We start from the raw sequence: 115,343 nt of genomic DNA, 5'->3' as shown, positions 1-115,343 counted from the left end.
CATTGACCGGGGAATTCAATATTTGTATTCCATTCGCCATGATCGAGCCTCTACGCGAGCGCCTGACCAATCCCCCCGTGGAAAATATACGTCAGGAAGAGAGCCAGTGGCGTGAAAGTTTAGTGAAGCAAGTTCAACATTCAGAATTAGAACTGGTGGCTAACTTTGTTGATATCCCTCTGCGGCTGTCAAAGATACTTGAATTGAAAAAAGGCGATGTTTTGCCGATTGAAAGACCTGAACGTCTAATCGTTCACGTTGATGGTGTGCCTGTGCTCACCAGTCAATATGGAACACTAAACGGGCAATATGCCCTGCGTGTTGAACACCTTATTAACCCTGTTTTAACTGCTCTGGATGAGGAAAAGCCCAATGAGTGATGCTAAACAACCCACAGATACCAGCTCGACTGAAGATATGTGGGCAGAAGCGCTGGAACAACAGGCCGCACAGCAAACCTCTGACAGCGGCGCGTCAATATTCGAAAATCTGGAAGCGCAGGATGCGTTAGCCCAACTTTCCGATATTGATTTGATCATGGATATTCCTGTCAAGCTTTCTGTCGAGCTGGGTCGTACTAAAATGACCATCAAACAACTTTTGAGACTGTCACAAGGATCAGTTGTTCCGCTTGATGGTCTGGCGGGAGAACCCTTGGATATTCTGATTAATGGTTATTTGATAGCGCAAGGAGAAGTGGTTGTCGTATCCGATAAATACGGTATCCGTATCACAGATATCATCACCCCTTCTGAGCGCATGCGTCGCTTGAGTCGTTAACTATGATGGCGAACCAGCCTTTCGTTCATACATCATTTCAACAGAATGCAGCACTTGATGCTGCACCTGTTAACACGGCAGCTAGCCATGCCCATGTGAATACGATCAAACAGACAAGCAATAGTGATCCCCTGCCAGCCAGTCAAACGCTGATGCAAGTCAGCAGTGCTCTGGGCGGTGTTTTATTGCTGATTTTCTTCATAACATGGCTAGTTCGCCGTTTGGGTTTTTCCCCTGCTAAAAGCAAAAATCATCGTTTGCTAAACGTTAAGGCAAGTTGCTCCCTTGGGCCAAAAGAACGGGTTGTTGTGGTAGAAGTCGAGGATAACTGGCTGGTTTTAGGAGTCACATCCCAACAGATTAATATGCTGCATCAAATGCCTGCTCCCCCTGACAACATAAACAAGGAAACCGCGCTAAAGTCGCTGCCATTTGGTCAGATGCTAAAAAATACACTCCAGCGAAAAAGCAAAAATGACAAGGATGATGATGAAAAATAGCGTTTTTTTTATGACAGGCAAAGAATTTGTCTCGCGGCTTTCTCTAATGCGTTTGACGACTCTGTTTATGGCGCTCCTGCTACCACTGTTCCCCATGAACGCGGCAGCCGAGTTTCCTGGAATCATCAGCCAACCCTTAGCCAATGGCGGACAAAGTTGGTCATTGCCAGTCCAAACCCTGATTTTCATCACAGCATTGGGGTTCATTCCCGCAGCCCTGCTAATGATGACCAGTTTTACCCGTATCATTATTGTACTTGGTTTGCTGCGCAATGCGTTGGGAACACCTTCTGCTCCGCCTAATCAGGTTATGTTAGGTTTGGCGTTATTTATGACTTTTTTCATCATGGCGCCGGTATTCGATAAAGTTTATCAAAACGCTTACCTGCCCTACAGTGAGGATAAAATCACACTGGAAGTCGCACTAGATCAGGGAGCCAAGCCTTTACGCCAATTCATGTTACGTCAGACACGGGAAAATGATCTGGCACTGTTTGCCCGTCTTGCCGATCAGGGTGCATTTGAAACGGCGGATGCTGTTCCAATGCGCGTGCTCGTCCCTGCGTTTATTACCAGTGAATTGAAAACCGCGTTCCAGATTGGCTTTACTCTTTTCATTCCGTTCCTGATCATCGATCTAGTTGTTGCCAGTGTCTTGATGGCGTTAGGGATGATGATGGTTCCACCAGCCACTATCTCACTGCCGTTCAAACTTATGCTGTTTGTTTTGGTAGATGGTTGGCAACTCTTGCTTGGTTCACTGGCACAGAGTTTTTATGTTTAGCGTAAGACCTAAATCTTATTGGAATAAAGATCAAAAAGCGGTTTGAGAAAATTATGACTCCAGAATCGGTAATGGCCCTCGGTGTTGAGGCAATGAAAGTGGCGTTAGCACTGGCTGCACCTCCTCTTTTATCTGCCTTAATCAGTGGCTTGATCATCAGCTTATTACAGGCGGCAACTCAGGTAAACGAGATGACCTTATCGTTTATTCCGAAAATCCTGGCCGTCTTCGTGACTATCGTCACTGCCGGACCATGGATGTTAAATTTACTGCTGGATTACATGCGTACTCTGTTTAGCAGTATTCCGGTTATAATCGGTTAATTATGATCCCGTTTGATAGCGAAACACTTTCCCGCCTTGTCAGCGATTTTTTCTGGCCATTGGTGCGTCTGTTGGCATTGTTCAGCACAGCACCCGTTTTCAGTGAAAAACAGATACCGATAAAAGTTAAAATTGGCCTGGCGTTAGCGATCACAGCGGTACTCGTTCCAACCCTCCCCTCCCCACAAATTCCGATTTTTTCTGTTGCCGGAATTTGGGTTTTGATACAACAAGTATTGATTGGTATGGCCTTGGGACTGACCATGCAGATCGCCTTTGCCGTAGTGCGTCACGCAGGTGAAGTGCTCGGCTTACAAATGGGACTTTCATTCGCCACATTTTTTGATCCTACTGGTGGCCCGAATATGCCTATCTTAGCCCGCATTTTAAATATGATGATGATGTTGCTGTTCCTGGCTCTTGATGGACATTTATGGCTATTATCAATTCTGGCAGATACGTTTTATTCCATTCCCATTCAATCAGCCCAATTGAATCCAAAAGGTTTTCTGTTGCTATCCCAAAGTGCCAGTCTAATTTTTATCAATGGCATGATGCTGGCAATGCCAATGATTACCCTACTTTTGGTTCTGAACTTCTCCCTAGGAATGTTAAACCGGATGACACCACAACTCTCTGTATTTGTGGTTGGTTTTCCGTTGACTCTGACTGTAGGGATTTTCACGCTTTCCCTGTTATTTCCAACATTGGTGCCATTCACTGAGCGGTTATTTGGAGAAATGTTTGACCATTTGGCGATAATTATTCATGAACTGGTGCTGTAACCGTTATTTTTCTGATCAACCCGCCAATCTGGTGGGATAACGTCCTGATAAACCGTACTACAATCACCTTGTCCTGATATTCCTTTTCAACTATCCACCATAGCAACCGCACCAAGAATTAACATTTTTACAACAAAAAATATCGACATACGGTATTTATTTCAGTTAACTTAATTTCATAATGTTACTATCAAACGCGCATTTAACGCAAAAAACCGCCAAATAACCTGTATCCAATTCATTTTTACGAAAAAACAGTTATAGGCGGTATTTAATTTATTTTCAGATGGATGCAACAAATTTAAAGCCAATGATTACAAAGGAGAAACAAAAATGTCACATAGCGACTCTTCATATACTTCCTCAGTAATTTGTAATAACAATTCTCTCTCTTCACCAACCTATCCGCTTAGTTCTCCCCAGCAAGCTATCTGGTTTGATCAGGCTATTCATCCCCATTCTTCTAACTACAACCTCAGCACTTTTATTCGCATTGAAGGAGAGTTGAATGAAGCATTATTTGTCCGCGCCTTTGAATCTGTTGTTGATTGTCATGACACTCTGCGTTTGCAATTTCTCAACATTCACGCTTTACCCAGCCAAAAGGTTGTTCATTCTCTTCCTGTCATCGTAGATATACAGGATTTTTCATCCCATCCAGATGCTGAAACCAAAGTAAAACAGTACATGGATACCGAATTCACACGCTCATTTCACCTGAATGAGGCACTGTGGCGCACCAAATTATTGCGAGTAAGTAATACCTGTCGGTACTGGCAATTTTGCTGTCATCATTTGATCATGGATGGCACAGGTATATTTATACTTATCAACGAGGTTATCGGTAACTATAACCAACTGATAAAAAGAGAAAAACTAAACAACTCCGCTTATTCTTATCTGGATTTTATTACGGATAACCTCAATTATCTTGCTTCTGAACGCTACTCAGACGACAGGCAATTTTGGTTAAAACGCTATGAAAACCTGCCACCGCCTTTGCTCCAGCCTGTCCATTGCAATAACACGACGAACCATAAACAAACCAAACCTGCGGCTCCTCAATCTGTCACTTGGTCAATCGACCAGACTCTTTTTAAACGTATCGAAAAAGTGGCTGGCGGACAGGGATTGCCCTTCCTGCATTTCATGTATGCCATCCTGGCCTGCTATTTCGCACGAACAGCAGATGTCAATGAAATTGTCATTGGTGTTCCCGTGCACAACCGCAAAAATACGCGACAAAAATCCACGATGGGCATGTTCGCATCCGTGATCCCCATTGGTATAACTATTTCACCGGAAGATACGTTTCGTGATGTCATGCGCAAAGCCGCAACCGAAATGAGTCTTTGCCATGAGCATCAACGTTTCCCCATTGCAGAACTCAACCGACAAATACACTCGCAACGACAAGGCGGAAATGCACGATTATTTGACGTGACTTTATCTCTCGAACCATTTAAAGCCAATTTGCATATGGAAGGTGAAAACGTCAACGTCAAACAGTTAGAGCTACATTCTGGCATTCCCTATCCTCTCTGTATCAGAATGAAGCAGTACACAAATACCGCTTGTCCTGAAGATACCCATTCCCCGATTTCCATTGAGTTCTATTTTTCTCCTGATTATCTGAGTAACACGGAGGTTATGGCGCTTCGCTCCCGTCTTGCTGTCCTGCTTGACGCCACTCTCAATTCTCTGGAGATGCCCTCTCTTACGCAGACAAAAATAGTCAATCTGTCAATCCTGCCCGACATTGAGCGCCAACAGGTATTGATGGATTTCAACGCCACCCAAGCCGAATTCCCGCAAGATACTCTGATCCATCAACTGTTCGAAGCACAAGTGCGGCACACGCCAGATGCCACTGCCGTACTCTTTGAAGAGCAATCGTTGAGCTACGATGAACTGAATAAACGTGCCAACCGTCTGGCGCACCATCTGATTACTCTCGGCGTGCGCCCTGATGATCGGGTGGCGATTTGTATTGAGCGCAGTCTGGAAATGGTGGTCGGTTTATTAGCTATCCTCAAGGCCGGTGGTGCTTTTGTTCCTCTCGATCCGACTTATCCAACCACGCGGCTGACATATATGCTCAATGACTCAGCCCCCGTGGCGCTGATTACTCAAACAACGATGACAAAAATAGGGAACAGTCACCTGCCAACCATTCTGCTTGATATTCCAGATGATTCTGTTTGGGATGAAAGATCGGATGAAAACCCAGAGATCCAAACATTGGGGCTGACCTCCCGTCATCTGGCTTATGTTATCTATACTTCCGGCTCTACAGGACAGCCCAAAGGGGTCATGATAGAACATCGCAGTTTGTGTAACTTGATTACCCCCCAGCAAGACATGCTAGCCATCACTCCAGACAGTCAGATCTTACAATTTGCCTCAAACAGTTTCGATGCCTGTATTTGGGAATGGTGCATGGCGCTATTGGCGGGCGCTCGTCTTCATCTTGCCAGACGAGAGAACCTGCTGCCGGGAACAACCCTGTTTCACTATTTAGAAACTCACGCCATTACTCATGCCCTCTTGTCCCCCACGGCTCTGGCAACTATGGACACGCTTCCGGCAACTCTGCAAACCCTACTGGTGGGAGGGGAAGTGTGCCCGCCTACGTTGACCAAACGCTGGGCACAAGGGCGGCAGATGATCAATGCATATGGCCCGACGGAAGCCACAGTTTGTGCGACTCTTTGCCGATGTGAAAGCCAGGGAGACCATGCCCCGCCGATTGGTCGTCCTATCGCCAATACCCAGATCTATATCCTTGACATGCACGGTCAACCCGTTCCGCGAGGAGTCGTGGGAGAAATTCATATCGCTGGCGTCGGCGTTGCCCGCGGTTATCTGAACCGTCCCGAACTCACTGCCGAACGCTTCCTTGCCGATCCGTTTTCCCAGAAACCAAATGCTCGTATGTACAAAACCGGCGATCTGGGCCGTTGGCTGTTCGATGGCAAAATTGAATATCTCGGCCGTAATGATTTCCAGATCAAACTGCGTGGTTTCCGCATTGAGCCGGGAGAGATCGAAGCAAGGCTGCGGCAATGTCACGGCGTACGTGAAGCCGTGGTATTGCCTTGTGAAAAATTGCCCTGTGAAAACAGTCCGGTATCAAAACAGTTAGTTGCCTACTTGCTACCAAAGACCGATGCTGAACTGGAACCAATGGCATTAAGGCAGCAACTGGCACAATATCTTGCAGAATACATGATACCCGGTGCTTTCGTGACTCTTGACGCCTTTCCACTCACACCCAATGGCAAACTTGACCGTCATGCTTTTCCCAAACCCGATCATACGGCAATCGTCACACGCAGTTACCAGACACCCACAGGAGAAGCAGAAACCATCCTGAGCCAAATTTGGCAAATGTTGCTCGGAGTGAAATATGTCAGCCGCTGCGATCACTTTTTCGAGCTTGGCGGGCACTCGCTGATAGCCGTTAACCTGATCGAACAACTACGTGAATTGGGATGGTCTCTTGACATTCAGGTTATATTCACTAAACCCGTATTGAAAGAGATGGCAAAAGCGCTACTGTCGGTTCAAAAAGATACCGTTCAAGGGAATACAGAACCAGAAAAGACAACGCTACTCACTGTACCGCCCAATCTCATCCCTGACGGCTGTACTGCCATTACCCCAGACATGTTGACTTTAGTTTCCCTGTCCCAGCACGAGATTAATGCCATCGCCGCAACTATTCCTGATGGTGCTGCCAATATCCAAGATATCTATCCTCTATCACCGCTACAAGAAGGCATTTTTTTCCATCATCTGTTGCAGAAACAGGGCGATACTTATCTGTTACGCAATTTGCTTGCCTTCGACACCCGCAAACGGCTCGATACCTTTCTGGAAACCTTACAACAGGTCATTAACCGTCACGATATTCTGCACACTTCAATCTACTGGCAGGGATTGGCACAGCCAGTGCAAATCGTCTGGCGGCAGGCATCTTTGAACATTAATACATTCTTACCCAATGGCGAACAGAATATCTCTTCCCAATTACTGGCACACACTAATCCCCAGCAATATCGCCTTGATGTGAGTCAAGCACCTCTCTTCTTCGCTGACATAGCCTATGATCCGCATCAGGATGAGTGGTTACTGGTTTTGTGCATCCATCATTTAGTCTGTGATCATGTCACACTGGAACGCATCATTGATGAAATTGATGCATTATCACCTGACCATAACGAGAATGGATACCCTGATACCCGTTATGTTGAAAAATTACCCCCAATATTGCCTTATCGTAATTTTGTCGCCCAATGCCTGCATTTGCCGGCTTCAGATCATGAAGCTTATTTTCGTCAGGTATTCTCTGACATAGATGCACCAACAGCACCTTTCGGGATACTGGATATCCACAGTGAAGCTAAGCAGATAACCGAGGCCAAACAACCCTTGGATATGGCACTGTCCCGAGCCATTCGCACACAAGCCCGACGTCAGGGTGTCAGCCCCAGTATATTATTTCATGTTGCTTTGGCACTGGTGCTGGCAAAAACCAGTGGGCGCGACGATATCGTCTTCGGTACGGTATTACTGGGACGCATGCAGGGTAGTACCGGCATTGATCAAATTATGGGGCTGCTTATCAATACCTTACCCATTCGGATCAGGCTGACAGATAATAGCGTACAAGCAACCGTTCAAGAGACCTACCTCAATTTGATGAAGTTGCTGAAACACGAACAGGCAACGCTCACGCTGGCCCAACATTGCAGTGGCGTGAGTCCTCCTTTGCCACTCTTTAACACATTACTCAATTATCGTCATAGCCAGGCGGATACTACTTTTGCTAAATGGGAAGGTGTGCGTCTGCTGATGCAAGAAGAGAGAGTCAATTATCCCATCGGTTTATTTGTTGATGATTGGGGTGATGGTTTTAGTTTAGTTGCCCAAACCGTATCGGACGTCGATCCAATTCGACTGATCGGCTATATGACCACTGCCCTGACGGGGTTGGTCGAAGCGCTGGAAACCTCACCCCACCAGCCAATTTTGGCTATTTCGATTTTACCCATTGTAGAACGTCAACAAGTGCTGGTGGATTTTAATGCGCTCCAATCTTCTCAAGACGCTATATTCTCCCAAAATACAGCAACTGACCTCCCACAAAACACATTTATTCACCAACTGTTTGAAAAGCAAGTACAGCAAAATCCCGATGCCATTGCTGTCATCTTTGAAGAACAATCGTTGAGTTATGTTGAACTGAACCGTCAAGCCAATTGCTTAGCGCATTATCTGATTACCTTAGGTATCCGCCCTGATGATCGGGTGGCGATTTGTGCTGAACGCAGTCCAGCCATGATGGTGGGATTACTCGCTATCCTTAAGGCCGGTGGTGCCTATGTCCCGCTTGATCCAGGCTATCCAGCCGAACGACTGGCCTACATACTTGAAGACGCAGCTCCCGTTGCTTTACTCACCCAAACTGTATTTACCCAAACTGTATTTACCCACACAATGTTAATCAATTGGCTAACCCGCGTACCCATTGTGGATCTCAATAATCTTGCATACCTTACCGCAGACATGCCAATCAGTAACCCAGATCCCAAAGTGCTTGGCCTAACCTCATGCCATCTGGTTTATGTGATTTATACTTCTGGCTCAACAGGCTTGCCCAAAGGGGTAATGAATGAACATCGTGGTGTCGTGAATATTCTGATCTGGTCACAAAAGGCTTATCAACTAACCTCGCAGGATAGAGTTTTACAGAAAACACCTTTTAGTTTTGATGTTTCCGTTTGGGAGCTATTCCCGCCCCTGATGTTTGGAGCACAATTAATTTTGGCTCGTCCCGATGGTCATAAAGATCCACACTATTTACTGTCTGAGATAGAAAAACGCCAGATTACTATTATCTACTTCGTGCCTGCCATGCTACAGCAATTTGTCCATGCCATTCCTGCCGGATGTTGCCCTTCTGTACGCCATATTTTATGCAGTGGTGAAGAGTTTCCTTATGTCTTGCAGCAAAAATGTCTGTCCCATTTTGCGCACTGTCAGTTACATAACTTATATGGCCCAACTGAAGCTGCAATTCATGTCACCGCCTGGCAATGCGTGCCTGACCGTTATATCGGACGAGTACCGATTGGAAAACCCATAGACAATATCCGAATTTACCTGCTTGATAGTCACAAAAAACCCGTACCAATCGGTGTTACAGGGGAGCTTTACATTGGCGGAATCGGGGTTGCCCGCGGTTATCTGAACCTTCCAGAGCTAACCGCAGAATGTTTCCTTGCTGATCCTTTTTCTTCAGATCCTGATGCCCGCCTCTACAAAAGTGGTGATCTGGCTCGTTGGTTGCCTGACGGTAATATTGAATACCTTGGTCGTAATGATTTTCAGGTTAAGATACGTGGTTTCCGTATCGAACTCGGCGAAATTGAGACGACATTAGCGCAATGTCACGGTGTGCGAGAAGCGGTTGTGATTGTCCGAGAAGATACACCGAATGAAAAGCGCCTGGTTGCTTATCTGCTCGCCGAACCCAATGCAACATTGATACCAGCAGAACTACGCCAACAACTGGCGCAACACCTTGCCGAGTATATGCTGCCCAGTGCCTTTGTGACGCTTGAAACCCTTCCATTAACACCCAATGGCAAACTCAATCGTCAGGCATTGCCAATGCCAGATCAAACAGCACTCGCGACCCGCAATTATGCAGCACCCATTGGAGACATAGAAATAACGTTGGCCGAGATTTGGCAAGAATTACTGAAATTGGAACAAGTCGGTCGTCATGATCATTTCTTTGAACTCGGTGGGCATTCCCTGCTCGCCATTCAGCTTGCCGCACGCATACGCCAGAAACTGGCGCGTGAATTACACTTACAGCAACTCTTTTCCCATCCTGTCCTGGCGGATTTGGCTACCTTGCTCATCGACACGCCTGTGACAACCCAAATCGTTATTCCCGCTACCAATCACAATCAGCCACTGCCACTCTCCTTCTCCCAACAACGCTTGTGGTTCCTTGCTCAGCTCAATACCAAAGCCAATCTGGCCTATAATATCCCGATAATCCTGCATATTAACGGGTATCTCGATCATGCTGCGCTTACGGCTGCACTTGATCATCTCGTCAGCCGACATGAAAGTTTGCGCACTCGTTTTGTCCTGATTGATGAACAACCTTACCAACGCATCGATAGTGCAGATACGGGTTTTTCTCTGACCCATCGGGATCTGCGCAAATTAGACGAAACTTCTCGCATGACCCGTATTAACGAATTAGCGGAACTTGAAACACAAACCCCATTCGATTTCGCTAATGGGCCAATGATTCGAGGTCAATTACTGCAACTGTCTGATGAAGAACATGTGCTGATCCTTACCCAGCATCACATCATCACCGATGGCTGGTCAGCAGGGATATTACTCCGCGAGCTGAGTGTCCTCTACCGTATTGCACAAGGGAAATGTAGCAACCCTTTACCCCACCTTCCCATCCAGTATGCGGACTATGCCGTCTGGCAACAGAAATGGCTGCAAAGTGAGGTTCTCACTGCACAACGGGATTTCTGGCAGAAACAACTGCAAAACGCACCAACGTTACTGACTCTCCCTATTGATCACCCACGCCCGCCAGAACAAAGTTATACAGGCGCTCATGTTCCGGTTCACCTGAATGCTGAATTATTATCGGCTCTCAAAGCGCTTGGACAACGACAGGATGCAACATTATTTATGACTTTGCTTACAGCCTGGAGCATCGTACTTGCCCGTTTGAGCGGACAGGATGATATTGTCATTGGTACTCCTGTTGCCAACCGTTCATTGAGTGACCTTGAAGGTTTGATCGGCTTTTTTGTCAACACCCTACCTTTACGCATCAAACTGGAACAATACAACTCTGTGGCAAATCTGCTCACTTATGTTCGTGAACAGACGCTGGCAGCTTATGCACATCAAGACCTGCCTTTTGAACAATTGGTGGAAGCCCTAAAACCCGAACGCAGCTTGGGTTATAATCCGATTTTTCAGGTTATGCTGGCCCTAAACAATACGCCCACTCAATCCCTTGAATTACCCGATTTATCAGTCTCATTGATGGCTCCACCACATCACAGCGCGTACTTCGATCTGACACTGTCATTGACCGAAAACCAGAATGGTCTCAGTGGCTATCTGGAATATGCATCAAGCCTGTTCGACCTGACGACGGTTGAACGCATGGTGGGTTATCTCACCAATGTACTGACTGCCATGACAACCGATGAAAAACAGGCTATTGCTTGCCTGCCGATGTTGACCGTTGCAGAACGCCAACAATTATTGGTTGATTTCAATGCCCCTCAAGCTGACTTTCCAAATGATACGTTGATTCACCAACTGTTCGAAGCTCAGGTACAACGCACGCCAAATGCTACAGCGGTGATCTTTGAAGAACAGTCCTTGAGTTATGACGAGTTGAACTGCCGTGCCAACCAACTGGCACATAGTTTGATTGCTTTTGGTGTCCGCCCTGATGATCGCGTGGCAATTCAGGTTGAGCGGGGTTTGGATATGATCATTGGTCTGTTTGGGATCTTAAAAGCGGGTGCCGGTTATATTCCGCTTGATCCAGCATATCCTGTCGAGCGGCTGATTTATCAATTGTCAGACTGCAAGCCTGCAATATTGTTGACCCAAAAACATTTACAGAGACGCTTACCAATACAAGATATTCCTATCTGGTTGCTGGACGATGAAATTCATCAAGATAATCTGCAAAAACAGCCTAAATATAATCCTGACAGCAAACAAACAGGCGTTCAGCCACATCATTTGGCCTATATCATCTACACCTCAGGTTCAACCGGAAACCCCAAAGGCGTCATGCTGGAACATCGCAATGTTGTCAGCCTTATCCATGCCCATTGCCAGATCAGTGAACCTGGCTTGGGTGATCGTATTCTGCAATTTGTGACCTTCGCGTTTGATATTTCAGTATCAGATATTTTTCCTACTCTGGCATCGGGTGCCACACTGGTTCTGCGCCCACCTCATATCAAAATACCGAATAGTGCGTTTGTTGATTTTTTACGTGAACAGAAAGTGACGATCATCAATATACCGACGGCTTTTTGGCACCATTGGGCGCAAGAAATGAAGGCAGGACGTGTCAGTTTTAGCCCCTATATACGCACCATTATTGTTGGGGGAGATAAAGTGGAATACCGCTATTTAATGGATTGGCTATCGTGCCCAGAAACCCAATCCTGCCGCTGGTTCAACGCTTATGGCCCGACAGAAATTACCATCACGGCTACGGCTATGTTGATAGATAAGGCTATGTTGATAGATAAGGCTGCGGTGATAAATAACAAACATACTCCGCCTATCACCAACAATATTCCGATTGGTCGTCCACTGTCCAATACACGTATCTATATTTTGGACGCACTTGGTCAGCCGGTTCCTGTTGGCGTGAGTGGCGAAATCCATATCGGTGGAATGGGGGTCGCCCGTGGTTATTCAAACCAACCAGAGCTGACAGCAGAGAAATTTGTTATCGATCCCTTTAGCGAACATTCCAATGCTCGCATGTATAAGACAGGGGATTTGGCTCGCTGGCGATCTGACGGCAATATCGAGTATCTTGGCCGCAATGATTTTCAGGTCAAGCTACGCGGCTTTCGTATCGAACTGGGAGAAATCGAAACCAGATTGATGCAATGCTCCGGTATGCGTGAGGCTATCGTGCTTGCCCGTGAAGATAAACTGGGTGATAAGCGCCTGATTGCTTATCTGATCGCCGAACCGAATACAAAACTGACACCGACAGAACTGCGCCAGCAACTCGCACAACATCTCGCCGACTATATGCTGCCCAGCGCATTTGTGATACTGGATGCTTTTCCGTTGGCACCTAATGGCAAGATTAACCGCCAGGCGCTACCGATGCCGGATCAAACATCTATTGCAACCCATACTTATGAAGAGCCGCTCGGTGAAATGGAAATTGCCATGGCTGAGATTTGGCAAGCATTATTAGGGCTGGAAAGGGTTGGGCGTTATGATCATTTCTTTGAACTCGGTGGTCATTCCCTGATGGTTGTCAACCTGATTGAGCGGCTACGCAACCGAGGTTGGCACCTTGATATTCGTACTGTATTTTCCACACCAACACTGGCTGAAATGGCGAAAATAATGCAGGCAATTCAAGATGATGAAATCTCGTTTACCGCTCCGCCCAATCTCATCCCCGATGGTTGCTCCGCCATCACTCCAGATATGCTGCCGCTGGTTTCTCTGACGCAGCACGAGATTGAGACTATCGCTGCTACTATTCCTAATGGTGCCAACAATATTCAGGATATCTACCCACTTGCACCATTACAGGAAGGTATGTTGTTCCATCATCTACTGCAAACACAAGGAGATGTTTATCTGTTGCACCTTTTACTTGCTTTCAATACCCGCGAGCGTCTTGATGCTTTTCTGGCTGCTTTGCAACAAGTTATTCATCGTCACGATATTTTACGCACTGCCTTCTGCTGGCAGGGTTTAACACAGCCAGTACAAGTTGTCTGGCGCCAGGCCCCTCTGTGTATCAAAACCTTCGTGCCAGATAACGATAAGGACGTGCCGTCTCAATTGTTGGCACTGACAGATCCATACCAACACCGCCTCGATATCAGCCAGGCTCCGCTATTCTCTGCTGATATCACATATGATTCGAGCCAGGGCGAGTGGTTGTTAGCCTTGTGTTGCCACCATATCCTCAATGACCATATATCGCTGAATATCATCATTGCTGAAATCAATGAACTTCTGCATCATCGTATTGAAACATTACCGCCTGTCTTACCGTACCGCCATTTTATCGCCCAATCCCTGCGTGTGCCGATGCCAGATCATAAAGCCTATTTCCGGAAAATACTCACTGATGTGGATACACCAACTACGCCTTTCGGCATATTAGATGTTCACAGTGGAGACAGACCAGTAACTGAGGTCATCAAGCCACTTAATGCAGCACTGACTCGTGCTATTCGCAAACAGGCACGCCGTCAAGGAGTTAGCCCTGGCGTTCTGTTTCATGTTGCCTTGGCACAAGTTCTGGCAAAAATAAGTGGGCGAAATGATGTCGTCTTCGGGACGGTCTTGTCAGGACGTATGCAAGGCAGTGCCAATATTGAGCGAATTCTGGGGCTGTTTATCAATACCCTGCCCGTACGGATCACGCTTGCGGGGAGAAGCACACAAGCAACCGTGCAAGCAGCGTACCGCAGTTTGACGCAGTTACTTGAACATGAACAGGCACCACTGGCACTGGCTCAACGTTGCAGTGGTGTAAAACATCCCCTACCGCTTTTTAATACACTTCTCAATTATCGCCATAGCCAACCGGATGTTGCCAATACCCTATGGGAAGGAATACGTCTGGTAACAGGACGAGAAAGGACTAACTATCCCATCTACCTGGCTGTAGATGATTTGGGTAAAGGTTTCCTGCTGACAGTTCAAGCTATATCAGGAATCGATCCGGCACGCCTGATTACTGATATGACGACGGCTTTAGAGGATCTGGTAAAAACATTGGAAACCGATCCCCAAAAACCAATCATGAACATTGCTACCCTGTCTGCCACAGAACGCCAGCAACTACTGACCGATTTCAACGCTATTCAGGCTAACTTACCGCAAGACACACTGATATCAGGACAATCTACTGTTGGAACAACTTCCGGTTACGAAGCGCCTCTCGGTGATGTGGAAACTGCACTGGCTGAGATTTGGCAAAAATTGCTGAAACGGGAACGAGTCGGTCGTTATGATAATTTCTTTACATTGGGAGGTCATTCATTGATAGCAATACAATTGTTGGCTCGTATGCGTGAACAAGACATGGAAATTCCATTAGCGACCTTGTTCACGCATCCTACACTATGTGAACTGGCCAAGGTTATAAACCCAAATCACTCAACTGTAGCGAGTCGCCCAAACTGATACCATTGACCAAAACGAAATTAAGTGGTTCCACCCCCGTGGAGCCACTTTTCCATCAATTTAATTAAAATTAGGTTGCCCATTAGATGCGTTTACCCCGCCATCTATCGGTAAATTCACCCCATTAATGAAACTGGCATCTTCGCTGGCCAAAAATGCAATAGCTGCTGCCACTTCAAAAGGTTGACCTGCTCTTTTTAACGGAATACGACTATCGAAATGCGCAAGGGTTTCATCATCAAAACGAGCCACCATTGGCGTCAATACTAAACTTGGGCAAACAGCATTAACACGAACCCCTTGTGAACCATGATCCAGCGCCATCGCACGGGTTAAATTCACGACAGCGCCTTTTGCTGCGCAATAGTGAGCACCTCCCCAATCGCCCCCCAAGCCAGATACCGAGGCATTATTGACAATACATCCTTTGCTTTTCAGTAAATAAGGTAAAGCAAAATAGCTACAATTGAGCACACCATTGAGATTCGTAGCCAGCACTGCATTACCGTCTTCTTGTGAAGTACTCAATAAATCACCTACCACATACAAACCTGCGTTGTTCACCAGAATATCTATTCGGCCAAAATGCCTGACTGTTTCATCAATCATATTTTTAGCCGATTCCCGATCCGCGACATCTGTCTGAATCACTAATGCTTTGTTCGAAGGCAATTCACTCAATACACGATTAAGCTTCTCTGTATCCCGCCCAGCTAACACCACAATGGCTCCTTCTTGTGAAAAACGCTTCGCTGTAGCCTCACCAATGCCACTACCTGCGCCAGTAATAATGACAACTTTATCCTCAAATCGAATCATTTTATTACCCTTATTGATATATTTTCAAAGCTTACCGTGTAATATCAAATACAATTAACGAATTGGTTCCATCTTTAATATTCACCAGAATATTCTTTGTTAATTATCTTGCTATATCTTTTTTTATGATAGGTTAACCATTAAATAATAGATCAAACAACGTCTATTTTAGGATAGATAATTAATAATATACATAATAATAACAATACGACAATATAATTTATTTATTATATAGACGCATTGAATTTTTTATTAAGCACTCTTTTACCTGATTCTGTTAATATCAATTCTCGGCTATCCAATTGCCTAATTGCCCATTTTTTCTTTAAAAAAATATCAAGCAACAGTGCCCCTAACAATCCACCAAGATGAAAATTCCGTTCACTCCAATCAAGGCAGGAGCAAGCAAATTTTCGCCGAGAGGAAAATTCTGTATCACGACCTATGCCAAGATAAAATAGAAACTCTTTTCCGGTTTGTGTTAATCCATAATCATCAGTTATCCAATGATTTGCCAATAAACTATCGTGAATTTTTATCGCGATTTCTCCCGCCATATGGTCATAGCACGTCCGAAAAATACGCAGAGATTTTTGCTAAAATATGATGCAAAGATAAAAGGAAATAAATCGGCCCTTGTTTTTTCTATTTGATGAAAAAACAAGGGCTATGATACTGGAATAAGAGAATAAAACTGCAATGTGAACGTTTGGAAATATATCAATCTCAATTAGCGATACATTTCAAACAACGACATCCCTTTTAAATCAGAAAAAGCCTTATAAGATGCCTGTAATGCAGCCTGCTCCTGAATATAGCTGGAAATGGTAGAGAACCAGTCGACATCGACCAATTCGCCCATACGAACTTTATTGGCAATACTGCGTTCACTGGCTAACGCATCCAGTTGTTCCATTTCCTTAAGCTGTGCCCCTAATACGGCGTCCGCCGCGGATAAGTTATTCAAGCTATTTTCTACACCTCGGATAGCCCTATTCATCAATTCGCCTGCTTCCTTTCTTTCTGCTTCACTGGCATTAGTGAATGGTTTTCCAAGCGCCTCGATCGCAAAATCAATGGAGGCGAAAATGTCTGATTCACTTGCACTACCATCAGGCTCTTTAATCGGGTTAGACGTTGCCGATAAAAAGACTTTTTCCCCTGTATGGGCAATAACCATAGAACGATTATCATCCACTCTTTGGCTTATAGCCTCATACCCACCTTTGTAGTGAACTTTTCCACTGTCATCAGCCTCGAAAGGTGGTACATCCGTCTTATAACCAGCAAAAATATAGCGGCCACTGCCATCGGTTTTATTTCCAAGATTCAGCAATTGTTGTTTAAGGCCATCTAATTGCTGGGCATAAGATTCACGATTGTGATCACTCTGTTCACTAGCCCCCGCAATTAATATTTCCTTAACATTAGTTGTCACCGATACAACACTTGAAATAATGTTCGATTGGGCTGACATCGTGTTCTTGGCAAAGTTACGAGCCATGACAAATTGCTGATTCTGCGACTCAGATTGGGCAACCATAATATTCTGTGAAGCAGCCAGCGGATCATCAGATGGGTTGATAACACGTTTGCCACTGGATAACTGTTCACCATACTGCATCCATTTAGCCTGGGCGCCAAAAACCCCATTCATTTTTTGGCTGTATAAAAGATTCGTACTTATACGCACAATATCACTTCCTTTTTCTCTTTAGCCACTAATGTGGTTAACGGATGTCCAAAATGGCATTAAACAACGTCGATGCAGTCTGGATAACACGGGCATTTGCCAAATAGTATTGCTGCAAGCGTTGCAGTTCGCCGTATTCTTCATCCAAGTTGACTCCAGAAATAGAATCGAGTTCTTTGTAACGCGCCTCTACGTTGATCTTCTCAGCTTCCATTATGCGTTGAGAACTATTGGCTTTGCTACCCACAGTGCTGACCAACGAAGCATAAGCATCAGTCAAGGTATTTTTACCATTAATTAGTTTTTCTTTTTGCAGGAGAGTGAATTTCTTCGCGTTATTGTTATCGCTTGGACCAGAGTTTTTGGCACCCGCAGTTGCCAGTTGAGAGGAATCCTCAATATTGACTTCAAGTGTTGCTATTACATTATTGACCGTTTTCAATGTGTACCGATCATTATCCTGTGGGTTAGTCGCATTAATCTCGACTTTCAGTCCATCAAATTCCAGCGTACTACCATTTTTAGTTACAGAGATCATTTCCCTATCAGCAACACGCTGTACTTTCCAATCCCCATCTTCGAACTTAATCGTGTAGTCACTGTCTTTTACTTTAGTGGTATCTACGTATTCCACTTTAATTTCAGCAGTACCTTTGTTATTGCTATTAGCAATGGTTTCTGGCTGCGAAAAATTGAAGAAATCAATACCTGGATTACCGTTCAGATCGAAACCACCACGCTGAACCTGATTGAATTTATCCGCCATCACTAATCCCAATTGGTTTAATTGATTGCGGGTTGTATCTATCACTTCACTACGCACACGTAATGTACCACCTAACATCCCTTGCGAGATAAAACGCTCATCAATCTCTTTAGTACCTGTACCATTGTCATAGCCCAGCGTAATACGGTCGTTATCTGCACTGGCTGTGATCGCTTCCAATCGATAGGATTTGCTACCTGATACCAGCGACATTCCACCACCAAATGAAACGTTGTAGGTACTACCGTCTTGCTGAATCAAGTCTACTTTAACAAACCGATTTAACTTATTAAGCGCATCATCGCGTTTATCCAATAAAGCCAAAGGCTCACCCGTTCCTACGCCACGCATATGAGAAATTTCATTGTTCAGAAAGGCAATTTCTTCCGTGTATTTATTGATTTCTTTGACATTCTGCTCTATTTGGGTATTGATACCACTGTCCATCTTACGGAGAAATTGATCAGCTTGTTGAAATCGGTTAACCAACCCTCCAGCGTTGACTCGTACTGTGGTTCTTGCCGCACTATCTTCTGCATTATTTTCAAGTGTGCTCAGGTTTTTAAAAAATTCTTCCATAGAGCTGGAAAGGCTAGTTGCCTTATACGCCAGCAGATTATCGACTTGAGAAACCTGGTTATTGTATGTAACTGATGCCTGATATTTAGTTTGTGCCGCGTTATATTCTTGACTGATAAACTCACTATATTGACGATTGATGGAATTAACATACACACCATTGCCAATAAAACCAACCGGTGACATTTTTCCACTATCTTGCGACATTACCGTTGTCTGTCGGTGATATCCCTCGACCTTAGAGTTGGTAATGTTATTACCCACCACACTCATTGCCACCTGTGCAGCATTAATACCACTCATGGCAGTATTGATAAGACTATTGGACATGCGTCGATCCTTTTACGTTTTCGTTATGCCTCCATCATGGGAGGTAATTCACTGCTACAGTTATCGGCAAAATACCCTGATTCTTGAACAAAATTGATGCCCTCAAAACAGGTTATCAAAATCATAGGTGTAGGCTTTTGCCATTTGATTACCGGTACTTTTTAGCTGCTGAATCAATGACACTAATTTTTTGGCATAACTGGGATCGGTGGCATATCCAGCTTCTTGTAAGGAATACGCTCCCTGCTCTGCTGTGGTTGATTGTGCAATCTTGGTGTAACGGGGGTTTTCCGTCAATAATTTGACGTAATCCGTTATCGCTTCCACATAAGAGCCATAGACGCGAAAACTGTCCTGCATTTTCTTCGCTTCACCATCAATGTATTCCGTCGTCATAATATTGGTGACGGGCCCTTGCCAGTGTTTCCCCGCTTTAATACCAAATAAGTTATAACTCGGCTTTCCTTCCTTAGTCAGAATTTCTCGCTGCCCCCAACCGGATTCCAGCGCTGCCTGTGCAATAATCAATAAATGAGGAATACCACTTTGCTGGCTTGCCAACTGCGCCGGCAAAGAAAGCATGGAGACAAAGCTGGTGTTGTGCATCGGCAATGGCTTGGGTTGAGCTGAACCATTGGAGAATGCCAGAGATGAGTTTTTAGACATATCACCAGAATCAGGCATAGCTCGGCGCATAAATGGCTCTAATGCCTGTTTCGGTAATGTTTGTAGGATTTCATTATCCAGTGGCATCGGCACAGTACTGGCTAATTCACCAGACACATTATTAGCGTTAGAGAATTGCTTGACTATCATGTCAGCAAATCCCAACCCCTTTTGGGAAAGATCCTGGGCAATTTGCTGATCATACAGAGAAGTATAAAAACGAGTCTGCTCACTGCTCAACATGCCATCCTGTGGCAATGAAGAACGCATACTTTTCAGCATCATCTGGACGAAGACGCCTTCCAGTTGTTGGGCTACTTGCCGTAGCCCTTGTTGTGGTTCCTGTGATAATTTAGCTTTCAGTGAATGCAATGAATTAACATCGTAAGCTGCATTGGACATCGTCAGAAAGTCATTCATCAGATAATCTCCAATTTCGCCCGCAGACAACCTGCGCTCTCCATTGCCTGCAAGATAGACATTAAATCGGTTGGCGTTGCGCCTAACGCATTCAATGCACGCACAACTTGAGTCAGATTTGCACTGGCACTGAGTTGCTGCAACGCACCACCTTGTTCCTGTATACCAACGCCCGTATTACGGGTCACGACAGTACTGCCTCCCGCCAATGGCGTATTGGGCTGATTAACGACTATCTGGCGTTCAACGGTCACAGACAAACTACCATGAGCAATCGCACAACTGTCCAAGGTAACATTGCGGTTCATCACCACGGAGCCTGTTCGGGAATTGAAAATCACTTTGGCATCGCCAGCATCTACACGGATAGACAAATCCTGCACCTGAGCCAGAAACTTCACCTGTTCGCTGTTCTCAATCGGCAAACGCAACTGAACAGTGCGGGAATCCAATGGGGTCGCCGTCCCTGTTCCCTTCAATCGGTTAATCGCATCACTGATTTTCTGAGCCAGCCCGAAATCATCATCATTCAGTTGCAGGTTCAACGTACCTTTCTGGCCGAACTGTGTTGATAATTCACGTTCAATCACTGCCCCATTGGAGATCCGGCCACCTGCAAGCTGATTGACTTTGATACTGTTACCACCCGCACTCGCACCTGCACCACCCACCAGAATATTGCCCTGAGCCAAAGCATAGACCTGGTTATCCACCCCTTTTAACGGAGTCATCAGCAATGTACCGCCACGTAAGCTCTTGGCATTACCCAGCGAAGAAACGACAATATCAATGCTCTGCCCTGCACGCGCAAAAGGTGGCAATTTTGCTGTCACCATCACGGCAGCGACATTTTTAAGCTGCATATTTGTACCGGCGGGTACGGTGATCCCTAGCTGAGACAACATGTTGCTCAGGCTTTGGGTTGTAAATGGTGTCTGCATGGTTTGGTCACCCGTTCCATCCAACCCGACGACCAAACCATAACCAATCAGCGCGTTATCCCTGACTCCTTCAATCGTCGTCAAATCACGAATACGTTCCGCAAAAACACAGGTAGAGGTGAACGTACTGGTTAGCACCAACAAAAGCATAAAAAGGCTGGTGATTAATTTTTTCATCCTAACCATCCTCTTTTAAAACGGTGAGATATTTATAAAGAAACGTTGCAACCAACCCATATGCTGTGCTTCGTTGATATAGCCATCACCAACATACTCGATACGGGCATCAGCAACCTGGTTGGAGCTCACCGTATTGTTGCCCGTGATGGTGCGCGGGTTAACAACGCCAGAGAAACGAATAAATTCCGTCCCCTGATTAATGGCGATCTGTTTTTCCCCCACCACATGCAGGTTGCCATTGGCCAGCAGCTTATCCACGGTCACAGTAATAGTACCTCTGAAGGTATTGTTGGCATTCGCACCGCCTTTGCCGCCAAATTCGTTATTTCCTTCCATGCCTAGATCGGTTTTTTCACCTCCCATCAATCCCTGTAAAAAACGGGGAGTCAAAGCCGCCGTGAAACTGGTTTTTCCATTACGGCTGGCATTGGCTGAAGAGTTTTTGCTCGCACTAACATTCTCTTGCAAGATAATCGTCAGCGTATCACCGATATTGCGTGGACGGCGGTCTTCAAACAGCGGTTGGTAGCCGTAATAGACCGGTTGGACAGTCTGAAAAATAGAACCATTTGGCGTTGGAGCGGGCGCTTCGGCGGGTTTTGCTGTTGTTTGCCCTTCCACCAGCGGTTTGTGCGGCATATAAGCACAGCCCCCCAATGTCAGTGCCGACAAGGTGAGTACCGCCACAGCTATACTGATACGCCACTTATTTCTCTGATTTTTCCGTAAACCAGTGGAGCCATAAGCTACATGGTTTTTAGCATGGCTTTCGGCAACGGGCATTGTATCCATCTTCTATGCTCTTAAGTTTATCGTAGAAATAGTGGAGGAACGCGTTCCCCCACCATTAATAGTTAGGTTATAGCTGCGTCAGTTTTTGCAGCATTTGATCAGAAGTCGATACTGCCTTACTGTTGATTTCATAGGCTCGCTGAACCTGAATCATGTTGACCAACTCTTCCGCCACATTGACGTTAGAAGTTTCGACATAGCCTTGATAGAGCACTCCAGCACCATTGATACCCGGTGCATTTTCCACTGGTACGCCAGAACTGTTGGTTTCCAGATACAAATTCTCACCGATACTTTCCAACCCACCTTCATTGATAAAAGTGGTTAATGTCAGTTGCCCGATCTGCTGGGGTGCATTTTGCCCTTGCACGTTTACGCTGACGATACCATCACGGCCAATGTTGAGCTTAGTGGCATTGTCTGGAATGATGATGGCCGGCACTACCTGAAAACCACCAGCCGTTACCAACTGGCCGTTCTGATCTTTCTGGAATGAACCATCACGGGTATAACCACTGGTGCCATCAGGCAACTGGATCTGGAAAAAACCTTGTCCTTTGATTGCCACATCCTGGCTGCTATTGGTTTGTGCCAGGTTGCCTTGACTGTGCAACCGTTCAGTGGCTACTGGACGCGCGCCCGTACCAATCTGCAAGCCCGATGGCAAGTTAGTCTGTTCAGACGACATTGCTCCCGGCTGACGTTCAGTTTGATAGAGTAAATCTTCAAATACTGCACGCTGGCGCTTGAAACCGTTGGTATTAACGTTTGCCAGGTTGTTAGAAATAACATCCATATTGGTTTGCTGAGCATCTAACCCAGTCTTGGCAATCCATAAAGATCGGATCATGAATTTATCTCCCCGATTAGCTCATAGCGAGAATTTGGTTAGCCCGCTGGGCATTTTCATCGGAACTGTGTATGACTTTCATCTGCATCTCAAAGCGACGTGCGTTAGCGATCATGTTCACCATGCTTTCCACCGGATTAACATTACTGCCTTCCAGTACACCTGGCATGATTTTCACTTCTGTGCTAGCTGCCAATTCATTGCCCTGCTGTTCCCGTGCTTGTGGCGTTAAATGGAACAGACCATCATCGCCGCGAACCAATTGGTTGGCTTCCGGTTTGACAATTTTCAGTTTGCCAATCTGGCCCAACAAAGTGGGTGGATCGCTGGCAATCAAGGCAGAAATGGCACCATCTGTCGCAATGGTCAATTCAGCCTGCGGCGGAACATCAATAGGCCCATTTTCGCCCATTAACATGCGTCCTTGCACCATCAGTTGCCCTTCAGATGAAATTTGAATGCTACCGTTGCGAGTATAGGCTTCTGTCCCGTCCTCGAGTTGGACAGCCAGATAACCACCTTGGCCGACAGCCACATCTAACGGACGAGAGGTATAATTCATTGGCCCCTGACGGCTATCCACGCCAGGAGTGGAGGCAACAACCAGCGAGCGTGTTGGCAAGGTTTCACCTTCAACCGGCACAGCACGCAGTGCCGCAAGCTGAGCTTTAAAGCCTGGTGTTGACGCATTGGCCAGATTATTGGCTGTGACAGCTTGATGCTCCAACGTTTGGCGCGCAGCTCCCATAGCGGTATAAATGACGTGATCCATTAAGCTATCCGCCTGAACCTATTAACGCATGCTGACCAGCGTTTGCAGAATTTGATCCTGCGTCTTAATGGTCTGAGCGTTGGATTGGTAGTTACGCTGGGCGACGATCATACTGACCAGCTCCTGGCTCATATCAACGTTTGATGCTTCCAATGAGCTACTGATCAACTTACCGAAATTACCTGACCCCGCAGTGCCGACTACCGGACTACCTGATGCTCCGGTTTCGGTCCAAACGTTATCGCCTTGTGAAGCCAAACCTGACGGGTTGGAAAAGTTCGCCAGTACAACCTGACCCAATACCTGTTTCTGGTCGTTAGAATAACTACCGTAAATTTTGCCATCACCCTCAACCTGGTATTTGGTGAAGTGGCCTGCCGCATAGCCATCTTGCTTTTGAGTAGAAATAGAGTCTTCTTTTACTCTCTGCTGTTTGCTACCGTCAAAGTCAAACTTGACTACTGCCAGATTAGAGCCATTCAGGGCCGGCATATTAAAATCAAACGTGTTGTCAGGTTTCACAAGTTGACCATTGCCATTAAATTCAACACTGTCTGTGTTTAATTTTTGCGGTGGTGTTCCCGTAACAGAAGCATCCAGAGCATAAATATCCCACTTATTATCATCGGTCTTAACAAAGAACACATTGATATTGTGCTCATTCCCGAGGCTATCGTAGATCGGAATACTAGAACTGTAGTTAAAAGTATCTTTCTTATTTGGATCAAATTTATTGCTTGTAACTGTCGTATCGATCTTGTTATGTATTGAGTTCAGGTTAGCCGTCATCGTCACTTTTGTCGTCGCCTTAGCAGCCAACATATCAGTTGGAATCGAAATCGGCCCTGGTGCCACACCTTGTTGGATTTCAGGCCCATTATCTCCTTGTATGGCTGGATAACCTGTCAATTTCATACCCTGCATGTCGATCACATTACGATCAGCATCCATTTTAAATTGACCATTGCGGGAATAAAAAATATTGCCATTGGTGTCCTGCATACGGAAAAAACCGCTCTGCGTGATCGCCATATGTAATTGATCGTTAGTTTTGGTGATAGAACCATCCTTAAAGTTCTGCACCATACCTGAAACTTTGACACCCAACCCGACATCTGATCCGCTGAATATATCGGCAAAAGCAACTGAGCTAGATTTAAATCCATAGGTTGACGAGTTTGCAATATTATTACCAATAACGTCTAAGTTGCTTGCTGCGGCATTTAAGCCACTGACCGCTTGTGAAAAAGCCATATGTCCTCCATTTAATTAAAGAAACTGACGAACTTCGCCCATGTTTACCGTACCCACCAGCCCTAAATCCAATTTAGTGCTATTCTCCTGCCGCACAACGCCGCTAACCTCGGCATGTCTCAGGGAATTGACCATCAACGCTTGATCCTGTTGGCTTGCGTAAACGCTGAAGTTATAAGCGCCTTGTTCCACTGCATTGCCGTCTGCGTCTTTGCCATCCCATCTGAAGCTGTGTAAACCAGCACTTAAATATTCAGATGAATTAGGATCTAATTTATTGCATTCCATCTCCCGAACGACTGCGCCATTTTTATCTCTGATAGTCACTTTAACGATATCGGCAGGTCGGTTCAGTTCATAGCCCAACGGTGCTGCGTCGATATTTTTCTCTCCGTTGGAACCAACCAAAATCTCATTGCCAGGAACCATGACACCTCGGCCAATCAGTGCCACCGTTTGCATCGCGTGATTACTGTCCATTTGTCCGACAATGGAACCCAGTGTTTTATTGAGTTTCTCAATCCCCTCAACCGTACTGATCTGCGCAATCTGTGAAGTTAATTCACTGTTTTGCATTGGGTTAGTTGGATCTTGGTTTTTAAGCTGAGCAACCAATATATTCAAGAAGTTATCTTTGATATCATCACTACTTTGTGGTTTTTGGTTGGTCAACTTAGACAGTTCACCGACTGTTGAATTATCCAATGATTCATTAATTGAAGCGGTAATTCCCATAACGACATTCCTGTTACTGGCCCAGTGTCAGCGTTTTCAACATGATGGATTTGGTAGTATTAAGTACTTCAACGTTTGCCTGATAGCTGCGGGAAGCTGAGATGGTATTGACCATTTCTCCAACCACATCCACATTTGGCATACGTACATAGCCTTTTTCATCGGCCAACGGATGGCCTGGCTGATACTCAAGGCGGAAAGGTGAAGGATCATCCACAACTTCGCTAACATGCACTCCGCCAATTTCCTGTCCTGCGGGAGCAGCGACACGGAAGACCACTTGCTTGGCACGGTATGGTTCACCATCCGGCCCCACAACGCTGTCGGCATTCGCCATATTGCTGGCACTGACATTCAGTCGCTGGGACTGGGCTGAAAGCGCAGAGCTGGCAATATCAAAAATACTAAGTAGAGACATTCCCATTATCCTTGTGACTGTAGAACTGACATCATGCTTTTGATTTGCGCATTGGTCATAGTGAGTTCGGCCTGATATTTCAGGCTGTTATCTGCGAAACTGCTGCGTTCTGTATCCATGTCAACGGTATTTCCATCCATGGCTGTCTGGTATGGCACTCGATACATCAGATCCATCTCCAGACGTTTTTGAGGCTGAACGGGAATATGTCGATCGGAAGTCAGAGTTAGCCCAATTCCATTCCCCGTTACACGACCATGTGCCATGACTTTTTTCAGTTGAGCAGCAAAATCGATATCACGCGCCTGATAGCCAGGGGTATCCGCATTGGCAATATTGGCAGACAAAATTTCCTGCCGCTGGTTGCGGAGTGCCAGCGCTTCTTGTCGAAATTGAAAGGCGGCGTCTAATTTATCGAGCATATTCCTCCCTCGGATTTGTTCTGTCGGGGATAATTCCCAAGCAGCTAACAGAATAAACGGAGAAGAAAAAGGTAATTCGAAGAATAGAAACAAATTGAATTGCTATTTATCCCATTAACGAATAATCAATCGAGTTACACTACTAACATCCAACAGGTGCTGAATATTTTTTGAAATCATGGCTCACTAACGGGATTTAAGGTGGTGAAATGCCTGCATTAAAGTTTATCGGGTTATTTGCCTTTTTCCTTAAGCTATTTTTTGTTTTTGGCAGTTCTTTAGCTTGGGGAAACCATTTACCACAATTAATAGATGACTATTTCAGACAGATCCATCACACATCAAACCATAAAATTTCAGTGGAAATCAAAACACCTGAGCAACAATGGCCAACTTGTGAACATCCTGAAATACAACCGTTACTTAACAACAAAAATTGGGGTAACCTTTCCGTCCCTGTGAATTGTGGCCAGAAACGCCGTTTTATCCAGGTTTACGTCAATGTCATCGGCCCTTATTTAGTTTCTAAGAGAGCGATTAACCGCAATGCGGTCCTGACAGAAAAAGATTTTCAAGTAAAAATGGGCTCCTTAGATAAGCTACCAAACGACATAATCCGTAACAGAAAGGCCATACAAAATGGTGTTGTGCTTCGTAATATACCTGCCGGACAATTTATTACACGCAATATGATCCGGCGTCCATGGGCAATTAAAGCCGGACAAAATGTGGTTGTCACCGTAGATGGACACCATTTTCAAGTGCGTTACGAAGGAAAAGCGATTAACAACGCCGCAAGTTTTGATAATATCCGTATTCGCCTGAACTCTGGGCAGGTTATTACTGGTGAAGCTCAAGAAAATGGTAGTGTAAAAATGATGTTATAAATGGCTAAAGTTTTATTTCTTCAAGCCGATATAACCAACAGACCATGATTTACAGGCATGCCAGCGGTATATCGCCTGCTACCTAAGACAATAAATAATGCCTGATTAAAGGATTACGATTATGAGTATTGAACGCACTCAACCTCTACTGGCTATTGCAGCTTTGCAACAGCGCAATGCCAATGAAGGTGCTCAGAACACTCGCAGAATTGTGGCTGTTGCAGAAAAAAGCGCTGATACACAAGTTAAGCTGAGCGAAGCGCAGAAAAAGCTCGTCCAACCAAGCAGCCAGGATATCAATATCCAGAAAGTACAACAATTGAAAGAAGCTATTGCACAGGGAACCTTAACGATGGACAGCGGTAGAATTGCTGATGCTCTATTTAGGGAGGCCCTTGAAAACATGGAATATGATAAATAAACATCAAATTCATAAAGAGCCATAAATGGAAGAACTTCAACTCTTGCTTAAACAGCAAAACGCACACTTAAATTCACTTTCGCAAACTATGGCAGAAGAACAGCGCATACTGTGCGAAGGCTTTATTGAAGTGAATCAGTTACATCGCGTGACGGAAAAAAAGACATTTTTGCTTTCAGCTCTCGATCACGCTGAACGAAAACGCCTTCAATTAAATGAAACGCTGAAAATAAATGCTCCTTATGCTGACTATGAAATACTGGCAGTATTATGGAATCAAATTAGTCAATCTGTTGAACATATTCGTGATTTAAATTCGCATAACGGATTTCTACTAGAACAACATATTGAATTGAAAAGTAAAGCAATTGCTTTTCTGAAAGCTCACCATAGCCCCTCTCTTTATGGTGCAGACGGCCAAACCCGTCATCCTTCAGCGCTATCAGGCCACAAGGTCAGCGTTTGATTATTCGATTACTGTTTATGCAGTAAGTCCTACAGACCTCTTGGTTTATTAGCAATGATAAGGGGTCTGTTTCTGTGTACTTATATTTTTCTTTCCTATAAAAAAGATAATAATTCTCATTATACAATCAAATAATGCTATACTAACTTAAAATAATCCACCATTAGTATTAATATCAAAAAGCACTATCTTCTCAGAAAATAGTTTTAAAATGATGCTAAAAATGACTAAATGCTTATCAAAAGTCATTTTCATTTAATTGATTAAAAAAAATAAATATCAAACAATTTAGAAAATTATAAATGGGATAGCCCTATATTATTCATAACTCATGGTGAATGTCGCTGTTGCATTAACTATCCCTTCTTTAACGTTACCATACCGATAATAACGCGCTTTTAAAGGAATATTGACCGGTCCCTCTGTTATAGTCTCAATATATTCAATTTTTTTACCAAGAGGAATGGGAGTTGCCTTTTTACCATCCAAAATTTGAATTCCCACCCCTCGAGCTGCATTAATATTAGGATTAGGTTTGATAATCCCCTGTTGAGGAGCATAAGCTCCTTGAGGACCCGCCTGTAAAAGCATATTAACTTTAATACGTGCATCACAATTTAAAGGTATATCAAATGCCTTTTCCGCTGCTGTGGAGCCCACTTTAGGTAATTGCATACTCGTTATCGGCTCTAATACAACAGGAATTGGATTGTTATCAAAGGCACAAGATCGTGATTCAACAACTATGTTACCAGTACTGAACTGCCCTATTTCGATATATTTACCTGAACCGCTTTCACCAGAATTTCGTAGAATTACCGTCGCAGTTGCCACAGGTTGGGAAGGATATTGACCAGGTTTTACTTGACCTATACGGTAAAATACAAGTGCAATTCCAACACTAATTCTTCCTCTCTGATCTCGCAAAGCAACAGTTTTAAGTATCGTACTATTATTATTTCCTCGGATATACTTTCTATCACTAGGGTCCCCAGTTAGACCTCTAATTGCATACCCAATACCACTATTGCCCAAACGAAAAATTTTTCTGCCATTAATCATTTTTGACGGTACTCCATATGCCTTAATACCAAGAACAGCCTCAGCCTTGTCCAGAGACTTCCCTTGACAAGCAATCACAGGGCTTGCCTCCATCCTCAATCTATCATTCGATTTTTCCAATTCTTGATCTACAGGCACATCTACCGGCAGTGATATCTTATATGAACTCAATGTTTGTGAAGGTGCTGTACAAGAGATATCAGTATAAGCATATCCCGCACAGGAGGATAAAAATATTGGTACAAATAGTAACCATGAAAGAATTGATACATTCACAAGTAATCCCTTATATAAGTTATTGTTATGTTGTATTTCCGAAAAAACTATGATGATTTACTTTTATGGATGACAATCAGCTTTTGTTGAAATCACCATTGCTTTACTTTTCGGCAAAAGAAAACGCGCTTTACATTGTTCAAACTGTCCACTTCCCCATTGAACCGAGAGTTGCCCCTGTTCCGGCACACCACCGAAATAAACTTCTCCGCCGTTACCAACGATACTTTGATTTGCAGTAAGGGAACGAAATGTATTTTCTTCATTCAAAGTCGCTATTGCGCCAAAAGGGATAGGGTTACCCTGATAAGTCAAGGTGAACAATACTCGACGACCGATCCGGGTTTGGAAGTCAGCCAAAACCACGGCTCCCTGTGTTGGAATAACAGTCTGGATATTAGATCCAATCTCCACTCCTTCCCCAAAAGAATCCGGTAACAGAGCGATACGATTACGGTGATAAGGACTGACATAAGGTAATACAGCATAACCTTGTCCATCAGTTTCAACACCGCTATAACCAGTAACCTTAACGCCGGTAGCTCCAGACGTTTTGACTAAAACAATCGTCTCTCCCAGCGGTTGCGACAAAGTCAAGCCATGGCGATGAGCAACGACGCCTCCTCTAAGGCCATAACTAATCTGCTGTGAATCATCACCGTAGTGATATCCACCAGACAACACTCCATAACAGCCTTTATAGTTAAGGTTTATATTGCTGCTAGTGCCCTGACCGTCATTGCTGTGATTCTGTTGTAGGGAATAATTCAGTTTATCTAAGGCCGTACCACTCAATCCAACTGATTGGTTGATATCACCACGACGATTATGATTGATGTTATAAGTTGCCCAGCTATCTGGTAACCAACGGTCTAGCGGGATCTGTATATTGAACGCCAGTTGGTTATCGGCCATTGAGTCGCCTGCACTCCTATTTTGGGTGTAATTCAGTGTGTAATGGATATTGGAATAATTTACGCTGTACCCGACATTCAAACTGCGGGTAGTACTTCTGCTTTCCCAATCATTCTGCACATAACCAGAAAAATAGAGACTGCCATAATCCGACAAACTTTGGCTCAGTGTGAACTGAAATTTATGTTTATTTTGATGTGACGGCTCATCATATGCCATCTTATTATTGACATCCTGAAATTGGTAAAAATGCGGTGAAGGGTAATAATGACTGGTCAGAGACAAATTCGTTCCAGTTTTTTCAAAGTCTTTGGCGTACTGTGCCCGATAGACCCAACCCCGTTGTTGACCTTGATTGATAATATCAACCTGTGACTGCGTGATATCAAACGCCAGCGAGCCCCAGTAACCAAGGCTGTACCCTATACCAACTGCATTCGCCTGATATTTTGAAGACAATAACATTCCGCCATACAAGGTTATTGCATATGGCAGACCGTAATAAATCTCGCTCTGCATAAAGAATGGCTGATGGGCACCTGCGTGCGAATTGCGATATTCTCCCACCGTAAAACTGTATTTTAAATTCTCCTCCCTCAACATCACAGGAATTGATGAAAATGGTTGAACAAAATGGCGCTCACGACCATCTGCTTCCCGAATCACAACATCCAAATTTCCCCCAGAAGAGGTTGGATAAAGGTCATCAATTACAAAAGCGCCAGGTGGAACATTAGCCTGATAAATGATGTACCCGTTTTGACGAATAGTGATCTGCGCATTACTTTCTGCGATCCCCCGCACAACTGGGGCAAACCCCCTTTGACTATCCGGCAGCATGTTATCATCCGACATCAAGGTAATTCCCCGAAAAGCAAATCCGCTAAATAGATCCCCTTGTGTATTAGTTTCACCAACCACAAGCTGGCTTCTTAAGGCATGAATATCACGCTGCAAAGATGTACTTAGCGTTTCCCAACGGGGTTTATCACTACTATTTTTATTTCTGCCAAAATTCCGATAATAGGTAGAATAATTTCGTAAACGCCAGCTTCCCCAATTCAAGCCACTACGTAGATTCATATAGAAATTATTCGTATCAGAACCGTTTTTACCCCAAGTGTTGATCCCATTGAAATCATAACTGGCCCATAATGCTGATTCCCCTCGCTGCCAAAGTGACGAATCAATCGCGCCGCGAGCTATCGTTGCCATCGCTGCCTGAGGAATGGTGATCAGTAGGGTTTGTTGACTCAATTGTAATGATGTACTGGCATAAGGAATAAAATTATATAAATCATATAGTTGTCCTTCTGGATTCAAATCAGGAAAAGCAGATACATTGACCCCCCAGTCAATCAATTGTTGAACCGATAAGACAGGTTGCAGTTTTTTTCCTGCCCCTATCACGAATTGAATATCCTGTGTGCCTTTGTCCTGATCATTGACACGGATAGCAACTCTATATGTTCCTGGTGCACTACCCCCTTTTTCTGCAAAATAACTTAAATCAGGCAGTGGAGCAGATGGATCATCGATTTCCAACGCATTGAGATCAAAATATTCACTGGCATACCCAACAGTAGGTACTACCAGCATCATCAACAACAACCTATAGACATCTGGAATAATCAAACTCATGACATCAAGTAACTTCTAACTGATGGGTTATTATATGGATGATAATGTTTGGTATTGAGGCTCGGTGATACCACCATAATCATTGATGGCTCTCCAGGTAATACCATTAGCGTAGCCTATAGGTAATGGCCATTGTCGGCTGCTAAATGGTGCCACCATGCCAGCTTCCGGTATTGCACTTTTCCCAAGTTTGATGTCATAAAAGGAGACATAAAAAGGCGTTGGATTCTGCACCACCAATTGCCCTGATTGCCGAGAAAAAATAATTTGTTGATAAGCCCTTGCTGCGAGTTGCTCTGTCAATCCTTCTGGACGATAAAAGAGTTTTATCCGGTTTTTCAGCGAGATCAACAAACGATTTGATTCGTCATTTTTTAGAGCAGGAATGGCTTTAACATTAAGCCAAAAGATGGATTCACGATCTTGTGGTAGTGTGTTATCCATTAGAATAATTCGCAGGCGATTTTCCTGTTCACCATCCAAACGAAATAAAGGTGGTGTCACTAAAAATGGCGTTTTTTGACCAGAAGATTCAACCGCTGGAGTAAATATATCTACCCAAGACTGAATAAGGTATACATCATCTTTACTATCATTGATGACGGAAATAGCAACTTCACGTTGCGAGGCTTCATAGATCACCCGAGTACTACTCAGTGCTATTCCAGCGTGGACAGGGGTGGTAAGGAAAACAGGCAGAAAAAATAATAGCCCGATCAAAAAATGTTTTGACATAATAACTCTATCCCTACATGAATTCAAAATAATGAATATTCCCACCAGGCACAGTGGGAATATCACAGATGCAATAAAAAAGAAAATGGAAATATAAGGAGTTGGAATTAGTCGTATTCTACTGTAAATGCAGCTCTAGCCTGAACCAGGCCAGATGTAATATTATTTTTATCTTTTGTTGCTACATATTTAGCAATAAATTGCAATTCTTTAGAAGTATCTTTAGTAGTTAAAGTATCAACTGTCACAGATGAGCTTCCTATTCCGATTTGCTCCCCTGATTTCTTATAAATACCAATACCAACACCTGTTGCGAAAGATCCCGAAGCAGTATTCGCTAATACCTTGTTATTATCATGATCTTGAGAACCAGTAAATTTAATCTTTACTGAAGAATCATCCGATGACTTACAATCACTAAGCTTAATTTTAAAAGGCGTATCACCTTTAGCATCACCTGCTCTTGTAAAATCGCCCACACCAACATCAGCCATCATGACATTACCACCATCCCCCGCGACAGCAGTAGAACATGTTCCTTTAGTCACTTTACCGGTAAAAGTAATACTGCCATTGTTACTAATAGCAAATGCAGAAACAATCATAGAACTCCAAATTGCCACGACAATAGCTGATTTTACTAATAACTTCATTTATTTATTCCATTTATATTATGTGTGTAAAACCCATCGAAATGAATATATATTTCGATTAAAAGCTTGTAAAAATTAATAAATTAATATCAAAAAAACCTTATTCATTCCATTTTAGAATTTAATAAATACAATCCCTTAAATCAGGTATTCCAAACAAAGATATTTTCAATAATTAGAAGAAAAATGGGAGATATATTTATTTCCATATACATTTCAGTCCAAATACTGGCCTGATAATTTCTATTCTTTCCGTCAAATCATACGGCTATATGTGTATAAAAATACCAAAACTGTTCTTTGGTTAAAGACTATCCACTGTGTTATGATCTCCCTATCCTTATTTTATTATTAAGAATTTCACTTAGAACAATATATTATATAAACAAGAGCAATAAATTCCCTATTTTCAGAGGAGCAAAGATACACTAACTCATTTTATCATTAAAATTGTTATTAACTATTTATTAGAAACAATTGATAGATAAAAGCTATTGAACTACTTGTTTCGATCGTTACATACTGTCAATCATCTGGGATTTTTGACTATTAGAACAAACAATAAGCAACAAGATTAAAACTCATCCAGAATCACTCAAAAATAGACCCTTGAGTTTATGCACAATACCATTTTAATTACTTTAAAATTCTGAAAATTACATTATTAATTACTGATATAAAATAGTGACACTTTCAATTAAGGTTTATGCTTTTAAATACCCCATCATGATTATTATTTATTAACAGGCTTAAATTCTAGCTGGACTGAAAAAGCCATCACCATATATTCATATGTAAAATAATCAAGTCCAATATCATTGATTAAATTTATATTTAAAAAAATTAAAATTAGAGATAATTATTTTATAACTCTAATCAGATCGCATATTGATCTGCTGTGAAGATTTACTTTCCACTGATTGATATCTATTTTAATAACTTTAATTCTTCAAGTTACAGAGTTATTAATTACGCTGTAATTTATGATTTATTGATTATTGTTTAAATATACCTTCTCTTCTGGTAAGAATGCCTTAGCCATATCCAGATCATTCTGCTTAACTCCTTTCTTATTACCTTTAATTATAATAAATTACGATGATTGGAGAAAAATAAAAATAGTACAATGAGTCGTATTGGAATATATATTGAAATATTGAGGAACGAATCAAAATACTGTTTAAATTGGTTCCAGAAGAAATGAAAAAATAGCTACAATGGCAGGAGCCTGAGAATTGATTATGCGTGATTAATCTATAATAAGGTGATCATCTAAATGATCACCTTATATTCATTATTTTTTTCTTATCAAGACTACCTCGCACCACCAATCGTTGCCGTCATTCTGATTTGACGATTGTCAGTGATTTCAAGGTTAGACAGTACAACCAACCGAGGCAGTACACGACGCAAGAAACGGGACAACAGTGGACGAAGTGCATGGTTGACCAATAATACCGGTGGTGCTCCTAGCATTTCCTGACGCTCCAATGCTTCTGCCGCCTGACGTTCCAAACTTTCTGCCAAGCCTGGTTCCAATCCGCCGCCATTTTGCAGTGCTTGCAGCAGTAATCTTTCCAAACCCACATCCAAACCAATGACTTTAATTTCGTCCGCACTCGGGAACCATTGCTGGGCAATCGCTCTGCCAAGCGCGATTCGGATCATGGCAGTTAATTCATAAGGATCTTTCTGTACCGGAGCATGTTCTGCCAGTGTTTCAATAATAGTGCGCATATCGCGAATCGGCACTTGTTCCGCCAGTAAGTTTTGCAGGACCTTATGCAAAGTTGTCAGGCTCACTACATCAGGAATGAAATCCTCCGTCAGTTTCGGCATTTCCTGACTGACACGCTCAAACAATTGTTGCGCTTCCTGTCTTCCAAACAGCTCACTAGAATGCTGGGATAACAAATGGTTTAGGTGAGTTGCAACAACCGTACTGGCCGCCACAACAGTATAACCTTGCACCTGCGCTTGTTCTCTTAGGCTGTCATCAATCCAAACTGCAGCCAGACCAAAGGCAGGATCTGCCGTCAAGTCACCTTGCAATTCACCTACAGCACCACCCGGATTAATCGCCAACCAACGTCCCGGATGTGCTTCGCCACGTCCAATTTCTACGCCTTTCATCATGATACGGTAGCTGGCTGGTGCTAATTCAAGGTTGTCACGAATATGTACGACTGGTGGAAGATACCCCACTTCTTGCGCAAATTTTTTACGAATACCGCTAATACGACCAAGTAATTCACCGTTTTGGCGGAAATCCACCATGGGGATCAAACGATAACCCACTTCCATTCCCAGTGGATCCTCCAATTGCACATCAGACCATGAAGCTTCTGCGGTTTGTTGTTGTTCTTCCACCACTTTCATTTCTTCATCTTGCATCACAAGCGGATTTTTGTCTTTACGTAATAGGAAATAACCCACACCTGCCAAGGCCACCGTGAATAATAGAAAGACGAAATTAGGCATTCCCGGCACCAATCCAAGCAGACCGAGTACACCCGCACTCAACATCATTACTTTGGGATTGTTGAAAAGCTGGGTCACCATTTGCTGGCCAACATCTTCGTCCGTCGCTACACGAGTTACGATAACACCAGCCGCTGTGGAGATGATTAATGCAGGCAACTGGGCAACCAATCCATCACCGATAGTCAGCAAGGTATAGGTTTCCGCTGCATCACTCAAAGGCAAATTGTGTTGGGCAACACCAACGATCAAGCCACCAATAATGTTAATCACCAATATCATCAATCCGGCAATCGCATCACCACGTACAAATTTGCTCGCACCGTCCATTGAACCGTAGAAATCCGCTTCCTGTGTGACCTCAGAACGACGCTTTTTAGCTTCATCTTCGCCGATCAATCCAGCGTTCAAATCGGCATCAATCGCCATCTGTTTACCAGGCATTCCATCCAATACAAAGCGCGCACCGACTTCTGCAATACGCCCTGCACCTTTGGTAATGACCATAAAGTTAATCAGGATCAAGATGACGAAAACCACGATACCAATGGCAAAATTACCGCCAACAAGGAAGTGACCAAAAGCTTCCACGACTTGCCCTGCTGCGGCAGATCCCGTGTGTCCTTCCATCAGGATAATTCGCGTGGAAGCGACGTTAAGTGATAAGCGTAGTAAGGTTGAGAACAGCAAAATGGTCGGGAATGCGGCAAAATCCAGTGTCCGACGGGTGAACATTGCCACCAGCAAGACCATGATAGAAAGCGCAATATTGAAAGTGAATAGTAGATCGAGCAGGAATGGTGGCAGCGGTAGTACCATCATCGACAAGATCATGAGGATCAGAACAGGCCCCGCAAGCATTTGCCACTGGGAGCCTTTCATATTCCCCGCAAAACGATTTCCCGATAAACGAAACAATGAGGCCAGATTAGCCATGACGATTATTTTCTCCAGCAAAATCCAGTGCTGGTGGCACTGGCAGATTTTCAGGTTTTTTCGGTTTCAGGCCACCTTCCTGTTTCCAACGTTTCAATTGGTAAACCCAGGCAAGCACTTCAGCGACGGCAGCATAGAGCGCCGCAGGAATAAAGCCCCCTACCTCAGCATGGCGAAATAACGCCCGTGCCAAGGAGGGGGCTTCCAGTAATGGAATACGATTTTCCGCACCAATTTCTTTAATGTGTAAGGCAATGAGTCCTGCCCCTTTTGCCAATACTTTGGGGGCGCTCATTTTTTTACTGTCATACTGCAAAGCAACGGCGTAATGAGTTGGGTTGGTGACAATAACATCCGCTTTCGGTACATCTGCCATCATGCGCTTACGCGCAGCCGCTCGCTGCTGTTGACGAATTCTTGCCTTTACATGTGGGTCCCCTTCTTGCTCCTTAAATTCATCCTTGATCTCCTGACGGGTCATTCTCAATTTTTTCAAGTGGCTGCGGATCTGATAAAACACATCAAACGCCACCATTGGTATCAACATAAATAAAACAATATAACCGGCAAAAATTAGCATCATCATAGCATCGCTCAAGGCTATCAGCGGATGCTGAGCAGTCAGATTGAGCATAGTAGGCCAATTAAGCCAAATAAACAGAGCCGCACCGCCTCCAACTAGTGATGCCTTTAAAATAGCTTTGAATAATTCCGCCAGTGCATTCATGGAGAAGATTTTCTTTAAACCAGAAATGGGATTCAGCTTAGTCAAATCAAATTTGATAGATTTTGAACTGAATAGCAGCCCCCCCATCAATGCTGGTGCACTGAGGGCAATCAATACCAATCCAATAAAAACCGGCAATAATGCCCAAACCGCCTGTTTCAGTAATCGGCCGACTTGTTGCACCATCTGTTTATCGTTACTGACCATGTTATGGTCGAAGTTGAATCCTTCAAATACCATCAGGGAAAGTTCGTGGGTAATCGATTGTCCACTCATCCAGAGTAGGCTTACCCCTCCTGCTAACATCAAGATTGAAGTGAGTTCCTTAGAACGTGCAATTTGCCCTTCTTTGCGCGCTTTTTCCCGTTTATGGGGCGTGGGTTCTTCGGTTTTTTCGAGATCGCTATCTTCAGCCACAGCTTTCCTTGATGAGCATTTGTGATTACATGCAGAAAATTTGCCTTTAGGAGAGGACAAATAAGATTGTGCTAAGCATGACAAAAGCCCAGAAATTCAATGGCGGGAACACTGCAAAATTTGCGGGGGTATTTGAGGCATTATGGACAATTGTCCTGGATTGAGATGGCTGTCACCAGCCATCTCAAATCGTTTTTCAATCCGTTTTAACGGGTGCCTTAATATCAATACTGTCGGCATTGACATCACGAATATGATCTTTCGTCAGGCGATAGACAACTGGACTGAGAAAGGCAATCGCTATCAAGTTGGGGATCGCCATCATGGCATTAAGGGTATCCGCCAACAACCAAACAAATGTTAACGACTGAGTAGCACCAATCGGCAACGCGATAATCCAAGCGATACGGAAAGGCACTATGGCTTTTGGCCCCAATAAATATTGGACACATTTCTCACCGTAAAAACTCCATCCCAAGATGGTTGTAAAGGCGAAAATAGCCAGGGCAACAGCAACGACATAGTTGCCTCCTGGGATCACGGCTGAGAAGGAAGCCGCAGTCAATGTTGCGCCTGTTTGGCCAGTCAGCCAGCCACCAGTAATAACAATGGTCAAACCCGTCACGGAACAGACGATGATCGTATCAATAAAGGTTCCCAGCATAGCAATCAAACCCTGACGAATAGGGTTTTGAGTTTTTGCCGCTGCATGGGCAATAGGCGCACTTCCCATACCCGCTTCGTTAGAGAATACACCACGGGCAATACCAAAACGGATTGCTGCCCAAACGGCTGCGCCAGCAAATCCCCCCTGTGCCGCAACGGGAGTGAAAGCTGATTTGATGATTAAAGCAAGTGCATCGGGGATAGCGGTAAAATTAAGTGCCAAAACGATAACTCCCGCTCCAAAGTAACCAACAGTCATAATAGGCACTAATTTACCTGCAACATCAGAAATACGCTTGATACCGCCAATTAACACGGCACCAACCAGAACGACCAAGATGCCGGCCGTTATGGTTTTTTCAATACCAAAGTTACTTTGCAATACGTCAGCGACAGAGTTAGCTTGTACTGTATTGCCGATACCAAAACCCGCAATACTGCCAAAAAAAGCAAAGAGTGTGCCCAGCCACACCCATTTTTTCCCCAAGCCATTTTTTATGTAATACATCGGGCCGCCAACGTAATTACCGTTTTTATCGGTTTCACGGAAACGTACCGCCAATACCGCTTCCGAATATTTCGTTGCCATGCCCACCAATGCGGTCATCCACATCCAGAACATAGCTCCCGGCCCGCCCATCACAATGGCTGTCGCTACTCCTGCAATATTTCCAGTCCCGATTGTTGCTGACAATGCAGTCATTAATGCGTTAAAAGGTGAAATCTGGCCTTCACCTCGTTGTTCATTTTTTTGAAAGAGTAATTTGAACCCTGTGCCTAATTTACGGATTGGTAAGAAGGACAAGCGGATTTGCATGAAGATACCAATACCCAAAAGCCCAATTAGCATGGGAACGCCCCATACTACCCCGTTTAATGCAGCTAACCATTGTGTAATCAATTCCATATACACCCTCGGCATTTAATGTAACAAATTGACAACAAAATTATTTCAATTAAATAAAGAGCATTTTGAAGAAATAAGCGAGGATTAATTGGCTATCCTTGGTAAGAAAAAATTGATACTGTGAGTTAAATCACTCGTCATGGTTACTCTTTATCAACCTTATTGACAATAATTCTTGTTACACCACTGATTCTGATATCCTCCCTCCAGCACCAAATTTTTATCATAACATTAAATAAATTAAAGGTTTTTTATAGTGAATAAAAAGGTATTATTTTCCTTGTAATAGTTTCAAGAGTGACTAAAGGATTATCAATGGCAAGAGTTGGTTACATTAGAGTGTCAACAAATGATCAAAATAGTGACTTACAAAGAAATGCGTTAATCAGTATTAATTGTGAACTGATTTTTGAAGACAAGATTAGCGGGAAAACGGCTAACCGTCCGGGGCTAAAACAAGCCTTAAAGCATCTTAACTCTGGCGATACACTGGTGGTTTGGAAATTGGATCGACTGGGACGCAGTGTGAAGAATCTGATCACACTGATTTCAGAACTGCATGAACGCGGAGTTCATTTTCAAAGCCTGACTGACAGTATTGACACCAGTACGGCAATGGGAAGGTTTTTTTTCCATGTGATGAGTGCCCTGGCAGAAATGGAACGTGAACTGATTGTAGAAAGAACCAATGCAGGTTTGGCCGCAGCACGGGAACAAGGGCGAATTGGTGGACGGCCAGTAGTGTTTACCGAGGAGAATCGACAACAGGCCGCCAGATTACTGAATAAAGGACATAGCCGGAAGCAGTTGTCGATTATTTATAATGTATCGTTATCAACAATTTATAAGTACTTACCCGTAGGGGAAGTGGTTAATTAGCTTATAAAATCTTTTATCAGACTAATCCACTCTGCTGGTTTCTCAATCTGTACCGCGTGACCACTATTAATCTCTTTATATGTACTGTTGTTAATATTCTTATAAACTTCACGTACCAAATAAGGCGGAATTAACGTATCACTGTTTAATCCAATAATCAGCGTATTTTTATCTATTTGAGTAAGATAATCTTTTATATCTATGGATAATCCCAAAGCAATACGTTTTTCTATCCCTTTTTCTGCCGGTTGAGAGCAAATCCACTGTATGGTTTCATGTCCCAACGATGAGATAAATTCAGGACTTAGGGCATGTGATAAAGCGAAAGCCATTGCTGATGATTTATCATTCAACTCTAAATGTAACCAAGTATTGAATATCAATTGATGGCGAGGATCACTATTTGTCGCCCACGGTGCAGTCAATATTAATTTATCAATGAGGTTTGGATATTTAGCTGCTACAACTGCCGCGACGACCGCTCCCAGAGAAACGCCTACTAAATCAACAGGAATATTACTACTATCTTCTATCACAGCAGCAATCTGTTCCGCCAGGTGCTCAATAGTCAATGTTTCTAGCGGTAGTTCAGAATTTCCACATCCTGCATAATCAGGGATTATAACGGCTCGGTCACTACTAAATGCCTTTTTGATCTCGCCAAAGCTACTGTTACCGCTGCTATTTGTGCCATGCAAGAAGACTATTGGTTTTTTGTTACTTTGCTTATTTTCTGGAAATACCTTGCGGTAAGAAACCAATGAATCTTTTAACTTAATGACTCTATCAATCGACTCCACAATATTTTCCTCTGCATAGCCTGAATTAATGCCATCGGAGCAGGCGCTTGGATCAGCTATCCTGTTCACCCAAACGCCCTCAAAATATAAAAATTCTGTTCGTTAAAGCTATTACACTCGTTATCAAAAACCTAAACTATCCAATAAATCATCAACCTGTGCTTGATTGGTAATAACGCCAGCACCATTCTGATTAACTTGAGGGCCGTTAAGAAGGCTATCGTTCTCTTTTTGCGCTTTAGCTATCTGGTCAGAAGGCATATTTTCCATTAATACCATGACCAACTGTTTTTCCAGCTCCTGAATGACTTCCATCATCCGTTTAATTACCTGCCCAGTAAGATCCTGAAAGTCCTGCGCCATCATAATCTCAAGCAATTTGGTGTTGGTAAATGAAACATGATCAGGTACGAGATTCAGATAGTTTCTCGTGTCCGTTACCAGTGAGCGAGCATCAGTCAGATCTAAATTCTTCGGATTTGCAAACCACTCATCCCAACGTTGGGTTAAGGCTTTTGCTGATGCTTCTAATTCGTTCTGACGGGGCTGTGCTACTTCAACGCAGTTCAACACCCTTTCAGCCGCTTGTGCCGTCATTTGAACAACGTAATTTAATCGCTCTCTTGCATCTGGGATCGCTTCAGCCGCCTGAGCGATGGTTTGATCCAATCCCAGTTCACGTAAACTATCGCGCAGCATTCTGGTTAACTGCCCAATACGGCTGATTATCTCACTGGTCGAGATCGCCTCACTTCTCGGCATGACTGGATTTTCACTCATTTTGTCTCCTTAGAGCCCCAATTTTTCAAATATTTTATTGAGTTTCTCTTCCAAAATAGCCGCAGTAAACGGTTTCACAACATAACCGCTGGCTCCGGCTTGTGCTGCTGCAATAATATTTTCTTTTTTTGCCTCTGCCGTTACCATCAGGACAGGTAAGGCTGCCAGTTTTTCTTCACTACGAATCGTTTTCAGCAATTCTAGGCCATCAATATTTGGCATGTTCCAGTCAGAAATAACAAAATCAAATTCGGCGGTGCGGAGTTTAGTCAACGCTTCTGCCCCATCCTGTGCTTCATCTACGTTGTTGAATCCCAATTCTTTCAGTAGATTACGCACAATTCGACGCATAGTTGAAAAGTCATCGACGACCAAAAATCTCAGATCCTTACTTGCCATAAAAACTCCTTGGAATTTCACTTACCCAGCAGCACAACGCTGCAAAAATTAACATCAAATACAACTACCAAATACAACGACTAAATACGAACCGATTGCCCCGCACTGATTTTGGCCAGCATAGTTTTACTGATTTTTTGAAGATCCATGACTTCATCCACCGCCCCTAACTGGATCGAGGCACGTGGCATTCCAAATACTACACAACTTTTTTCGCTTTGAGCCAATGTGTAAGCCCCTGCCTGTTTCATTTCCAGCAAGCCCGCAGCACCATCATTACCCATGCCAGTTAAAATAACGCCTACCGCATTGCGCCCGGCATATTTAGCAACAGAGCGAAAGAGAACATCAACAGAAGGGCGATGGCGATTAACTGGCTGGGCATGAGTTATCATGATTTGATAATTGGCTCCACTGCGGCAAAGTTCCATATGGCGATCCCCAGGTGCAATGTAGGCATGCCCTGGCAGAACGCGTTCCCCATCTTCAGCTTCTTTTACTGTGATCTGACTCAGTTTATTAAGCCTTTCGGCAAAAGAACGGGTGAAACCCGCAGGCATATGTTGAGTAATCAATAAAGCCGGACTGGTGATCGGCAGGGGTTGCAGCAGGTTTTTGATTGCCTCTGTTCCTCCTGTTGATGCCCCTACTGCGATCAATTTTTCACTGGATAATAGTGGCTTGAAATTCAATGGTGCTGTATTTACGGATGCCGGTTCCGCAGGACTGATTTTAGCTTGGGCGGCGGCACGGATTTTTTCGGCAATCAGTTCGCTATAAGCTAGCATACCTTCACGGATACCCAATTGGGGCTTAGTCACAAAGTCCACCGCTCCCAGTTCCAGTGCCTTCAATGTAATTTCCGAACCTTTTGCTGTCAGAGAAGAAACCATCACAACAGGCATAGGACGTAGCCGCATCAATTTTTCCAGAAAATCAATGCCATCCATGCGCGGCATCTCAACATCCAATGTTAATACCTGCGGATTGTGTTTTTTGATTAAATCACGGGCAACAAATGGATCTGGAGCACAATCCACGACTTCCATATCAGGGTGACTATTGATAATTTCCCGCATGATTTGACGCATTAACGCCGAATCATCCACACAAAGAACAGTTATTTTATTCATGACCCCTCCTTGCCCGACCTACACCGTAAACGGTCTGTCCTTGCAAGTAGAACTCTCGGCTGATTTGAGTGACGTTTTCGGAATGCCCTGCAAAGAGCAAACCATCCGGTTTTAAGAAATTGACAAAATGACGCAAGATCCTTTCCTGTGTCTTTTTATCAAAATAAATCATTACATTACGACAGAATATTGCATCAAACTTACCTTCAAGTGCCCAATCAGAATCGAGCAGGTTCAAATGCTGAAAACTCACCAGTTCAGCAAGTAAAGGACGAACCCGTGCGTATCCTTCAAAGCGACCAACCCCTTTGAAAAAATATTTTTTCTTTTGGCTTTCACTTAGATACTGTAATTCTTCCAGCCGATACACTCCTCGCCTGGCTTTTTCTAGCACACTGGTATCAATATCACTACCAATGATTTTTATTCGATTTGACCGATGCCCCAGTGCATCACACAAGGTCATTGCAATAGAATATGGCTCCTCCCCCGTTGAAGCGGCAGCACTCCAAACACGGTATGTCCCACCATTTTTCCTGCTGGCATGCGCTGCCAGAATAGGAAAATGATGAGATTCCCTGAAAAATGCGGTGAGATTAGTGGTCAATGCATTGATGAAAGATTCCCATTCTTTACTGTGACTATCCTGTTCCAAAATCGACAGATATTGACCAAAATCATTAAGTCCCAATACACGAAGCCGCCTGACTAAACGGTTGTATACCATCTCACGCTTATTTTTTGCCAGTACTATGCCAGCCCGTTGATAGATAAACTGGCAGATACGCTCAAATTGCGCATCCGACAAAGCATGCCGCTGAAGCATAAAGTTCAGCGGTGCAGTAGCATCAGTATCTGAAGCTATTGAATTGGCTTTCATCTGACCTCAGCGTAGTTGACTTACAACATGCTCGTCAGTCATGTTTGATGTAGTGGTCGCTTGATGCTCGTACTCATCTTCCAAACTGTTAGGCAGTTCAAATTGAGCAACAGTTTTCACCAATATGTCCGCCTTGTCTTCAAGGGCATCTGCGGCTGCGGCAGATTGTTCCACCAACGCAGCATTTTGCTGTGTGACTTGATCCATCTGGCTAACGGCTTGAGCAACTTGATGAATGCCACGGCTCTGCTCATCAGAGGCAGCAGCAATTTCAGCCATTAAATCAGTCACCTGGTTCACCGACCTAACCAGTTCATCCATCGTTTGTCCCGCATTGTTCACCAATTCTGAACCCTGATTAACTCGATGGACAGATTCATCGATTAAGGTTTTGATTTCTTTCGCAGCTTCGGCACTACGTTGTGCCAAATCACGTACTTCACCGGCTACTACAGAGAACCCACGTCCCTGTTCACCGGCACGTGCCGCTTCAACAGCAGCATTCAATGCCAGGATATTGGTTTGGAAAGCAATACCATCAATAACACTGATAATGGCGCTGATTTTCTTCGAACTTTTGGCAATTTCATCCATAGTTGCCACAACACTTGTGGTCAGTTCACCACCTTTTGAAGCAGTCTGGGAAGCCGATATCGCCAGTTCGCTAGCTTGACGTGCATTTTCTGCGTTCTGTTTAACAGTAACTGTTAATTCTTCCATACTGGCAGCCGTTTCTTCCAGTGATGCTGCCTGTTGCTCTGTACGTGAAGATAAGTCCGTATTGCCCTGGGCGATCTCTTGAATACCAGAATACATCTGGTTAGTATTCTCGCGCACAGCAGTAATGGATTTGATTAATGATGTCTGCATATCACGCAATTTTCGGAAGATATCACCAATTTCATCATTGGTGAATACAGAAATTTCTTTATCCAAACGCCCTTCTGCTACATCCTGAAAGCAAGCTCTCATATTCGAAAACGGTCTGAGCAGGTTACGTTTCAACCACCAATTAGCCGCTATTGAAACAACAAATACCATCAAAACAGCACCAAAAAACATGCCAATGGATACTTTGTAGTAAAATTTTCCCTCAGAGACCGCTGAGTTAATGTTAGCACCGAGATACTGCATATAGTTGTTATATGCAATTTCCATCTTACGCTGGTAATCTTCTGTAGGTTGATCAAGGAAGGCTTGGAAATTACCTTCATAAAGATAAGTTTTTAGCTCTTTTAATGCGTTGATATATTCTTGATAAGAATGTTCAACCGCAGTTAATAAGGCTGCACTATGATCAGTTTGTTCTATCCGAGGTAGTGAACTAAATTTGGCAAAACTCCTGTCTGCTTCATTCATCGAACTTTTAAGTAACGCCTCCATTGCCTCTACCTGCGTTTGTGGTTGCCCCACTTTGTGGGCAATTGCGATTTTGTTCAGAGTATTACGCGTTTGCAACAATGCTGCCCAACTCAAGCCAAGGGTATCTCTCCGTTGAGTTCCCAGATCAATTCTTTCGATATATGTCTGGTCTGTATGAATTATTCCCAGAGATAAACCACTCGAAATAATTTGCATAACACAAAACATCATCAGTAACAGATACAAACTGGTTGATATGCGAAGCTTGCCTAACATGTAATCACCTCGTTTAACGGCTGCATAATGCAGCCGTGGTTATCGCTATTATTTTTTTAGAATGTTTCCCAATTAGATGGGTCTTCCACATTGCCGTCTTTCTTCAGCACGGGAGGATTTGTTGTATTAGCTGGAGGAGCCGACGATTTTGTTGCCGATAAAACTTCAATTTTTCTTTTCTCAGGCTGCTTCCTTTCTGCCTGCTCCGGTAACTGGAACATCGCAACCGCTTTAGTTAATATCTTGGCCTGCTCTTCCAATGCCGCCGCCGCCGCCGCAGACTGCTCAACTAATGACGCATTTTGTTGTGTGACTCTGTCCATTTCGGAAATAGCAACACCAACTTGCGTGATCCCTCTGCTTTGTTCATCAGAAGCCGATGCAATTTCCCCCATAATGTCAGTCACGCGGGTAACAGAATCCACAATTTTATTCATGGTTTCACCAGCACTTTCTACCTGCATAGAGCCTGTATCTGTACGATTTACAGAGTCTTCGATCAATGCTTTGATCTCTTTAGCCGCTTCTGCACTGCGCTGTGCCAAGTTGCGCACTTCACCGGCAACTACTGCGAAGCCACGGCCATGCTCACCAGCACGGGCAGCCTCCACCGCAGCGTTAAGGGCAAGGATGTTGGTTTGGAAAGCAATGGCATCAATGACACCTGTGATGTCAGAGATCTTACGAGAGCTGTCTGCAATCTCATGCATGGTCTGAACGACATTAGCTACCACTTTGCCCCCCTGACGGGCAATCTCAGAGGCATTGTCAGCCAAGTTACTGGCTTGACGAGCATTGTCAGCATTCTGTTTTACTGTCGCAGTCAACTGTTCCATACTGGCAGCCGTTTCTTCCAACGAAGCCACTTGCTGTTCAGTACGGGAGGAAAGATCGTTGTTACCTGCGGCAATTTCGCTGGTGCCGGTATAGATGGTTTCGGTACTTTGATGAACACTTCTGACCGTATTGATCAGTTCTTCCTGCATGTGTCTCAAGCCAACGGCTAACATGCCCATTTCATTATTACCAGTTACAGTGATCACCTGGGTCAAGTCCCCTCTTGAGAAGGCCTTGATATTTTCCAGCAGCTTGTGCAACGGATCTATTAATGCTTTACGTAAGCCAATCCAGCTTATTACCATAACCACAGCTAGCAGAGCCATCAAAAAGCACAACGAAATAAGGACATTGCTGTAAGCTTTGTCAGCTTCCTGTGACACTTGTTCATAAAATTTTGAGCTCTGAGACACATAGAAGTTAAATTCCGCATTAAATGCGTTCTGATAATCAGACGTTTTTTGGATAAAAAACTCCTTAAACTTGCCATGCGCTAGCATGTTATCTAACTCTTTAAGCGCATTAAGGTAGTCATTATGAGTCTGTTTCAAACGTTGAAGGTGTTCTGAATTATAGAAAGGCAGCCTTTCAGTCTGTTCATATTTCTCGAAGAGCCGTTCTGCACGAGCGATATTGGCCTTGGCTTCTGCCAGAGCGTCATCAGCTTTATAACTACCTTCAGCATCACTATCTTTCACCATGTACATGATACCAACACGGTTCAGGTTATTGCGGGCTTGCAACAAGTTAACCCAACTTTCATCCAGATAGATTTGCTGCTCTCGCATTTTATCTACTAATTCAAAGGCTTCCATATCATTCTTCAACCCTTTGAAGAATAATCCCCCGGAGATAAGTTGCAAAGCACCAAACAATATGATGACTAAGATTAATCCCGTCACTATTTTCATTCGGTTAAACATGACTTCCCTTTTTTACTAAATTTCTATGCCAGTGTTATCGGCACACATAAAGGGAACTTTACGTATAATTCTAAAAATTGATTTTTTACAGTATTTTTTTGATCTAACACAAAGGGGCTGCTGTTTTTTATTGCAGTAGCCCCAAAACATCAATCTTACATCAACCTTTGGCGACTGAATCAACCAATGCCATTTCTTCACTATTGAGAAGCTTTTCGATATCAACCAGAATCAGCATCCGTTCATCAATAGAACCAAGCCCAGTCAAGTATTCTGTTGATAAAGTGACAGCAAACTCTGGTGCAGGACAAATCTGATCTTCTTTCAGGGACAACACATCTGACACACCGTCAACCACAATCCCAACAACACGGTTAAGCAAATTCAGAACAATCACAACAGTGTTGTCGTTGTAGGTGACATCTTCCTGTGAAAATTTGATCCTTAAATCGATGATAGGAACGATCACCCCACGCAGGTTAGTAATCCCCTTTATAAAGGCTGGCGTGTTTGCAATGCGGGTAACTTGATCATAGCCGCGAATTTCTTGTACTTTTAATATCTCAATCCCATACTCTTCATCACCCAAGGTGAAAACCAGATATTCCTTTCCAGTCGTTTCCCCCGATAATTTATTAAATTCTTCTATGGCTGACATGATGTTACCTTTTAGTGTGAAATTTTGCTCTTCCCCTTTCAAGCGGCTCCTTTGTGGTACACCGACTTGACATCTATTGGGTATTTTCTAATTGTTATTCGCTAATTCCGCTTTGCGCTGAGCCAATTGTTCATGGTTAAGCTTTTGCAAAGCAGGAACATCAATGATGAGCGCAACGCTACCATCCCCCATAATGGTGGCCGCCGAAATACCCTGTATTTTGCGGTAATTGCTCTCAATATTTTTAACAACAACTTGATGTTGCCCCACCAGTTTATCCACCAGCAAGGCATAACGGCGTCCGGCACTTTGCACAATAACAGCAATGCCTTTCGTTGGATCAGTGATTCCATTAGGAATATCGAATATACGATACAGTTCAAGCAGAGGTAAATATTCCCCACGTACCAGTAATAGTTTTTCATCACCCGCCAACGGATAAATATCTTCCTCTTGTGGTTGCAATGAACTCACTACGGCACTCAGTGGCAGGATGAAAACCTCCTCACTAACTCTGACTGACATGCCATCCAGTATCGCTAATGTCAGTGGCAGCAAAATGCGAATGACTGTTCCCTTTCCTTCCTGGAAGCTAATCTGAATTTGCCCGCCCATATCTTGAATATTGCGCTTGACCACATCCATACCAACACCACGGCCAGAGACATCAGTTACCACTTCTGCGGTAGAGAAACCAGGAGCAAAAATCAGCATAGCCACTTCTTCGTTGCTCATATTTTCACTGACACTTAAGCCCTGAGATTCTGCTTTTGCTAAGATTTTCTCACGATTCAGACCAGCACCATCATCAATGACTTCAATACAGATATTTCCACCTTGATGCTCAGCCGCCAGAGTCAAATTACCCGTTTCAGGTTTACCCGCCGCAAGGCGTTTTTCCGGGCTTTCGATACCATGATCAAGACTGTTACGTACCAAATGTGTGAGAGGATCGATAATCCGTTCAATCAGACTCTTATCCAGTTCTGTCGAACTGCCGATTAATGTCAATTCCACTTTCTTGTTGAGTTTTCCAGCCAAATCCCGCACTAAACGTGGATAACGGCTAAAAACATATTCCATCGGCATCATGCGAATTGACATGACAGATTCTTGCAAGTCACGGGAGTTTCGCTGCAATTGAGCCATACAACTTAGCAATTCACTATGTTTGGTTGGCTCCAGACCGTTACAATGCTGAGCCAGCATAGATTGGGTAATGACCAATTCACCCACTAAATTGATAAGCTGATCAACTTTTTCAACAGCAACACGAATACTGGATGATTCCGCACGTTGGCGTGGTGATCCCGCCGCTGGACGTGGTGCCGGACGCCCAACTTCATGTACATCCGTTTTTCTCGGAGCATTAGCCGGCTGTGGATCATTTGTAATTATCGTATTTGCTGCTGTGGTAATCTCTTCTGCCGTATTTTTTGCTGCATTACTACCTGATTTACTATTTTCTGCCACAGTTTTTACTGCATCTATTATTTCTACAGTATCTTGTTCTGTTTCAGTGTCCGCATCTTCTGACTGAGATTCATTTGTTGGTAAAAAAGTAATTTGCTCAGGCTCAATTACAAAGCACAATACAGCCGTAATATCATCTTCTGTTGCAGATGTGATCAATGAAGCTTCGAGACTATTAGTAGTTTGCTCTACATCATAAATCTCACCAAGATGCCCCAATTCATCCTTCATTAAACTGACTTCGCGTTCTTTCAAGCCAGATAAATGAACACGGATCTGCCCATGACTGGATTTACCTGCCGGAAAATGTCTCTTCTCTGGTTTATTTTCTTCGGGCTGAGCCGATACTACTGTTTGTTTTTCCTCAACTTCATTTACAACGTCTTCCGTGACAAGTTCAGCCTGAATTACAGGCGATACTGCAAGAAACTCTTCTTGCTGCCCTTGCTGTAGTTCTAATGCAAGCTGACGCAGCGTCTCGCAGATATAATTGAATGTGTCTTCATCCGGCTCCTGAGAACTTTTATAGGCATCCAATTGTTGCTGCATAATATCTTTCGCTTCTAAAAACAGGTTGATAATGTCAATGGTCAAACGTATTTCATCACGTCTGGCGCTATCGAGCAGATTTTCCAAAACATGTGTGGTCTGTTGCAGCTTGGTAAAACCAAAAGTCGCAGCGCCACCTTTAATGGAATGGGCGCTGCGAAATATTGCGTTTAACTGCTCATGATCAGGCTCATCGGCATCGAGCAGCAATAAATGCTGTTCCATATCAGCCAATAGTTCATCTGCTTCATCAAAGAAAGTTTGATAAAACGCGGTCATATCCATCGTTACTTACTCTGTCATCTTATTATCACTTGGCGGTTCAACCGATGGCTGTTCCAATTTTGTGATTTCATGTTTTATGATCACATGGGATTGTTCGGTGGGTTGCTGAGCAGCCGCTCCCTCATTTGAATCCATTCTGATGACTTCTTGCATATCCATACTATTGTTAGCGGTCATGGCGTTACCGCCACTGTTTTCCTGCTCAATCCTTCTTTCTGCATCTTTATTTAATACAATAATACTGATACGACGGTTAACCGGCGCATTAGGATCGATATCTTTCTGCATGTTCACAGTAGATGCCATACCCACAACTCTCAGAACTTTGGCCTCATCCAGACCACCTATCAGCAGTTCACGCCTTGATGCATTGGCACGATCGGAAGAAAGCTCCCAATTGCTGTAACCCCGCTGACCGTTAGCATACTGTAAATTATCGGTATGACCAGAAAGGCTGATTTTGTTTGAAATATCGTTCAAGATCGGCGCAATTGCCCGCAAGATATCGCTCATGTGACTTTCAACCTTTGAACTGCCAATCATAAACATCGGGCGATTTTCTCGATCGATAATCTGAATACGCAAACCTTCATCCATCATGTCAATTAATAGGTGAGGACGCAGCTCTTTAAGGCGAGGATCGGTAATAATCAATTGGTCAAGTTGCTGGTGTAACCGATTTAAGCGACGAGTTTCTTCTTTAGTTTCAACTACATTAGATTGGCGGAAAACTTCCCCATCCTGTTGGAAAATATCATCCCCTCCCCCAGGGATCGGGTTGGTGCTATCGCCACTTTTCTGTCCCTGGTTGATTGCTACTTGCAAAGGAGTACGGAAATATTCTGCAATACTGGTCAATTCCTGTGGACTAGCTATCGATACCAACCACATAACTAAAAAGAATGCCATCATTGCAGTCATAAAATCAGCATAAGCAATCTTCCATGATCCACCGGCATGGTTCGAATCATGTTTTTTACGCCTCTTTATTCTGACGACGGAAACATTATTCTCTCTCATAATTATTCTTCAACTTCTTGTTGTACAGGGGATTTAACCCGACGAACATGTTCTTCCAATTCTGTGAATGAAGGACGATCTGTGAGGAATAATGTTTTACGACCGAATTCAACTGCAATTTGTGGTGCATAACCATGTAAACTGGAAAGCAGCGTCACCTTAATGCATTGCATCATTTTGACTTGCTCACTGCTGCGTTGACGAAGGAGTGTTGCCAGAGGAGAAACAAAACCATAAGACAATAAAATTCCAAGGAATGTTCCCACCATCGCATGGGCAATCAATACGCCCAATTCTCCTGCCGGACGATCCGCAGATCCCAGAGCATGAACAACTCCCATGACGGCCGCAACAATCCCGAATGCAGGCAACGAATCCCCTACTGCTGCCAAACTAGTCGCTGGTACTTCACTTTCTTGTTCGTAAGTTTCAATTTCTTCATCCATCAAAGCTTCAATTTCATAAGGATTCATGTTACCGCCGATGATCAGGCGCGTATAATCGGTGATAAAATCCATCAGATACTGATCTTTTAACAAACGAGGATATTGTGTGAATATGTCACTTTGGTGCGGATTTTCAATATCCCACTCTAAAGCCAGTAGCCCATGCTGACGGGATTTTGACAATAGACGAAACTGTAATGCCATGAGGTCCATATACATCGCCTTATTGTATTTTGATCTACGCAATACTTTTGGTAAAACACGCAGTGTTGCCTTTATCGCCTTGCCATTATTGCCCACGATAAAAGCACCAAGTCCCGCACCTGCAATAATCAAAAATTCCGCTGGCTGATAAAGTGCGCCCATGTGACCACCGACAAGCAAGTAGCCACCAATTACCGCACCAAAAACCACGATATATCCTAAAAGTACTAACACGCGATATCCTTTAGCTAAGTTGGTGAGCAGACGAGATTTGAACAGGGCAAATTGATAAAATGAAAAAGAGTATGACGGCAGGTTACAGAGTTTATGATTAAACCTGTAACCTGAATTTTACTTTCCCATTTAAATTCACACAGCTTGCTGAGCAAATCCATCCAGCAGTTGTGATTTAATATCGGCAGGTTGAGAGGAAAGTTTACGTTTTTTTACTGCCCGTGAAGGGGGCTGACAAAGACTACAAACAAAGCTATTTACTGGCTGGTGAGCATGTGTGATAAAAGTTCCACCACAGCAGCGACATTGTGTTGGCTGCAACATCCCGCTGTCAACAAAACGAACCAATGTCCAAGCTCTGGTTAATGCCAAAACGGGGCCTTCTTCACTCGTTGGAGGGCATTGTTCAAGATATAAACGATAAGCTTTGACAACAGCTTCTACCCCCTCACAATGTCCACTTTTCAACAGAAAACGATAAGCATTGTAGAACATTGACGAATGAATATTCTGTTCCCAAGTCATAAACCAATCCGTCGAAAAGGGGAGCATCCCTTTAGGCGGAGGGCTTCCCCGCAACTCTTTATACAACCGAATCAATCGACCTCTACTTAGTTGCGTTTCACTTTCAAGCATCTGCAAGCGTGCGCCTAAAGTGATGAGTTCCATTGCCAACTGAATATCTTTCGCTTCCTGAACGATGCTTTTTTCAACCATCTTTACGCTCTTTTCTTAATTGAGGTGTCATCCTGAGCGGATAACTGCTGAAAAAGATGAGTAGACAGTAAGATACCCGTATGAATTTGTTGCAGATCGTCCACCCGCGATTCTTTAGTTAACTGCTGTACGGTTTCGTGGTCTTCAAACCGAAAATGGCAAATCAGTTGGTTTGTTTCAGCTAATTTTACTAACTGAGGCAATGTCAGTTCGGCCAATGTATCAGCCATCGATTCACTAATACCTAAACGGAACATCGCAGATGCTTTCTCATGGTTAATTAGCCGTTGTGCCAAAAGCAAATACGATAAATTTATGTCATAAATATGTTTGAGCAATTCAGCCGTACTCATTTCTATATATCCCGTCCGATTACATGAAAAAATCAAATTAAGTGATCAAAGAATCACTCACGACAAAATTACCAGTAGCATGAGATTCAATAATCTCCGACATAACTGAAATATACATCTTTAGCCAGAGCAGTAACTGTCCTTTGTATTACTCTTGGGATCGCCCAATTTCTAAAATATTTCGGTAATGGGTTGTAAAAGTATTATTGCGTCATCTGGGTAATGAACTTGCCACAATTGATTAAGAATATTCTTAATGCTAATTAACTTTACTCCTGAATCATCAACTTATACAACGGAGAACATATGTCATTTTAAATACTATGTGATCTTGATCACAAAACTAGTACTTTTTATTATGCTTCTAGCTCATTAACTATTCAAGCAATAAAAAACGAGAAATAGTCTACAATTAATAAGTTAAATTATTTAAATAAAAATATTAGGAACTATTTTTGGTTTTATACGATCTATTAAACTTACAAATCTAAAATAACGACAAAAAATCTTTCCTTTAGCTAAATTATCAATATTTTAATAAAATTTGCTTCTTGATAATGTAGGTAGGCGCTCATCTTCCACTATAACTTGATTTAGATCATAGTCATGCCAAATTTATTAATTAAATGTGAATACTAGTTATTGAAAAGCTATCAGTATGATCATTTTTAGTTTATGATCGTACCATTTCCAAACAGAATAAAAAAAGCGCGCGCCCTTACCTTGAGCATAAATATCATACAGATCACAAAAATAAGATAAAATACAGTATGATATTGAAATAAAAAAACATATACATCTCTGCTCTCCGGTAAATCTAACTAGCAACACTTCGCTAATTAAACAAAATCCAATCCCCCTGCCACCTATCAAAGATATTTTTCGCCACTTCAATCAATAAATTTTTCTAAACAAAAAAAATACATATATCGTCTTCTTGTGACATAAATTTAACCAAACACCTATTGTTTGTTATTTCATCCATTCTGGTGACTTACACACAAAATTAATAAATAAAATTAATCAATTTATTTTACTCTGACACCAAAAATGATAAGATTAGCAAATGTTTTACACGATTTTTTTGAATGAAAAATCAGCAGCCAAACACCCCCAACAAGGTGACTTATTGACTAAAAATCAATTTATTCAAATAACAAAAATATAAAATAATAAACAAATATAAATTAGAAAAAATACATTATTACATAACACCTAAAAAAGAGGAATAAACAATTTTCATAAAAATAAAATAGATATAAAAAAAATAAAATAACTTCATTTAACTTTGCAAATAAATATCAACAGGCGATTAATTAAACACTTAAAATAAAAAAACAAAAGGTAAACATAACGCCATTATATTCTTAAATTTGTTTATATTTTGGAAAGTTGTTCATGCTTAAGAAAATAACATCAATACCTATTCTAAATATCCACAAAAGGTTCGTTATAGTTAGAATCACAATGTTATATATTCCGTATGAATTATTCCTTTAGTCCATACGAAATAATAAACCAATTGATGATAATTATTTACAGCCATTCACCAAATCGATGATATAAAATTGTTTCATCATTTGAGCAACGATACAGTAACTTATTAATGTTCCAATTAACCATGGGAAATATTACCACGGTAGTGGTTGTAACCCAATTAGGTTACCAAATGCAGAGAATGGAATGTAAATACCAAGTATCATTATTATTAGTGTCGTCAATAAAATAGGAAATGCTGTCATACTTTGCACAAAAGAAATTTTTTGTCTATGCAAAATATGTACAACCAAGGTTTGTGGCAATAACCCCTCCAAAAACCACCCAGATTGAAATAATGCTTGATGTTCTATACTGTTAACCAGCAAAGCCATACCACACACAGCATAAATCGTGATGTCTAAGATAGACTATGTAGGACCAATCCAGAGCATAAAGTGCCCTATATTCTTTGCATCCCATTTACGGTTTTTTTCAGAAATTCCTTATCCATTTTGTCCCACGGCAAAGACAGTTGAGAAATATCGTACATTAGGTTTTGTACAAGCAAATGAATCGATAACATCGGTAAAAATGGAATAAATGCAATGGGAACCAATACCGAAAATACATTTCCAAAATTTGAACTAACCGTCATATTTAAATACTTGATGATATTTCAAAACGTCTATCTTCCCTTGATTACTCCCTGCTCTAATACCATCAAATCCTTCTCAAGCAGAATGATATCTGCTGATTCTTTTGCGATATCAGTCCCTGTATCAACTGAAATTCCAACATCAGCATCCCGCAATGCGGGTGCATCATTTATTCCATCACCAAGAAAACCAACAGTATGACCATTATTTTGTAATAATTTTAAAATGCGTGATTTTTGCAGAGGGGTTAACTTACAAAAAACTGATCTTAATTCCACTTCTTTTGAAAGGTCTTCATCACTTATTAGTTCAATGTCAGGATCAATAAGAATATTTCCAGAATCTAAATCCATATCTCGACAAATTTTAGCTGTGACAACAGAATTATCTCCGGTAACTACCTTAATCGAAACACCATTCTCTCTTAATGCCCTAATTGTCATTGCAGCACTTTCTTTCGGTGGATCCAAAAATGTTAATAAACCTTGAAGTACCACCTCCTTTTCATATGCAACAGAAAGTGGGTGTTTCACTTCATTGTGACTTAACTCCCGAGTCGCTAAGATTAACACCCTGAAACTTTTGTCGTTATAACTGCTAACTAATTCCATCACATTCTTATGGCTTTCTTCAGTGAGAGGAATAATTTTCTCCTTTATCCTTATATAGGAGCAAACTGATAGCATTTCTTCTACGGCTCCCTTGCAGATTAATTGATATTTTTTAGACAAATCTCGTATAGAAATTGATAATCTACGTCTAACGAAATCAAAAGGTAATTCATCAATTTTTCTGTAGCCGTGGAGGAAATCAAGGTCTGAATTATCGTATCCATACCTAACAATGGCCTGATCCATTAAGTTTTTAGTTCCACTTTGATGAAAGCTGTTTAACCAGGCCCTGTGAAGGACAGAAGCATTCTCCCTACCTTCTGTATCTAAAATAGTGCTGGAGAATAATTTTATCCTGAGTCAATGTTCCTGTCTTATCCGTACATAACAATTTGCAACAGCAATCATCCCTTTTTGCAAAGGATAATTTCCATATAAAGCTTTTATGCGTTGCCTATCTGAGAAACAAAATTACTTACTCCATAGGCAACACCTCATTTAGTGTAGTAGGAGGGGCATCGTCCATATTGGCTCCTTATTAATATAACATTATGGAATTAATAGTAAAAAAACATTCTAAGCTGGTAGTTCAGCCGCAATTTTCCAATTAACTGAAGTGACACTTTTTTCCAAACTTACTCGACAAACAATCGATTCAATTTCTTTTTGATCCGCAGGTGTTGCTAATATTTCCGCACAAACCTCAAGCCTGCCAGACTGAATGGCATCTGTACTGCTTAATGACTGCAATCTGACACCTAATCCATTGAGTGCTTGTAAAATCAAAGTTCTTACCAAGATCTCATCATTTATGTCGCAAATAATTTGGATCTTATAACGCTGTTCTAGATCTAAGGCTTGCTGGTGAGGCTGAGTATTAATTCGTTGCGCGATCTCCCTTAGTAAAATGTTCGCACAGAGAATAATCGCTGTAGCAATACCAGCCGCCCAGTATTGCCCCATGCCACATAACTCCCCTATGCCCGCTGAACACCATAATGTCGCCGCTGTATTTAAACCACGAATGCTCATTCCCTGACGCATAATCACACCAGCGCCAAGAAAACCAACTCCAGAGATAATTTGTGCGGCAATACGATCAGAATTTCCCTCAGAAGCATTCATTGCAGTAATCATGAAAAGTGCAGCACCTGTTGATACCAAAGCGTTGGTTCTTAATCCCGCCATACGCTGGCGCCATTGGCGTTCAGCTCCAATCAAGGCTCCAAAACACAGCGCGGATAGTAAGTGCATTGCGATGGATGTTAACAACATGGGATTCTCCATAACATCAAATGGATAGAAATACTCTAAGTTCCTCAATTTATTGATTGTGAACTTGATTGATTAATGCAAACTTGAAATCTGTTAGATGCAGAAAATCACGTACATAGAGGCTGGCTCATTTAATTTTATTTGCTGAGCTTTTTTATTGGTTGCGTTGTTTAATTCGTTATAAAATTAATATGCAAAGAATAGCCTGAAGAGATCATCTCTTCATCGTACGTAGAATATTCTGACGACGAATCTTTAATCGATTATTCGTATGTTCCCGGAGGGAATAAGGAATGAATATATGACCACATCATGTATACCCCGATATACCTTCAGTTAATATCTTACTAAGAATTCCAACTCAGTAGATCCTTAATATTGGATAATTTTTCTTCAGGTGGGTACAACTCATGAAGTTAAAGTAGCACCGCCCACCACTCCAGGCAAGCAGTAAATCGAAGGGATATTAACAGCTTACCAAATTATCTTTATTTAACCAAAAACTTTGACTGTCCAATTAATCGTTCTCCAATAGAATTTGCAAGGGAGTATAAACAGTTAAAATTAACAAGTAAAGGCCTTAATCAAGCAGATTGTTCCACAAGACAGAAATGGTTTTCTGTTTTACCAAGTTAATTTCACTAAGTTATTTTTTATAAACTAAATAAATGAGCTAAGAAAATTTTAGAATTGAACACATGAAACGAGATTCGTGAAATACATTTTGTGGTACAGAAAAATACGGAGCAGGAAAACAAAAAGCCCGCCACGGCATTCGCATTGGCGAGCTTAAATAAGGCATAAAGGCAGAAATTAGATAGCAGTCACGTTTGCTGCTGCTGGGCCTTTGGCACCATTTTCAATGGTGAATTCTACGTTCTGGCCTTCAGTTAAGGTTTTGAAACCGTTACCTTGAATGGCAGAGAAATGTACGAATACGTCTTTGCTACCATCAGCTGGAGTGATGAAACCAAAGCCTTTAGATTCGTTGAACCACTTCACTTGACCTTTCATTTTGTCAGACATTTGACTTTCCTATATATCAAAAAAAACTCGCCACCTCGGGCATGTGTTGGCCAGTATCAGCTATTACTTATGGAGGCACTAAGAAGGAAACGGTCAACAAAGGCTACCAAGGATAGCACTTACACATAACTCATTAACTCAAGATGTCGTACATAAAGTAGGTCTGTTAATCAGGCCAAACGCATTAACGCATGACCGCACGCGAATATCAACCTTTTTATGTATTATCGTTTTAAAAAAAACTCAGGCGCTCAATATTAGAACAGAATAACATAATAAACAGGTTTTTTTATAATTTTATTTGATTTATTCAACTTTTTCTTAGCAAAAAAAATACAAGATATTGCTTGCCAACAATAACAATTTGCCAAATAAATTAAAGCAATTGCTATACAGATATAGATTCAGGACATGCTAACCTTAAAAAAGCCATAACTTTCAATTCGATCACGATTTTTTCAGCATTTTTTACGACACAATTTCTATAAATAAGTCTACAAATAAGTGGGTTAATATTATGAAAATCATAAAACAGATATTGATTCAGGATCTTGAGCGGATCAACCTTAAAGAGCACCGTGATGGTAAAGTACATTTCAACAGCATTTTTATCCGCCATCACCCCTATCTATGTCTGGCGATGGTGATTGCCTATGCTTTTCTTGCTATGCTCATGTGGTACGCACCCTATTTTGGCACCTGGTCTCTTTTTATATTTACCCTGGCTTTTATTGTTATGGCAGCCGTTCTTCTATTTGATATCAAGCCAGTCTATCATTTCGAAGATATTGACGTACTTGATTTACGGGTATGCTATAACGGTGAATGGTTTGTCAACGAGCAAGTTTCTAAGGAAGCTATCAATAAGATACTCACTCATCCCCACGTGCCTAATACAATTAAAGATGACATCAAGCATATCATGCAGAAGAAACAGGGGATTTGTTTTTATGATGTGTTTATGCTCGCCTGTTCAGAACAATCACCTTATGCTCAATCTATTAACATGGTTAATAAAAGAGCAGGAATCTAATAAATTCAATAGAATAGTACAATGATAAACCAACAAGCTCACATGACGAGCAAACAGTTAAGGAAAAAGAATTTTTGCGTTGACACTATTCCAGTTCATCGCTAACATTCGCCCCGTTCTCAGGAACAACTCAATTCCTCCATAGTTCAGTCGGTAGAACGGCGGACTGTTAATCCGTATGTCGCTGGTTCGAGTCCAGCTGGAGGAGCCAAATTTAAATATCTCGCTGGATAAGTTAGCGTGATGTTAAGGTTGAGAAAAGTAACTTGGCCTAAGCCTTTTCAAGCGGCTTCCAACTGGGAAGCCGCTTTTTTCATCCTGATTTCTTACTTCCCATTCTTGAGATCAACATGTTCATACTTGTTACCAGCATCTATTGAAAACCTATCCTACATATATCTACTTTGTAAAATTTTACATTTTTTACTTACAATTCAAGAAGCACAAAGGTAAAAATAATAAATAAGTTTATTTTTTCCAATATAAACAACAGAAAATAAATATTACAAAATAAGTAAACTCTCAATTTATTAGATATTTTTTAAGAAAAATTAACAAAAAAAACCATTTTGATGAAAAACAAGTCAATCGGTTTTGTTTTTAATTTTTTTACTTTACAACATCAAACCATTCGCTGTATTATTCGTTCCGTTCTCAGGAACAACTCAATTCCTCCATAGTTCAGTCGGTAGAACGGCGGACTGTTAATCCGTATGTCGCTGGTTCGAGTCCAGCTGGAGGAGCCAGATTATTAGAAATCCCGATTGGCATTGCTGGTCGGGATTTTTTCATTTGGATACTATATGTTATCCATCTTTTTTCGTCATAGTCACATTTACTTTCTATTTCTTTATTCTCCCATTTCTTCCCTATTTCAAGTTGCTGTTCCGACATAATACCTACGCTAAAAACACAAATAAGATCAAAAACAACCCAACAAGTACATATTATAAGCAATCAAACATTGATTGTTATTTTCTGCTTTGACAAACGTAAAAAATGCCGTTAATATTCGCCCCGCCTTAAAGGAGTTCCTCCATAGTTCAGTCGGTAGAACGGCGGACTGTTAATCCGTATGTCACTGGTTCGAGTCCAGTTGGAGGAGCCAAATATTCTGAGAAGCCTGATTAGTTTAACTAATCAGGTTTTTTTACTTTCTGGTCTTCTGTTTTTTATCTTTCCCCTTCTTAACATTTCTACTTTTCAGGGATCTTTCTTCTGGTTTTTTTCTTCGGTTACTTACTCCTATGCCCTGCTTCTGTTCCCCGATTTACCATAACCAATCGGTTTTAAGTCAAAAAACACACATGACGCACAGATTCTCAGCAATAAAACCGTTATTACTATTTTCTGCTTTGACAAACGCAAAAAATGCCGTTAATATTCGCCCCGTCTTGAAGGAGTTCCTCCATAGTTCAGTCGGTAGAACGGCGGACTGTTAATCCGTATGTCGCTGGTTCGAGTCCAGCTGGAGGAGCCAAATTCAATTCACCCTCGTGTTGTTACTTCTATTTTTTCCTTTTTTGATACGATAATTTCCTCTACGTACCCTCAACCAGATAAGCTTAAAATTCCAACTTTTCAAAATTTAGAGAATATTATCATTCAATAATAGCTATTTAGCTATTTTCACTTTATCATTCTCCTCCGGCTTAAGGATTGCTGAATCAGCATCCATCATTTTTCACTTATATTCTGGAGCCGGTTCCATGACCACTGAATCATATACAATTAAAATCCGCCGCCCTGACGATTGGCATGTCCATTTTCGTGATGATGATATGCTAAAAACCATTGTCCCCCATACCAGCCGTTTTTTTGGCCGAGCTATCGTCATGCCCAACCTCGTCCCTCCAGTGACAGATGTTGCCAGTGCCAAAGCCTACAAAGAGAGAATAATCGCAGCTACACCGTCAGATCATCATTTCCAACCTCTTATGACTTGTTATCTGACAGATTCAACAACCAGCAATCAAATTGAGATGGGCTATAAAGAAGGCATCTTTACCGCTTGCAAACTTTACCCCGCCAATGCAACAACAAATTCTAGCCACGGTGTTTCCGATATCAAAAAGATCTACCCATTATTGGAGACCATGGAAAAAATAGGTATGCCATTGCTGATCCACGGGGAAGTTACCGCTTCTCATATTGATATTTTTGACCGTGAAGCGCGCTTTATCGAACAGGTAATGGAACCATTGCGTCAGCAATTTCCTGAATTAAAAATTGTTTTCGAGCATATTACAACCAAAGAAGCCGCAGAATATGTTCTAGAAGGCAACGATAAATTAGGCGCGACGTTGACACCACAGCACTTAATGTTCAATCGCAATCATATGCTGGTTGGTGGCATTCGCCCCCACCTTTACTGTTTGCCCGTACTAAAACGCAATATTCATCAGGAAGCCCTCCGAACAGCTGTTGCCAGTGGTTGTAACCGATTTTTCTTAGGCACGGATTCCGCTCCCCATGTACTACACCGCAAAGAATCCTCTTGTGGCTGTGCGGGCGTTTTCAATGCTCCAACCGCTCTAGCAGCCTATGCCACTGTGTTTGAAGAAATAGGTGCAATGAAATATTTCGAATCCTTCTGTTCCCTCAATGGTCCTGCATTTTACGGTTTGCCAGTCAACGAAGGCTTTATCGAATTCACCCGCAAACCAACTCCAGTTATTGAATACATCGAGTGTGGTGACGAAAAATTAATTCCATTCCTTGCTGGGGAAGATGCAGAATGGGATGTAAGGGTATCTGAGTAATTTTATTATATCCCATCGTGCGGAAATTATCCTTTATTTCCGCACACTTACGGCGTTATTATAAAAAGCAGAAATAGCCAACAATGATTTCCTTCAGTTCTGATACAAAAAATCCTGCTTTTTTCACTTCTTAGATTGCCAAAAAGGTTTATACTGCTAAAGGCTTGTCTTAGACGAGACTTTTTGCTCTTAGTCAATTATATCAATAATGATTCTGTAGTCTGATTAGGAGGTTATATGGGAAAAGAAAACGAAATAATTCAAACACACCCTGTTGTAGGCTGGGATATCAGTACTGTCGATGCCTATGACGCCATGATGATACGCCTTCATTACTCATCCACCCAAGATCAAACAACAGAAAATGTCAGTGTTGACAAAACGTTATGGTTAACAACAGGTGTAGCTAAACAGCTTATCCTCATTTTACAAGCTGGGATTGAGAAAATAGAATCCTCAGAATACAACCAATTTGATCATATTAAACATTAACAATAAATAAGATTTAACACTTCCAACACATTCGGACACTCAATATATTGAGTGTCCCAAATGAACAACCGAACACATATTAACCAATAAAATTATCCATATAGTTTATTATCTTTCATAATATTGTATTATATACCCCCGTGTTTATCCACCTAATGCTTGGCTATTAGGCTGATTATTTAAATATAACCATAGTAGAACAAGGATGTTCAAATAATAAAACTATTAGTCATTGATGAATGCCATTATACACGCTTGGGAATTATTGAATCCCTAAAAGAAAATACGGATATCCTCTCTTTAGAGGCTGTATCAATACGCGATGCCATAAATATTTTATCTGTCTTCTCTCCAGATGTTATTTTGGTTAATTTGACCAAATATGGTTATTACAGTGAATATTGTGCACAACTGGAATTATTAGTTTCTTCATTTTATGATTCTCACATCTATATTTATATAGACAAAGCATATCCCATCAAGTAAACCACCATCCAATTGAAAAATAATGATTTTATATTAAAAAAAGATCTGACAATATTACTTGAACGCCTAAAAGAAATTTCATCATATAATATTCAACGTTATTTTTCTAATTTTAGTGTACATTGTTCTATTTTTATTGATCAGGAAGATCGCATCATCTATTATTGGATGTTAGAAATGGATACCCATAAAATCGCCAGAACATTAAAAATTAGCAATAGTACAGTTTATTCTCATAAGAGACATATTATAGAAAAAATAGGTGTTTCTAACAAAATAGAGTTAATTTTTATTTACAATATATTTAAATATTTTTGTTAAGTCTTTTGAATAATCTATTTTAGTATAAATAACCTGATACTATTTATAACTAATAGCTTTCAAGTTACCAAGCAGCGACAATAAAGTAAATTCCCATCCCATTCACATAACAAATTATATGAATGGGATAACGAAGCATAGAAAATAAAGCTGCGATTTGAAAGATGGGAATGAATACTACTTAAAGCACAACTATTTAATAGATTGCAATGATGTAATATTCAAACCATCATTTAATCGGTAGCGGGACTTATTAAAAATCTTAGCCCCATTTTCTCTTCCTGCACGACGGGCCCGTTGTTCTCCTTCTGGCAGTTTCATCTCTTCACGGCAAGCATCACTACAACAACCTTCGAAACGCGCTGCACAAGATGGGCACTGGATAAATAACAAATGGCAACCATCGTTCTTGCAGTTGGTATGGCTATCACACGTCAATCCGCATTGGTGACAGTGAGCAATGACATCTTCAGTAATACGCTCACCCATACGCTCATCAAAGACAAAGTTTTTGCCAACAAACCGAACTGGTAATTCTTGCTCTTTCGCCTTACGGGCATACTCAATAATACCACCTTCTACGTGGTAAACTTTGCGAAAGCCGTTATGCAACATATAAGCACTTGCTTTTTCGCAACGAATTCCACCAGTACAGTACATAACAATATTTTTATCTTTATTATCCTTCAGCATTTCTACAGCCATTGGCAACTGTTCACGAAACGTATCTGATGGAACTTCAATCGCGTTTTCGAAATGCCCAACTTCATATTCATAGTGGTTACGCATATCGACAAAGACGGTATCAGGATCATCCAACATTTGGTTAACCTGTTCTGCTTTCAGGTATTCGCCCGTTTTAGATGAATCAAAAGTTTCATCTTCAATGCCATCTGCAACAATGCGCTCACGCACTTTCATACGCAATACCCAGAATGATTTACCGTCATCTTCCAGCGCAATGTTAAGGCGTAAATTATATAATGCCGGATCGGTCTCATCCAATAATGCCTTCAACGCATCGACATTTTTGGAAGGCACGCTAATTTGTGCATTTATACCTTCTTTGGCGATATAAACCCGCCCAAAAACAGACAACTCGGTAAACTTTTGATACAAGCTATCACGAAAAGTCTGTGGTGCAGAAATAGTAAAATATTTATAAAAAGAGATAGTAGTGCGCGGCTCAATTTCAGCCAACATGCGCTCTTTCAGCTCTTTATTAGAAATACGGTTATGTAACACTGGCATGGTGTACTTTCCTGAACTTCGATTAAAAAATAAAAAATTCAATGGTCGTCCCATTGATAGAGCTGGATATCATAACGAAAATGCCTGTTAGCGGGTAGTGATTTATGTTTTCCCATCGCGCCAATAGCCAATACTATGAGATGGTAACTATGATGTGGTCAGAGGTAGCAAAACCTTGCCAAACAGTGAATTTTTCGAACAAATTATCACCAGACTAAATATTTAGTGCCTCAAAATTTCGATATTCCACTAAAAAGTGTCACAATACACTAATACGATTTTTAGGGCCTATCTTAGGCATCTATGATTCAGACAGATTGAAACCGATTCAAAATAACAAATAACATACAGAAAACACATGATACAAGCACCTCCTTTTTGTCGTTCACTTTTACATCCCCGCTACTGGCTGACTTGGCTGGGTATTGGCATACTTTATTTACTGGTTTTGCTACCTTATCCAACGATTTATTGGATGGGAACCCGACTTGGTCGACTATCGCTACGTTTCTTGAAAAAACGAGCCAAAGTTGCAGAGCGCAATCTGGCACTGTGTTTTCCTGATATGCCAGCAGAGAAAAGACATGAATGGCTAGTCAGAAATTTCGAATCTGTTGGCATGGGCCTGTTTGAAACAGGAATGGCCTGGTTTTGGCCTGACTGGCGAATAAAGCGTTGGTTCAAAGTCACTGGAAGGGAACATATTCAACAAGTACAATCCACAGACCAAGGAATTATCGTCATTGGTATCCATTTCTTAACACTGGAATTGGGAGCACGTATTTTTGGTATGCTGAACCCAGGTATTGGTGTTTATCGTCCAAATGACAATCCTGTCATGGATTGGCTACAAACTTGGGGGCGTCTCCGTTCCAATAAATATATGCTGGATAGGAAAGATGTTAAGGGCATGATCCGATGCTTAAAAAATGGTGAAATTGTTTGGTATGCCCCTGACCACGATTATGGCCCACGTAACAGTGTATTTGCCCCATTATTCGCTGTTGAACATGCCGCAACCACAACTGGAACCTCAATTCTCGTCCGTTTGGCCAAACCTGCACTGATTCCTTTTACTCCTAGAAGGTTACCCAATGGAGAGGGTTATGAATTAATTATTCAACCCGCTGTAGAAAATTTTCCTCTACAAGATGAAATAGAAGCAGCAACCTTCATGAATAAAGTGATCGAAAAGGAAATTATGCAGGCACCTGATCAATATATGTGGTTGCATCGCCGTTTCAAAACTCGTCCTAAAGGTATGCCATCTTTGTATGGTGACAACAATAATATCCACTGATAAACATATCTGGCTGTTATTTTTTAAGTAACAGCCAATATCTTCCTTCAATAACTCAGTACATCTCCTTCTGGATTTATTTGCGTTTCTACAATATTTCTGGGGCATATAAAAATAAATCGATTGCCTTTACGTTATTTAAAATTAATAAAAAATAATTATTTTTTATTACAGGTTTCATAAAAAACATTATAGATAATAGAAAATATTTCAAGTCAAGCTTTCCCCTCATATAGCAACTATCAAATTATAAAATTGAGATTTCTATCGATTTTCATTCTAAAAAGTAGAATATAAGATAGAAAATGTGCTTTGTGCAGATGAAAAACACAAAGAACATGTTAAAAATACACCAACAATTAAGTCATCAACTTTATAAGAACACGTTAATAATGTGCTTATAAAGCGACCTTTTCATTCTAACTTGTAAAACATCCCATCATGCAGATGGATTTTTAGGAAGAATTATTAAATGCAATCTTCAACCAATAACAGAAATAGCAGAACTTTCTTTGGGCATCCTTATCCACTTAGCGCCCTTTTTATGACAGAAATGTGGGAACGATTTTCGTTCTATGGTATTCGTCCCCTCCTTATTTTATTTATGTCTGCCGCAATCTTTGAAGGTGGTATGGGAATACCGCGTGAACAAGCATCGGCAATTGTCGGGATTTTTGCTGGCAGTATTTACCTGACGTCCTTACCTGGTGGCTGGCTGGCCGACAATTGGTTAGGACAACGCCTTGCCGTTTGGTATGGTTCGATTATTATTGCCTTGGGTCATCTCTCAATCGCTCTTTCCGCAATTTGGAGCAATAATCTGTTCTTTATTGGACTATTACTCATCACACTCGGTACTGGCCTATTCAAAACCTGTGTCACCGTAATGGTAGGAACACTGTATAAAAAAGACGATCCTCGCCGTGATGGTGGCTTCTCTCTATTTTATATGGGCATCAATTTAGGATCTTTAATCGCCGCGTTAATTACTGGCTGGTTAGTGAAAGATTATGGCTGGCATTGGGGATTTGGCGTTGGTGGATTGGGTATGCTACTCGCCTTACTGATTTTCCGTTTTTATACTGTTCCATTAATGCGTAGTTATGATAAAGAAGCAGGACTGGATTCCTGTTGGGATCGGCCAATGATAAAACGCAAGAATGTTGGTAAATGGCTCAGTGCAATCTTAATAGCTGTCTGTGTAATTGTTGCATTTGTGGCGATGGGAGTAATTCCATTTAATCCAGTTAAGGTTGCTAATCTGCTAGTTTATATCATCTCTTTAAGTGTGATTCTCTATTTTGCCTATTTATTCCTGTTCGCTGGATTAGACAGCAATGAAAAAGTTCGCTTATTGATCTGTTTCATCTTGCTGGTTTCAGCCGCTCTGTTCTGGTCAGCATTTGAACAAAAACCGACATCCTTTAACTTATTTGCCAATGATTATACTGACCGAGTAGTATTGGGTTATGAAATTCCGGCTGTCTGGTTCCAGTCAATCAATCCACTGTATATCATCCTGCTGGCTCCACTCTTTAGCTGGTTGTGGCCTGCGTTAGCAAAACGCAATATGAACCCAAGCAGCATTGGTAAATTTGTGGTTGGTATGCTGTTTGCTGCTGGTGGTTTTACAATCATGATGTTCGCTGCTCAAAATGTATTGGAAACCGGTAGCACAGTTTCACCACTATGGATTATTTTCAGTGTTCTCTTCCTAACCCTTGGTGAACTGTGCCTGAGCCCAATCGGATTGGCAACGATGACGGTATTAGCGCCTTCACGCATGCGTGGACAAGTCATGGGATTATGGTTCTGTGCCAGTGCATTAGGTAATCTAGCTGCTGGCCTGATTGGTGGTAATGTACGTGCAGATAAATTGGATAGCCTGCCTCAACTATTTTCCAACGTATCACTATCGTTGGTCATCTGCTCTGCCATTTTGCTTGTTTTAATCATCCCTATCCGCCGTTTGATGAGCAGGCTGCATGAGACAGAAGTAAAATCTTAAGTAACTTAAACTTTGGTTAAATTGCCACTAACATTCCATACCCGAATAAGAGATATTTAGTGGCATTTTGTCCAGGATTCACATTGGTCGAAAAAAATTATTATAATCATTAAATATTTTATCCCATGGAAATCACATTTTGAATAATTACAAGTTATTACCAGCTTTAGTATCAATACTGCAAACACTTAACCTAACTGAGTCTTCAAAGCAATTAGGTGTTACACAATCAGCAATGAGCAAAATATTACACCATCTGCGTGAAGATTTTCATGACAAAATTATTGTGAGGGAGGCAAATCAATTTATTCTCACCCCAAAAGGCGCAAAACTGAAAGAAAAGCTTCCGTCATTGATGCAGCAATTAGATAACCTCTATGCACCAGAGATAATGGCACCAAACCTTTGTAAGAGAAAATTCACCTTAGCATCCAGTGATTATGTTGCCCAGGCCATCTTGCCAACGATAGTTTCTAACATTGAAGTTGATGCTCTTAACGTAAGCATTGAATATAAATTGTGGCATAAAGACAATTTGCATAAGTTTGCTGAGCAAAATATTGATTTAGTTGCAACCATTGCCGATTCGATACCTGATAACTTATACGGTAAAATGATGGCTGAAGACCAACTTGCCGTTGTATTTAGAAATACACACCCTAAAGCTAATAGTGATATGACCATTAACAACTATATAAAAGGCCGACATATTCTGATTAGTGGTGGTGGAGATAAAGACAGTTCAGTAGATCATTCGTTAGCAATGATGAACCTAAATCGTCACATTTACACTACAGTTCCCTTTTTCCAGGCTGCCATTGAGTTATTGTTAAAAACAGACACCATGCTAACCATACCACTGCATATTGCTGCTGATTTTGCTCAAAACTATGATTTACAGATAAGACGCTTACCTATTGATATTAAATCACAACAATACTATTTGCTATGGCATGCGAAACATCACCAAGATCCAGAACATAGATGGTTTAGGGATATCTGTTTTCCTCTGATCAAAGCTCATCTTGAAAGAACTATCGAACATGGTATGAAATTAATTCATACCTATAAGTAGATTTTTCATCTTTTATATATGACCTGGTTACATTAATATAGTCAGTACTTTTTCATATAGATGGTAACATCAGTTATTTTTAATTTTATAATGGTAATAAATATGCTTTCTATAGAAACACTTATTACATTTATCAGTATTTCAACCTTTCTATGTTTCTTGCCTGGCCCTGATAACCTTTTAGTTTTAAGTCAGTCTGCAATAAATGGATACAAATCAGGAATATTAATCACCATTGGCCTATGCATTGGATTAATAATACATACCTCTTTAGTTTCATTCGGCATTGCAGCAATAATACAAGCTAATACAGTAGTCTTTGAAATTATCAGATTATTTGGCGTGTTTTATTTAAGCTATCTAGCCTGGGGAGCCTTTAAAGCAAAACCTATTCATTTCAAAAGCAACACCAAAAATTTTAATAATACAAAAAAATTCATTAAAAAGGGTTTGATTATGAATTTATCAAATCCAAAAGTGATTGTTTTCTTTTTAGCTTTTCTACCTCAATTTACTACTAAAAATACAATCGCCACTCCAGTATCTCTTCAACTATTATATCTAGGTTTAATATTTGTCGTAATTGCTTTTATTGTATTTACTCTAATATCCTATTTGTCCGGATTTTTAAATAAAACGATATCCAACAAACCATCAATACAAACTATTCTTAATAGAATTACTAGTTTGATATTTATAGCATTAGCCATTAACTTATGTATTAGCCAGTTTTAAACAGGAATGTATCGCATGCTCTTAAATCATATTTGGCAAGATCGAATACCCCCTATCAGTTGCTGCTAAATTTGCGAATCCTTTCGCTATTTTCAGCATCCTTAACACACTATTCCATCACTTTTGTTACATTTATGAGACTGGTTTAAACCTGTGTTAACTGCCAGTTAACTCAATTAATAGTAAGTATGACAAGCATCTTCAATATCAGAATAGGAATAACCATTCCCCTGTTCTTTTTCTAATTTCTGCCTTGTTTCCCTATAGCAACGGCGTTTATCCTGCTCTTTGAAATGGTGCATAATGTCGTCTTGTGGCTTATGGAAAAACTTAAGCTGTTGCTCATTCCAATCATAAGAAAGCTTCCAGCTCTCTTTATCAAGCCCATTGTGATGCTTATTAAATTTATCATTATATTCTTTCTGTTCATTCTCTCTCTTCTCAGCTAACGCATTATCTTTAGCCAGTTTTTCTGTGTTCCAACTTCCATGTCCTAGGGAGTCCCTCTTTTCCAGGTATTCTTCTGAAGGTTTGTTATCCGCGGGTATATCGCTTTTGTAGCTTAAATCCAATGCCAGAGCTTGAGAAAACCACACTGACAAAATAAAAAACAGGTAATGGGATCCTTTGATTTTCATATCCTTCCTTATTAGAACTATAATAAATAAATTATTATTAATAATCGTTATCATATTGTGCATCACGGCTTCAGAGAAAGTTTAAGTCTTCGCTAACGACGGCTAGCTCAATTAATAAAAACTTCAAGCCTCTTTTGATTTGTTGTCCTATAGCAATGACGTTTAGTTTGCTCCTATGAATACGTCAGTTTTGTTTCATAAAGCGTGCTATATCTTGCTTTAAATCTTGCGGATTGGGAGGGTAATTCTTAAAGCTAAAGCTGTTCGACCTATACCAGTCAGAAGATCGATTATTATACTCTTTGTGTTCATTTTCTTGTTTTTCGGCTAAGGCATTATCTTTAACCAATTTCTCCCTATCCCAATTTTCATCGTGCAATTTGTCCCTTTTTTTCAGGTACTCTTCTGAGGGTTTGTTATCTGCGGGTATATCGCCCTGATAGCTTAAATCCAAAGCCTGAGCTTGAGAAAACCACACTGACAAAATAAAAAACAGATAATGGGATCCTTTGATTTTCATATCTTTCCTTAATGGGATTATAACAATGACATTTAGTTTGCACCCTGAAGACGTTCAGCTTTTATCCAGAAGAGTTGCCTCTCTTGGCGAAGGTAATGCTGTTGAATATCGGGATAAGCATTAAAGCTCTGCGCATACCAATCAGGAGGAAGCCCTAGGCTCTTTTTCTCAAATTTGCCATTATATTCTTTCAGTTCCTTCTCCCCCTTCTCAGCTAAGGTATTAGCTTTAGTTGGTTTATCCATGTTCCAATTTTCGTTATCCGAACTGTCCAGGCTGAATCTCTTTTTCAGATATTCTCCTGAAGGCCTGTTATCTACGGTTATAGCGCTTCGGTAGCTTAAATCCAAAGCCTGAGCTTGAAAAAACCACATTGGCAAAATAAAAAACAAGCAAGAGGCTCCTTTGATTTTCATATACTTCCTTATTGAAACTATAATAATGAATTATTATTTAATAACCATTATCACCTAAGGTCAACACTACAATTTCTGTGTATTTTGCAAACAAATAAAATAACTCTTTACAAATCAATATAGTTTCAACATTCTGTGATTTACTTTTCATTATAAAAATTGAGTGAGATTCTGATGCATCCATACCCTATTTATCACGTCGATGCCTTTACGGAAAAATCGTTTTCTGGTAATCCGGCTGCGGTTGTCTTGCTGGATAAATGGCCAACAGATGAAACGCTGATTTCTATCGCTGCTGAAATTGGCCTGCCAGAAACCGCTTTTCTGGTAGAAAACCACCTACGCTGGTTTACACCTAAAGTCGAAGTAGATTTATGTGGACATGCAACGCTGGCGACCGCGTTTGTCCTCATAACCTATCGCAACATCCAAGAGAAGTTACTCACATTCAAAAGCCGCTCCGGTGAACTCCGAGTTTCTCATCAAGATGGTGTTTTTACCTTGGATTTCCCTATCGCAGATTGCCATGAAGAAAATGCTCTCATCCCTGTTATACAAGATGCCCTGAAACAAAAAGTTTCCACAGTATTAGCTTCACATGATCGTTATATTTGTGTTTTGGATTCCGTAGACCAAATTATCAATACCCAACCTGATTTTAATAAGATTGCTGCCTTGCCCTTACCAGGGCTTACCATTACCGCTCTCGGTGACTCATCCGCAGATTTCGTTTCTCGCTATTTTGCGCCAGCTAGAGGTGTCAATGAAGATCCTGTTACAGGTTCTAGCCATTGTGTCCTTGCTCCTTTCTGGGGAAAAAAGCTCAATAAAACAGAGCTTCATGCCCGTCAATTATCAGAACGAGGCGGTGAGTTGTTATGTCGAATAGATGGAGATCGTATATATCTGACAGGTAAAGCAAAGCTCTTTTCACACGGTGAGATACTGCTTGAGAGTAAATAATTCCTTATTTTTGATAAAAAAATGGCACAAAGTCACAATAGATAAAAGTTATCTGCAAGAAAAAGCTCCATTGGTATTTAAAGGATAAACTAGCTATGGTCAGCGGAATAAACTCTACTGACCAATAATGACAACTATCCTACATTAACCTTGATTGCACACCAGTAAATCTGAATTAATTTCCGAGATTGATCTCGCTCCAGTTAAGGTCATCGCTACCCGCATCTCTTTCTCAATCAGATCCAGTAAATTAGAAACACCCGCTTCACCTGCCGCAGCCAATGCATAGACAAAAGCACGCCCCAGCAAAACACTATCCGCACCCAGAGCAATCATTCTTACCACATCCAATCCGGTCCGAATACCAGAATCAGTAAGAATGGTAATGTCATTTTTGACTGCATCCACAATTGCAGGCAAGGCTCGTGCTGTTGACAAAACACCATCAAGCTGACGTCCGCCGTGATTTGAAACCACAATACCATCAGCCCCAAAACGAACAGCATCTTTAGCGTCTTCTGGATCAAGGATGCCTTTAATAATCATTGGCCCTTTCCAGAAATCACGGATCCATTCCAAATCTTTCCATGAAATTGATGGATCAAAATTACTTCCCAACCAGCCAATATAGTCTTCCAATTTAGTCGGTTTGCCACGATATACAGAAATATTACCCAGATCGTGTGGCTTACCCCACAGCCCTACATCCCATGCCCATTGAGGATGAGTTATTGCCTGCAAAATACGGCGCATGGCCGCATTCGAGCCACTCATACCGGAATGTGCATCACGATAACGCGCCCCAGGTACTGGCATATCAACAGTAAATACCAGATTTTTGACTCCCGCAGCCTGTGCCCTTTCCAGTGCATTGCGCATAAAACCACGATCTTTTAGCACATAGAGCTGAAACCAGATTGGGCGATCTATTGCAGGAGCGACTTCTTCAATCGGACATACTGATACGGTCGACAAAGTAAATGAGATCCCCTTTTTGGCTGCGGCACGCGCAGCTTGCACTTCACCACGACGCGCATACATTCCTGTCAGTCCAACAGGACCAAGTGTCACCGGCATTGACATCTTCTCGCCGAATAAGCTGGTTTCCAGGCTTAATTTGGACATATCCTTCAACACACGCTGGCGTAACTCAATATTGGATAAGTCTGTGGTATTACGTTTAAGGGTATGCTCTGCGTAGGCTCCGCCATCAATATAGTGGAACAGAAAAGGCGGTAACTTAGCTTGTGCTGCATCCCGATAATCAGTTGAAGCGGAAATAATCATAATATCTATCCTAATGTAAAGTTATTCGCGCATTTTATGGCATACCATTTCGTTTGATCATCTTTATTCCCAACGTATTAAATGTTATCAGGTCTTTCCACACTAACAATAAAATCATCAAAATAAGCATATTTTTCCACTGGTGGTGCCCAATCCAGTGTGGAACCACCAAAAAAAGAACTCCATTTTATTGCATCAATAAAAACATCACTTTTATTTCTCAATTTGAGATTATTCGTTCTAAAAACTTTTTTATTATTAACATATTGGATATAAATACCATTATGTTTACCGATACTATTCAGCTTTACATATTGTGTTAGGGTATACCAAATATTTTTCTTTAAATAGGTTTCTAATTTAACGTCATCGCCACATTGTTCATTTTTTTCCGGGTAGTAGAGATAACCAAATAACTCACCAGCTTTTCTCCACATCAAGCGATTACTAAAATCCCCCAATCAGATTTGAAATCTTTAGCAGAGTATTGTCCTATCTTGTGTGCAAAATTTACATTAATCAAATTAACATTATTTGCATTAGATACAAGGGGGAAATGAATTAGCACCATAATTAACTCCTTAGTAAATTATATTTACACTTTCACATAAACCTCCAAATAGAATAAGAAAAATCAGAAAAACAAGCCAAAATATATTTTTATATTGTTCCTGTTTGAAATGATAGTCAAATTTTATAGCCGACAAACCTTATTTAAAATAACTCACTGGTCTTTTACATTTAATATCTCCCTCCAGAATAAAACCAATAAACCGGAGGGTTAAAAGCTACCATTTATCTATACTCATTCTGAGAGCATATTCTCCAGAATATCATAAACAGGTAACAAACGAGTGAATCCATCCCTATCAAGGAAATGTCCACCATTATCAATATTAATCACTTCCGTTTGCAAAGAATGAGCCAGAGCCAGAGAAAATTGCGGAGAAATAATTTCATCATTAGATGAAATAAGTGAAAAACGGTGTTCGGTTACCTCACGCAAGAAAGCATAATCTAACGGTTCAACAGTAAAAAAATCCAATTCTGGTAAAGTAATTTGAGGAGAGTCAAATCCAGAGACCAAAATATATCCACCAATACGAAGATGCTGAGAACGCATCGATTCTAAATGCCGCAATAGCGTAATACAACCGAGACTATGACCAACAAAAATCGAGTCTTCGTCTGCCTCAGGCGCAATATCCATCAACATCTTAGCCCAGGCTTCAGGTTTAGGAGATGATGTATCAGGCATTGTAGGTATGATAACCTCCGCACCCTGTTCAGTAAGTTTCTCTTTTAACCAAGGGAACCAATGTGATGAAGGCGAAGCAGTATGTCCATGAACAATAATTATTTTTTTGCCAGAAAACCGACCTTGACCACTTATTTTTTCTGATATCACTAATTTTTTCCTATTTAATAATTTATCTATTTATGGAGTCAACCATCTAATTATTAAGAGCTTGAGACTGAGTTAAGTCAATAATCAAATACATGATCATAAGTTAGTTACCACTTAACTCATACATTCCGAATAAAATTCTTTATCCTTGCGCTAAAAGCGGCTGGCTGTTCTATAGGGAACATATGCGTTACCCCTGTGACAATTTCCGATTGACAATTGGGAATATTTCTTGCTGCTGACACACTAACAAGTTGAAACAATGGACGCGAATATTCACCATAAGCAACGTGCACTGGCAATTTTATCGTCACCAAAGCGTTTACACTTATATCTGGTTTTTCATTCTGATTCAATTGCTTAATTACCGTATCTGCTTGGGCTAATTGAGTCATACGCACGGCTTCAGGTTGTGATGCAAAATAACCTTTTTGATTTCCTGAACCATCAATCAGAATTTCCACCATTTCAGTCAGTTTTCTTGTTCCTGTTAATGCAAATAAAGGGCCAAACATAGCTTGAGCATCTACCATAAATAGCGCTAATTCATCCTTGGTTAAATAAGAGGGATATCCAGGCTCATAAAGAAAAAGACTACGAAACAGTTCAGGTGCTTTTAATACTGCCAATAATGCTACATCAGCACCATAAGACCATGCGACCAGATGTAGAGGAGAACAGCCTATTTTACGGATAACTTCAATAACATCATTAGCATGAGTTTCAATACCAAAGTTCCCCACTTTCGTAGAACCTCCAAAGTGGCGCAAGCTCAAAGCTATTGGTGACACTGTATCTTCCAATTCGATCATGTGTCGATGCCACATATAACTATCAGCCAACGCACCATGCAGAAACAATAAGGGTGTTTTAGTATTCTCATGATTATGGAGATACACAAATTGAGCATCATTCACAGTGATTTTCTTTTCTTGATATCTGATCATTGCTTTTCCGTTATAGCGTATTATCTATTTTTTATACACTAATACCCTGAATTTTCTAAATTGTTACTTTGTTATTAGATTATAATTTTTAACCTATCCTGCTAGTTCTCTGGCCTGTTTTTCGAGCCAAGAAACCACTGCATCATTATTGAACAAATAAAAATGCCCTCCTGCGAAAATTTGTTGTTCTATTGGCGCAGGTAACACTCGCCACCATTCCGCCAAACGAGAAACAGGAACTCTATTATCCCGATCTCCTCCTATCACATAGGTTGGGATATTCAACTTTTCTTTCGGTAATAGAGACAAAGAATCCAATAAAATGAGATCGTTTTTCATTGTTTCGATCACATAATTACGTAATTCGGGGTTAGCAAGAACATCTGACGGTGTTCCTTCACATTGCTCAAGGATATTCAAGATATAAGAGTCAGAATATTCCTCACATGGCTTATTTTTGAACTCTTCGGGATCAATAAAACCACGGGCAGAAATAATGAGTGCTAATTGCTTTTCTGGCAATTCATTCTCTAGCCTACAAGCAACCTGATAAGCCAGTTCCGCTCCCAAACTGTGTCCAAACAGTAATAAAGGTTTATCCTCTCCTAACCTTAAACGCTTTATTGCGCCAAGGATATCAGACAAAACAGTTTCAGCATCCACCAGAAAAGGCTCTGAAACACGCATTCCCCTGCCTGCAAGCTCCAAACAATAAACTTCAATGAATTCCGATAACTTATGAGCCAGCTCAATATAGGAAAAACAAGAGCCTCCAGCGTGATGAAAAAATAATAGCTGTGCTCCAGCCTCTGGCTTTTTACTCGCAGAAAATAAAACTGAATCAGACAAGATGAAGTTCCTTTTATTGATTAGATTATAATTAAATCGCAATATTAAATTTGATGAAATTGCGTGCAAAGCAAAAGAAAATCGGTAAATTTCTAAGACATATATAACATTATTATTACAATAGAAATCACCTAAGTAAAACAATAAAAAATATAGAGCCTATCAGATTAGACTCTATATTTTAAATTATCGCGCACAACCATTAATGCAAATCCTAGTAAGTTAAGACCATCCACATCAAAGGGTTATTAATGTTAAGGGTGTCTTCTGATAATCCGATCCCCCAAATACGGTCAACAGGACTAGCCTCAACTAATATTTTATTCCCTGTATTCAATAAAAACTCTGCTAACGACTTGTTTTGAGAAAACTTCGCTAAGTTTCCTTCAATCACTATATTTAATTGATGTTCATCCCAAACCGACTAGTTAAACTCGCATATTTCATGCCCATATGCTTTTGCTGCACCTGGATTTTTAGCATTAATAATTTTTTTCAGCACCTTGTGATCATTAAACAAACGAGCTTTCCCTGCTATCATATAATGTTCTGTACTAGTATATTTTATGTCATCAACAGTAAACGGAGCTGGATACCACTGGCTTAAACAAGATTTGGTTAATACAAATTCTATTATGTTTGTCGATGGATATCACATCAGTTTAATTAATATAGCATATTAATAATAAAAAAATTGAAAGTCACTCATGTAAAAGATAGTAAATAAGAGTATTCACATATTTTTTTGCATAAACCCTCACATTATTATGGCATTATTTAATATTTAATTTACGACCAATGGCAAATACAGAAACCAACCCCACCAAATCAATGGTGATTAAAGTACCTGCAAATAACATTTCTCCTCTAAAAGCAAAAATCGTCGCAATGATTAAGATAAATATAGTAATGAAAAAGCCCATCCATTGCCCCCGTCTATCCCTGTTTATCAATCCATCCAACGCCTTATTTTGCTTTTCATGTTGAAAAACCTGCTCTTTTTCTCTGAGAGTAAATACTCTTTCACTGTAACCCGGTAAAATTGATTCATAACTCTTCAAGACTTCAGGGGATGGAAATGAATCAAAGCAATGAGATATCTCTTTATTTTCAAATAAATATCCATTTGACGAATCAGCATCTAAAGCATTGCGGTAATCATTTACGGGCATAATGTCAAGAATGCTCCCTATCGCTCTGAAGTAATAACCAATGTTAGAGTTCACGTTTTCTCCTCTGGCAATATACACAAAAAACACTTTAATAAAATCAGTGAGATAATTAAGGTCAACCTATAATAGAAATGAATTAATCGTACTTCTGATATCTTTACTATTCACAATACACCTTGCTTTTGGCTAGGGAACGGGCGGCATTCTTCAGCTTTGTAGGTTCCATCTTCCTGACGAATCAAAAATATTTTCCGCCCTGAACGCAATGCCTTACTGATCGCTGTTTGATGAACGCCCACTAAACGTGCTGCTTTAACTTGTCCATTCAACTTTACATATTCTGATAATGGGATTTTTTCCATACGTTTCCTCCTTTCCTCTGAAAATAATATCTAAAGTACTAAATATTTCAATACTTTTGGTATTTATCATTTTAATAGCATTGGTATTAAAATGAGCCCATGAAAAAGAAACTCTCAGCAGAACAACTTGCAGATTCAGTACGTTTAAAAGAGCTATTTGAGTCCAAGAAAAAGCAGCTCGGTATCTCTCAGGAAACGCTTGCAGAAGAAATCGGCAAGACACAAAGTGCAATTTCACACTATCTCAATGGGATAAACGCCCTTAACTTGGAGATAGCGGTCTATTTTGCTCAAAAATTGGAAGTCCAAATTGCAGATTTCAGCCCATCACTGGATAAACAGGCAAGGAAACTTGTCTCTGTTCTCTATGGTGATAATGCTGAATTTGCCAGTCATATGCTCCTACATAAGCAACACCCACTACTCGATTGGGTAAATGCAAGTAATTGGTGCGAAGAGCCTACACAAAAATACCAAACAAACCGCACTGCAAGGGCATATAAAACCTGTGTTGAATGTTCACAACGTGCTTTTTGGCTGGAAGTAAAAGGTGATTCAATGGTATCTCCGAATGGACTAAGCATACCGCAAGGCATGATCATTTTAGTGGACCCAGAAGTTAAACCAACTCCCAACAATTTAGTCGTAGCAAAACTCAATGGAGAGAAGGAACTGACTTTCAAGCAACTGATTACGGAAGGATATGATATGTTTTTAAAGCCATTGAATCCCCAATACAATATGATTCCACTTAATAATCAAGTACATATTGTTGGGGTAGTTGTGGAAGCCAGGGTTGGAGAATTGCCTTAATCTACTGTTTTTTTTAAATCTATTTTTATTAGCCTGTCACATAGCAAGGAGCCTATTTAGGTTGTCTGAGAATGAGGAACATAGATTTACTCGTTATCAAATGACACTATCAATTATGAAAACAGCATTATCTGTAATGATCGGGGTGCTATCTATTTTTTGGTTGTTAAATCAACTTAATATATTGATTTAATAAACTATATAGTGTTATTCAACCCCGATCGAGTGGTAAAACCAGAGTTTACTACTAGTTGTAAAAACAAGTACCAATATTTTTGTTAGATCTCATTACTGATTCCATGCGTCAGGTATAAATTGTCAGTATCAATATCCCTATCAAATATGACATATCTTGGTAAAACTTCGCCTTTAATCCACATTCTTATGCTGCAATTTGCTTGAGTCACTTCAACATCATAGTGATCAATTTTATAACGTAAATCAGGATAATGCTCATCAAGCGCTAATAAAACTCTCTCTTCCAAGTTCATACTCATAAATCTACCTCCCATTTTTTTAAAAGATAGCTTTAAGTAATTCACTGTTTTATTTAGACTATAGAAAGCTTATCATACAAAGGAGGAAATTATGATTGAAAATCACTTAAACATACTCATTAAAGCAGCTTTTATTGAGAATATGGCCCTAAGTTTCTTCCTTGGAATGTGTACTTTTTTAGCTGTTTCTAAAGAGGTTAAAACCGCATTCAAACTAGGCATAACAGTCACAGTATTGCTTATATTAGCCACTCCAATCAATAACTTAATTTATAATTACATACTCAAAGAGAATACTATCATTGAAGGAATAGATTTATCATTTCTTAGTTTTATAACCTTTATCGGTGTTTTATCTGCTCTTGTCCAAATTTTGGAGATGTTTTTAGATAAGTTTATCCCCTCCCTTTATCACTCACTAGGAATTTTCTTGCCATTACTCACTATACACTGTGCAATTTTTGGCGCCACCATATTTATGGTTGAGCGAAACTATAACTTTGCTGAATCTATTACTTATGGAGCAGGTTGTGGCATTGGCTGGATGCTAGCGATTATTGCTCTGGCCGGACTACGAGAAAAAATGAAATATTCAAATATACCCAAGGGATTGAAAGGGTTAGGTATTACTTTTATCACTGTCGGCCTTATGTCACTTGGATTTATGTCATTCTCTGGAATATCGATTTAATAAAATCAATAAATTAACTGAGAAAAGCAAAAAAGCCTCGCAAACGCGAGGCTTAAATAATAAATACAATGCAGTCTTTCGTGGACTGTAATAATAAAATTAGATTCATCGTATTTTACCGGACAACACAGTACAAATCCTCAAAATGAAATAATCCGTATCACAGTATTCGTAAACCATTCACTTAATAACTTTGATCTGTTTGTTTTTGCCCTCCATTGTTAATAAAGCAAGACAGACAAAGTACTCCTGTTGCCAGAACCAGGCAGTAAGTAATAATCGGCCAGGTAGTGGCATTGGATAAAAGTGTAATGGTGAGCGTTCCTCCTATTCCCAACAATAACCCTCCCAGACAGGAGTAGAATGCTGTTGCAGTTCCGGCCATATGCTCAAAACCTTGTAGTGCGCCATTAGGTGCTACTGAAATCGCCATAGAGATCCCAACACCGACAAACCACATTGGGACGATAAAGCCAAATACCGACTCAGGTATGAACAATTCTCCAACAGACAGCAAAAACGCTCCTGCCACCAGACAGAACATCCCCACCCGTAATGTACTTAGGATCCCCCATCGGGTAATCAAACTTCCCACACTTCGCGCAGTCACCATCATTGCGATAGCCACAGTTGCAAATAGCAAGCTGAAAGTTGTTTGTGATAATCCTTGTCGGCTCATCATTACCCAAGGGGCAGTTGAAAAGAAGACGAAGAAGCTCCCCAGCCCTGCACTGTAGCAAAGTGTGTACAGCCAAAAATGCAGGCGTTTTACAGGAAGAAGTAATTGCGACCACTGTAAGCCTGCCGTCCGTTGCCGCCGAGTTTCTGGAACGAGTTTCCCAACCGCAATCACCGTCACTGCCATAGCACATCCTAATAAACCAAAGATTGCGCGCCACCCCAGCCAAATGTCAACCAGCGTTCCGAGCAAAGGAGCTACAGCCGGAACCATGGCAAGCATAGAGCCAAGCAAGCCATAGATCACATTAATTTCTCTACGGCCCGAATAGATATCGCGTACCGCCGCGAACATGGCTACGAGACATGCTGAAGCCCCACAAGCTTGAATAATGCGGAAGCCCAAAAAAACTTCTGGTGATGAAGTTATAGCAAGGCCGAATGAAGCAACCGTGTAAGCAATTCCACCGCTAAGCAAAACAGGGCGACGGCCAAACCGATCTGATAGCGGGCCAAATAGAAGCTGGCCGACTCCTAATAGGATCATATATGCAGTCAGCGTTAGTTGGATTGCTCCTGCTCCGGCACCAAGTGCATCAGCGATGAAAGGCATTACGGGCAGATACATATCCATAGCCAGTGATGCCAGTAAATTGAATGGGGATAACAGCAATATTGTGGCGGTAAATGAATATTGCCAGAAAAACTCTTTTGATTGCACGAATCCATCTCCTAAAGTTAAGGATTTGGCGGCGTGCTCATAGAATTAAGTGCTTCTTGAGAACGCCGCAACAACCGAAAAAACTGTGGTTGCTACGGCTTATCTATCTGTTTTGTGTTTATTAAGGGGACTCATATGGGTTATCCTGTAGTGAGTTCGTATCGTAAGAATCTCATACTGAGATGCGAAGAGTCTTAAATTACGGGTAGTGCTTTATAGATAGTTGTTCATCTTCAGATGGATAACTAAATCCACCACTCTATTTAACCACCCGCGTTGCCTGCGTATATTAGCAGGAAAATCAAGTATTACTGTATTTCCCGCTTTTATCAAGCTGATTATATGGTTTTCTAATATTGATTTTATTAGCTGGCTTTTTTCAACAGTGTGATACATGAGTTATTAACAGATAGTGTATTCAAGGTATTGATTGGCCTTAAACATAATATTTTCTTTCAATGAAAGTGCCGATAATTTTGTCATGTATTTCAGGGGATTCTTTGAAATTGTCTGTACACCAGAAAGCCACGTTGAATCAGGATAGTTTTTTCAATAGCTTCTTGAGCGTTTTCTTACTTCATTTTCCGAAAGTATGCGCGATGATACGTTTCAAGCGGGGTTCCCATGTATACCATAACCAACGGTAACGTTGATGACCGCCTTTACCCGTACCCTGCTTCTTTACCTCTTTTGTCTTATGACAAAAGCGACACTGAACTTCCACCGCTGCCATTTAATTTCTCTCATAAAAAAAGAAATATTATATCTTAATAACAACGCCTCGAATACATGACCCAAAATCTGGTTTGACCAGATTTTCACTTACCAATTTGCAGATGGCTCAAATTGAAATAAATTAAAAAATAAAAAGTTAAATTATACGGATATAATAGAGGGTGTAACTGTTATACAGAAAATGATGGGAGCTGGATAAAACCATTAGCACAAAATACTCCTAACAACATTTACATGATGAAGTAGTTCAACAATTTTCAGGTACGGTGCCACAACAATGGAACTAAAATCAACGCAAATCGGCCAACACCTTGCTCAGCACCCTTATAATCGGGTACGTCTACTTAATGCTGGCATTGAAATTAGCGGTGATAAGCACCAATACCTTATTCCATTTAATCAATTAATTGGTATTCAGTGTAAGCGAGGGATTGTTTGGGGGGAACTGGAATTTGAACTGCCAGATGGAAAAGTGGTTCGCCTGCATGGCACTGAATGGCAGCAAACACAACGTTTTTACCATTATCTATTAAAAGAATGGCAAAAATGGAGCGTCGACATGAGCGATGTCAGTGCTGATGTTCTGGCAGCTCAAATAAATGAAATAATTAAAATCAAACAACAGAATCGTTGGCTGAAAACTGCTGATTTGGCTTCCGTACAGCAACAAATCCAAGAAACATTTCAGGCTTTACCCTTGCCATTACAACGAGTCGTACAATTTGAAAATTGTCACGACAATTATAAGATTTGTCTGGATTGGTTAGAGGAAGGTGAAAAGATAACCCAAACGCTGAATCGACAATGGGTTGATCACATGCTGGTGCAATATGAACAATTTTTCCAGACAAAAGAAACGTCGCCACTTGATCGTTCTCAGTGTCAGGCAGTGATTAATGGTGAACAAAATATTCTGGTATTAGCGGGGGCGGGCAGTGGAAAAACCTCTGTTTTAGTTGCGCGTGCAGGATGGTTATTGTTACGTCAACAAGCACTCCCTGAGCAAATTTTGTTGTTGGCTTTCAATTGCCAGGCTGCTGATGAAATGAATGAACGTATTCAGGCTCGTTTGGGAACCCAGGAAATAAAAGCAAAAACATTTCATACCCTAGCATTGCATATTATTCAGCAAGGCAGCAATAAGTCACCAAAAATTAGCGAGCTGGAAATTGATGCTCAAAAACGCCGTGATTTTCTTATCCAAGAATGGCAAAAACAGTGCGGAGAAAAAAAAGCACAAGCTAAAGGTTGGCGAGAATGGTTGAATGCAGAATTGGATTGGCAATTGCCGGAAGGTGAATATTGGCATGATACGTTCTTGACGACCCGTTTATCGGTTCGTTTAGAACATTGGCTGGAATTAATGCGTATGCATGATTGCAGTCAAAAAGAGATGATTGAACAGGCATCTGCTGCTTATATTGATGTATTTCAGAAACGTCTACGGCTTATGTCACCTTTGCTGAAAGCCTGGAAATTGGCATTGAAATCTGAAGGGGCAGTCGACTTTTCTGGTTTGATCCATCAGGCGGTGAATATTTTACAGAAAGGTCGATTTATCAGCCCGTGGAAACATATTCTGGTGGACGAGTTTCAAGATATTTCACCTTTGGGGATCAAATTATTGACGGTATTGAAGGCACAAAATAAACAAAGTCATCTATTTGCTGTGGGAGATGATTGGCAGGCAATCTATCGCTTTAATGGTGCTGAATTATCGTTAACGACTGCATTTTCAACTTATTTTGGTAAAGGGGCTGAATGTGTATTGGATATGGCGTATCGCTTTAATGGCCGTATTGGGGAGATTGCCAATCAATTTGTGCAACAAAATCCTTATCAATTAAAGAAGCCTCTCACTAGCCTGACAAAAGGCAATAAAAAATCGGTTGTGATTTTACCGGAAGAGCAACTAGAGGCATTGCTTAATAAAATGAGTGGTTATGTTACTAAGCAGGAAACCATCTTATTATTGGCACGCTATCACTATCTCAAACCAGAATTATTGAAAAAAGCGCCGACTCGCTGGCCAAATTTGAAGATTGAATTTATGACAATTCATGCGGCTAAAGGACACCAAGCAGATTATGTCATCATATTGGGGTTACAGCAGGGTAAAGATGGTTTTCCGGCACCAGAGAGGGAATCTGTGATGGAACAAGTTTTATTGCCACAACCTGAAAATTTCCCTGATGCGGAAGAGCGTCGTCTTTTATATGTTGCATTGACGCGAGCAAAAAAGCAGGTTTGGTTAATGCAGGAGCTGAAAAATCCATCTGTTTTCATTCAGCAACTGGCGCGATTGGGAGTACCGATTCAGCGTAAGCCATAAATTTTTCCCTGATGACTGTTGATGTTATTTCAATCTCTCATTGAGATAGTGCTGATAATCAGGCACGCAAATATTAACTTCTGTAGAAAAAAGTACTGAGTTGATAAGAAAATCGGCAGTTGAACAGTTTGTTGCAACAGGAATATTCCAAACCGTTGCTACACGTAGCAGAGCTTTAACATCAGGATCGTGGGGAACCGCGTTTAAGGGATCCCAAAAGAAGATTAAGACATCGATTTTGCCTACAGAAATCAGCGCACCAATTTGTTGGTCACCTCCCATTGGTCCACTTAACATACTCGTCACAGGCAATCCTGTTTTTTGCTGAATTAAATGCCCCGTTGTTCCTGTAGCACATAAGGTGTGCTTTGCTAACAAAGCATTATGGGTATTAACCCAGGCCAACAGGGCATTTTTACAATGATCGTGTGCGACAAGAGCAATCTTTTTCGATTCAGGTAAGGTGCGAACAGTTGATTCCATAGAGATACCTTTATATGAATAAATTATTTATCATAAACACTGTAGCAGATAAACCAAATGAAAAATGCTGTGGGATATAGGTGGACAAAATGAGTGATCAATATATAGCGGAGATTCTGGGAAAAGTAAAAACCATAGCGTTAGTCGGAGCGAGTGAGAAAACAGATCGTCCAAGTTATAAAGTTATGAAATATTTACTGAATCAGGGATACAAAGTGATTCCTGTCAGCCCTAAACTGGCGGGACGGACTTTATTGAACCAGCCTGTTGTGAGTCAATTATCTGATATTAAACAACCAGTCGATATGGTTGATGTATTTCGCAACGCAGAAGCTGTTTATGGCATTGCGGGGGAAGCTATCGCCATTGGCGCTAAAGTCCTTTGGTTACAACAAGGCGTTATCAATGAAGAAGCAAAATTATTAGCAGAAAATAAAGGGTTAGACGTTGTGATGGATCGTTGCCCCAAAATTGAAATCCCGCGGTTGGAGATGGAAAAGTGAAGCAGGTGGCAATTGGTTCATTATTCACCACCTTATTATTATGATTTGGATAACGGTAACAAAAGTATTTAATTTCGTAATCGTGGAGCTTGTAATTGATTGCGGATAGATTCGGCTAACTCATCCAGAGAAGATTGCTCTGGATGTTCATCTGATATTTCGTAAGTCAATTGGGCTTCTGCCAAATAAGTATGGATAGGTTGACCATCGTCATCTTCCATCACAACGTGATACCACGGCGCTGAACGTAAGGTAGCATTAGTTGCGATATCATTTTCCTGCGGCTGTTCTAAAGAATATTCAGCATCAATATCTACAATAACACCCAAGTAACCCAGCAATCTATGTCGTACTTGCTGGCCGATACCGAATTTGCTGGCGATCATCATAGTCACCTCCAAAGAAACCTTGCAATGACTTTTATATAAGGGCGGTAAGGTAAATTTCAAGCGCACACCCGGTAACGGTAGCCGGAATTTTACATAATTTTTAAAACTAAGATGGCATGTGACCGCCATCTCATAATTTCAGGTTAGCTGTTGCGTATATAAAATACAATAACAAAAGTGGGTTTAACGTTTCTAAAGTTCTTACCATTTTATCTGGGAGGAATATAACGATGACTAAATGCAGCATGACTATTTATGTTTACGGAAGGGTACAGGGAGTTGGATTCCGTTATCACACCTACCGCTGGGCAAAGAAAAATAAGCTGGCGGGATATGTACGTAATATGAATGATGGGAGTGTGAAGATCGTCGCTTGTGGCAATGATGCACAAATCAAAATGTTAATACATTGGCTAGAGCAAGGTGGGCCTTCGGGTGCCAAAATAAAACATTTTCAATCTCAATTTTGTGAAGCAGAAGAGATGAGTGATTTTAGCATCCGTCATTAGTGACGGATGAATAAATCAAATACATTTGACTGGCTTGGGAAGGCCTGCAATTTTTGTTGCTTGTTTTGCAGGTCCTTTGGGAAACAGGCGATAGAGGTAACGGCTATTCCCTTTCTCCTCACCATATTTTTGGGAGATAGCTTTGACTAACATACGAATAGCGGGTGAAGTATTAAATTCTTCATAAAATTCACGTACAAAACGGATAACTTCCCAGTGCTGCTCGGTTAGAGTGATTGCTTCCAGCTCGGCAATGATAGGAGCCATAGCTTCTTGCCAATCTCGGTAGTTTTTTAGATAACCTTGTGCATCAGTTTCGATCTCACGACCTTCAAATACCAACATAACTTTTTACCATCCAATAACGATGGTTGCAATTTAGCAAAAATCACCACTATCCCCAAGAAAGATCACTAAGATGCCGAATAAATAGACCAATAGATAGTATCATGAATAAATTAACGGCAGTTGGACAGATAAATGCTTTACATTGGGAACCGTGATGTTTATAGTGCTCGACATCGCGGAGGGGTGGCCGAGCGGCTGAAGGCAGCGGTCTTGAAAACCGCCGATGGGAAACCATCCGAGAGTTCGAATCTCTCCTCCTCCGCCATATACACTTCTAGCAACATCTCGTAAAGTCTACTTTCCCCAATAAAATCAACGAAAATCCCCAAATAACACTCTATCAACGTCTACTGGCATCTATTGCAATGTACCCCAGTCAGGGGGTATATATAGGGGTAACTTTCTGTACCCCCTAAAAAAATACCCCCATTACTGTGAGGGGGCAAGGATGCTAGAAATATGAAACTAACAGCCCGACAAGCTGTTATGATATTTGATGACATGTAAGGAATTTTTAATTTTAATCCGTGATTTGAATCACTTTTCAAAATGGGCAAATTGGCAGGTATCTGAAGAATGTCGCCATTTTGTGTCGCCATCCCGTCGCCACTTTGCATTTTTCATGCAATCTCAGAAAGCAAAAAAGCCACCATAAAGGTGGCCTTTTCTAACCCTAACTCACTGTTTTACAGTAAGCTTTTATTTGGTGCCAGGGCGGGACTAGTGATAAATTATAATTTATTAATTTTATTGTATTTATTTTTACGAATTGTTTTTATGCCCCTATTAATGCCCCAAAAAATTCTGCTTTCTGAATTCGCATATCTGACTGATTTTATTTAATGGTTTGACTTGTTGTTTTTTCTAAAAATAAAGAGTCATGATTTTTCTGATTAAATTTAGGTTGGAACACGATGGTTTTGATTCATTAGGGTATCCAGTTCGACTCTGTGAACAATTTCTGATAATTATAAAAGGTATTCCGTGACTCACCCATAATTTGGCAGTCTTTTAAGACATTACCAATATTCTTTAGCCTGATTTAGCAAACCGTATTTTTATTTGATAATGGAGTTGTTTAGTATTAACTATGAGAGTGATTTCATTGATTCTATGTCCATATAGCAAAAGCAAAGTCGATAATTCTTAACCTTTCAATGTTTAGTGCCAGAGCAGATTGCGACTAATACACACAAATTATACAATGTGCTGATTTATTAAGAAAGATATCACTAATGTGTGAAAGTTAAAATGGGGATTATATTTTTTTAATTAATTATTGTGATAATAATAACATAACAAATAGTACGCAATATAAATTATAACTAAATGGAGAAAAATATGTGGTCTGATGTAGAATCGAGTATTGATTATTTAAATTTTGGTGAAGTTTCAAGTTTGGCAGTAGATATATTAAATTCTAAAAATATGCTTCCAGTATCTATTGGGATCTTTGGAAACTGGGGGGCAGGGAAGTCCTCATTGCTGAAAATAATTGAAAAACAGATTAATGAGGAAGGTGGAAAGAATGTTTTAGTAGTTAATTTTGATGCTTGGATTTATCAAGGATATGATGATGCTAGAGCTGCTTTATTAGAAGTGATTGCAACAAAGTTAAATGAAGCAGCTCAAGGGAATCAGAGTATTGTTGAAAGAACTTTCAATTTATTTAATAGAGTAGATAGAGTCAGAGCATTAGGTTTGACTATAGAGGGGATTGCTTTAGCCAATGGTATTTCGACTGGTGGGATGGTATCACGGGGTTTTGGTGCAATCAAAAATATATTTAGCAACGGTGTCAACGAAGATAGTTATAAAAATGCAGTTGATGCGGGAAGTGAAATTATAAAAAGTGGATTGATTAAGGATAAGGAAGTATCTACACCACCACAGCAGATAAATTTATTCAGAGAAGAATATAGTGGCATATTGAATGATTTAAATAAAAATCTTATTGTCTTTATTGATAACCTTGATCGTTGCTTGCCCAATAATGCAATTCAAACACTGGAAGCTATCAGGCTATTTTTATTTCTACCTAATACAGCTTTCGTCATAGCTGCTGATGAAGATATGATACGAACTTCTGTATCAGAATATTTTAAAGGAACATCTGCAAGACATCATATAGATTACTTAGATAAATTAATACAAGTTCCTATTAGGGTTCCTAGAACCGGACTTCTGGAAATAAGATCGTACCTCTTTTTGCTTCATGCTGTTAACGCTGGGATAGATGATAATTTAATTGAAGATCTTAGAATTGCTTTGGAAAAATCACTTCAAGAGTCATGGCATGAGGACCCAATGAAGAAGGAAGATGCACTCAAAATTTTAAAAGGAGAGAGCAATCTAGAATTAGCCAGAGTATATGATCAAGTAGATAGAATTGCACCTATATTTGCAACATCACCAATAATACATGGTAATCCTAGAATTGTTAAAAGGCTACTCAATATAGTTAAAATGAGATCTAATATAGCGAAGAGAAGAAAGATATCCTTGGATGAAAACGTTATTACAAAATTGGTGATATTCGAAAGATGTGCAGGTGAAGAAGCAGCCAATGCACTGTATTCTATGATAGACACTAATAAAAACTTTAAAAAAATATTTAGTGATTTAGAAAGTAAAAGTTTAGAAGAGCTTCCTAACACAGTTCCTGCTGCATGGAAAAAAGATGATACTACAAGTGATTTTATTTTAAAGTGGTTAGAACTCGAACCAAAGTTAAATGATAAAGATTTGCGTGCTGCAGTATATTTGTCCCGTGAAACAATGCCAGCAGGACATTATATTATCGGTCTATCACCAAAAGCAAGAGATGCATTGAGCGTATTAATATCGACAAAGAGAAAGAGTTCTCAAGCAGCAATGAAGGCACTAAAAGATATATCGAAGGATGAATTCATACCTGTTATGGAAGGATTAATCGAATACCTTCGAAGTATAACTGAGTGGAGTAATCAACCTGATGGTTTTGCTGGAGCGGTTTTGGTGGCAGATAATAATATCGAAGCAGCAAAAATTCTTAAAAGATTTATAAGCGGCATCAATGATCAACCACATTGGATGAATGCACTTATCAAAAATAAAACATGGTATAAATAAGGAGATATAATGGGGACTTCGCAGTCAAGTAGAGGACCAAAAAATGGTAAATCACTTGTTCCACCTTGGGCAGATCAAACCAAAAATGGTGAGAACAAAAATTTAGTTGGGTTTAGAACACTATTTGGTAGGTTCGCCAAAAATGGAGATGGTGCTGCTCTAAAAGGTGCCCTTAGTCGTTATTCAAGACAAGTAACGGGAGGATCAGAATCGGCTAATGCACGCCTTAGTAATATTATTGGTGCTGGTGGTGGATTATTTGAGTTATTAAATAATGGTGTTGTAAATGATTCAAAGAACAATCCAATAATCGATCTTAATAGTCTTAATGGACTTTCGTGCGAGAATGCTATAGCAAAAATAGCAAATTATCTTTCAGAGGGAAGTGAAGATGCAGATAAAATACAGACAGCAATGAACGATGCATTGGTTGAAGCTTTGGATGGCAAGGCTACATTCGATCCGTTGGATATTACAGACGACGTACTTATTGAAACAATGATTTACTATTTAGCAGATAGTATTTTTATCCAAATTACTATGGATGCGGGAAGAGCATGGAATAATGCTCAGTCAGTAAAAGAACTGCAAAAGGCGGAAAATGACTTACACGAATTAATAAGTGCAGCCGTTGATGATTTTATGGAGCCAAAATTGAGCAAAAACATAAGATCTTTTTCAAAAGAAAATATTATAGAAATTCAAAAAAATGTTATTACTGAAGTTTGGAATGAATGGAAAGGTTATAACGAATGAATATTTATATAGACCATGATTATAGTCGATTGCCGCCGTCTAATGAAAATACTGTTTCGGTTCAGATTTATTCTCGTGATGGTATCATTTCCAAAAATGGAATAAAACCCAGAGATGATATAGCAACAATAGGAAAACCTGTTTATGACGCAATGAAAAGATTGGGAGTAAAAATATCTGATGAGGTTATGGATTTCTTAACAATATCACTTGCAGTAACGGCAGCAGATACTTTTATAGTGAGGGATGATTGTTTTGATGGTTGGACTAGAAATATAAATCTATCAGTTAGTGTTATCAATCCAGTTATATGGGAGAAAAACAAAGAATTGATAGAAAAGTCCTTGCAGTTTTTGAGTGGTGATGTTTGGAATTTCGATTTTAAAAGCGGAGGACAAAAGCCACCTATGCCATTTGAACCGGTTAATGGGCGCAGATTAGTAAATCTAAAAGGATTAGATTGCATTTCGTTATTTTCTGGAGGGTTAGATAGTGCAATTGGCGTGATTGATCTTTTAGAATCAGGTAAGAAACCATTGTTAATAAGTCATTCATATAAAGGGGATAAAAAAAAGCAAGATCAAATAGCGCGAGGTATTCAAGAAAAAGGGAAATTCTCAAGATTTTGTTCAAGCGCAAATCCTATCGGAAGAGGAATGCCTAGGGATATTACTATGAGAACGCGTAGCCTGAACTTCTTAGCATTTGCAGCGGTAGGAGCAGATGCGGTAATGAAGGCTAATCATCATGTGGATATACCAATATATATTCCTGAAAATGGTTTTATCTCTTTGAACGCACCATTGACAAATCGTAGAATTGGTTCATTGAGTACAAGAACTACACACCCATATTTTATAAAAATGATACAAGAAATTTTCAATAATGTTGGCTTTAATATGAAATTGCTAAACCCTTATCAATTCCAAACAAAAGGCCAAATGGTTAGTGATTGCAAAGACTCAACAACATTATCTCAAATTGTTGATTCCACCGTTTCGTGTAGCCACTGGAAAAGAAAACATAAACAATGTGGCTATTGTGTTCCTTGTATGATAAGGCGAGCTTCTTTGTTAAAAGGAAATATGAATGAAGCAATTCTATACCATCATGGTTCATATCTTACTTTACGAGATTTCGTAAAAAACAAACAGGATGGTCGTGATGATGTTATTTCAGTTTTGATGGCTATAGAAAATGCTAAAAAGAAAAACTTGAAAACATGGGTTTTAAAATCAGGTAAATTAAAGAGTAATGATATTGCTAAGTATGAAAAAGTATTTTCTGATGGGTTGAAAGAAGTCGAAGCTTTCTTGAAAAAGGAAGGAATAATTTGAAACTTGATATGCATTGTCATTTGGATTTATACAATGATCCAAAAAGCATTATTAGTGAATGCAATAAGAAAGGACTTTATGTCCTTTCTATCACAACAACACCGAAAGCTTATATTGGTAGTAATAGACTTGTTGCTGGTTGTAAAAGAATTAAAACTGCATTAGGTCTCCACCCTGAACTGGCTCATTTACGACATGATGAGTTAGGAATTTTTGATATGTTGCTGCCTCAAGTAAAATATGTTGGTGAAATTGGTCTTGATGGAAGTAGTGATTATAAAAAGCATGCAGACATCCAGTTAAAAGTATTTAGGCACATACTAAAAAAAGTACATAGGCAGGGGGGGCGAATTATGTCAATACATTCAAGGGGAAGTGCTGAAAAAGTTGTAGATGAATTGAAATGTATTGATGGGGTTCCGATATTTCATTGGTTTACAGGAACAAAAGAAGAACTTAAGCAAGCTATTGATATAGGTGCTTGGTTTTCAGTTGGGCCAGCAATGCTGAGTTCAAGAAAAGGGAGGCATATAATTGAACTAATTCCAAATGATAGAATATTAACTGAAACAGATGGACCTTTTGCAACTTTTTATGGGAAACATCTATTACCTTGGAACGTGGACAAGGCGATTATTGGCATTGCTAAGTTATGGAATTGTGATCCTAAATTTGTTGAAAATAGAATAGAAGAAAATTTTAGAAAAATTCTTCTCTTTAGTAATGAATAGTATTAATTTAGTAGCAAGATCATCACTTGTAATCTCATTGTGATGATCTTAGATGAGTCATTTAGCTGGGAGCTGGTATACTGAAACGACAAAGTCTCTCGGTAATCACACTAATACGAATTAAGTCGCCATTTCACGCTCAAAACTCCATATAAAAATTTATCATCTTCAAGAAATAGATCATAAATTGAAGCGGGTTATTCCTGTGTTGTATTGCGGGCCTTACGCTCAATTAATCGACCATAACTATCAAAATACCGGCTCGGCCAGATCTCTGAGGGATGGATGCCAAGGTAATTTGCGATAATCCATTCACCTTTCGGCCAAGGCCTACTGAATGCATTTGCCAGTGTAGATGAACTGAGTCCCGCTTCACGAGAAACAGCCGCTAAGGTTGTACCGCGTTTACGTAATGCGGCGATGATATCGGCCTGATGCCAGTCAGTTCTAATGTTGTTATTCATTCCTGCTACCCCTTCCATTAATTAATATTGATGGTGGCGATTCAGACAGGGTTCGCAGTACCGGTGGTGTCCAACCGGCGAGGCCGAAGCCTCCCCCGCCTGAATCACCATTGAAAGGGTGATAGCAGACGCACTGGTAGAAACATCCTACCAGTGGGACACCATATTTCGAGGCTGCGAAACCTCACCACTAGATTTTGCTAATGGCGGGAATACTTTAACTGATTGTTTTATCTAACTCAATAACCGAACGACTAAGTTTAACGACTATAAACCCGTTCAACATAACGCCCACGGCCATCACCATGCCCCATATCCATTGAAACCAGCGCTCTTGCTTCCTGATGGCTAAAACCATTTTGTTGGTAAAAATTAAGCGCATCCTGCGCCCACGCATAGCGCAAACTATGGGGAGAATAGCAGCCGATTAAACCAATCTTTGTGGTATGTGCCCGCCAGTAGTTCATGGCTTGTTTGAGATCTGGCTTATCAATCAATCTGCCGCCACGTTGTTCTACAATAACAATGGCCTGCTCGACAGCTTCTTTTACTGCTGCAACATCCAATACACGGGTTTTTCTTGGTCGGCCGCCTTTTGTACCGAAGACAACATGCAGTTTTGGCTCTGATTGCTCCAACTGTTTACGCCAGCTTTTTAACGAAGCACTGCATTGCACTGTTTCCTGAGAACGTAACCCCAGCAATCGGGCGAGTTTCAGTGTAACGGCAAGTCCGACATCACGTTCTAGTGCTTTCTGATAAACAACCTGAAACGTGGCATCAGGGATTGCTTGTTTTGTTCCAGCGCGGCTGGTGTCGCTTAATCCCAATGCCTGATTACTCAAACGCGGCGAGGTCTCCAGTTTTTCTCGGCCTGCCATGCGAAAGATATTACGCAGCGCAGCCATTTCATTTTGCACCGTTCGTTTGGCGATCCCCTGAGATAAACGGGCATCAACATACTGTTCCACATGCTTGGCTTTCAAATTATTAAGGCTTTTAACCTGAATATTCAGGCTCAATAACAAAGCACCCAAACGCCCAGCGATCCGAATGCGATCATGACAGGTTTTATGACTACCGCCGCCTTGTCGGGCAAAAAACTTTAATTCCTTAATCAATCGGCTCATTAGCTTCCCCTTGCTGATGCTTGACAACATGCGATCTCTGGCGCGTGACCATTCTGGCAAAACAGAAAATAACTGCCTTGCCCTTGATCGATATCTGTGCGCCAGAGTGAACGCAAGTTGAGGTATTGCGGGGTATCGGTTGAGTACGCGGTACTGCCGCCTGCATAAACAGGTCATCCCCACCGGCAAAAAAGCCAGCCTCGATATCGTCAAGTTCTCCTTTTTCAATCTAAAAATACAGTGTCAGATTTACTGCGTGGTTAAGCAGGCCTGAGTCTGTCAGGGTTGTGTTGTGCTTTGGCTGCGGCGTCACTTTCAGCGGTAACCCGCAAAAAGTGACGCCTTGAGTTTTCGAACAATCAGCAAAGACTATGAAAGCGTTGAAATACCAACGGGTACAGCAAAACGCCGCCAGATTCAATGTCAAACGGTAGTCATGCGTTAATGGTTTAGCGGTAGAAAAATTGTCTGTTGAATAATTCAAACAGGGATAGATAAAAGTATGAACGGATGCGCAAAAGCCATCCTGTTGTTCATTGAAGATAAATAGGATTTATGTTGATTTGAAAAGTCAGTGTATGAACCCACGTTCAACACCCTTCGGCGACAAAATAAAAACACCTTTCGGGCGTATTTTTAGTTTAAGAAACCTTCATTACCAGACAAGGGGTTTATGTCTGACAATATCTGCTTCCAAAGGCGGGCAGATGTACCGCAATCTTGCTCTCCCTTTCAGGCTACAGGAGTTTTGTTTCGCCACCCGAAGGCGATCCTGACAGGCGATGGATCTTTGATAACAATTAAATATTTTATCGGTTGGAACGAGTAGGGTCAAATTTTTATTTGATATGAAATTGAGAAAAAACGATAGGGATAATCTAGGTAACAGCTCTTCCTACCGCTTTCAAAGTAAATTTTCTTATTGAGGTCTGTGATTCCCTTATACTTATCTGCTATGCAGCCATTCGCTCTCCATTAAAGGAGACATATGTCCTCCTATCCAATTAATTAACCGTGCATTTAGTCGGCTGGCAAAAGTATGTTGTAGTAAAGGAGGTGTTAGCAAATCTTGCTGTGTGATTACATAGCTAACTGGACAGCTCAAGTTAGTTATACGTGGTGGTGGCGGAGCAAGTAATAACTGCACTGGCTCACTTGATGCTAAAGGAACAGGTTGGCCTAAAAGTGTGAGGAAGCGTTCAGGTTTATGTAAGTAGATACGACCACTACTTATATCCAACCTACAAATTTCTGATAACGCCTCTTGTCCACTCTCTTGATAGCTTTCAAGAGCACTGCCACCTTGGCTAGTCAGCGCACTCAATAACCATAAATGGCTAACCTTGTCTCCCAATCGAGCTGCCAAGCATTGTGCTAGATATCCTCCGAAACTGTGACCAATAATTTCTATTGGTTTATTAAAAGTCGAGGCAAGCATTTCCGCTTCATCTAGCCAATGCTGGAGGTCACACTCTGATTGGTCTCTGATATCATCTACATCTTCCCCAATCAAATTTGGAGACCAAACACCACGACGTAAAAAAAAACCTGAAACCAGAATACGTGCAGTCATGGTGTAGTTACCTCACTTTGTGTCCGTTTCATCGAGTTTACAGTGCGTTGTAGTATCATGGTGAGCAAACAAAGCCCTGCTAGGCTAAGAAAAAGTATCTGGTGGTTGCCAAGATCCAACATTAAACCACCATACAATGGAGCAACTGCACTGCCCAATAGGTAAAGGTTAGCGGCACCAAAATAGCTCCCACGTAACGCATTTGGGGTTATTTGATCCACCTCCACACTGAATGTAGGGAATACTACTAATTCACCCAGACTAAGGATGATGGTTGCTACAGCGAGCATATAAAATTGTGTAACAGGAGCAAAAGCAAATAGCAGCTGTGCCAATAACATCATTAGTAATCCTGTCATTAGCCTAACTCCAGTCGAATAACGTTGTAGCAGACGTAATAAAGGAAACTGAGCAATAATAATAGTCAGAGCATTAATCGCAATCAGGGTAGCAATCAGCGACATAACATTTGGTACATGACTACGAGTGAGATATTGGACCAATGTGGAATCGAAGCTGGCGTATACTAAGGCTGCCAGCATATTACAAAGCATCAACAAAGCAAAAAATCGATGACGGATCATTTGTCCGCAGGCGGCAAAAAACGTGGAAGATGTGGTACTAGTTTGCTTTGGTGTAGTACTTCGCCATACGGTATAGTGCAGTGAGCGCCATAGCAACAAACCATAAATAAAATAGATTGAGGCAGTAATTAAAAAGGTTAAACCTTGTTTGTCAACGCCTAAGGTCACCCCAAATAATGGACCTACCGCAGCACCAGCATTGATAGCGTAATAACGGCAATAGAGTGCCAGCTCACGTGAAGCCTTATCATTAATACGATCTCCTATTAATGCCTTGCAGCTGGATTCAAGTAGAGCACAACCAATACTGACACCGGCAATACCAATGCCATACAGTGCGGGGTTATTATCATAGCTTAGTAAGACAAAAGCCAGTGCACTCAATGTGGTTCCACAAAGTATAAGGCGTTTACGACCAAAACGATCTGATAACCAACCAGTATAGACGCCACTGATTGCACCAAAGATGATAGCTATGGAGAGTAAGGCACCAATGGTAGTTGCAGAGAAGTTGAACTGGCGGTACAGTATCACTGCTAAAAAAGGCCAGATCATAAAATAGGCTCCCCGCGTTAGCAGGGTGCCTACCAACATCAAATGAATTTCTGCGGGTAAAGCACGAAAACGTGCCAGGGTAAAGGTTTTACTCTGCATCGGATCACCATGTCTTATCTGCCAGGACGCCACCACGCAAAGTTCCTGCGTCTACGCTATGAAACAAAGGCAAAAAACTTGTGGGTAATGGGCGAGTAAATTCACTGCTAAGCCAACAACGCAACAAGCAACGCTCATGTTTTTCATCATTTTCAAAACAAGTGCGAGCATGTAATGTAATGTGGTTATTAACCATTACTAACATTCCTTTACTGAAGTTCAGTTCAGCGTAATGACCAGGCTGTTCAACAATTGAATCCATATCTGTTAGCATCTGGTTGATTTCTTGTGCCTGCTCTATGCCATGGCGAACTACTGAATCGTTAAATTTACGTATATAACGTAAAACAAATTGATCATGATTTTCACTCAATAGTGGCAAAGCAATCCAAGATTGATCACCTTCATCACGCAAATCATGAGGAATGGGCTTTTTTAGGTGGGAAAGCCAAGTAAACTGGCGTTGTTCTGCTTGCAATACTACATCGGCAGAAGAACGAATGCGAAAAGCACCTCCGCGAGCAGCAGGACTCCAACAACCCAGCACAGTGATATCTGCCCTATCAGAATGAAAAGAGAGCTCTTGATTAGTTAAATGTCCACGTTGTGGCATATTAAGACTATCGCGTACACCATGATCACGAACTTCTTTTAAGTAATGTCCTTGTTTGTTAATTGAAACTGGAATACCAAACCAAAGGCAAAACTCATTAAACAGTGCTCGAAATGGTGCAGCCGATAGGGATTTGAGCGTTGGGGAATCATGCACTACTACACCACTTTCCAGCTCAAGTTCTCGATGCAAATTACGACGCAATATATCATCACTTTTATCAGGTTGATAGCCTTCCGCCATTGCTCTGAGCAGAGTTTCCAACGACTGATTAAAACGAGCCGAACGTTCAAACACGATATTTCCTCGCCAAGCAATCGGGCGCGGGTAGGAAGAAAAACTCATAAATTCACCTCATATTCTTGTTGCCAAAGGGAAAGCGTAGTTAGAGTAAAAAGTTGAGTATTATCCACCGTTTCTATATATGCAGGTGTTAAATTCACCAGACCGATATTGCGTAATGACTCGCAGTGTTCCTGCAGATAGTGACGCATTTCCTGTACTGCTTTAGGCCAATAGGCGAAAGGTAAACGGAAGTGTTGCTTAGGTTTCCATTGCCAGTTTGGTAGCCGTTTCTTGAGTAAATTACACAGTGGGGCTTTAGTTATACCATCCGCAAGGCGTGTGGAACGACTTGCCAGCATACCGAGTCCAGCATGTAAATAAGGTGTTCGAGCTTCAATTGTGCGTGACATCAGGAGATGATCAGCTCGACGCAACAGAGGCTCCAAAGAGTAATGCAGATCGAAATGGTCAATAGCTGCTTCATACCCTTCCTTTAGGGCTGAATTAGAAATTTCTTCAATTTGATCATTCAGTTCAGAGGTAATTTCAGAAGAAAATAACTTTGCTTTGTTTTGGTAGTCACCGAACCAAATACGGGCAAAACTGCCTGCATCATGTCGCTTTGATTGTTGTAGGTCAAGGTGGCGTGGATAGCCCCAGAACAACTCGTCAGCACCCTCTCCCAGCAATACACAGTGGTATCCTGCATCCCCGACTGCATCCGCTATTTGTTGATACATCAGCAGGCTGGACATACGGGTTGCTGCACCAAAGTTTTTTACCGCCTTTCGCAACACAGGCATAAAAGCTGTTTGTTCCAGAGAAATCCGATGCAAATTGGGTTGTAGGCGCACTGACTCCTCGGCACTTTCTAAGGCAAGAGTGAATTTAGCTATATCAGGCTTCATCCAGGTATTAAGCAGAGTTGAGTCGATTCCCCCACTGAGTAACAGTGCTGATGGACGAAATGTCGATTTACAACGGTTGATAGCTTCACCTAGTGTTTCTTCAATTGAATGCGATGATGGTTCAGTTTGAGGAAAAAAATGCTGGCGTTGAATCAACCGTGCTTGCCCTTCACCAAGCCTAAATCTTAACTGCTCTCCAGGGGCTACAAGGCGTATACCGGAAAATAAACTTTCGCCTTCTAAAGTACCCCCTGTTGCCACAACCTGAGCTATCGCGGCGATATTTGGTATACACTCACCTAACAAAGTCAGTATCGGCGTAAGCTCGGATGAAAATATCAACCGTCCACGATCTGCTTGATAAAAATAGTAGAGGGGTTTGATTCCGTAACTATCACGTTGTAGTGTCAATGAAGCACTATGCGGTTGCCATAATGCTAGCGCAAACATTCCATCTGGTAGTATTCCTTTTTCTATTCCCTCACAGAGCAAGCGAACTTCATCCACAATTCCCACATTTGGGGAGTAAACTTCACCATTATATGCGGCATAAGTTTCTCCATATTTCACTGGTATCGGTAGTGAGGCTGCACTAGACATTGGCAGGCGTGTCATTCCTAATGCACCTGCAGGTAAGTCAACAAACCCGTTATCATAAGGACCCCGATGATGAAGATTCTGAAGTGCTTGACGAAAACGAGCACCATCAAACCTTGGTCCAATATCACCCAAAATGCCGCACATTATGATACTCCCTGGGTAATAAGTTCGGTAATAGCGCGTCGGTCGTGTTTACCGGCACCATTTAGTGGGAGCTTTTTATTGAGGCAGAAAACAGAACGCGGGGCACGGGATATGCCTAAATGCTGTTGTAACCAAGTTAACAGAACACTTTCTTGCCCAAGTTCTACTTGGATAACTGCAATATAATCTTCACCATAAATATCACAGGGTACTTTCAGACAACACACATCTATCACATCACTACGGGTATTCAACAATTGTTCACACTCGTTAAGGTGGAACAGGTTTCCCCCTTTATTTATTGTCCCATCCACACGACCCAATACATAAAATCCACCTTGATCATCGAAATAGGCAATATCTTGGGTATCCAGCCAGCCATCATGTACCACTTGTGCCGTTAGCTCGGGCTGATTTACATATCCTGAAAACAGACTTGGTGTTTTCACCCATAATCGCCCGCGAGAACCAGGTTGGGTAATTTCATGACCCTGTTCATCAGTCAAACGTAGTGTCAGGCCGATAGCAGAACCTACCGTATTATCAAATTTATTTCTATTTAGACGACCAAATAAAAAGGCAAAACCACACTCACTCAGTCCATAAATGTTGGCTAACGGAGCAAAATTGCGCTGAAATTCCTCCTGTAAACCGGCATCCAAGCGGGCTGAACCAGACACACACAATAAGCGGGATAATGGAAAAGGAACCGTGAGCGGAACCCCTTCCTTAACCATAAAATTGACAATAGGTGGAACCATATAGAGAAAGCTGATATTGAATTGTTCTACTAACTGCCAAAATTTTATGCAGTCAGACCAGCAATGTTGCGGAAGTAATACTACACTGCCACCATACAGTAGAGGAAACAGGAAGTTGATACCAAGTATTCCTAATCCGCTGACTCGATAAAAACAGCCAGCACGAGTATGTTCACCTATCTTTAGGCAGCGCTGACCAATGGCATAGGCGTTCACCATAGCTCGCTGACTGAGAACGATACCTTTAGGTTTACCTGTGGTTCCTGAGGTAAAAATAATCATTCTGCTATTTGCAGCTGCGTGCTCATCAAACATCTCAACAGAATCGGATGAAAAGTCAGGAATAAATTGTAATGTGGCAAACTCATCCTGAATAGGGACAGCACTTATCAATATCTGCAGCGCCATCTCATCAATAATTGCCTGTTTTGCTGTAATACCCCATTCAGGATCGATTAGTACCAAATCTTTTCCTGAACGGATAACGCCATAAATCATACATAGGCAGTTATAGCTGTTGTTCAGTATCACACCAATGCCTTTGCCGGGTAAATCCGCAAACTGCCAAGCCAGAGCATCGACAAGCATATTGGTTTCTTTCCATCGATATTCAATCGCTGATTCGGGTTTTAAAGCATCAATCAACAGAGATTGCTGTGGCGAACTAAGGGCTTTCTTACGGAGTGTAGTATCCAGCGTGATGGGCAGATATTCCATCTGTCCTCCTAGCGGTTTACCGCAGTAAAAGCATGAATATCAAAGTTAACAGCAATCGAATTGGCACCACCAATTGTCATGACATTTTCCATAAATTCATGAGCGTAAGCCTCCCCACCTTCCAGCTCAATATAGCGAGTCACGTAGCTAGTAGATAAAAAAAACAATGCTAATTCTTCTGCAGAAAGGAAAATAATATTGGCAAACACCTCACGTTGTGCGTTATACAAGTGCGGACAATCACGCATCAGTTCGAGCGTATCATCATATTGTGTCAGACGAGAATCTCGGTACTTTGCCCAGCGCGAGATCAATTCTTTTTCAATATAATCGCGCAATGGCCCATAAACCATTGGAAAATCATATTTATAGGCGCAAAAAAGCCCTCCGGATTTTAACCACTTTTGTAAATTCATTAACACTACTTGACGATCCATCCAGTAAAATGAGGTTGCACTGGTTATCAGGTCATAATTGCGTGGCGGGGAGAAAGTTTCTGCTGGAGATACGCTAAACGTTATATCAGGATAGCTATGGCACGCTCGCTCAATAAGAGCATCACCAAGATCACACCCTTGAACATAAGCAAAATACTCTTTCAAACGAATGGTAGAAACGCCATTGCCGCAGCCAATATCCAATGCAGCTTCATTTGAAGGTGCTCGGACAGAGAGTGAACGATATAACTCATCGGGGTAGGTGATCTTTCCCCTTACGATATCATAAGATTCTGCATTTTTATTAAATTGTTTCACTGTGTTATCTCCAATAAACTTTCATGGTAATCGCCTTTATGGACAAAGTTAATATAGGTGCCACAACCGCGAATAAAACGATAGGAGTGAGCCACACCCGCAGGGATGAAAACACTGGCTGGGCTATGTATATGACGAATATCGCCCCCAAGATCGACTTCCACCTCTAGGCCGATATAGTCTTGACCATCTCCTAAGAACAAGAATACGGAGTCACAATTATGAGTGTGGCTATCAACATGACCTGTCTCTGCAGACTCATCAGCGCCTATCATCGAAAATTGGCGGGCAATAAAATAGTAGGGAGACCCATCTACCAATCGTTTATCCAACATCACAAAGCGTTTTCCTGGGCCGTGGCGGTGATACTTCAGTTCTGTTGAAGATTTTTCCAACGGAACCAGAAAAAGCTCTTGTTCTTGTAAGGGAGTAAAATGATCCAGAGAGATGTATCCCTTGATGAGTTTTGGATCAAAAATGCTGTAAGCAGCACTGTCTTTTTGCATAGCAAGTTGGTGTAAGCGGGCAACATGCACAAACGCATTTTTACCTACAATCGGTTGCATTGGAGACATTGGTATTCTGCTATACGCTTCTACCAATTCAGAGAGCGCCAAAATTCGGGAAATATCAAAACGATTTTGTTCAAAACGTGTAGCAAACAGCGTAATCAATTGGAAAGTATCAGTGATACCTGCACGTTCACCTATACCATTACAACTCGTAGAGATCCATTCAACTCCCGCTTCAATCGCTTTTAACGTGTTAGCTAGCGCTAGTCCTCTGTCGTTATGAACATGATATTCAAGAACAATATCAGGAAACTCATAGCGTAATAGCGATAACACATCAAAAGTTTCATCGGGTAGTAGAATACCTACACTATCAGCGAAACAAATACGATTAGCACCTGCTTCACGAGCAGCTATAATCATACTGACCAAGTCAGGGACTGCAGTACGCCCTGCATCCTCAATGGTTGCCCTGACTAACAGTCCTTGTTCACGGGCATATCGGATAGAAGAACCAAACATGGTTAGCAATTCTTCGCGGCTCTTACCTTTAAACTTCGTTGCCATTGAAATTTCATTAATAGAGGCGAACAATCCAACCCAGTGAGCGCCAGTTTGTAACACAGCATCGATATCTTCCAAGCGAGCTCTGGCGTGAGCTAACACTGGCACAGGTGAGGTTGCTACCACAGCTTGCACACGTTCTGCTTCTTTCGACGAAATAAAAGGATGTCCACATTCAATCGTATCTACCCCTAATGCCGCTATTTCTCGGGAAAGTAGTACCGACTGTTCAGTAGTAAAGCAACACTGGCGGGTTTGCATGCCTTCTCTCAAAGTGCAATCAATAATACGTATCATGTAGGGTGCTCCATACTTCTGACTAAGGTTTCAAAACAAGGAGCAGCCTGAAAATCCATAATTTTTGGTGCATGATTAAATTGTCGAGCAAAGCGTGCCAAAAAAGTCACCATTTTCATTGAATGATTTAATAATTCTTTGAGGGATTCATCAATATTGGTTTCTGAAATCTCTCTATCAGGGAAAATAATTTTTAGATTATCAATTACCCATACTTTCATATTTGCCTCACATTAGTCTTTGATATTCGTTCTCTTCAACAAACACTATTGGCATGCCTATACGCAATTGACCGCTGATATTCATGTAACTGCCATGCGGGGTTTTTGCAGGCCATACCGAGATATCTCCTGCTTGAAGTGATACATCCTTTAGTTTTTCCTGAGAAATTTGGTTTTTTTCGAGGTCGATGCACTTAAACATGGGATAATTTAGATCGAACTCGTGCGGATAAACCACATCAATATCGGGCAGATAAAACATACCTCCGTTCTCTTTAAATGCCGGAGTCAAAGCTACCCAGAACGTCCAAGCGGTATTAAAGGGTTTTTCCCACAATGCAATGTCCTGATGTAGAGGAATAAACGATTCATCAGCATGACGTTTACTCAACAACCACCTACTAAAGTAGGTGGGTTAGTGATTAACGGACTGAAAGTCCGGATACGCATCGGCTGAACGATGCGTCAATTATCTACCCTGAAGTTATCATCCGGGTTTGGTTCAAAATGATGCTCCAGATAAGCCTTAATCATCTCTTCCGTTAACTGACCCACTGTGGCTCAAAAATAGCCTCTGCCCCAAAAATGCTGACCCCAGTGGCGCTTCTTCAGATGAGCAAATTCTTCAAACGACTTGCTCGCTGTCCTTCCCTTCAGTCGCCTCATGATTTCTGAAGGCGCTAATGTCGGGGGGCAACTCACCAGTATGTGAACATGATCTTGGCTCACTACACCACTGACTATCCTAATCTCAAACGCTTCACATGTTTGACGGACTAATTCACGCACCCGCATACCGACTTCACCTGTCAGCACTTTGTTCCTGTATTTTGTTACCCACACAAAATGATATTCAATCTGGAATACCGTGTGGCTGCCATATCTGTAATCCATATTGCACCTCTCATGCAATAGAGTATCGCAGCTAAAGCTGACCGACTAAAGTCGGTGGTTTTAACCTTTCATATGGAAAAATAAAAGTAGATTAATTAAACAAATCTTAAATGAATGTTATCATTTTTGTTAAAAAAATGTTATTAAAGTGATTTTTATACGTACATAGAGAGTGCTATTAGTTGCATAAATTTGAAACTGCCGTGGCACAAAACTAATGGCCAGTCAGAAAGAGTTTCTCACTTAATCGGGAAATAACCATTTTGACCTATAACGTCACTGACGCGCTGCGCTTGTCTTCTCCGGGTTACCGGGCTAATACATTAACCCGATAACTCGGAGAGCTGAAAAACACCTGCCAGAAAAAAATTCTTATTTAACCCACCCTATTAAAGAATTAGTGATAAAACTGTTCACCTATTCACTTTTAAATATTTTTATTTAAATTCATAATGTTAAATGGTGTTAACCTGAAATCAAACTCATCATTACTCTTCAACTAACCCTTCACCTCAAACTTGAAAAAATGGTGAACAGGGTTGAATACTTGCGAACAGTTTAAAAATAACTATTAATCCTGTAATAGATTGATATATCTGATTTAAATCACAGAGTGAATAATGATGAACACTTTTTTATATTTCTTTGAAAAATGTCTGTATAAGAAAAAATTATTCTTCTGGCAGGCTATCCCTTGTCAGTTTCGGCATCCATTCGATAGCAGTATCAATATCTAGGCTCAGGTTGCTACGAATACCTTGTTTGCTTTTCTTGCGCAGGTAATGCTGACCGTACTCCGCCAGTGCGCCCGGCATATCCATGCCAAAACGCGTTACAGAAACAGGTTTATTCAGGTTATTGCCTTTCATATAAGCAAGGTAGGCGTGATAAAGGTATTTGCGAGGATTGAACGGCATAATTTCCGCATTGCCGATTAACAGGCCATCAGCTTCATGGGATGCAATCAGATGACCGCAAAAATCGACCAATGGATCTGTGCCGCGTTTGATCTCCAGCGCTTCTTCTGATTTTTGTTGCTCTGCCAGTAAACACCTTGCGGCTTGTGGATCAGCGAACCGATACAGCAGATGTCGGATAATCACAGGCAATTCCGCCGCAATTTTATCCCGCAGGAGTGGATCGCGTTCATTTTCTGGCACAACTTCGGAAAAGTTGAAAATGACTCGACGCCGCGACACGCCACCACTGCGATCACTGAAACTCATGGCGTTATTGTTCACTGCCAGTACGACAGCAGGAATACGGGTTGAATAGGGTTGTTTGTGCTTCGGGTCAATGGCAACTTCATCACCGCCTGTAATGGCCTTAATGCCGGAGCCATCACCTACATAGCGAGTCTGGTCTGGCAGGATAATCAACGAATACCCGACAATCAACGCCCGTTCCCGTGGGTTTTCCAGAGCAGCCATACTGGCGGAAACGGTGTTGCCTTTGCCTGCCAGCATAGCGCAGATTTCAGCAAAGATGCTTTTTCCACTGCCTCCGGCGCCGGTGACCTCCAGAAAAAGCTGCCAGTCATAACGGTTCGCCAGCACCATAAACAGTGCCGCCAATACACGATTGAACTTGTTTTCACAGTTGGCTGTTGCCCGATTCAGCCAGTGCCAGAACTGTGGCGCATGGTTTTTCAGGGTTTCCCCCGAAATGGGGGAATTGAATTCAACATCATTAGCAAGTAGCAGCCAGTCACTTTTACGATGCGACCGGAACTGGCAGGTTTTCAGGTCAAACACACCATTATTGAACCCGATTAAGTGGCGCTTTGGTGGTTGCATCATGGGAAGCTGTAATTTCAGAGCATCCACAGCAGAGCTAATACCATGTGGTGAGTACGGCAGCTTTTCTTCCATAAAGGCCGCCACCATTTCCCGTTTTAAATCACGGTCACTGACCGGACGCCAGACAATACCATCATAGTGATGAACGTTTTCCGAAGCGCCATCCAGTGCCAAATTGCCGTCATAACGTGCCAGTAACACTTCCCCGCGCTGGCTGGCTCCCATCTGACATAATGTCAACTTTGGTGGCTCGGCATCATTGGGCTGAGTGGTTGCTTTCTTCTTGGTTGATATCGGTTGATAAAGTGCCTGAGAAAAGGCCAGCTTTGCCATTTCCACATCGTGTTGCTGGCGATAATCGTCCCAATCAGCTTTATACTCTGTAGGTGGCAATGTGACCCAACCATTAACCACAAGGGCAGCTTTTTCTGCCGAGATCTTGCCGATATTCACTTTTGGTTTACCGCTTTTATCCTGTTCGCCGGGGCTATACCAGTCATTATCAGCAGCAAAGATGATTTTCGTGTCAAACCATCGTTCCCGAACTGATTGAGCGACAGAGAGCAAATTACCTGCATCCAGTGCCGCCAGAACAGTACCTTTATAAAGTTGATTAACTGTGAGCGCAGTAACATAACCTTCGGTAATAATGACTGTATCGGAGTACTCTTCTAGCTTTGATAAGGCAATAAATGATCCTTTCTTCTGGCTGCCAGAGAGTAATTTTTTCTCGCCATTGGGCTTAATGATCTGTGCGCCATCAGTGCCGTCACTCTTTCAGCAATCGACTGTGTTGTTTGAATGCTTTCCCTAGTTGGCTTGGGTTCTGGCAAAGGCAATGCCAGCGTATCCGCAATAACTTTTGCTGCTTCAATAATCGAGATTCCCTTGGTTTTTGCCACTAAATCTAGCCCATCACCATAGTTTGGGGCGTCACATTGGCGACAATACCAGTTGCCATGATTATGGTCGTCAATAAAGTGAAAACGGTCAGTACCACCGCAGACAGGGCGAGCACCATGTTTCCCCTTTGCGGGAATGTCGATGCCGCATGCAGGCAACAGATTTTCCCAATGGTACATAGCAGATCTTTTCACGGTCTGAATCAGATCGGGCTGTTTTTGTCCGTCTGTTTTATCTGAAGATGTAAATTTAGGGTGAGTTTGGTTATGCTGTGTATCAGCCATTATCGTTATCTCTCAACGGTTATTGGTCAGACGCCCTGTATGTGTTGCGAGCACTATGGGGCGTTGTTTTATTTGGTTACTAAAATTAAAATGGTCATTACCATGTAATTTAAAATATCCTTGGGTAATTACCATGTCAACACAAAAAGAAAAGCGTTCTCCCCAATACCAAATGAGATTGACGGAAGAATTCAGGCAACAACTTGAAGAACAGGCAAAAACCGATGGTGATGCTTCCCTTGCTACATGGATCAAGCGCGTACTTCGTAAAGAACTCCAATCACGTGGTATTGAACCCAAGGGTTGAACCAGCCGACAATTAATTAGGAGGATAGCTCCCATGCCGCTATCCTTTTGCTGTTTAAATAATAATTGCAAGACTTGCATATCTCTTAATGAAAGAATTATCTGCATTGTGAACGAATGCACCAAAATTCAGGCCAGTACTCGATCAGGCACGAGACTCAGCAATCCGCTGATCCACCCAGCCATCAATTTCTGATTCAACAAACGCAACCGAACGAGGGCCGATTTTGACTTGTTTCGGGAATTTATCTTCTTTAATCAGCCTGTAGATCCATGCTTTGCTATAACCCGTTCTGCGCTGAACTTCTGGCAGGCGAATAAGACTTTCTTTAGATGTTGTCATTGTTGGCATGTATACCCCCTGTTATCGAGTCCTTGAAATGCCTTGGTAGACGTTATTTGATGACAGAGGATTATTTAAAAATTCTGTTTAATTGAAAGCGTAAACTCTTTATGCAATTCGTAAAATTAAATACGGGTTATTGAATGTATGAAAAATAGACTTGTGTGCCACGGGCACACAAGCATAAAGAATCATCAATACTGTGGCTATAATATCAAGATGAGTTAAATTCAATATATATAACGCATTGAATTTAATAAATATTTTATAATGCTCCTTTATTGTGCAAAAAAACAACCTTAGTTGCCCCAGGCAACAAAGTTTAAAAAAACACCCTATTTAATGGTTGCGATAACAAGATTAACTGTACGAAGGACAAAATAAAGAATTGACAAGATCAGAATGTGTGATTTTACTTGTTAATATATTGTCTGAAAAACAGGCTATGCTGGCACTGCCAGCAAAGGATAAAAAATCACCCTATGATGGTTGTTGTACTATAAATCGTGTAAAAAATAGACTCTGCTGGCAGTGCCAACAAAGTCTAAAAAAACATCATATACTCAGCACGTTATGGATATTATTCAAGATTATTTCCGGCGTTTTTTTGCAAAATCATACGGTGTGATATGTTTTCCTCGGTTGGCATCCAGATAATCGGCCCACCACTGAACCATCAGCCGCCGTTCGTCCAGATGTTTAGATGTGTGAATATAGGCGGCTCTGACATTTTTTCTTTCTACATGGCTCAACTGACGTTCGATGGCATCATCGTTCCACAATCCAGATTCGCCCATTGCACCACGCGCCATTGTTCTAAAACCATGCCCACAGACTTCTGTCTTAGTATTGTAGCCCATAACACGCAAGGCATTATTAACTGTGCTTTCACTCATGACTTTTTGTGGATCGTGATCGTTAGGGAACATGACTTCACAATCACCGCTCAGCTTGCGTAATGATTTGAACAAAGTGACAGCCTGATGACTCAACGGCACAATATGCTCCGTTTTCATTTTCATGCCCCGTTCAGAGAATTTAACCCCTTCAATGGCTTTTCTTGTGGCGGGGATCTTCCAGACTGCATTTTCAAGGTCAAGTTCTTCCCAACGAGCAAATCTCAATTCACTGGAACGGACGAACGTTAATAAAGTCAGCTCTACTGCGATACGGGTGATTAAGCGTCCACGATAGCGAGAAAGTCGGTTCAAAAATTCGGGTAAATGTTCATGAGGCAGGGCGGGATGATGTTTGGCCTTGACGGTGGAAAGTGCGCCAGCCATATCATTAGCCGGATTGGAATCAAGGATATCATTCTGAACGGCATAACGCATGATGGAAGTGACACGTTGCTGTAATCGCTGGGCAATATCATGTTTTCCATCAGCATCAACGGTTTTGATCGGCGCTAAAAGTTGGCTTGTCCGTAAAGTGGAAATATCAAGCCTGCCAATATGCGGAAATATATAATGTTCAAGGCTGCGTAGAATGCGGTTGCCGTGATCTTCGCTCCAACGTTTGTTGCTGGCGTGCCAGTCACGGGCGACTTTTTCAAAGGTATGTTTTCCTTTTGCCCCAGCATGTGCGTCTTTTTTCTCGGCTTTAGGATCAATACCCTGAGCAATCAGCTTCTTAGCTTCGTCTCTTTTGGTACGAGCATCGGCTAAAGAAACGGTTGGATAGACACCGAAAGCCAGTCGGTCTTCTTTTTTATCGGTGGGGCGGTAGTACTTCATACGCCAGTACTTCGAGCCGCGTGTTGTGACTTCTAAGTAGAGACCGCCACCATCAGCGAGTTTGTAGGTTTTTTCTTTAGGTTTTGCAGTCTCGATTTGTCGTGCGTTTAGTTTCATTATAAGGGGCACATTTAAAATAGAAGTGTAGGTGCCCCTGATTATGCCCCGCCGTGCATGTTGATTGCAATAGACTAGAGTAGACCTAAAAAGAAAAGACCTGATTGATTTATCAGGTCTTTCTAAGAGTTAGTTTACTAGAGTAGACGCTAGTAAGCTTATGTATGGTGCCCAGGGCGGGACTTGAACCCGCACAGCCTTAAGGCCGAGGGATTTTAAAAACCTCGTATGCTTTTTTAAAATCAATAAGTTAAATAAAAACAGATGGTTAATCTCTTCGAATATGTATCAATAAAAACTAATATGTTTTTCCGTCGCCACTTTTTTATGATTTTTTTTGGGCGGTTTTTAGTTTGTCGTAGGGGTTTAATGAAACTGCTGCATCAAGATGATCGGGTGCGAAGTGAGCGTAACGCATGGTCATCAAAATGGTGGTATGGCCTAATATTTGTTGCAGAACTAAAATGTTTCCGCCATTCATCATAAAATGTGATGCAAATGTATGTCTGAGAACGTGTGTCCGCTGGCCTGTTGGTAGTTCAATATTGGCTTTTTTTAATGCACCTTCAAATGCGTCATAGCAGTTTGAGAATAAAGCCCCACGCCTTTTGGGAAGCAATTCATATAACTCTTGAGAAATAGGTACAGTTCTGTTTTTTTTACCTTTTGTTTGAGTAAAAGTTACCTTATACGGCATAACCTGAGATTGCGTTAATGATTGGGCTTCACTCCATCTAGCACCAGTAGCAAGGCAAATGCGCACGATATATCCTAAATTTTTATTTTTTGATTCCTCACATGCCGCTAAGAGCCGTTTTATATCGTCCTCATAAAGAAAGGCTAATTCCTGATCTCCCTCTTTAAATTGGCGAACGCCATCAAGCGGATTTCCTCCATCCCATTCACCCAGCCTTTTTAATTCAGCAAAAACAGAATGTAAGTATGATTGTTCTCGGTTAAGCGTTGCTTGCTTTGGGGCGGCTTTGCCTTTTGCATTCCATTTCCCGTTAAGGCGTTGCTCACGGTAAACAGCAAACATGTTTTTATCAAATTCAGTAACGTAAGGGTCACCCATACGCACACAAATTGCATCCAGTTTAGATTTTCTTGAGCTACCGGAATTAAGTGTTTTGCCGTGCATTTCATACCAACGCTCAACCAAATCACTCAACTTTATAGCTTGTTTGACGTTATCTGCTTTAGGTACTAGCTTGCGCTCAAAGGCTAGCGCTTCACCTTTGGTTGTAAATTTTTTTCTTATTCGGGTTCCTGTTTTGCCGTTTGGATAGCACTCACAAAGCCATTGACCAGTCGGTAGTTTTCTTACTGTCATTATTTATCACCTTGCCTTGTCACCTTGGTAATTCATAGCCTTGCGGATAAAACTGAAAAGTGAGAGTGGGCTTATCTGTTCCCTTATCAAGATGAACAATATGTTCATAATTCTTTGATTGGTATTCATCACGCCCGTTTTTTGATTTTGAAGCGGAAGAGTACATTTTCTGGCTTAGCTTCATATATTCATTTGTGGTTTTGCTGGGATCGATAGCTGCTTGAAATGCAGAAATAACACAGAATGCAGAGAGTTGTTCGTTTAGCGTTTTAGGGGCAGGGAATGCGCTAATATCAATATTAAAACCTTTTGTATTGGTATCTTTAGAAAAGGTAACAAAAACATCATGAGTGAATTTTGTACTATGTTGCTGTATATCGTCTTCATCATCACTTATCTTGTGGGGTGTCTCCAGAAGAAATTCCTGCTCGTTACATTGAGGGTTATCGACAATGTTACCGATGGCTTTTTTATATAGTGTATTTACAGGGCTAGCATGAGTTATTGCAGGAAAGACGTTGGTAGTTAAGATGATGCCGAGAATAATGTTTTTCATATATTACCCTTGGTTAAGAATGAGTCAGGTTAAAATACTCACGACTCTAAAAAATAAAAAATAATAACAGGGTTAATTTAGAGTCGTGATTACTTTACTGTTTCTCTATTTCTTTCGTGTGTAATTTCATTATCAGTTTTCTGTATCTTTAAACGGTGCGCCTTATTCATGGCGCGATATTGTTCAATTATTTCTTGTTCATCTTCCGATATTTCTATCGGCTGAATTCTGTTCCCTGTGACTATATATGACGTGTCAACTCCGTATTTTGCTAATACTTGTAAATATAAGCAGTCAAGAGAAGTTCCGTCATGACTACTACCTGAATATCCTGTCAATTCTGCAAAATCCGCCTCACTGAATCCCAATCGTTTAAGTTCATTGATTAATCTGCGACCTATAGTACCCATTAAATGTCTCCAGTTTGGTTATGTGACTGATAACTAATAATGCAATAATTATCAATTAGCTTCACTTAACATAACATTGTAACTAATGGATAACATGTTTATAGATCACAGTTTATAAAAGTGATGATTTCTGTTGAATAAATTCCGCAGTTATCTGTTTTTTACTTGTTTATCAAGTGATGATTGCGCAAACGCTGATCCAACTGCTCGCATACTCGCACGAGATTCTTCGCTCATAGCACGATAATGTTCAATTAACGCCTGTTCTTCGACTGAAATAATTACAGGTGCAGCACGTATTCCGGTTATGATATAATTGATATCAAAACCATATTCAGTCGCTAGCATAGAAAGCATTGCTGCATTAGGGGCTGTCTTACCTCTTTCGTACTCCCCCCAAGTTCTTGTGGAAACACCAAACGTTTTAGCCATCAAGTCTTGGCTCGCTCCAATTTTTTCCCTTTCTTCTCTCAGTCTTTTCCCTATTGTGATGAAAACATCATTTTTTTGTGTTGACATGTGAGCTTTTCATCCTTACTCTTACTTAAACATTAACCTAACAGAGCACAATATAACATTATGTCACATGATACGCCCATTCGCTTATCGCGAACGCCAAGTGGCTCTGCTACTGAAAAGCAGGTTGTAATACGGATACCTGTAGAGGAGTACGAAGATCTGAGAGTTAAGGCGCACAAGGATTCTCGTTCTATATCGAGTCTAGCTCGGATTTATTACTTCGAAGGGAAGAAATCTTCCTGTATTTAGGCGAGGTTTAGATTGCTAATGAAAAACATTATTATCAATTATTACGTTACTTCACCTTATGTCTCAATTGGTAAGTATGCCGAGCTTAGTGGTATTCCTGAAAATACTTGTCGCGGAATGGTTAACAGAGGAGAAATAATCATTCGTCCCAAGATCGGTAGCAAAGGAAAAATTCAGGTCAACATGATCGCTATGTTGCAAGATGCTATAGCAAATGGCTGAAATATTAGTTCAACAGAGAGTAAAAAAATGAAAAACTCAACATCACTGGAACGTTCAAAGCTGCAACTAACGATGATGGCACGTCTGCATGATGTCTTTGCTGATATCAAAGACGAGGTTGAAATCACCCCTGAATATATTCAGGAAACGTTGGGGCAGTTTATGCAGGTTGCAACGGGTAGTGATTACCCTTTTTCTAAATCTGTGCGGATTGGGTTTGGGGATCTGGTGCAGGCTCAGCCGCAGGTACAAGTTCAATCGGTAGTTGATTCGGTTGAGAAAGCGCTTAATGGCACAATGTCAAAGACGTCTGATAAATTACTTCATAATACCGAAAAAACTCTGCAAGAAGTTTTGTCTTTTGTTCGTAATACTTTTGAAAGTAAATTGTTCGAATTTAATCAACAGCATTTATTAAATACGGAAGGGGTTTCTTCTTCTTCGGTGTGTGGTGTTGGTGAATTAAAAATATTTAAGCATGGTATATATGTAGGTGATATTGCCTTTGAATTCGCTGATCAATAAACAGCCCCATAAATTGAGGCTGAATAGTTCACTATTTGAGGGAATTGAGTATGGTTACAAAATTAGCACTGAGAACATGTAAATCTGCAACAGACTTATCTGTTCGGTTTTTCATCGGGTTATTTACATGTGAAAAAGAATTCATGATGGTCAAAAAGTTCTCTCTGCTTTCTCCTTTTAAGGAGGCTGCTATAGCACAAGTCATGATTTCAAGTGCGGTTATTCTATCCTCAATAATATGTCCTTCACGCGATTTTTTTTGCATCTTCGAAGAATTGGATTAGTTCCTCTTTTGAGGCCGTTATTTAACTCCTTTTTATAGGGTGGTTGATGTTTTTCGCCTGAGTCTCCGTTCAAAGAAATCACAGGCGTAAAGATAATACCACAACACCCTGCGCCGGACAGGGCTAAAAGTCGGCAACATAATAATAGCGATGAGGTAATCAATATGCGAAATACTATCC

The 115,343-nt window shown here is 41.2% G+C and carries 102 protein-coding genes, 5 tRNA genes and 7 pseudogenes (1 of these 114 running past the window's edge); 38 read left to right on the top strand and 76 right to left on the bottom strand.

Annotation, left to right across the window (positions count from 1 at the left end; genetic code table 11):
• The 8 genes and pseudogenes from fliM to Xentx_RS07625 form a co-directional block, all read left to right on the top strand.
• Positions 1 to 380: the final stretch of a flagellar motor switch protein FliM gene (gene fliM, locus Xentx_RS07655; protein ID WP_074019656.1), read on the top strand. 628 nt of this gene lie to the left of the window's left edge; 380 of the gene's 1,008 nt are visible here — the last part of the coding sequence; its start codon lies beyond the left edge, outside the window; it ends in the stop codon at positions 378 to 380.
• Complete coding sequence (gene fliN, locus Xentx_RS07650) at positions 373 to 780, top strand: flagellar motor switch protein FliN (protein ID WP_074019655.1); 408 nt, start codon at positions 373 to 375, stop codon at positions 778 to 780. The genes fliM and fliN overlap by 8 nt, the downstream gene beginning before the upstream one ends.
• Before the next feature lie 2 nt (positions 781 to 782).
• Positions 783 to 1,280 carry a flagellar biosynthetic protein FliO gene (gene fliO, locus Xentx_RS07645; RefSeq protein WP_074019654.1) on the top strand — a complete coding sequence of 166 codons (498 nt, stop codon included), beginning with the start codon at positions 783 to 785 and terminating at the stop codon, positions 1,278 to 1,280.
• Positions 1,281 to 1,326: 46 nt separating this feature from the next.
• Positions 1,327 to 2,064, top strand: coding sequence for a flagellar type III secretion system pore protein FliP (fliP, locus tag Xentx_RS07640; protein ID WP_139292455.1), 738 nt, complete (start codon positions 1,327 to 1,329; stop codon positions 2,062 to 2,064).
• A 53-nt stretch (positions 2,065 to 2,117) separates the two neighbouring features.
• Positions 2,118 to 2,387, top strand: a complete 270-nt coding sequence (fliQ, locus tag Xentx_RS07635; RefSeq protein ID WP_074019653.1) for a flagellar biosynthesis protein FliQ — start codon at positions 2,118 to 2,120, stop codon at positions 2,385 to 2,387.
• Between the two features lie 2 nt (positions 2,388 to 2,389).
• Positions 2,390 to 3,172 (top strand): flagellar biosynthetic protein FliR, encoded by a 783-nt coding sequence (gene fliR, locus Xentx_RS07630; protein ID WP_074019652.1) that lies wholly within the window; start codon positions 2,390 to 2,392, stop codon positions 3,170 to 3,172.
• A 333-nt stretch (positions 3,173 to 3,505) separates the two neighbouring features.
• Positions 3,506 to 4,873 (top strand): annotated as a pseudogene (locus Xentx_RS20285) (condensation domain-containing protein); the annotation flags it as partial.
• 30 nt (positions 4,874 to 4,903) lie between these two features.
• A pseudogene (locus tag Xentx_RS07625) lies at positions 4,904 to 15,121 on the top strand (non-ribosomal peptide synthetase); the annotation flags it as partial.
• 99 nt (positions 15,122 to 15,220) lie between these two features.
• Here Xentx_RS07625 and budC read toward each other — a convergent pair.
• The 13 genes from budC to flgB all read right to left on the bottom strand — a co-directional run bounded on the left by budC (position 15,221) and on the right by flgB (position 26,797).
• Positions 15,221 to 15,979, bottom strand: a complete 759-nt coding sequence (budC, locus tag Xentx_RS07620) for a meso-2,3-butanediol dehydrogenase (protein WP_208607558.1) — start codon at positions 15,977 to 15,979, stop codon at positions 15,221 to 15,223.
• A gap of 227 nt (positions 15,980 to 16,206) precedes the next feature.
• Positions 16,207 to 16,536, bottom strand: a complete 330-nt coding sequence (locus Xentx_RS07615) for a hypothetical protein (protein WP_074019650.1) — start codon at positions 16,534 to 16,536, stop codon at positions 16,207 to 16,209.
• A gap of 173 nt (positions 16,537 to 16,709) precedes the next feature.
• Positions 16,710 to 17,672, bottom strand: a complete 963-nt coding sequence (gene flgL / locus Xentx_RS07610; RefSeq protein ID WP_074019649.1) for a flagellar hook-associated protein FlgL — start codon at positions 17,670 to 17,672, stop codon at positions 16,710 to 16,712.
• A 37-nt stretch (positions 17,673 to 17,709) separates the two neighbouring features.
• Positions 17,710 to 19,347, bottom strand: coding sequence for a flagellar hook-associated protein FlgK (gene flgK / locus Xentx_RS07605; protein ID WP_074019648.1), 1,638 nt, complete (start codon positions 19,345 to 19,347; stop codon positions 17,710 to 17,712).
• A gap of 102 nt (positions 19,348 to 19,449) precedes the next feature.
• Positions 19,450 to 20,436 (bottom strand): flagellar assembly peptidoglycan hydrolase FlgJ, encoded by a 987-nt coding sequence (gene flgJ / locus Xentx_RS07600; protein WP_208607560.1) that lies wholly within the window; start codon positions 20,434 to 20,436, stop codon positions 19,450 to 19,452.
• Positions 20,433 to 21,551, bottom strand: a complete 1,119-nt coding sequence (locus Xentx_RS07595; RefSeq protein WP_074019646.1) for a flagellar basal body P-ring protein FlgI — start codon at positions 21,549 to 21,551, stop codon at positions 20,433 to 20,435. The genes flgJ and Xentx_RS07595 overlap by 4 nt, the downstream gene beginning before the upstream one ends.
• A 15-nt stretch (positions 21,552 to 21,566) precedes the next feature.
• Complete coding sequence (locus tag Xentx_RS07590) at positions 21,567 to 22,346, bottom strand: flagellar basal body L-ring protein FlgH (RefSeq protein WP_074019645.1); 780 nt, start codon at positions 22,344 to 22,346, stop codon at positions 21,567 to 21,569.
• Between the two features lie 67 nt (positions 22,347 to 22,413).
• A complete protein-coding gene (gene flgG / locus Xentx_RS07585; RefSeq protein WP_074019644.1) occupies positions 22,414 to 23,196 on the bottom strand; it encodes a flagellar basal-body rod protein FlgG in 783 nt (260 codons plus the stop codon).
• A gap of 16 nt (positions 23,197 to 23,212) precedes the next feature.
• Positions 23,213 to 23,968, bottom strand: a complete 756-nt coding sequence (locus tag Xentx_RS07580) for a flagellar basal body rod protein FlgF (RefSeq protein WP_074019643.1) — start codon at positions 23,966 to 23,968, stop codon at positions 23,213 to 23,215.
• 21 nt (positions 23,969 to 23,989) lie between these two features.
• Positions 23,990 to 25,222: a flagellar hook protein FlgE gene (flgE, locus tag Xentx_RS07575; RefSeq protein WP_074019642.1), complete on the bottom strand. Its 1,233-nt coding sequence runs from the start codon at positions 25,220 to 25,222 to the stop codon at positions 23,990 to 23,992.
• A gap of 15 nt (positions 25,223 to 25,237) precedes the next feature.
• The gene (locus Xentx_RS07570; RefSeq protein WP_074019641.1) at positions 25,238 to 25,957 is read right to left on the bottom strand and encodes a flagellar hook assembly protein FlgD; all 720 of its coding nucleotides are present in this window, start codon (positions 25,955 to 25,957) and stop codon (positions 25,238 to 25,240) included.
• Between the two features lie 13 nt (positions 25,958 to 25,970).
• Positions 25,971 to 26,375, bottom strand: coding sequence for a flagellar basal body rod protein FlgC (gene flgC, locus Xentx_RS07565; RefSeq protein WP_074019640.1), 405 nt, complete (start codon positions 26,373 to 26,375; stop codon positions 25,971 to 25,973).
• Between the two features lie 5 nt (positions 26,376 to 26,380).
• Positions 26,381 to 26,797 (bottom strand): flagellar basal body rod protein FlgB, encoded by a 417-nt coding sequence (gene flgB / locus Xentx_RS07560; RefSeq protein ID WP_074019639.1) that lies wholly within the window; start codon positions 26,795 to 26,797, stop codon positions 26,381 to 26,383.
• A gap of 209 nt (positions 26,798 to 27,006) precedes the next feature.
• On the opposite strand from flgB, the gene flgA reads away from it, so the two are divergent.
• The 3 genes from flgA to Xentx_RS07545 all read left to right on the top strand — a co-directional run bounded on the left by flgA (position 27,007) and on the right by Xentx_RS07545 (position 28,571).
• Positions 27,007 to 27,684 carry a flagellar basal body P-ring formation chaperone FlgA gene (gene flgA / locus Xentx_RS07555; protein ID WP_074019638.1) on the top strand — a complete coding sequence of 226 codons (678 nt, stop codon included), beginning with the start codon at positions 27,007 to 27,009 and terminating at the stop codon, positions 27,682 to 27,684.
• Between the two features lie 121 nt (positions 27,685 to 27,805).
• Entirely contained in the window at positions 27,806 to 28,105 is a 300-nt protein-coding gene (gene flgM / locus Xentx_RS07550) for a flagellar biosynthesis anti-sigma factor FlgM (protein ID WP_074019637.1), read from the top strand.
• Positions 28,106 to 28,130: 25 nt separating this feature from the next.
• The gene (locus Xentx_RS07545) at positions 28,131 to 28,571 is read left to right on the top strand and encodes a flagella synthesis protein FlgN (RefSeq protein WP_074019636.1); all 441 of its coding nucleotides are present in this window, start codon (positions 28,131 to 28,133) and stop codon (positions 28,569 to 28,571) included.
• A 318-nt stretch (positions 28,572 to 28,889) separates the two neighbouring features.
• On the opposite strand, the gene Xentx_RS07540 is transcribed toward Xentx_RS07545, so the two are convergent.
• The 7 genes from Xentx_RS07540 to Xentx_RS07510 all read right to left on the bottom strand — a co-directional run bounded on the left by Xentx_RS07540 (position 28,890) and on the right by Xentx_RS07510 (position 39,987).
• Positions 28,890 to 29,909 carry a fimbrial protein gene (locus tag Xentx_RS07540; protein WP_244149832.1) on the bottom strand — a complete coding sequence of 340 codons (1,020 nt, stop codon included), beginning with the start codon at positions 29,907 to 29,909 and terminating at the stop codon, positions 28,890 to 28,892.
• Between the two features lie 63 nt (positions 29,910 to 29,972).
• On the bottom strand, positions 29,973 to 32,465 hold the full coding sequence (locus Xentx_RS07535) for a fimbria/pilus outer membrane usher protein (protein ID WP_074019635.1): 2,493 nt from the start codon (positions 32,463 to 32,465) through the stop codon (positions 29,973 to 29,975).
• Between the two features lie 30 nt (positions 32,466 to 32,495).
• On the bottom strand, positions 32,496 to 33,200 hold the full coding sequence (locus Xentx_RS07530; protein WP_074019634.1) for a fimbrial biogenesis chaperone: 705 nt from the start codon (positions 33,198 to 33,200) through the stop codon (positions 32,496 to 32,498).
• Between the two features lie 107 nt (positions 33,201 to 33,307).
• A complete protein-coding gene (locus tag Xentx_RS07525) occupies positions 33,308 to 33,853 on the bottom strand; it encodes a fimbrial protein (protein ID WP_074019633.1) in 546 nt (181 codons plus the stop codon).
• Positions 33,854 to 35,167: 1,314 nt separating this feature from the next.
• Positions 35,168 to 37,270, bottom strand: coding sequence for a flagellar biosynthesis protein FlhA (gene flhA, locus Xentx_RS07520; RefSeq protein WP_074019632.1), 2,103 nt, complete (start codon positions 37,268 to 37,270; stop codon positions 35,168 to 35,170).
• A complete protein-coding gene (gene flhB / locus Xentx_RS07515; RefSeq protein WP_074019631.1) occupies positions 37,263 to 38,414 on the bottom strand; it encodes a flagellar biosynthesis protein FlhB in 1,152 nt (383 codons plus the stop codon). Before flhB ends, flhA begins: the two co-directional genes overlap by 8 nt.
• Before the next feature lie 196 nt (positions 38,415 to 38,610).
• Entirely contained in the window at positions 38,611 to 39,987 is a 1,377-nt protein-coding gene (locus Xentx_RS07510; RefSeq protein ID WP_074019630.1) for an alanine/glycine:cation symporter family protein, read from the bottom strand.
• Between the two features lie 315 nt (positions 39,988 to 40,302).
• Here Xentx_RS07510 and Xentx_RS07505 point away from each other — a divergent pair, with 315 nt between their 5' ends.
• Complete coding sequence (locus Xentx_RS07505; protein ID WP_074019629.1) at positions 40,303 to 40,866, top strand: recombinase family protein; 564 nt, start codon at positions 40,303 to 40,305, stop codon at positions 40,864 to 40,866.
• Here the strand turns inward: Xentx_RS07505 and Xentx_RS07500 are convergent.
• From Xentx_RS07500 to cspE, 16 genes and pseudogenes are all read right to left on the bottom strand, one after another.
• Positions 40,863 to 41,735: an alpha/beta fold hydrolase gene (locus Xentx_RS07500; RefSeq protein ID WP_244149831.1), complete on the bottom strand. Its 873-nt coding sequence runs from the start codon at positions 41,733 to 41,735 to the stop codon at positions 40,863 to 40,865. The two genes, Xentx_RS07505 and Xentx_RS07500, sit on opposite strands and share 4 nt — an antisense overlap.
• Positions 41,736 to 41,789: 54 nt before the next feature.
• On the bottom strand, positions 41,790 to 42,446 hold the full coding sequence (gene cheZ, locus Xentx_RS07495; protein WP_074019628.1) for a protein phosphatase CheZ: 657 nt from the start codon (positions 42,444 to 42,446) through the stop codon (positions 41,790 to 41,792).
• Positions 42,447 to 42,455: 9 nt separating this feature from the next.
• Positions 42,456 to 42,845 carry a chemotaxis response regulator CheY gene (gene cheY / locus Xentx_RS07490; protein WP_074019627.1) on the bottom strand — a complete coding sequence of 130 codons (390 nt, stop codon included), beginning with the start codon at positions 42,843 to 42,845 and terminating at the stop codon, positions 42,456 to 42,458.
• An 80-nt stretch (positions 42,846 to 42,925) separates the two neighbouring features.
• Positions 42,926 to 43,978: a protein-glutamate methylesterase/protein-glutamine glutaminase gene (locus Xentx_RS07485; RefSeq protein WP_074019626.1), complete on the bottom strand. Its 1,053-nt coding sequence runs from the start codon at positions 43,976 to 43,978 to the stop codon at positions 42,926 to 42,928.
• Entirely contained in the window at positions 43,971 to 44,858 is an 888-nt protein-coding gene (gene cheR / locus Xentx_RS07480) for a protein-glutamate O-methyltransferase CheR (protein ID WP_074019625.1), read from the bottom strand. Before cheR ends, Xentx_RS07485 begins: the two co-directional genes overlap by 8 nt.
• Before the next feature lie 6 nt (positions 44,859 to 44,864).
• Entirely contained in the window at positions 44,865 to 46,496 is a 1,632-nt protein-coding gene (locus tag Xentx_RS07475; RefSeq protein ID WP_074019624.1) for a methyl-accepting chemotaxis protein, read from the bottom strand.
• Between the two features lie 56 nt (positions 46,497 to 46,552).
• Positions 46,553 to 48,256, bottom strand: a complete 1,704-nt coding sequence (locus tag Xentx_RS07470; protein ID WP_074019623.1) for a methyl-accepting chemotaxis protein — start codon at positions 48,254 to 48,256, stop codon at positions 46,553 to 46,555.
• A gap of 160 nt (positions 48,257 to 48,416) precedes the next feature.
• Positions 48,417 to 48,914, bottom strand: a complete 498-nt coding sequence (gene cheW / locus Xentx_RS07465) for a chemotaxis protein CheW (RefSeq protein ID WP_074019720.1) — start codon at positions 48,912 to 48,914, stop codon at positions 48,417 to 48,419.
• Between the two features lie 87 nt (positions 48,915 to 49,001).
• Positions 49,002 to 51,221 carry a chemotaxis protein CheA gene (cheA, locus tag Xentx_RS07460; RefSeq protein ID WP_074019622.1) on the bottom strand — a complete coding sequence of 740 codons (2,220 nt, stop codon included), beginning with the start codon at positions 51,219 to 51,221 and terminating at the stop codon, positions 49,002 to 49,004.
• A 6-nt stretch (positions 51,222 to 51,227) separates the two neighbouring features.
• Entirely contained in the window at positions 51,228 to 52,241 is a 1,014-nt protein-coding gene (gene motB, locus Xentx_RS07455; protein WP_074019621.1) for a flagellar motor protein MotB, read from the bottom strand.
• A 2-nt stretch (positions 52,242 to 52,243) separates the two neighbouring features.
• Entirely contained in the window at positions 52,244 to 53,125 is an 882-nt protein-coding gene (gene motA, locus Xentx_RS07450) for a flagellar motor stator protein MotA (protein WP_074019620.1), read from the bottom strand.
• A gap of 135 nt (positions 53,126 to 53,260) precedes the next feature.
• Entirely contained in the window at positions 53,261 to 53,842 is a 582-nt protein-coding gene (gene flhC / locus Xentx_RS07445; RefSeq protein WP_074019619.1) for a flagellar transcriptional regulator FlhC, read from the bottom strand.
• A 2-nt stretch (positions 53,843 to 53,844) separates the two neighbouring features.
• Complete coding sequence (gene flhD / locus Xentx_RS07440) at positions 53,845 to 54,195, bottom strand: flagellar transcriptional regulator FlhD (RefSeq protein WP_074019618.1); 351 nt, start codon at positions 54,193 to 54,195, stop codon at positions 53,845 to 53,847.
• Positions 54,196 to 55,731: 1,536 nt separating this feature from the next.
• A pseudogene (gene mgtA, locus Xentx_RS18480) lies at positions 55,732 to 57,332 on the bottom strand (magnesium-translocating P-type ATPase); the annotation flags it as partial.
• A 185-nt stretch (positions 57,333 to 57,517) separates the two neighbouring features.
• Complete coding sequence (locus Xentx_RS07425) at positions 57,518 to 58,216, bottom strand: MgtC family protein (protein WP_074019616.1); 699 nt, start codon at positions 58,214 to 58,216, stop codon at positions 57,518 to 57,520.
• Between the two features lie 813 nt (positions 58,217 to 59,029).
• A complete protein-coding gene (cspE, locus tag Xentx_RS07420) occupies positions 59,030 to 59,242 on the bottom strand; it encodes a transcription antiterminator/RNA stability regulator CspE (protein WP_047766586.1) in 213 nt (70 codons plus the stop codon).
• A gap of 517 nt (positions 59,243 to 59,759) precedes the next feature.
• Here cspE and Xentx_RS07415 point away from each other — a divergent pair.
• From Xentx_RS07415 to Xentx_RS19780, 8 genes are all read left to right on the top strand, one after another.
• Positions 59,760 to 60,275, top strand: coding sequence for a YlaC family protein (locus Xentx_RS07415; RefSeq protein ID WP_074019615.1), 516 nt, complete (start codon positions 59,760 to 59,762; stop codon positions 60,273 to 60,275).
• Positions 60,276 to 60,410: 135 nt separating this feature from the next.
• Positions 60,411 to 60,486: transfer RNA gene (locus Xentx_RS07410), tRNA-Asn, on the top strand.
• 459 nt (positions 60,487 to 60,945) lie between these two features.
• Positions 60,946 to 61,021: transfer RNA gene (locus Xentx_RS07405), tRNA-Asn, on the top strand.
• A 286-nt stretch (positions 61,022 to 61,307) separates the two neighbouring features.
• Positions 61,308 to 61,383, top strand: a tRNA-Asn gene (locus Xentx_RS07400).
• A 296-nt stretch (positions 61,384 to 61,679) separates the two neighbouring features.
• A tRNA-Asn gene (locus Xentx_RS07395) sits at positions 61,680 to 61,755 on the top strand.
• A 229-nt stretch (positions 61,756 to 61,984) separates the two neighbouring features.
• Positions 61,985 to 63,037 (top strand): dihydroorotase, encoded by a 1,053-nt coding sequence (gene pyrC / locus Xentx_RS07390; RefSeq protein WP_074019614.1) that lies wholly within the window; start codon positions 61,985 to 61,987, stop codon positions 63,035 to 63,037.
• Positions 63,038 to 63,274: 237 nt separating this feature from the next.
• Positions 63,275 to 63,529, top strand: a complete 255-nt coding sequence (bssS, locus tag Xentx_RS07385) for a biofilm formation regulator BssS (RefSeq protein WP_074019613.1) — start codon at positions 63,275 to 63,277, stop codon at positions 63,527 to 63,529.
• Between the two features lie 498 nt (positions 63,530 to 64,027).
• Entirely contained in the window at positions 64,028 to 64,336 is a 309-nt protein-coding gene (locus Xentx_RS19780) for a helix-turn-helix transcriptional regulator (protein ID WP_279625082.1), read from the top strand.
• 192 nt (positions 64,337 to 64,528) lie between these two features.
• On the opposite strand, the gene trhO is transcribed toward Xentx_RS19780, so the two are convergent.
• Positions 64,529 to 65,587, bottom strand: a complete 1,059-nt coding sequence (trhO, locus tag Xentx_RS07375; protein WP_074019612.1) for an oxygen-dependent tRNA uridine(34) hydroxylase TrhO — start codon at positions 65,585 to 65,587, stop codon at positions 64,529 to 64,531.
• A 358-nt stretch (positions 65,588 to 65,945) separates the two neighbouring features.
• On the opposite strand from trhO, the gene Xentx_RS07370 reads away from it, so the two are divergent.
• From Xentx_RS07370 to Xentx_RS07355, 4 genes are all read left to right on the top strand, one after another.
• A complete protein-coding gene (locus Xentx_RS07370; protein WP_074019611.1) occupies positions 65,946 to 66,887 on the top strand; it encodes a Kdo(2)-lipid IV(A) acyltransferase in 942 nt (313 codons plus the stop codon).
• Positions 66,888 to 67,359: 472 nt separating this feature from the next.
• Positions 67,360 to 68,895 carry a peptide MFS transporter gene (locus Xentx_RS07365; RefSeq protein ID WP_074019610.1) on the top strand — a complete coding sequence of 512 codons (1,536 nt, stop codon included), beginning with the start codon at positions 67,360 to 67,362 and terminating at the stop codon, positions 68,893 to 68,895.
• 139 nt (positions 68,896 to 69,034) lie between these two features.
• Positions 69,035 to 69,970 (top strand): LysR family transcriptional regulator, encoded by a 936-nt coding sequence (locus Xentx_RS07360; RefSeq protein ID WP_208607557.1) that lies wholly within the window; start codon positions 69,035 to 69,037, stop codon positions 69,968 to 69,970.
• Positions 69,971 to 70,072: 102 nt separating this feature from the next.
• Positions 70,073 to 70,705 (top strand): LysE family translocator, encoded by a 633-nt coding sequence (locus Xentx_RS07355; protein ID WP_074019608.1) that lies wholly within the window; start codon positions 70,073 to 70,075, stop codon positions 70,703 to 70,705.
• Positions 70,706 to 70,881: 176 nt separating this feature from the next.
• Here the strand turns inward: Xentx_RS07355 and Xentx_RS07350 are convergent, their stop codons facing one another.
• The 3 genes from Xentx_RS07350 to Xentx_RS07340 form a co-directional block, all read right to left on the bottom strand.
• On the bottom strand, positions 70,882 to 71,343 hold the full coding sequence (locus Xentx_RS07350) for a hypothetical protein (protein ID WP_074019719.1): 462 nt from the start codon (positions 71,341 to 71,343) through the stop codon (positions 70,882 to 70,884).
• Positions 71,344 to 71,527: 184 nt separating this feature from the next.
• Positions 71,528 to 71,863 carry a hypothetical protein gene (locus Xentx_RS07345; protein WP_074019607.1) on the bottom strand — a complete coding sequence of 112 codons (336 nt, stop codon included), beginning with the start codon at positions 71,861 to 71,863 and terminating at the stop codon, positions 71,528 to 71,530.
• A 32-nt stretch (positions 71,864 to 71,895) separates the two neighbouring features.
• Positions 71,896 to 72,279 (bottom strand): hypothetical protein, encoded by a 384-nt coding sequence (locus Xentx_RS07340; protein WP_074019606.1) that lies wholly within the window; start codon positions 72,277 to 72,279, stop codon positions 71,896 to 71,898.
• A gap of 174 nt (positions 72,280 to 72,453) precedes the next feature.
• Between Xentx_RS07340 and Xentx_RS07335 the strand changes: the two genes are divergently transcribed.
• On the top strand, positions 72,454 to 73,242 hold the full coding sequence (locus Xentx_RS07335) for a PhzF family phenazine biosynthesis protein (protein ID WP_074019605.1): 789 nt from the start codon (positions 72,454 to 72,456) through the stop codon (positions 73,240 to 73,242).
• 144 nt (positions 73,243 to 73,386) lie between these two features.
• Here Xentx_RS07335 and lldD read toward each other — a convergent pair whose 3' ends face one another.
• The 8 genes and pseudogenes from lldD to Xentx_RS07295 form a co-directional block, all read right to left on the bottom strand.
• Complete coding sequence (gene lldD / locus Xentx_RS07330; RefSeq protein ID WP_074019604.1) at positions 73,387 to 74,529, bottom strand: FMN-dependent L-lactate dehydrogenase LldD; 1,143 nt, start codon at positions 74,527 to 74,529, stop codon at positions 73,387 to 73,389.
• A gap of 77 nt (positions 74,530 to 74,606) precedes the next feature.
• On the bottom strand, positions 74,607 to 74,969 hold the full coding sequence (locus Xentx_RS07325) for a polysaccharide lyase (protein ID WP_339373713.1): 363 nt from the start codon (positions 74,967 to 74,969) through the stop codon (positions 74,607 to 74,609).
• A 365-nt stretch (positions 74,970 to 75,334) separates the two neighbouring features.
• Positions 75,335 to 75,937 (bottom strand): RBBP9/YdeN family alpha/beta hydrolase, encoded by a 603-nt coding sequence (locus Xentx_RS07320; RefSeq protein WP_083600900.1) that lies wholly within the window; start codon positions 75,935 to 75,937, stop codon positions 75,335 to 75,337.
• 119 nt (positions 75,938 to 76,056) lie between these two features.
• Positions 76,057 to 76,884, bottom strand: a complete 828-nt coding sequence (locus Xentx_RS07315; RefSeq protein ID WP_083600899.1) for an alpha/beta fold hydrolase — start codon at positions 76,882 to 76,884, stop codon at positions 76,057 to 76,059.
• Positions 76,885 to 76,977: 93 nt separating this feature from the next.
• The gene (locus Xentx_RS07310; protein WP_074019602.1) at positions 76,978 to 77,733 is read right to left on the bottom strand and encodes a thioesterase II family protein; all 756 of its coding nucleotides are present in this window, start codon (positions 77,731 to 77,733) and stop codon (positions 76,978 to 76,980) included.
• 214 nt (positions 77,734 to 77,947) lie between these two features.
• A pseudogene (locus Xentx_RS19350) lies at positions 77,948 to 78,301 on the bottom strand (NADAR family protein).
• A gap of 205 nt (positions 78,302 to 78,506) precedes the next feature.
• Complete coding sequence (locus Xentx_RS07300; RefSeq protein ID WP_074019601.1) at positions 78,507 to 78,959, bottom strand: DUF2335 domain-containing protein; 453 nt, start codon at positions 78,957 to 78,959, stop codon at positions 78,507 to 78,509.
• Positions 78,960 to 79,069: 110 nt separating this feature from the next.
• Complete coding sequence (locus Xentx_RS07295) at positions 79,070 to 79,267, bottom strand: Cro/CI family transcriptional regulator (RefSeq protein ID WP_047771141.1); 198 nt, start codon at positions 79,265 to 79,267, stop codon at positions 79,070 to 79,072.
• 99 nt (positions 79,268 to 79,366) lie between these two features.
• On the opposite strand from Xentx_RS07295, the gene Xentx_RS07290 reads away from it, so the two are divergent.
• On the top strand, positions 79,367 to 80,080 hold the full coding sequence (locus tag Xentx_RS07290; RefSeq protein WP_074019600.1) for a LexA family protein: 714 nt from the start codon (positions 79,367 to 79,369) through the stop codon (positions 80,078 to 80,080).
• Positions 80,081 to 80,358: 278 nt separating this feature from the next.
• Here the strand turns inward: Xentx_RS07290 and Xentx_RS07285 are convergent, their stop codons facing one another.
• The gene (locus Xentx_RS07285; RefSeq protein WP_074019599.1) at positions 80,359 to 80,577 is read right to left on the bottom strand and encodes a hypothetical protein; all 219 of its coding nucleotides are present in this window, start codon (positions 80,575 to 80,577) and stop codon (positions 80,359 to 80,361) included.
• Between the two features lie 91 nt (positions 80,578 to 80,668).
• Between Xentx_RS07285 and nqrE the strand changes: the two genes are divergently transcribed.
• Complete coding sequence (gene nqrE / locus Xentx_RS07280; RefSeq protein ID WP_139292446.1) at positions 80,669 to 81,268, top strand: NADH:ubiquinone reductase (Na(+)-transporting) subunit E; 600 nt, start codon at positions 80,669 to 80,671, stop codon at positions 81,266 to 81,268.
• Between the two features lie 184 nt (positions 81,269 to 81,452).
• Here the strand turns inward: nqrE and cml are convergent, their stop codons facing one another.
• From cml to Xentx_RS20080, 3 genes and pseudogenes are all read right to left on the bottom strand, one after another.
• The gene (gene cml, locus Xentx_RS07275) at positions 81,453 to 82,667 is read right to left on the bottom strand and encodes a CmlA/FloR family chloramphenicol efflux MFS transporter (protein WP_074019598.1); all 1,215 of its coding nucleotides are present in this window, start codon (positions 82,665 to 82,667) and stop codon (positions 81,453 to 81,455) included.
• 538 nt (positions 82,668 to 83,205) lie between these two features.
• Positions 83,206 to 83,313 (bottom strand): annotated as a pseudogene (locus Xentx_RS20085) (IS1 family transposase); the annotation flags it as partial.
• Between the two features lie 6 nt (positions 83,314 to 83,319).
• A pseudogene (locus Xentx_RS20080) lies at positions 83,320 to 83,400 on the bottom strand (IS1 family transposase); the annotation flags it as partial.
• Positions 83,401 to 83,679: 279 nt separating this feature from the next.
• Between Xentx_RS20080 and helD the strand changes: the two are divergent.
• Entirely contained in the window at positions 83,680 to 85,734 is a 2,055-nt protein-coding gene (gene helD / locus Xentx_RS07265; RefSeq protein ID WP_074019597.1) for a DNA helicase IV, read from the top strand.
• 24 nt (positions 85,735 to 85,758) lie between these two features.
• On the opposite strand, the gene Xentx_RS07260 is transcribed toward helD, so the two are convergent.
• On the bottom strand, positions 85,759 to 86,217 hold the full coding sequence (locus Xentx_RS07260; protein WP_074019596.1) for a methylglyoxal synthase: 459 nt from the start codon (positions 86,215 to 86,217) through the stop codon (positions 85,759 to 85,761).
• Between the two features lie 89 nt (positions 86,218 to 86,306).
• Between Xentx_RS07260 and Xentx_RS07255 the strand changes: the two genes are divergently transcribed.
• Positions 86,307 to 86,720: a CoA-binding protein gene (locus Xentx_RS07255; protein ID WP_074019595.1), complete on the top strand. Its 414-nt coding sequence runs from the start codon at positions 86,307 to 86,309 to the stop codon at positions 86,718 to 86,720.
• 68 nt (positions 86,721 to 86,788) lie between these two features.
• Here Xentx_RS07255 and hspQ read toward each other — a convergent pair whose 3' ends face one another.
• On the bottom strand, positions 86,789 to 87,109 hold the full coding sequence (gene hspQ, locus Xentx_RS07250; RefSeq protein ID WP_208607556.1) for a heat shock protein HspQ: 321 nt from the start codon (positions 87,107 to 87,109) through the stop codon (positions 86,789 to 86,791).
• 230 nt (positions 87,110 to 87,339) lie between these two features.
• Here hspQ and yccX point away from each other — a divergent pair, with 230 nt between their 5' ends.
• Positions 87,340 to 87,618 carry an acylphosphatase gene (yccX, locus tag Xentx_RS07245; protein WP_074019594.1) on the top strand — a complete coding sequence of 93 codons (279 nt, stop codon included), beginning with the start codon at positions 87,340 to 87,342 and terminating at the stop codon, positions 87,616 to 87,618.
• A 15-nt stretch (positions 87,619 to 87,633) separates the two neighbouring features.
• Here yccX and tusE read toward each other — a convergent pair whose 3' ends face one another.
• A complete protein-coding gene (gene tusE / locus Xentx_RS07240) occupies positions 87,634 to 87,963 on the bottom strand; it encodes a sulfurtransferase TusE (RefSeq protein ID WP_074019593.1) in 330 nt (109 codons plus the stop codon).
• Between the two features lie 180 nt (positions 87,964 to 88,143).
• On the opposite strand from tusE, the gene Xentx_RS07235 reads away from it, so the two are divergent.
• The 5 genes from Xentx_RS07235 (at position 88,144) to qatD (ending at position 93,901) form a co-directional block, all read left to right on the top strand.
• Positions 88,144 to 88,231: transfer RNA gene (locus tag Xentx_RS07235), tRNA-Ser, on the top strand.
• 1,076 nt (positions 88,232 to 89,307) lie between these two features.
• On the top strand, positions 89,308 to 91,077 hold the full coding sequence (locus tag Xentx_RS07225; RefSeq protein WP_074019591.1) for a KAP family P-loop NTPase fold protein: 1,770 nt from the start codon (positions 89,308 to 89,310) through the stop codon (positions 91,075 to 91,077).
• Between the two features lie 9 nt (positions 91,078 to 91,086).
• Positions 91,087 to 91,833, top strand: coding sequence for a hypothetical protein (locus tag Xentx_RS07220; protein WP_074019590.1), 747 nt, complete (start codon positions 91,087 to 91,089; stop codon positions 91,831 to 91,833).
• Positions 91,830 to 93,170: a Qat anti-phage system QueC-like protein QatC gene (gene qatC, locus Xentx_RS07215; RefSeq protein ID WP_074019589.1), complete on the top strand. Its 1,341-nt coding sequence runs from the start codon at positions 91,830 to 91,832 to the stop codon at positions 93,168 to 93,170. The genes Xentx_RS07220 and qatC overlap by 4 nt, the downstream gene beginning before the upstream one ends.
• Positions 93,167 to 93,901 (top strand): Qat anti-phage system TatD family nuclease QatD, encoded by a 735-nt coding sequence (gene qatD / locus Xentx_RS07210; RefSeq protein ID WP_139292445.1) that lies wholly within the window; start codon positions 93,167 to 93,169, stop codon positions 93,899 to 93,901. Before qatC ends, qatD begins: the two co-directional genes overlap by 4 nt.
• A 197-nt stretch (positions 93,902 to 94,098) precedes the next feature.
• On the opposite strand, the gene Xentx_RS07205 is transcribed toward qatD, so the two are convergent.
• From Xentx_RS07205 to Xentx_RS19930, 15 genes and pseudogenes are all read right to left on the bottom strand, one after another.
• Positions 94,099 to 94,365: a helix-turn-helix domain-containing protein gene (locus Xentx_RS07205; RefSeq protein ID WP_074019588.1), complete on the bottom strand. Its 267-nt coding sequence runs from the start codon at positions 94,363 to 94,365 to the stop codon at positions 94,099 to 94,101.
• Positions 94,366 to 94,625: 260 nt separating this feature from the next.
• Positions 94,626 to 95,495: an integrase domain-containing protein gene (locus Xentx_RS07200; RefSeq protein WP_074019587.1), complete on the bottom strand. Its 870-nt coding sequence runs from the start codon at positions 95,493 to 95,495 to the stop codon at positions 94,626 to 94,628.
• The gene (locus tag Xentx_RS07195; RefSeq protein WP_074019586.1) at positions 95,479 to 95,661 is read right to left on the bottom strand and encodes a hypothetical protein; all 183 of its coding nucleotides are present in this window, start codon (positions 95,659 to 95,661) and stop codon (positions 95,479 to 95,481) included. Before Xentx_RS07195 ends, Xentx_RS07200 begins: the two co-directional genes overlap by 17 nt.
• A gap of 780 nt (positions 95,662 to 96,441) precedes the next feature.
• On the bottom strand, positions 96,442 to 97,068 hold the full coding sequence (locus tag Xentx_RS07190) for an alpha/beta fold hydrolase (RefSeq protein WP_074019585.1): 627 nt from the start codon (positions 97,066 to 97,068) through the stop codon (positions 96,442 to 96,444).
• Entirely contained in the window at positions 97,065 to 98,342 is a 1,278-nt protein-coding gene (locus Xentx_RS07185; protein WP_208607555.1) for an MDR family MFS transporter, read from the bottom strand. Before Xentx_RS07185 ends, Xentx_RS07190 begins: the two co-directional genes overlap by 4 nt.
• Positions 98,311 to 99,264, bottom strand: a complete 954-nt coding sequence (locus Xentx_RS07180; protein WP_074019583.1) for a TauD/TfdA family dioxygenase — start codon at positions 99,262 to 99,264, stop codon at positions 98,311 to 98,313. Before Xentx_RS07180 ends, Xentx_RS07185 begins: the two co-directional genes overlap by 32 nt.
• Positions 99,261 to 100,856 (bottom strand): asparagine synthetase B family protein, encoded by a 1,596-nt coding sequence (locus Xentx_RS07175; protein WP_074019582.1) that lies wholly within the window; start codon positions 100,854 to 100,856, stop codon positions 99,261 to 99,263. Before Xentx_RS07175 ends, Xentx_RS07180 begins: the two co-directional genes overlap by 4 nt.
• Positions 100,856 to 102,334: an ANL family adenylate-forming protein gene (locus tag Xentx_RS07170; RefSeq protein WP_074019581.1), complete on the bottom strand. Its 1,479-nt coding sequence runs from the start codon at positions 102,332 to 102,334 to the stop codon at positions 100,856 to 100,858. Before Xentx_RS07170 ends, Xentx_RS07175 begins: the two co-directional genes overlap by 1 nt.
• Positions 102,335 to 102,342: 8 nt before the next feature.
• Entirely contained in the window at positions 102,343 to 103,089 is a 747-nt protein-coding gene (locus Xentx_RS07165) for a class I SAM-dependent methyltransferase (protein ID WP_074019580.1), read from the bottom strand.
• Positions 103,086 to 104,462 carry a 2-isopropylmalate synthase gene (locus Xentx_RS07160; protein ID WP_074019579.1) on the bottom strand — a complete coding sequence of 459 codons (1,377 nt, stop codon included), beginning with the start codon at positions 104,460 to 104,462 and terminating at the stop codon, positions 103,086 to 103,088. The genes Xentx_RS07165 and Xentx_RS07160 overlap by 4 nt, the downstream gene beginning before the upstream one ends.
• Complete coding sequence (locus tag Xentx_RS19345; protein WP_074019578.1) at positions 104,459 to 104,683, bottom strand: hypothetical protein; 225 nt, start codon at positions 104,681 to 104,683, stop codon at positions 104,459 to 104,461. Before Xentx_RS19345 ends, Xentx_RS07160 begins: the two co-directional genes overlap by 4 nt.
• Positions 104,684 to 104,690: 7 nt before the next feature.
• Entirely contained in the window at positions 104,691 to 105,074 is a 384-nt protein-coding gene (locus Xentx_RS19340) for a phytanoyl-CoA dioxygenase family protein (protein WP_074019577.1), read from the bottom strand.
• A gap of 74 nt (positions 105,075 to 105,148) precedes the next feature.
• Positions 105,149 to 105,577 (bottom strand): annotated as a pseudogene (gene tnpA, locus Xentx_RS07145) (IS200/IS605 family transposase).
• A 671-nt stretch (positions 105,578 to 106,248) separates the two neighbouring features.
• Positions 106,249 to 108,024, bottom strand: a complete 1,776-nt coding sequence (locus Xentx_RS07140) for a DUF5906 domain-containing protein (RefSeq protein WP_339373716.1) — start codon at positions 108,022 to 108,024, stop codon at positions 106,249 to 106,251.
• 23 nt (positions 108,025 to 108,047) lie between these two features.
• Positions 108,048 to 108,563 (bottom strand): primase-helicase zinc-binding domain-containing protein, encoded by a 516-nt coding sequence (locus Xentx_RS19930; protein WP_339373712.1) that lies wholly within the window; start codon positions 108,561 to 108,563, stop codon positions 108,048 to 108,050.
• A 133-nt stretch (positions 108,564 to 108,696) separates the two neighbouring features.
• Here Xentx_RS19930 and Xentx_RS19110 point away from each other — a divergent pair, with 133 nt between their 5' ends.
• Positions 108,697 to 108,870 carry a hypothetical protein gene (locus Xentx_RS19110; RefSeq protein WP_167366726.1) on the top strand — a complete coding sequence of 58 codons (174 nt, stop codon included), beginning with the start codon at positions 108,697 to 108,699 and terminating at the stop codon, positions 108,868 to 108,870.
• A gap of 144 nt (positions 108,871 to 109,014) precedes the next feature.
• Here the strand turns inward: Xentx_RS19110 and Xentx_RS07135 are convergent, their stop codons facing one another.
• From Xentx_RS07135 to Xentx_RS07110, 6 genes are all read right to left on the bottom strand, one after another.
• On the bottom strand, positions 109,015 to 109,221 hold the full coding sequence (locus Xentx_RS07135; protein ID WP_074019576.1) for a helix-turn-helix transcriptional regulator: 207 nt from the start codon (positions 109,219 to 109,221) through the stop codon (positions 109,015 to 109,017).
• A 581-nt stretch (positions 109,222 to 109,802) separates the two neighbouring features.
• On the bottom strand, positions 109,803 to 111,065 hold the full coding sequence (locus Xentx_RS07130; RefSeq protein WP_074019575.1) for a tyrosine-type recombinase/integrase: 1,263 nt from the start codon (positions 111,063 to 111,065) through the stop codon (positions 109,803 to 109,805).
• A 325-nt stretch (positions 111,066 to 111,390) separates the two neighbouring features.
• Positions 111,391 to 112,398 (bottom strand): phage integrase, encoded by a 1,008-nt coding sequence (locus Xentx_RS07125; RefSeq protein ID WP_074019574.1) that lies wholly within the window; start codon positions 112,396 to 112,398, stop codon positions 111,391 to 111,393.
• Positions 112,399 to 112,417: 19 nt separating this feature from the next.
• On the bottom strand, positions 112,418 to 112,954 hold the full coding sequence (locus Xentx_RS07120) for a hypothetical protein (protein WP_074019573.1): 537 nt from the start codon (positions 112,952 to 112,954) through the stop codon (positions 112,418 to 112,420).
• An 89-nt stretch (positions 112,955 to 113,043) separates the two neighbouring features.
• Positions 113,044 to 113,364, bottom strand: coding sequence for a hypothetical protein (locus Xentx_RS07115; RefSeq protein ID WP_074019572.1), 321 nt, complete (start codon positions 113,362 to 113,364; stop codon positions 113,044 to 113,046).
• Positions 113,365 to 113,514: 150 nt separating this feature from the next.
• Entirely contained in the window at positions 113,515 to 113,883 is a 369-nt protein-coding gene (locus Xentx_RS07110; RefSeq protein WP_074019571.1) for a helix-turn-helix domain-containing protein, read from the bottom strand.
• Between the two features lie 267 nt (positions 113,884 to 114,150).
• On the opposite strand from Xentx_RS07110, the gene Xentx_RS07105 reads away from it, so the two are divergent.
• Both Xentx_RS07105 and Xentx_RS07100 read left to right on the top strand, forming a co-directional pair.
• Positions 114,151 to 114,354: a DNA-binding protein gene (locus Xentx_RS07105; protein WP_074019570.1), complete on the top strand. Its 204-nt coding sequence runs from the start codon at positions 114,151 to 114,153 to the stop codon at positions 114,352 to 114,354.
• Between the two features lie 27 nt (positions 114,355 to 114,381).
• Positions 114,382 to 114,879: a hypothetical protein gene (locus Xentx_RS07100; RefSeq protein WP_074019569.1), complete on the top strand. Its 498-nt coding sequence runs from the start codon at positions 114,382 to 114,384 to the stop codon at positions 114,877 to 114,879.
• The last annotated feature ends 464 nt before the right edge of the window (positions 114,880 to 115,343 follow it).

Origin of the sequence: Xenorhabdus thuongxuanensis (genome assembly GCF_001908095.1) — a bacterium.
Taxonomy (GTDB): Bacteria; Pseudomonadota; Gammaproteobacteria; order Enterobacterales; family Enterobacteriaceae; genus Xenorhabdus; species Xenorhabdus thuongxuanensis.
Note: the sequence above shows the minus strand (reverse complement) of the source record. Positions and strands in the feature narration are given on the sequence as shown.

Bases quoted from the DNA above. Each gene is read 5' to 3' on its own strand.
- fliN (WP_074019655.1), top strand. From the start codon at position 373: ATGAGTGATGCTAAACAACCCACAGATACCAGCTCGACTGAAGATATG.
- fliO (WP_074019654.1), top strand. From the start codon at position 783: ATGATGGCGAACCAGCCTTTCGTTCATACATCATTTCAACAGAATGCA.
- fliP (WP_139292455.1), top strand. From the start codon at position 1,327: ATGCGTTTGACGACTCTGTTTATGGCGCTCCTGCTACCACTGTTCCCC.
- fliQ (WP_074019653.1), top strand. From the start codon at position 2,118: ATGACTCCAGAATCGGTAATGGCCCTCGGTGTTGAGGCAATGAAAGTG.
- fliR (WP_074019652.1), top strand. From the start codon at position 2,390: ATGATCCCGTTTGATAGCGAAACACTTTCCCGCCTTGTCAGCGATTTT.
- budC (WP_208607558.1), bottom strand. From the start codon at position 15,979: ATGATTCGATTTGAGGATAAAGTTGTCATTATTACTGGCGCAGGTAGT.
- Xentx_RS07615 (WP_074019650.1), bottom strand. From the start codon at position 16,536: ATGGCGGGAGAAATCGCGATAAAAATTCACGATAGTTTATTGGCAAAT.
- flgK (WP_074019648.1), bottom strand. From the start codon at position 19,347: ATGTCCAATAGTCTTATCAATACTGCCATGAGTGGTATTAATGCTGCA.
- Xentx_RS07595 (WP_074019646.1), bottom strand. From the start codon at position 21,551: ATGAAAAAATTAATCACCAGCCTTTTTATGCTTTTGTTGGTGCTAACC.
- Xentx_RS07590 (WP_074019645.1), bottom strand. From the start codon at position 22,346: ATGGATACAATGCCCGTTGCCGAAAGCCATGCTAAAAACCATGTAGCT.
- flgG (WP_074019644.1), bottom strand. From the start codon at position 23,196: ATGATCCGATCTTTATGGATTGCCAAGACTGGGTTAGATGCTCAGCAA.
- Xentx_RS07580 (WP_074019643.1), bottom strand. From the start codon at position 23,968: ATGGATCACGTCATTTATACCGCTATGGGAGCTGCGCGCCAAACGTTG.
- flgE (WP_074019642.1), bottom strand. From the start codon at position 25,222: ATGGCTTTTTCACAAGCGGTCAGTGGCTTAAATGCCGCAGCAAGCAAC.
- Xentx_RS07570 (WP_074019641.1), bottom strand. From the start codon at position 25,957: ATGGGAATTACCGCTTCAATTAATGAATCATTGGATAATTCAACAGTC.
- flgC (WP_074019640.1), bottom strand. From the start codon at position 26,375: ATGTCTCTACTTAGTATTTTTGATATTGCCAGCTCTGCGCTTTCAGCC.
- flgB (WP_074019639.1), bottom strand. From the start codon at position 26,797: ATGCTCGATAAATTAGACGCCGCCTTTCAATTTCGACAAGAAGCGCTG.
- flgA (WP_074019638.1), top strand. From the start codon at position 27,007: ATGCCTGCATTAAAGTTTATCGGGTTATTTGCCTTTTTCCTTAAGCTA.
- flgM (WP_074019637.1), top strand. From the start codon at position 27,806: ATGAGTATTGAACGCACTCAACCTCTACTGGCTATTGCAGCTTTGCAA.
- Xentx_RS07545 (WP_074019636.1), top strand. From the start codon at position 28,131: ATGGAAGAACTTCAACTCTTGCTTAAACAGCAAAACGCACACTTAAAT.
- Xentx_RS07535 (WP_074019635.1), bottom strand. From the start codon at position 32,465: ATGAGTTTGATTATTCCAGATGTCTATAGGTTGTTGTTGATGATGCTG.
- Xentx_RS07530 (WP_074019634.1), bottom strand. From the start codon at position 33,200: ATGTCAAAACATTTTTTGATCGGGCTATTATTTTTTCTGCCTGTTTTC.
- Xentx_RS07525 (WP_074019633.1), bottom strand. From the start codon at position 33,853: ATGAAGTTATTAGTAAAATCAGCTATTGTCGTGGCAATTTGGAGTTCT.
- flhA (WP_074019632.1), bottom strand. From the start codon at position 37,270: ATGGCTAATCTGGCCTCATTGTTTCGTTTATCGGGAAATCGTTTTGCG.
- Xentx_RS07510 (WP_074019630.1), bottom strand. From the start codon at position 39,987: ATGGAATTGATTACACAATGGTTAGCTGCATTAAACGGGGTAGTATGG.
- Xentx_RS07505 (WP_074019629.1), top strand. From the start codon at position 40,303: ATGGCAAGAGTTGGTTACATTAGAGTGTCAACAAATGATCAAAATAGT.
- cheZ (WP_074019628.1), bottom strand. From the start codon at position 42,446: ATGAGTGAAAATCCAGTCATGCCGAGAAGTGAGGCGATCTCGACCAGT.
- cheY (WP_074019627.1), bottom strand. From the start codon at position 42,845: ATGGCAAGTAAGGATCTGAGATTTTTGGTCGTCGATGACTTTTCAACT.
- Xentx_RS07485 (WP_074019626.1), bottom strand. From the start codon at position 43,978: ATGAATAAAATAACTGTTCTTTGTGTGGATGATTCGGCGTTAATGCGT.
- cheR (WP_074019625.1), bottom strand. From the start codon at position 44,858: ATGAAAGCCAATTCAATAGCTTCAGATACTGATGCTACTGCACCGCTG.
- Xentx_RS07475 (WP_074019624.1), bottom strand. From the start codon at position 46,496: ATGTTAGGCAAGCTTCGCATATCAACCAGTTTGTATCTGTTACTGATG.
- Xentx_RS07470 (WP_074019623.1), bottom strand. From the start codon at position 48,256: ATGTTTAACCGAATGAAAATAGTGACGGGATTAATCTTAGTCATCATA.
- cheW (WP_074019720.1), bottom strand. From the start codon at position 48,914: ATGTCAGCCATAGAAGAATTTAATAAATTATCGGGGGAAACGACTGGA.
- cheA (WP_074019622.1), bottom strand. From the start codon at position 51,221: ATGGATATGACCGCGTTTTATCAAACTTTCTTTGATGAAGCAGATGAA.
- motB (WP_074019621.1), bottom strand. From the start codon at position 52,241: ATGAGAGAGAATAATGTTTCCGTCGTCAGAATAAAGAGGCGTAAAAAA.
- flhC (WP_074019619.1), bottom strand. From the start codon at position 53,842: ATGGTTGAAAAAAGCATCGTTCAGGAAGCGAAAGATATTCAGTTGGCA.
- flhD (WP_074019618.1), bottom strand. From the start codon at position 54,195: ATGAGTACGGCTGAATTGCTCAAACATATTTATGACATAAATTTATCG.
- Xentx_RS07425 (WP_074019616.1), bottom strand. From the start codon at position 58,216: ATGTTGTTAACATCCATCGCAATGCACTTACTATCCGCGCTGTGTTTT.
- cspE (WP_047766586.1), bottom strand. From the start codon at position 59,242: ATGTCTGACAAAATGAAAGGTCAAGTGAAGTGGTTCAACGAATCTAAA.
- Xentx_RS07415 (WP_074019615.1), top strand. From the start codon at position 59,760: ATGAAAATCATAAAACAGATATTGATTCAGGATCTTGAGCGGATCAAC.
- pyrC (WP_074019614.1), top strand. From the start codon at position 61,985: ATGACCACTGAATCATATACAATTAAAATCCGCCGCCCTGACGATTGG.
- bssS (WP_074019613.1), top strand. From the start codon at position 63,275: ATGGGAAAAGAAAACGAAATAATTCAAACACACCCTGTTGTAGGCTGG.
- trhO (WP_074019612.1), bottom strand. From the start codon at position 65,587: ATGCCAGTGTTACATAACCGTATTTCTAATAAAGAGCTGAAAGAGCGC.
- Xentx_RS07370 (WP_074019611.1), top strand. From the start codon at position 65,946: ATGATACAAGCACCTCCTTTTTGTCGTTCACTTTTACATCCCCGCTAC.
- Xentx_RS07365 (WP_074019610.1), top strand. From the start codon at position 67,360: ATGCAATCTTCAACCAATAACAGAAATAGCAGAACTTTCTTTGGGCAT.
- Xentx_RS07355 (WP_074019608.1), top strand. From the start codon at position 70,073: ATGCTTTCTATAGAAACACTTATTACATTTATCAGTATTTCAACCTTT.
- Xentx_RS07350 (WP_074019719.1), bottom strand. From the start codon at position 71,343: ATGAAAATCAAAGGATCCCATTACCTGTTTTTTATTTTGTCAGTGTGG.
- Xentx_RS07345 (WP_074019607.1), bottom strand. From the start codon at position 71,863: ATGAAAATCAAAGGATCCCATTATCTGTTTTTTATTTTGTCAGTGTGG.
- Xentx_RS07340 (WP_074019606.1), bottom strand. From the start codon at position 72,279: ATGAAAATCAAAGGAGCCTCTTGCTTGTTTTTTATTTTGCCAATGTGG.
- Xentx_RS07335 (WP_074019605.1), top strand. From the start codon at position 72,454: ATGCATCCATACCCTATTTATCACGTCGATGCCTTTACGGAAAAATCG.
- lldD (WP_074019604.1), bottom strand. From the start codon at position 74,529: ATGATTATTTCCGCTTCAACTGATTATCGGGATGCAGCACAAGCTAAG.
- Xentx_RS07315 (WP_083600899.1), bottom strand. From the start codon at position 76,884: ATGATCAGATATCAAGAAAAGAAAATCACTGTGAATGATGCTCAATTT.
- Xentx_RS07295 (WP_047771141.1), bottom strand. From the start codon at position 79,267: ATGGAAAAAATCCCATTATCAGAATATGTAAAGTTGAATGGACAAGTT.
- Xentx_RS07290 (WP_074019600.1), top strand. From the start codon at position 79,367: ATGAAAAAGAAACTCTCAGCAGAACAACTTGCAGATTCAGTACGTTTA.
- Xentx_RS07285 (WP_074019599.1), bottom strand. From the start codon at position 80,577: ATGAGTATGAACTTGGAAGAGAGAGTTTTATTAGCGCTTGATGAGCAT.
- nqrE (WP_139292446.1), top strand. From the start codon at position 80,669: ATGATTGAAAATCACTTAAACATACTCATTAAAGCAGCTTTTATTGAG.
- helD (WP_074019597.1), top strand. From the start codon at position 83,680: ATGGAACTAAAATCAACGCAAATCGGCCAACACCTTGCTCAGCACCCT.
- Xentx_RS07260 (WP_074019596.1), bottom strand. From the start codon at position 86,217: ATGGAATCAACTGTTCGCACCTTACCTGAATCGAAAAAGATTGCTCTT.
- Xentx_RS07255 (WP_074019595.1), top strand. From the start codon at position 86,307: ATGAGTGATCAATATATAGCGGAGATTCTGGGAAAAGTAAAAACCATA.
- hspQ (WP_208607556.1), bottom strand. From the start codon at position 87,109: ATGATGATCGCCAGCAAATTCGGTATCGGCCAGCAAGTACGACATAGA.
- yccX (WP_074019594.1), top strand. From the start codon at position 87,340: ATGACTAAATGCAGCATGACTATTTATGTTTACGGAAGGGTACAGGGA.
- tusE (WP_074019593.1), bottom strand. From the start codon at position 87,963: ATGTTGGTATTTGAAGGTCGTGAGATCGAAACTGATGCACAAGGTTAT.
- Xentx_RS07225 (WP_074019591.1), top strand. From the start codon at position 89,308: ATGTGGTCTGATGTAGAATCGAGTATTGATTATTTAAATTTTGGTGAA.
- Xentx_RS07220 (WP_074019590.1), top strand. From the start codon at position 91,087: ATGGGGACTTCGCAGTCAAGTAGAGGACCAAAAAATGGTAAATCACTT.
- qatC (WP_074019589.1), top strand. From the start codon at position 91,830: ATGAATATTTATATAGACCATGATTATAGTCGATTGCCGCCGTCTAAT.
- Xentx_RS07205 (WP_074019588.1), bottom strand. From the start codon at position 94,365: ATGAATAACAACATTAGAACTGACTGGCATCAGGCCGATATCATCGCC.
- Xentx_RS07200 (WP_074019587.1), bottom strand. From the start codon at position 95,495: ATGAGCCGATTGATTAAGGAATTAAAGTTTTTTGCCCGACAAGGCGGC.
- Xentx_RS07195 (WP_074019586.1), bottom strand. From the start codon at position 95,661: ATGCAGGCGGCAGTACCGCGTACTCAACCGATACCCCGCAATACCTCA.
- Xentx_RS07190 (WP_074019585.1), bottom strand. From the start codon at position 97,068: ATGACTGCACGTATTCTGGTTTCAGGTTTTTTTTTACGTCGTGGTGTT.
- Xentx_RS07180 (WP_074019583.1), bottom strand. From the start codon at position 99,264: ATGAGTTTTTCTTCCTACCCGCGCCCGATTGCTTGGCGAGGAAATATC.
- Xentx_RS07175 (WP_074019582.1), bottom strand. From the start codon at position 100,856: ATGTGCGGCATTTTGGGTGATATTGGACCAAGGTTTGATGGTGCTCGT.
- Xentx_RS07170 (WP_074019581.1), bottom strand. From the start codon at position 102,334: ATGGAATATCTGCCCATCACGCTGGATACTACACTCCGTAAGAAAGCC.
- Xentx_RS07160 (WP_074019579.1), bottom strand. From the start codon at position 104,462: ATGATACGTATTATTGATTGCACTTTGAGAGAAGGCATGCAAACCCGC.
- Xentx_RS19345 (WP_074019578.1), bottom strand. From the start codon at position 104,683: ATGAAAGTATGGGTAATTGATAATCTAAAAATTATTTTCCCTGATAGA.
- Xentx_RS19930 (WP_339373712.1), bottom strand. From the start codon at position 108,563: ATGGCTGATACACAGCATAACCAAACTCACCCTAAATTTACATCTTCA.
- Xentx_RS19110 (WP_167366726.1), top strand. From the start codon at position 108,697: ATGTCAACACAAAAAGAAAAGCGTTCTCCCCAATACCAAATGAGATTG.
- Xentx_RS07135 (WP_074019576.1), bottom strand. From the start codon at position 109,221: ATGCCAACAATGACAACATCTAAAGAAAGTCTTATTCGCCTGCCAGAA.
- Xentx_RS07130 (WP_074019575.1), bottom strand. From the start codon at position 111,065: ATGAAACTAAACGCACGACAAATCGAGACTGCAAAACCTAAAGAAAAA.
- Xentx_RS07125 (WP_074019574.1), bottom strand. From the start codon at position 112,398: ATGACAGTAAGAAAACTACCGACTGGTCAATGGCTTTGTGAGTGCTAT.
- Xentx_RS07120 (WP_074019573.1), bottom strand. From the start codon at position 112,954: ATGAAAAACATTATTCTCGGCATCATCTTAACTACCAACGTCTTTCCT.
- Xentx_RS07115 (WP_074019572.1), bottom strand. From the start codon at position 113,364: ATGGGTACTATAGGTCGCAGATTAATCAATGAACTTAAACGATTGGGA.
- Xentx_RS07110 (WP_074019571.1), bottom strand. From the start codon at position 113,883: ATGTCAACACAAAAAAATGATGTTTTCATCACAATAGGGAAAAGACTG.
- Xentx_RS07105 (WP_074019570.1), top strand. From the start codon at position 114,151: ATGAAAAACATTATTATCAATTATTACGTTACTTCACCTTATGTCTCA.
- Xentx_RS07100 (WP_074019569.1), top strand. From the start codon at position 114,382: ATGAAAAACTCAACATCACTGGAACGTTCAAAGCTGCAACTAACGATG.